The sequence below is a fragment of the Propionigenium maris DSM 9537 genome, assembly GCF_027925155.1.
GTDB lineage: Bacteria > Fusobacteriota > Fusobacteriia > Fusobacteriales > Fusobacteriaceae > Propionigenium > Propionigenium maris.
The window spans coordinates 1-114,731 of record NZ_BSDY01000001.1 but is presented as its reverse complement, the minus strand read 5'-3'; the positions used below and the strand labels follow the sequence as shown (position 1 = coordinate 114,731).

Genomic DNA, 114,731 nt, shown 5'->3' with positions numbered 1-114,731 from the left:
GCTTCATTCAAAGTTTAAGCCTGAATTTATAAATAGGATCGATGAAACCATTGTATTTAAGTCTCTGGGAATGGAGGCTGTAATGAATATTGTTACCCTGCTTATGAAGGATATCAACAGAAGACTGGAGGAGAAGTACATAAGCCTTTCATATACTCCAGAGGCTCTAAACTTCATTGCAACAACCTCCTACGACCCCCACTATGGAGCAAGGCCCATAAAGAGATTTTTACAAAAAGAGATAGAAACTAAGCTTGCAAAACTTCTCCTCAGTGGAGAGTTAGGAGAAAATTCTCAAATATGCCTGGATATTCAGGATGGTGAACTGATCTATAGAAAGAAATAGAAAAGAAATAAACCCCTGGAAAACTCCCAGGGGTTTTTCTTCTCTTCAGGTGAACTCCTTATCCTCCCACCTTCTGCTTTTCCATCTGAAGAACATAGTTAATCCTCTAATCCACTCCTCTATTCCATTAGCTGCCCATATCCCCACAAGACCGTATCCAAGAGCTATTCCTAATATCCATGCCAGAGAAACTGCCACCACAAGGGGTGAGATAATTCCAACCACTGCTGGAAACCTTATATCCCCTGCAGCATGGAGGGACCTTATTATTATAATATTAAATACCCTTCCTGTCTCAAGGAAGAAAAACCATCCAAATACGCCATAGGCTATATTCAGTGCTTCCATACCCGGCTTAAATAAAGATAGTATCTCAAGCCTGTTGGTAACTACCACTCCAGATAGAAAGGTGGCTATTAGAAAGGCTATAAGAGTGCTCCTGAGACACTTCCTGTAAACTAACTCCTTTTCCCCTGCTCCAATGAGCCTTCCTATCTGCAGGGCTGTTCCCTGACCCAGACCAAGGGAAAAGGTTATGATAAAGGAAGCCACAAGCATGAGATAGGTTCTAGCTTCAATTGTGTGAGAGCCCATTGTATTTACAAAGGATAGTATTATTAGCTGAGCCAGACTCCAGCAAAGATATTGTCCCCCTGTTGGAACTCCTATGGCTAAGATCTGCCGGCCTTTCTCTATGAGTACTCTCCTTACCCCTTCCACATCAAAGGTGAAGTTACAGTACCTCTTCATACTTCTATATGAAACAAAACATCCTAGCCCCCTTGCAGTAACTGTAGATATTCCAACTCCTGAAACTCCAAGGATGGGCATACCAAACATTCCAAAGATAAATATACTGTTTCCCAGAATATTTAACAGGTGAACTCCCAAATTTATATAAAATACCTCCTTAGTATGACCATAGGCCTTCATTACTGCTCCAAAGGTTAGAGTCATCGCCTGAAAGATACAAAGACCTCCTACCAGCCTGAAGTAGACCCTTCCTATCTCTGCAAGGGGACCTGGAAGCCTTATCCACCTCAAAAGATAGTTATGCCCCAAAAGGTATACCCCTCCCAGAGTAGCTGCAATCAAAAGGTTTATCAGGATTGCTGCCCCTACAATACCCCTTACCTCCTGGATTTCCTGAGCTCCCAGAAGCTGGGAGATGAGTATTGTTGTTCCTATGCATATAAAGCCAAATATAACATTCTGTATGATAAGGAGTTGCTTTACTCCTCCTACTGCTGCTACTGCTTCAGTAGAATACTTACCCAGCATTATAATATCCACATTTCCAACTATATTCACAAGCAGGAATTCAAAGAAGATAGGCGTGGCCAGGGCAAGCAGGTTTTTCCCCTCTGCCCCTTCCAGGGAACTTTTGTTGCTCTTCAAACTTATACCGGTGGCCAATGGACTCCTATACTTTCTGTTCCTCATAACTTCACCCATCTTTCAACTGTAGAGTTATTAAGTGTGCTAAGTGCTCTCCTCCTTCCTTTAGACTCTGTTAACGTCCTACCTCTCCTTAATTTATAAATACTTTATATATTATTAATATTTTTTAAGGTTACTTTCCCCCTCTTAACCCTTAAAATTGACACCTAGAGAACTCTTAAAATAAGAAATATTCGCTAAACTTTCCTGCTTACCAAGAGGTCACTTCCTCCTACCTCTCCTGAATAAAGGTTACTATCTACCCTATTAAAGAATTATGATCACTACTTTTTTCACATTTTCAGAGATAAAAGATCACCAAAAGATAATTTTTATTCTCTTTTTTATAGAAATAGAATCTTTTTAATTTTCTTTATTCTCAAAAATATCCGTATCCGAGCTCCCCATATCATGTGAAAGTTTAAAAATATTCCATAACTGTAAATCCTTAATATCTTTAGTTTTTTAGGTATTTATATCCTCTATGACCCATGATTTAAAAGAAAATTATTAATAGTAGTTCCCTTACCTCTTCACTGGGCTCCCTTTAAAGAACCATTAAAATAGTGTAGCTTACGCAACATTATTATATAGATATATCATTTATAGTTTATAAGAAAAAACCATTGATATAGCCAACAGTTGAGTGCTAGTAAAGGAGGAAGTGTGCTAGATAAAATTACCTTCATTGAAAATATTCCTGAAAATCAGAGGCACAGAATCAGAAAAGTTAAATATGAAAAGGACGAATTTTTATACTACAACGAGAAAAATACATTTGGAGTAGTTTTAGAGGGAGTGGCTGTTTTTGTCAGATATCAGGATGACCAGGAGTTTTTCTATCCCTGGACCTTAAGATCAGGCGATATTTTAGGGGTAGGGAGATATTTTGATAAGGGAGACTGGGAGATTACCGTATATTCTAAAACTTTACTTGTTTTAGAGATCCCAGAGGATCTAATGGAGAAGTACCTACTGAGTAATCCAGATTTCTATAATTCCCTAATGAAAAAAAGAGATCAATTTCTAAATATCGGCATCAGGGGCTTCTTCATCCGCCTTCACGGAGGGGTTAAGGCCTACTTGGCTTACCTACTATTCCTATACAGTGAGGGTAGCAATATCGTTTCATTTAATAAATATATAGATATTATGAAGATGCTCTTCTCCAACAAGGCTATGCTATACAGGGTCACCAGGGAACTTATTGAAGAAAATATCATCATTAAGGAAAAAAAGAGAATAGTAGTTGTTAACAGAAGTTTACTCAAGTCTCACTTTGAAGAATTTATTTATGATTAATTTGAAAAAGTCTAGTGGGTAGACCTTCTTAGGAGTAAAAAAATACTATTATATCTGTGAAGCTAACAGGTGATAATAACTTTGAGGCAATTGAATTGCCTTCATTAAAATTCAATAAATCTTTCCCTTATATAAGATTGTTACACACTTCAAAAGTTTTATCAAAGGTCCTGTTAGCTTCAAATCTATAAATTCAAGTAATCATTTGAAATAGATCCTAACTTTAAAATAATTACTTATTTTAGGTGATTATTCTAAAGTTAAGATGGGAGATAAATAATTTGATTTTAACAGCATAAATTTAGGATAGAAGACTCTCTCCATAGAGTGAATCTATTAATTTCTAAGTAGGTCCTTAATATTCTATAGATCTTCCCAGGATATTTAGAATAAAACCCATCTTAACTCCAAATATTTATTCTTTAACTAATAAATAAATATCAAGATAAGATACATAGTTACATCTGAAGATTTGATCTGGTTATCTTTCTAGAAAACCAATGTGTTGTTAAATAGGGATGAAAAGATTTTCAGGGAGACAGAGAATTCAGATAGAAGAGTCACTACTCCTGTAAAATAATCAGAGCTTGACAGGAAGGTTACCTCTTCAAGGTCCTTTTAAAAGTTTCAAAGAGAATAGGAGTAAAGTTGAACAGTTACAAGCCTACAATTACCCCTGTAGGGAGTAGTTTAGATAGAAAAGTATTAGGAGGAGAAGTTATGAAAAGAGTTGTATTGGGTGCTTTATTAGCTGTGACATTAGCTAATAGTGCATTTGCAGGTAGTTTTACTCACGAGGTAAACTACAAGTCAAGAGAAGGAAATGGGGATGGGGAGAAGGTTGAATGGACGCTTTTAAAAGGTAAGTTTGGTCTGACTGATAACATTGACTTCATGGCAGATATCGATAGAGATTACTATGGGGATCAGAAAAAAGGTTCTACAGGATCGGAAAAGGAAGCTGGATGGGATACTAACTTCGAACTTCAGTTCAAGACTATCGGATTTGATTTTGGAGATAAGCATTTTGACCTAACTCCTACACTGGGAATGGAGTGGGATGCTATAGAGTTTGAGGGTGGAGAGGAAGATGATTACACCACTAAGGAAAACTACTACTTCTCTCCTAGATTTGCATTTACAATTGGAGACGTGTGGTTTGGGATAGATCCAAGGTTTACTTCAGACAATATAAATAAGGACACTTATTTAGAACTAAGAAACCAGGTGGATTATAGCTTTGCTCTTGGAGAGTTTAAGTTTAATAACTGGCTGGAGCTATACCACTTTATAGGTGGAGATGAATCATTTGGTGGAACTGAGGAATCTCAGGGAGACTCTTATGTGCTAGATGTGGAGAACTATTTCTCTGTTGAGAGAGACCTATTCGGAAACTTTAGCTTCTGGATGGAGTTCGGAACAGAGATCTATGGAATAGCAAATGATAGTGATGAGGGAGCTGAAGAAGATGGAGTAATCTATCTAGAGCCTAGAATTAATTATAACATCAACTTTGGTGAAGAGAACTCCTTTGTTCCTTATGCAGGATTCAAGTATACCCAGGCAGATATAACTGGTGCAGACGAGTATGAGGACGATAACTGGACAGAAGCAGTTGTAGGATTCAAAGTAAATGTCGTAATGTAAAGCTGGAAAATAAATAATTCCAATTATTGTTTCTTGAATGACAGGAAGCTGACTTTTTATAGTCAGCTTCTTTTATTGTATGAAATTAGTTAAAGAGGAGAACCTAAATTCTCCTCTTTTAATTTTCAAACTTCTAAATATTTCAGCACTTCATATTTTCTATATCATCTCTTATAGCCTTTGCGATGTATTCAGCCTGCCTCAGGTGTATTCCAAGGTGGAAGGCAAACATACAGTGCCACTGGTGAGCATCAAAGGCCCCAAATACAGGGTGCTCTATCTTTCTTGTCCCCTTTAACTGTCCAACCTTCTCCACTGCCTGAAGATACTCCTCTATAGATCTTCTAAATTCATCCACCTGCTCCATCCCACTGTCCTCAGGCATCACATCTGTTTTAGGATCTATCCTCTCCTCTGGCCTCAGCTCCTCCCCCCTGGACAAGCGGTAAACGATATTTTTTATTGTTTTATTTACCCTGGCGTTGTGCTCAAGGATCATATAGAGAGACCAGTCCCTCATATCTTCATCTATTCCCACCATAGATGGAACGTGTATCTTCTTTCTTCCCTCCCCGCATATCCTTTCCACAAGTTCCATATATCTTTTTTGATACATCTTTATTTTATCAACTACCCTTTCCCTATTGCTTAAGTTAAAGTAGAGCTTTATTCCAAGCCCCATCACTTCCCTCTTCATAAGCTGACCACCTGCTATTATTTGTTATATAAAGGTATTAGTCAAAAAACTTAAATTCCTCGAAAAAAAGTGAATCTTCCCTACCTTTTAAAGATAGAAACTAGTTAAACTCCTAATCCATCCTTATTGAGATTCCTCCTATAGACATCTGTACTTATATGCATACCTTCCAAAAAAAAGGAAGTGGCAATAACCACTTCCTGGAGATTACTATCTCTCAGATTCCTCTCCTCTGTCTGCTCTGTCTAATTCCTTATGGAAGTCCTCATATTTTTTAAAGTTCATCTCTGTAGCTTCCTTATCCATCTGCCATTCCTGTGGTGTAAATCTGCTTAATCTGTCTATGTTTTCCTCCATAGGTTTAACTATATCTCTCTTCTCATTGTATTCAAAGTCCCTTGCAAATGAAATTGTTCCTAAAATTACCATAGTTAAAATTAATAGTTTTTTCATACCGCTCCCTCCTTATATTTAAAAGTGAGTCATAAAGTTCAATAGTTACTTGTATTTCTTAGACAACATAAAATACTTTTACTTGTTTAAATATTTGTGTATCTTTTATTAAAGATATTTAATTTTCATAGAAAAACCTCGATTCCATTCTGCCAGAATTTTTTTTAAGGATTTCCCTCTCCAAGAAATTAAAACTAAACAACATTTGACTAAATGGTGCTTTTAAACATATAATACTACTGAAAATAAGGATGGAGGGTTTGAAATGAAACAGGGTTTTACAGTAACAGAACTTATAATTTCCATATCCATATTGGGTTTCCTAACTCTAATTGCAGTTCCCAGTTTTACTAAAAAAAGCAATTCAGCTAAGGTTGCCAGGGTCCAGAGGGACCTCTCTAAACTGCGGTCAGCTCTTACCCTCTATACTATCAATGAGGTCCCCCAGCTAAATTCCAGGGGAAACTTCTCAGTTGGAGGGGATGGAGTCGTTACCGACTATACTATCTTTTCCAAGTCATTCTATACCTACTACTCCAAGTGGCGTGTTCCCTCCCTTCCACCTATTGAGGGAGAGACTGAATGTAAGATAAAGTGGATGGATGATACCTTCAATGAAGCTTCAGGTAAGTGGGCTTTCTACGAACTTTTAAGGGAATCCCATAGGTCAAATGAAAGACAGGTACCCACCTTTGATGTAGCATGGCTTCATACAAGGGGAACTGTTTGGGCTTTTCTGCCCCCAGGAGCTTATAATTCAAATATTAATTGGGCCCTATATTAAACGAAAAAAGAGCAATGGGACTAAGTCTCCCACTGCTCTTTTTTTATCTTGCCTCTCTAAGGCCCTGATTATTGGATCTCTATTAACAAAGGTATAAAACAAAAGTAAAACACTATGCCTTCCTTCTCCCCTACCTATGTAGATCACAACTACTCTATAGAATATAGCAATCCCTAGATTTTTATCAGGTTAACTTATCCCTCCTAAAACTTTTCTCTTTCAATTGCCCCTCTAAACTTCTTATCTACAACTTCAATTGGACTAACCTATTTTAATAAAATACCTCTTTCTATAATAGAATTGAAGATTAAACTCTTGTTTTTTATAAAAAACAGCAAAATGACTTATTAACAACATATTTCTATGATTTAATAGTCAACATATCAATACAGGAGGTATCCAAATGGAAATCGCTTTAAGTCTTTATAAGGTCATAAACAAATATAAGGAGCTCTTAGCTAGCTTAGAGGGAGAGAAGCTGTCATTTAATGAAGCTATCATCCTATATGCAATCTCTATGGGCATAACTGAAAAAAGGGAGATCGTTTCATTCCTAGAAAAGGATAGGTCACAGATCCATAGGCTTCTCAAACAGATGGTTGCAGACGGAGTACTTTTGAAGTCTTCCAATAGTTTTAACCTCACCGATAAGGGATACAACATATATAAAAAGATAGAGTTTATAAATAACACCCTTTATTCTGCCAAGGAGTATGGAGAGCTCAAAACTCTTAAAAGAAATCTCATCTCCTTTGATAGTGCTATCTCCTCTATGGTCTAGCTCTTTACCTTTTGTTAAAGGTATTCAGAAAAATCTATGAAACCCAACAAAAGATTTTATTTAAATATTAAAAAATGCTGTACCCCTAAGTACAGCATTTTTTTACCCTCTTTTTTTATAGTAACTTTTTAGAATCTATGCCAATTTCCCGTGTTTTTCATAGGAGGTAATCCTATCCACCCTATTATTCTCCCCCAGAAGTACAACCTTTGGACTATGGCCCTTCACTTCCTCCTCATCTAGCTCACAATAGGCCATTATTATTACCCTGTCCCCTGGCTGGACCATCCTTGCTGCAGCCCCATTGAGACACACTATTCCCTCATCCTCTCCGGCTATTACATAGGTCTCAAACCTGGCTCCATTATCTATATCCACTATATGAACCAGTTCATACTCTACAATACCAGATGCTTTCATAAGCTTCCTATCCAGTGTAATACTTCCCACATAGTGTAGTTCCGCCTGGGTTACAGTAGCTCTGTGTATCTTTCCCTTTAACATCTTTAGTCTCATCTATCTACCCCACTAATATATTGTCTATTAATCTTACCTTACCTATAAACACCGCGGCTGCTACTACACCACCAGATTCTACTACATCCAGCCTTTGAAGGGTCTCTCGGTCCACCACTTCAAAATAATCCACTCTTGCCTGGGGAACCTTCTCTATCCTCTCTATAGCCCATCTTATAAGTTTAGAGGTCTCTCTCTCCCCTTCTGCAACTCTCTCCTTCAACTCTCTCAATGTTCTGCTGAGAATAAGAGCTTTTTCTCTTTTATCGGCTGAGAGTCTGGCATTCCTTGAACTTAGTGCCAGTCCATCTTCGTCCCTCACAATTGGGCAACCTATAATTTCCACAGGCATATTCAGGTCGGTCACCATCCTCCTGATTATAGCAAGCTGCTGGTAGTCCTTCTCTCCAAAGTAGGCCCTGGTAGGCCCTACAATATTAAAGAGTTTGTTTACTATGGTACACACTCCTCTGAAGTGCCCCGGTCTTGTAGCCCCACATAGCTCTTTGTCAAGCTCCTCTACCTCCAACACTGTATTAAAGCCCTCTGGATAGATCTCTGTGGCATCTGGAAGAAATACCAGAGCTCCCCCAATTTTTTCAATTATCTTTAGATCCTCCTCAGTTTTAACTGGATAGTTTTCCAGATCCTCTGCCCTGTCAAATTGGGCAGGATTAACAAAAATAGTTACCACTACCCTGTCGTTTTCCTCCACAGCCTTTTCTATAAGGCTTTCATGCCCCAGGTGGAGATAACCCATAGTGGGTACGAGTCCCACACTCAAGCCCTCCTTCCTCCAGGACTCCACTATCTTCCTTACCTCTCCTATCATCTCTGCAACCTTCATTTCACTCCTCCTAGTATAGTTTTTCCAGCACATCATCCTTTATCTTAAAGGTATGCTCCTCTCCAGGAAAGGTCCCCTCTCTGACCTCTCTTATATAGGTATTAAAGCCCTCCCTCATAACACTTCCTGCATCTGCAAAGGTCTTTACAAATTTAGGCTTAAAATCCCCATACATATTCAGCATATCCTGGTAGACCAGTATTTGACCACTGCAAACTCCTCCTGATCCTATGCCTATGGTTGGAATGGACACACTTCTTTCAACCAGTTCAGCCAGCTTCTCTGGAATACACTCTAAAACTATAGCAAAGGCTCCTGCTTCCTCCAAAGCCTTGGCATCTTCTATTATCTTTCTAGCAGCTTCCTCGCTCTTTCCCTGTACCTTAAATCCACCCATTATATTCAGGGACTGGGGAGTGAGTCCCAGGTGTCCCATTACAGGTATTTGAGCCTCTACTATGGCTTTTACCTTGTGGATTATCTCTCTTCCCCCCTCTAACTTAACAGAGTGAGCCCCTGTTTCCTTGATAATCCTTCCTGCATTGGCCACAGCCTCCTCCAGGGTATTGTGGTATGACATAAATGGCATATCAATAACTACTAAAGTATCCTTCACCCCTCTCATCACTGCTTTTCCATGGTGGATCATATCCTCCACTCTGACAGCCAGTGTAGAATCATATCCCAGAGTCACCATTCCAAGGGAGTCCCCTACCAGGATACCATTTATCTCCGTTTCATCTATAATCTTAGCCATGGTATAATCATATGCTGTTACCATAGAGAGTTTTCTCCCCTCTGCCTTATCCCTTTTAAATGTTACAACTGTATTTTTCATCCTCATCCCCCAGTAATTTTTCTATTTTTTCATCCCTTCTATCAAGTATCTTTAGAAGTTCCTTGGATCCCTCAATATATAACTTCCTCTCCCTGATGTCCTGACACTCCAGGTGCTTTTCTATGGTCCCTATGTCCCCCCTTTCCAGTGGGCCACTCACAGCTCCCCTTACTCCCTTTAATTTAATATTATCTACGGTCTTTTCAATAAGGGGCATCAGGATAGTCTTCGCCTCCGCCTCCTTTAATCCACACATCATGAGATTTTCAATCCCCCTGCTCACCATAGGAAGGATAAGGTTACAGGCATAAACACCTCCTAGATGGTATCTGACCTTGCTCTGTGCGTCTACCTTAAAGCAGTTGTTGCCAAGCACCTTAATTATCTCCTCCAGCTCCCTGCATTCCCCCTCTAGAGCAATGGTCATACTTTTCATCCTTTGGATCTCAGTATTCCTGTCTGAAAAAGTCATCATAGGATGGAGTGAAGCTGCCTTCACCCCATACTTCTCAGCACCCTTAAAAATTGTGGAAGAAAGGGTACCACTTGTATGAAATACCACCTTTCCCGATATCTCTTTTCCCTTTATCTCCTCCCACACCCTGCTTATCTGGTCATCTGGTACAGCTACCATCACTATTTTGCTACTAGTTAGTAGTTTTTTAACAGAAGAAAAGTTTCTTGTTCCTATCATTTCCGAGCCTTTTCTAGCCCCCTTTAAGTCTATTCCATAGATCCCACTGATAGAGAACCCTCCATTTTTAAAGTATCTTCCAAGGGAAACTCCCAATTTACCACTTCCTATAATCCCAATCAACTCCAAAACCTCCTACTAATTAGTAGTATTTACATAAAAAAATATAGAATTTTATTAACAGAATAATCAAAATATAAGTGTATATGCCAAAAATTCAAGAAAACACCTAAAAAATATAATACTAGTTAGTTGTAATTGAGCAAAAAAATTATAGAACTTCATTTGAATGCATTTTCTTCTCTTCTCAGAATGGTTTTTAGAATACTCTGTCCTTCTCACGAACAAGATTACTACTAATTAGTTTTAATGTCAAGTTTTTGTTTTTATTTTTTTCTAAAAAAGACACTGAACCTTTAACCCTCAAAATTAAAATAAGGAGGAGAACTTTTTTAAAAAACCTGCTTTTTAAATAAAGCTCCCTTTATTTTAAGAGGTTCTACCTGGACTAGTAGTATACTTCCTAGAAGTATACAGCCCCCTATAATCCCCTGAATACTCATTACCTCTCCTAAAACACTGTATGCCACCACAGCGGAGAAGAGCGGTTCCAGAGAGATAATAACTCCTGCTACCTCAGGAGGAGTCTCCTGCTGAGCTACAGTCTGAGTAACATAACCAAAGGCTGTAGACATGATACTCAGAAATAACACAATAATCCAAAGGTTTACACTTGGTGGAAGCTGAAAATCCTCGCTGAACAGAGCAACAGGAAGACTCATTCCTCCCACAACTCCCAGCTGTAATACTCCAAGGGATAGAGAGTCTACCCTTTTCGTCAGTTTTCCTGTGAATACTATATGAAGGGCAAAAAATCCGGCACAAAGAAGAGCTAGGAGATCTCCTCTATTCATAGTCACCCCTCCATTCATTGTTATGAGAGTTATTCCAAGAAAGGCAACTGGAGATGCAAACATCACCCTTCTCTCTATCTTTTCCCTAAGGATTAGAAAGGAGATAATGGGTATAATAACTACAAGGGATCCCACAAGAAATCCTACGTTGGAAGCTGTTGTGTACTTTAAGGCAAGTGTCATAGTAGTAAAAGCCATAAATAAAAGAGTTCCCAGCCCTATGGAATAGTATAGAACCTTTCTTTTTATCACCATATGCCTTCTCAGAACAAGTGCTGCTACTCCAAACCCCAACAGAAAACGAATAGCTATGAGGTTGAATACTCCAAAACTTCCCAAACCGACCTTAGTGAGGGTATATGATGTTCCCCAAAATATAGTTGCCAATAGGATCATAAGATTTGCCCTGCTCCTTGTCATTTACCTCTCCCTTCACTACAAGTTATCCTTAAAGCCCCTAAGAGTCTACTTAATTCCTTTACCAAAAGCAAGGGACTTTAACTGCTCCTCACCTTTTCCTTTGCTTTTAATAAAAAACCTCCATCAAAACTTAAGTGAAGAAGGTTTTAAATAACCTTATTTAGCTCTAATTTTTTCTATACTCTTTCCTCTTTACTTGCTACTTTCTACAAATTCTTTAAATATCCTTAACATTTCCTTGTTCCCTCTGGCACTCATCATCTCTGGGTGCCACTGCACCCCCAATAGGAACTCCTTTCTCTTCCCCTCTATAGCTTCTATTATGTCATCGGAGGTTCTACCTATTACCTTAAGGTCCTCCCCCAACCTGTCTATAGCCTGGTGATGAAATGAATTGGTCAGCACCACCTCCCCAAATAATCTTCCCAGGATGCTGTCCTCTTCAAGCTTTACCCTGTGAACTTTTAGCTCAGGGAGAAAATCCTGCCTATGCTTCAGAAGGTCCCCTGAAATATGTTTCATATCCTGATACAGACTACCTCCATAAAAAATATTTAACAGCTGCATCCCCCTGCACACTCCTAATATGGGTTTTCCTGTGGGTAGAAATTCCTCCAGTATTGTCCACTCATTTTTGTCTCTTTCTGGAGATACAAGACCCATTCCCTCCATAAAATCCTCATTATAGTATTGGGGGTTTATATCTTCTCCTCCAGAGAGAAGAAGTCCGTCCAGCATTTCAAGTTGGGCTCTTATATCCTCCCTGTTCTCAAGGGTAGGTATTACTAAAGGGATCCCCCCTGCCTCAGCTATGGATTTGGCATAGTCTATGCACACTGTAGTTCTATGGTAGTTCTTCAGCTCCCTCTCCTTTTCGTAAGCTGAAGTTATTCCAATTATAGGTTTTTTCATTCTATTCCCTCCTCCTGTATAATTTCCACCACATTGATACCTCTTAAATATAGTATAGTCAATATGAGTTAAAAAAAGAGTGGCCTATTCCCTCATACTACTATTTTGAAAGAGAAAAAAGGTAATAAAAAAGGGGAGCTTATGCTCCCCGTCTTCTACTTATTGATCATCCTCTCCCTGACCTTTTCATCAGCCATAAAGGACCCCTTTATCTTTTGATTGAATAGCTTTATAGCCAGCTTGTCCTCTCTGTATTTCTTTAGTTTGCTCAGGTCATTTCTCAGTCCCACATGTAAACTATACATCATAGCCAGAAGAATAACTGTAAATGGGAGTCCAGAGATAATTACCCCAGTCTGAAGAGCATTTAGTGCATTACTTCCTCCTACTATAAGAAGAGTTGCTGCTATAGCCCCCTGGAGCACCGCCCAGAATACCCTCTGAAATACCGGCGAATCCAGCTTTCCTCCAGATGTAAGGTTATCCACAACAAGGGATCCTGAATCGGAGGAAGTAACAAAGAATGAGATTACCAGGAAGGTTCCTATTATGGAAAGGGCTCCCTTTAGTCCTCCAGAGATCCCCATCCCCTGTATCATAGCAAAAAGTGCCGTTGAAATATCTCCCTGCACCGCATCAAAAAGCTGACCGCTACTTGCTGCATTCTGAAATAAGGCTGTTCCGCCAAAGGTAGTCATCCAGATAAAACTCAGAAGAGTCGGGATTATAAGGATAGCTGTAACAAACTCCCTTACACTTCTTCCCTTGGATATCCTTGCTATAAACATTCCTACAAATGGTGACCAGGATATCCACCATGCCCAGTAGAATATAGTCCAGCTTCCCTGCCATGCATTTCCGTTCTCACTGAAAAAACTGATAGAAATAAAGTTATTTAGATAGTAACCAATTCCGTTATTAAAGGATCTCAGTATAAACAGAGTGGGCCCCAGGACAATCATCATTATAAGAAATAGACCTGCCACTCTCATATTGAGCTCCGATAGGATCCTTACCCCCTTACCTATTCCAGAAACAACGGAGAGGGTGGCAATGCAGGTGATAACAACAATAATTGTAACCTGTATACCAGCACTTTTTGGAACACCAAAGAGATAGTTAAGTCCTGCATTTATCTGCTGAGCTCCAAACCCCAGAGAGGTTGCCAGACCAAATAAGCAGGATATAACTGCACTTATATCAATGATATCTCCTACCCAGCCAAATACTCTGTCCTTGAATATTGGATAAAATACCGATCTCAATGAAAGAGGGAGTCCCCTGTTATAAGCAAAGAATGCCAGAGCCAGTGCTATAAGAGAGTAGATCCCCCATGGATGAAACCCCCAGTGATAGAAGGTCATTCCCAATGCTTCACTGTTGGAAGTGCCACCTGTAAGAGGCAGCACTGTATTTGCATGGTAGAGAGGTTCTCCCACACTCCAGAACATTAATCCAATTCCCATTCCTGCACTGATAAGCATGGAATACCAGGCAAAGTTGGAGAACTCAGGTTTTGCCTCTGGTCCTCCTAGTTTTATCTCACCAAACTTACTAAACATCAGGTAAACGGGAAACAATAGAAACAGGTTGGCACTGAATATAAAGAACCAGTTAAAATTGTTGGTTATCTTGTCCTGTATCCCCATTAATGCAGCATTAGCTACTCCTGGATCCTTTAGGGTCATTCCTATAAATAAAAGTACCAGAACCCCTGAGATCAGAGATACCTCTGGGTGGAAATCAAATCCAAACTTATTAAAATTTCTTGCATGGAGAAGCTTTGTTTTCCCCTTAAACTTATCTGTCTCAAATTTTGGTTTTTTGAGTTTTCTCATGTAATACCTCCTAGTTTTGTAAAAAAAAACACTCTAACTCATTATCCCAAGGATAATAGAGTTAGAGTGTTTAAGTTTCGCCTGTTGACTCACTTTATGCCATAGTATATAGCATAATCCATTGCCTCAAGGGAGACCCTGGATAAACCCCAGTTCTAAGAAATATTTTTCAGCCAAGTTTTCCCTTTTTTCGGCCAGCTCGAACCTACACTACTTAAAGCATTGCAAACCTCACCAGTCAGGTACTCACCCGATTTACTTCATATCTGTTTATTTACTGTACAAACATCTTATCACTTATATTACATCTTGTCAAATCATGGGGTATTCCGCTACCTTCAAGAGGCTTTAATCTCTATTATATTTTCAGTATCATCTCTTATATTCAACACCTGCACCTATGCTGTTCAACTATATCATCTATGAGAAACTTTACGACTGGATTTACATTTCTGAAGTTTAGCCTGTTCTTGATCCGCTCATATGCAAAGTTGGAAAAGATATGGCTGAACATCTCCTCCAATTCTAAAAAGTTAACCCCTGCAATTCCATTAAAATCAAGGACTACTTCATTGTTATTTTTTAGCTCTTTATCTATTTTTCGCACAACTGCCTTCAAATCCACCATCTCATAGTTATACATCTTAATTATCTCCATAAACACCACCCCTCAATCACTTTGCCCTATATTTATCTTCTGTGAAAAGGGAAAAATACCTTTTTTTTACCCTGATTTTACTTATTTTTTAAATAGAGAAATTTCTTTTACCCTCTATGTGATAGATTATATGGTTAGGCTTTTCAAAAATAATCAATATTTCCAAGTATAACCTAAGGGTTGAAGTATATCTCACTATCCTGTTACAGGAATAAGCAGGTAGTGTATACTCTTCCTGTCTCCCAATACAATATAATCCTTACTATAAAGCTCAAAGGAGTTAATTCCCCTACCGGCATCCATCAATCCCTCTGCAAATATAGTTTTAAAGGACTCATCATAGAGCTTCGCTATAGATTCCCTGGTCATAGGACCTCTCTGGGAGAACCTGGCATACTTCCCTCCTGGTATTACCCACTCCACTACATCTTGCGGATCTCCAATAACCCCCTCCTCAACCCCAGCCATATAATCAAATTCAAAGTGTTCTATGTCAAAGTTTCTCATAATTCCATAGGAGTAGTCCATAAAGCTCAGATCCATCCTCTGAATAAGATCCATCCATAGGTCAGCTATTCCATCGGCTTCATATAGCTCCCGCCCTACAAATACTTCCAGTCCTCTAACTCTCTTCTCCTCTATATCCACCACTTCATAATTCACACCTCTACCTCCTTCTACCTCTGCTGTCCTCCCTCTCTATATTACCTCCACCTACATAAATAATCAAACGATCTTGTATATGATTTTTTATTAATGAAGACCTCCTCAGAATTTTTAATCTTAAATTAAAAGAAGAGCCCTAAAAGGCTCTCCTTTTGACTTTTTTACAAACTAACCATTTTTTATCTTCATCTTCACCGAGGTATTTCTATCCCAGGCATCAACTATCCCTTTTAATATCTGAGGGATGGTCATATCCTCTACCTTCTTAGTGAGAAGAACCAGTGAGGAGTCCTCGGACATCCCGTGATCCCTGTCCAGATCCACACGGCCCCCCACCATATCTACCTTGGTCAGTTTCCCCTCTACATTACTGAATCCCTTTACCCTGTATACAAGGGATGCTATCTCACCTAGGAAACCGTTCAGCTCATCCATAGCTATCTCCTCTACAGTGGAGAGAGTAAAGGTCTTAGGCTTAGTAGCCTCTGTATTGGTTGTTTCCTTCCTTTTTATTCCTTCCAGGTAGTCCTCCTCCCTGGAGAAGAAGTCCATTTCTACTCTTCCATACTCTGCCTCACATATTTCAGCCTGGGGATTTATCTCTCTAATTCCCCCAACTACCTTAGATGTATCCTCCACAAGGTCTATCTTATTTACAACCACCATCTGAGCCTGCTCCACCTGATTTACAACAGCCTCTAACTTGCCTACCTCTCCCTCAAAGGTTCTGGCATCCACTACACATATGGCTCCTCCATAGGTATAGGGTATCTCATCTACATTCATATAGATCCTAAGAGCTTCCAGTATCTCCCCTATATTTGAAGGATCTGCAAGACCTGATCCCTCTACAAAGACTCTATCCACATCTGTTTCAGCCATCCTTGCCAGCTCAGTGACAAAGTTTACCTGAAGACAGCTGCAGAATATAGATCCCCTGTTTATCTCTGAAAGCTCAATATCAAAGCCATCTAAGAGTTTACCGTCTATCCCTACCCTTCCAAACTCATTCATGATTACTGCATTCTTTCCCTCTGAGAGATTGTTAAGTATCTCCTTGAGAGTTGTTGTCTTTCCTGCCCCTAAAAAACCTGTAACCAGGTATAATTTCTTCTTCTGCATCTCTGCCCCCCTAATATTATAAATATTTTTTTATCTCATCTGTCCCCACAGATCTTCCACTGACTACAACCTTTCCATCTACCACTAGAGCAGGTGTGCTCATAACCCCGTAAGACATTATTCCCACAATATCCTCTACCTTCTCCACACTAGCCTCTTTCCCCTCTTCCTCCAATGCCTTCATAACATTCTCATAGAGGGCTGTACACTTTTTACACCCTGTTCCCAGTACCTTTATCTCCATCTCCGACCTCCTATATAATTATATTAAAGATATATCCAATAACTATTATCCCAGCCCCTGTAATTCCAGTAAAAACTCCTATGAGCTTTGGTTTAATCACCTTTCTCAGAAGGATCATCTCTGGAAGAGATAGAGCTGTAGTCGCCATCATAAATGCCATGGCTGTCCCCATTCCCACTCCCTTACCGATTAAAGCTTCAGCTATGGGAATTGTCCCCATGGCATTGGAGTAGAGGGGAATGGCTACAATTGTAGCCAGAAGAACTGCCAGTGGGTTATCAGGCCCTGCATACTTTGACAGTACCTCTTCCGGAGCCCAGCCGTGGATAAGAGCTCCTATTCCTATACCAATGAGGAGGTACTTCCATATCCTCCCCACTATATCCCTTACATTTTCCCTGGCAAAGTCAAACCTCTCCTTCCTGGTGAGCTCCCCTACCTGACCCTGACCCATCTTCATCTTGTACACATACTCCTCTACATACTTCTCAAGCTTCAATATGTGGATGAGGTATCCTCCGGCCACTCCCAGAAGGATTCCTGAAACCACATAGTAAGCCGCTATCCTAGGTCCAAAGGCTCCCAGAAGAATTACAAGAGCTGCCTCATTCACTATGGGAGAGGTTATGAGAAAGGAAAAGGTTACCCCCAGAGGTATTCCCCCCTCTATAAAACCAATAAAGAGAGGCACACTGGAGCATGAGCAAAAAGGTGTCACCGTCCCCAGCAGGCTGGCTGCCACATGGGCTTTTATCCCTCCCATCCTTTCCAGAATTCTTCTGGTCTTCTCCACTGAGAAGTAGCTCCTGATATAGGAGATTATAAATATCATGGTGGATAGAAGGATTAGGATCTTTATCACATCATAGATAAAAAAGTGTACCGATCCCCCAGCTCTGCTTGCCACATCCATGCCAAAAAATTCCAGAAGCTCTCTTACACCTCTGTCCAGCCAGCTAAATGAAAGTATCTCTCTTAACATAACCTCTACCTCCCCTCTATGGCCCTCTTAAGATGTGTTTCCACTATCCCTTCTGCCATATCCAGCATCTCCAAAACCCTAAAGTCCTTAACCTGATACATCACCTTAAGTCCCTCCTTCTCCCCACTGAGGATTCCAGAGTCCCTTAAGATCTTCAGGTGCTGAGAGAGATTGGACTGACTAAACTCCACATCCTCCTGGAGCTCACACACACACAGCCTCTCTCTACCCAGCTTCCTCACAATCTTAAGCCTCACTGGATGCCCCAGACTTTTAAACAACTTAACCATATAATCTTCCATACAACCACCTTCATCACTATATAATTATTTTCTAATATAGTGATACTCTATAAATCACTGGATGTCAACATCAGATTACTTTTATTTTTTATCTTTCCCTACCCTCAAAAATTGTAAGGTGATTTTAACAAAAAAAGCCCTTTTAAGATGATAGACTTTCTCATATAATTTATAGTAGGAAAGAGGTGAGGAGATGTTAAGCAGCAGAAGCTTAAGCATATTAAATAAGATAGTTGAGGAAGGAGGAAGCATAGATATAAAGAGTCTGGCTTCCACTATAGATATAAGCGAGAGGTCTATCAGATATGACCTTGAAAAGATAGGGGACTACCTCAAGGAAAATAGTCTGGGACCGCTCAAAAGGGAGTTCGGGGGAAGAATCCTCCTTGAGGGTTGGGAAGGTGTAGAGGCCTATCTCAAGGAGATCTACATCAATCGTTTTCTTGGTCCCCAGGAGAGAGTGGACTACCTTCTTATAAGGGCGTTATTTGAAAGGGTTATCTCCCTAAAAAAGATCTCTGAGGAGGTGGATGTGAGCCGTACTACCATCAAGGGAGACCTGAAGGTAGTTAAGGAGCTTTTAAAGGAGGAGAAAGTGGGACTTCGTACCCTTCCAAAGGTGGGACTTGAGCTTACCGGGAGCGAGGAGGGGATCAGAAGGCTTCAGCTCAGGATCCTTATAAAACACTTTAAGGAACTTACTAACTATATGGAGATGGGGGGACCTGTAAAGGAAAACTTCCTCCTGGATGTCCTTAAGGGATACTTTTCCGAGATAGAGGTTGTTCATATAAAGACCTTTATAAACTATACCCAAAAGCTCATGGGAAAGATCATTTCAGATGAGGCCTATACAATCATCACAGCTTACGTTATGGTTATGCTCTTTGGAGTTAAAAAGGGGAGAAGTATCTCCCAGGTAAAGAATGAGAACTTTTTAAGAAATACCTCTGAGTACCAGTCGCTCTTAAAGGGAATAGGTATCCTGGAAGCCAACTTCGATCTGGATATTCAGGAGGTAGAGATCCTAAAGATTACCGATTACTTTTTGGGAAGTCATACCTACAACTTCGATCACTCCTACTATAAAAACTGGGTAGAGGTTGAAGTTATGGTAAAAAACCTCATCGAGAGGTTTAACAGCAGGGTAGATGTGGATATCTCCATGGATGAAACCCTTTTAGATGGCCTTATCAACCACATAAAACCAACTATATACAGGATAAAGAATAATATACAGCTCCAGAACTCCATATGTGACGAGGTAACTGAGAGCTATCCCATACTCTTTGATATTACCAGGGAGGTCATAGAGGAACTAGAGGGGTTTATCGACTGCAAGTTTACAGATGATGAGGTGGCCTTTCTTACCATCCACTTTAAGGCTGCCATGGACAGAAACAGGTACAGGCTTCAGAATATAAAAAATGTCCTTCTAGTATGCGGACTGGGGTATGGGAGCTCCAAGCTGCTGGCCCAGCAGATTAAGGATATCTACTCTGTAAATGTGGTAGATATTATTCCCAGACACCAGCTGGAAAAGACCTTAAAGGAGAAGGAGGTCGATCTTGTGATCACCACTCTGGATATTCCAGGTATCTCCAAGGCCATTGTCAAGGTGGGAGCAATCCTCAGCCCCCAGGATATACATACCCTGGACAAGTATGCTCTTCCAAAATCCAGAAAGAAGGTTCTCCTGTCGGATCTTATGGAGGTGGTTTCTGCCAGAACGGATATTATAGATCGTGAGGGGCTAATAAGGGATTTCAAAGTTCTCTTTGAGGAGAGGATTATAGATGACTATGAGAGAAGAAAGCTTGAGATAATTGATCTTCTTCCTCTGTCAAATATCAGGTTAAATCAGAAGGCTGATTCCTGGAGGGAGGCCATCCTCCTTTCAGGGGAGGTTCTGGTAGAGGGAGGAGCTGCAAACGCCAGCTATACAAAATCCATGGTAGATGTTGTAGAGGAGTATGGTTCCTACATTGTTATCTCAGAGGGACTTGCCATCCCTCACGCCAGAAGCAGCGGCAACATTTCAAGGACCTCTATGAGCCTTGTTACCCTTAAGGAGGCTGTGACCTTCCCCAATGGTAAGGAGGTAGATACCCTATTTGCCTTTTCATCCCTTGATGATAAGGAGCACCTGGATTCCCTAGTGGACCTCATGAACCTTATAAACGATCATAACCTGAGAGGTCAGTTGAGAAAGATGAAAAACAGAGAAGAGGTATTAAAGTTTATATACAAGTACAAGTTAAAGTAAGCCAGAGGACGGGTTCGTGGATCCGTCCTTTTTACTGGGCGATTTTTGTAATGTGATTGTGAAGAAATAAGAATCTTTCCCAAATGAAATTTCTGGGATAAACTCTAACCATAGAACAGGGAGGTGATGGGATGTTAAAGAGAATGCTCGAAGAAAACATCCAGGTTATCAAGGAGATAGAAAGCTGGGAGGAAGCCATAAGCTGCGCTTCAAAACCACTGCTTGAAAAAAAACTCATAGAAACCAAGTATGTAGAAGCTATGATACAAAACATAAGAGAGCTGGGGCCCTATGTGGTACTCATGCCTGGGGTGGCTATGCCCCACTCAAGACCTGAGCACGGAGTAAATGAAACATCTATGTCACTTCTAAAGATAGATGATGGGGTTTCCTTCTCTGAAAGGAAGGAAGATGTGAAGCTGGTCTTTATCCTGGCAGCTAAGGACAGTACCTCTCACATGGATGCAATCGTAGGTCTCACAGACCTCCTTGAGTGCGAGGACAGAGTAAGGATGCTAACAGAAGCAAAAAATTCAGATGAAATATATTCAATTATATAAGGGGGAGATTTAAATGAAAATACTTGTAATGTGTGGTAACGGATTGGGAAGCAGCTTTATGATGGAGATCAATGTTAAGAAGGCTCTTACTGAGCTGGGAGTAGATGCCAATGTAAGTCATACAGATCTTACAACTGGTAGAACTATGGATGCAGATATCTATATAGGGGCTAAGGATATTATGGATAACTTCACTAAGGAGGGGTCTAAGGTAATAGGGTTAGAAAATATTATGAATATTACCGAGATCAAGGAGAAGCTTTCAGCAAACCTTTAATTATTAACAACAATATTTAATTGGGAGGAAGTTATGTTAGATATAATAATGAGAGATATATTGGGAAACCCTGCTATACTTATTGGGTGTTTTGCTTTGATAGGTCTTCTTATTCAAAGGAAGGGTATCAGTGAAATTATTTCAGGTACACTTAAGACAATTATGGGATTTATTATTCTTGGAGCGGGAGCGGGAGTTATAGTTAAATCCCTTGGAGCCTTTGGTACAATGTTTGACCATGCCTTTGGGATACAGGGAGTTATTCCAAACAATGAAGCTGTAGTTGCCCTTGCACAAAAAACTTTGGGAAGAGAGACGGCCCTTATAATGCTACTGGGAATGGTTGTAAATATAGTTATTGCAAGATATACCAGATTTAAGTATATCTTCCTGACTGGACACCATACACTGTTTATGGCGTGTCTTATCTCTGCCATTCTTTCAGTTGGAGGCATGAGTGGAATTTCCCTTGTAGTCTTAGGATCCGTTACTCTGGGAACTCTTATGGTGCTTTCACCTGCTATGCTTCAGAAATCTACAAAGGAGGTTACTGGAAGTGATGACCTGGCTCTTGGTCACTTTGGATCCTTTGGTTATCTGGTAGCTGGAGGAATTGGTAGACTGGTAGGAGATAAGTCTACCTCCACCGAGACTATAAAAGTTCCTCAGAAGCTTTCATTTTTAAGGGACACCTCAGTATCTATCTCCCTTACTATGACTATACTTTACTTCATAGTGTCAATATTTGCAGGGAAGGAGTTTATAGAGACTAGCCTCTCTGGAGGAAGCAACTTCTTAGTTTACTCCTTTACTCAGGCCATTGAGTTTGCTGCAGGGGTATATATCGTCCTTGCTGGAGTTAGAATGCTAATTGCTGAGATCGTTCCTGCCTTTAAGGGAATTGCAGACAAGATAGTGCCAAATGCCAAACCGGCCCTTGACTGTCCAGCAGTATTCCCATTTGCACCCAATGCTGTAATCATAGGTTTTCTCTCTAGCTTTGTTGCTGGAATTATATCCATCTTCATCCTTCCAATGGTGGGACTTAGTATTATAGTACCGGGACTTATCCCTCACTTCTTCTGTGGGGCCACTGCCGGAGTATATGGAAACGCCACTGGAGGAAGAAGGGGAGCTATTATAGGTTCCTTTGTACACGGACTTCTTATAAGTTTCCTTCCGGCGATACTTCTGCCAATGCTTTCATCCCTTGGATTTGAAGGAACTACCTTTGGAGATGCTGATTTTGGAGTTGTAGGAATCACCCTTGGAAATGCTGCTAGGATATCTCCTGTAGTTGTTTTCATTGTGGTGGGAGCATTAGTTGCCCTTCCATTTATTCTCTCCCTTGGCAGAGGAAGAGAGGAGAAAGCTACTGCTTAAAGTGGTTATCTAATAAAACAATAATTAGAATAAAAAAGGAACTCCAGGTCTAATAACCTGGAGTTCCTTTTATTTTACTGCTATTTATCTTACTTAAAACCTAAACTAAGCTTTCTCCTTAACTTCCTCCTTGATCCTGTTCCATTCTGCAGACTGCTCCTCAGTTAGTACCTCAGCCAGCTGGGTATCAATTCCCTTCTCTACTCTCTTTAAGTCCTTGGCTAACCTTCTCTGTTCACTCTTCCTGCTGCTTCTCTTAATCTGCTCCAGAATCCCCTTTCTCTCCTTTGAAGCCTCCTCTAAGATGGGTTTTATCTCATCCACCTGTTCCTCTGTAAGTTCTAATCTTGTTGTGTAATCCATCACTCTATTATCCAACTCTCTCGGACTACTGAAACTTGTTATGGAAACAATAAGCAGCACCAGCATCGTCATAGTTAATTTCTTTGACATATGTACCTCCTAAAAATAAGATACATTATTCTACCACTCCAATGTGTGTTTTCTGTGACATTCCAATAAAAAAGGCATTCGTAGCCCTTTTTTCATATCTAATGATCTACTAAAAACTTTATCTAGATCTCCAAATCATATTTTCTGGATATCTCATCCTGCATCTTCCTCTTTGGTAGTTCTATCTCATCTTCCTCCTCTCTCTCCCTTACTGGCAACTCACCAAGGATGATATTTGGAGTTATCCCCTCCTTGGTGAGGACTATCTTGGAGTTATCCTTAAGGGATTCCTCCACCACTTCCAGCCTCTTTAAATCCTTGGCATTTCCCACAAAATACTTCCTTGCCGCCTCATTGACAAGCTTTATTGCCTGAGCCTGTCCCTCAGCAACCTTTATCTTAGCCTCCCTCTTACCCTCAGCTATCTGAATTAAAGCCAGCTTATCCTGTTCCGCAGCTTCAAATCTACCTGTGGCCAGAAGACGCATAGCTCTCCTGTCCTGCTCTGCTGTCTTTTGCTTGTGCATAGCCTGTTTGATATCTGCAGGGGGATCTATCACCTTTATCTCCACCTTGGTTATGGTGATCCCCCACTCCTCCGCTATCCTGTCCAGGGCTATCTGAAGGTCCTGGGCTATCTTTCCCCTGGCAATAAGACTCTCATCCAAGGTAAGCTGTCCAAACTCCTGTCTCAGGTTGGTCTGAGCCAGCTTCATTACAGCTACCTTCCAGTTATCTATATTATAGAAAGTCTTCTTGATCTCCTCCTCAGTATAGATGGGTCTGGCCCAGATGATACCATCTACATTTATCTCTACATTGTCCTTGGTAATGACATTCTGAGGAGAGATATCCATCGTATGCTCCCTCACATCCCTTACCCTGGTAATCTCAAAGATAGGAAACTGCACATGGAATCCAGGCTCGGCAAAACGCCTGTACTTACCAAAGAGCTCCACAACTCCTCTCTCATACTGTCTTACCCAATATATGGGGAAATACTTAATCTTCATAGTTTCCTCCCTTTTAAACCCTATAAAAGCTCTACTCCTCTCTGTTCTTCAACTCCCCCTCTATCTCCCTGAGCAGTTCCTCCACCTTGTCCAGCTTCTCCTCCAGCTCAATCCCCTTAACTATATTTCTTATGAGTTCCCCCTCCTCTGCCTCATATCTTTCACAGAGAATCTTTATCCTTCCTATAAGATCTTCTATCCTATCCATCCTTTCCTTCACTCTAAAATCACCTCACTAACATTTAATCATCGTCTATTCTTAGAACTTCCCCTTAACTTCATTTTGTCTCTCATAGTTTTTTACAATATACCCTGTTAAATTCCTATTAAAGTATAATTCAATAGATAATAACGGATAGGTTAATTAAAGATGTAAAAAATAAAAAAGCCCGCTAAATAAGCGGACTTAGTGTGGAACTAATAAATACTATCTTTTTTACCTTACAGTGTAACCTCTCCCTAATAAGATTTTAAGGAAGTTTACGAGGGAACCTAAAGGTCTTTACACATATATAGGGAATACTTTAACTCTCTCGGAGCCTCAACCTGATAAAACCCTCTTTTCCTGTGAAATTTCAGAGTTTTCTGAAACTTTAAAGATTCTATATAGATTCTTTTATAACCTGTCTTTCTAGCAAAATCCTCTCTTATATCACATATCTTCTGTGCCAGTCCCATCCCTCTATACTTCACATCTACATTGAGCATCTTGGCTTCCAGCCTGTCTCCCTTTTTCATTAGAGCTCCGCAGGCAACTATCTTTTCCCCGTGGGAAACATATACTATATAAGCTTCCCTTAACCTTCCTAGGATAACATCCTCTCTTTTATTGGAGATGAGATGGTTTATCTCCTCTGGTGAATACTCCCCCCTGTTGCTGTCTATGTAGTTTTTCTGCATTAAAAAAGCAATTCCTCTGGCAACCTCTCTCTCATGGTCTGTGATGGTATAATCACTAAAGTTATCAAGAATATTATAGGAGAGGTTGCTGCTATGATTTTTAATAAAATCGTTAATTAAATGGTTGAAGGCCTTCTTCAGAGAGTTTGTTATAGACTGATAGTAGATTCCGCTATTTTCATTGCAGTAGACCTTCTTCACTCCAATGGAAAATAATCCCGTTTTCTTAAAAGTAGTGTTTATACGCCTTGCAAGCTCCCCCTCTTCCTGAAGCTCATGATTTTCCTCTGTTGTATTCTCAAGACAGTCTATCTCCACTCCCTTAAAAGCCTCTAAGAGATAGTCCCTCTCCCCTCTGAACTTCTCACCAAGAGAGTGGGTCCCTATATTAAAGAGAGGTAGTAAAGTATTGGATGTATTCCTTTTATAGTTATATGAGTGAATATCAAAGAAAAATACCCTGTCAAAAAGAAATTCCAGTTTTTCTACAAGAAAATGGATAACTTCATAAAATTCATCGTACTTCTTCAAGGCTTCCCTCTCTTCACAAGAGGAGAGCTCCCTTCTCCATATCTTTTTATTGATGCAATCCTCTCTTTCTTTATTGAGATCATACTCAAACCTGCTGTCCAAAGCGGATATTGTTATAGGGAGCTCCCAGATAAACTTATCGGTATAGGGCTCCTCCTCCTGCCACCTCTGAAAGGAGGAGAGGTTCACCTTATAGTCCAGCTTCTCCTGGAAATTACATCCAGAATGAAGAGAGGCACAGATAAGGGGCTGGTATGATTTTATTGAGATCTTAAAACCTCCCGACTTACTTATTCCCTCAAAGGGTTCCAATAGGTTAATTTTATTTAGAATTTCTTTAATTGTCAGCCTTTTCATAGAGCAACTCCTACCTCCTTATCTCCTTTACCTCTTACTGTTATAAATCATCCAGGCTAGATCGATAGATTAATCTGGCCTAATAAGGTGTAAATAGACAAATATTGATTTATTTCAACTTAAACTCTTATAAGTACTTTAGATACAGGTTAGCAAGGAATTATATTTATTTTCATTGTAAAAGTCAACTGTCTTTTCTGTGATCTTCATACAGTTCAAGAAAACTCTATGAATCTATAAATATATAAAAAAGAGATGGTATACATATATATAAAATAGATTTATTTTTTTTAGTAAATATAATATAATTCTCTAGCCATATTTTTGTTTGTTTCTTTTCAAGGGTTTAACATCGCAAACAGAACATAAAGAAGCATATAAAAATCAATAAAAAGAAATTTCCATACTGTGAAAACTATAGGATCGTAAAACCCATTTTAGGAAAACTTTCTGCAAAAGGATATGATTATTTTCCTGCTATAACATAAAGAGGAAGAAACTATATTTTTTTAATTCAGCCCTTACTGCAAAAGGAGGAAGCTATGCTTTTAATTATAGACAATCAAAGCAGCTTTATTAAAAAATTTAAAAGAGATTTTTTATCTGAACAGAATTTTGATTATATCTTTTTTGACCACAATCAACCCCTTAATCTGTCTGCTAAGGCAGAAATAAAGGGGATTATCCTCTCTGGAGGAAAGGGAAGTCCCTATGAGCCCCTGAACCTCACAACAAATTTTGTGGCGCTGGCAAACTTTGATGTACCCATCCTTGGACTTTGTCTGGGGCACGAGATAATTGCAGCTGCCAATATGGGCAGGATAAAAAGGTTGGAGGAGCCCCAGAGAAGAAAGGAAAAGATATCTATAATAGAACCAGAGGATCCCATCTTCAGAGATCTGAATAAATCCGAGGTATACTTCGCAAGAAGGCACAGCTACTATGTGGCTGAACTCCCTAGAAACTTTATTCGGCTGGGAGAATCCAGTATCTGTGAAAACGAGATAATAAAACACATGGAAAAACCAATCTATGGTTTTCAATCACACCCAGAGGTCTCAGGGAAGGACGGACTACTGATAATGAAGAACTTTCTAAGAATCTGCGGGTTTGATCTATAAAATATTGGAGGAAGAGATGAGAGTAGCAATAATATATAACAAGGATTTTAGCAATGTAATCAATGTCTTTGGGATGCAGAACAAGGAAGTATACAACCCCCTTGTGGTAAAACGTGTGGCCGATGCCCTTGAAAAGGGAGGGCACAATGTAGAGATCATCGATGGTGATATGAATGTCATAGACAATATAAAGGAGTTCTTTCCCAAGACACAGGACGGAGAAAAATTCGGAATAGTATTTAATATGGCCTATGGTATACAGGGAGAGAGTAGATATACCCATATACCAGCCATGCTTGAGATGCTGGGAATCCCCTATGTAGGGTCCTCCCCTGCAGGGCATGCTATAGCCCTGGATAAAATTATTACAAAAATTATCCTGCAGAAAAACTCAATTCCCACACCTGATTTCTGGGTATTTTCCTCTTCAGATGAGGATATGACCGATGTAGATTTTCCAGTAATTGTAAAACCCAAGATGGAAAGCGTATCATTTGGATTAAAGGTTGTTTATAACATAGATGAGCTAAAAGAAGCTGTGGACTTTATCGTAGGTGAATTTAAACAGCAGGCTCTTGTGGAAAAGTTTATTAGAGGTAGGGAGTTTGCTGTGGGACTTATAGGAAACTCTCCAGTGGAAGTTCTTCCTGTTCTCGAAATAGATCTTGAAGGAGACCCAGATGCTATTCAGACAGTAGATGACAAAAAGTTTAAACCAAAAGCTAAGATATGCCCAGCCCCTATAGATGAGGAGCTGGCCAAGAGAATGCAGGACCTAAGTATCAAGGTCTTTAAAACTCTGGGATTAAGGGATTTCTCTAGAGTAGATATAAGACTGGATGAAAACAACAACATCTATATCCTTGAGGTTAACTCCATGGCCAGTCTGGGAGCTGCTGGTTCCTATGTTACAGCTGCTAAAGCTGCAGGCTTTGATTTTGACGCCCTTGTAAATAAGATGCTGGATGTGGCTTCCTTTAGATACTTTGCCAAGGAAAATATAGGACTGAACCTGAAGAGCAATAGTAAAAAAGTTCCTCTTCCAACAAGGGTCAGAAGTTTTCTCAGAAGTAGGATGGATCAGACGGAAAAACTCCTTGAAGAGGTAATAGACATAAATACCTACTATAAGAATATAGAAGGAGTCAATAGGCTGGGAAGCACCATAAAGAAAAGGTTTAGCAGTATGGGATTTAGTTATGAGAGCTTCCCTCAGAGTGAAGTAGGTAATGTCTTATTCTTCTCCAACAGCGACGATGGTGAATACGATTACCTTCTGGTAGGAAACCTGGACAACAATGTAAAGCTGAAAAACCAAAAATACTTTCAGAGATCCGAGCATAAGATTTACGGAACTGGTGTCTGGGAGCACAAGGGCGGAATCGTAATGATGCTGCAGTCCCTCCAAGCCCTTAGATATTTAAGAGTTTTGAAAAAGCTAAAGATAGGTGTCCTGCTAACAACCGACGATACCCTTCAGGGAAGTTTCTCTAAAAATATCATCAAGGAGAAATCAAGAAGAGCCAAGTATGTATTTGGACTCCACGGGGGATTCCCTGATGGGGGTATGGTTACCAGCAGATCAGGAGCAGCTGTATACTCCTGTCATATGAACCTGAGAGAAAACAAAAACTCTGAAGATGTATCCAAGGCTGTTTCCGTCTTTTCCAAGCTGGTTGCAGACTGGAGCAACCTCTCCAATGAGAAGGAGGGGATCATTATCTCTCCAAGGGAACTTAAACTCTGCTCCAACATAACCGAGCCCTTTGCCCATGGAGATCTAGAGTTAAGTGTAAGGTTTAATGACGATGAACTCTTTAAAAAATATGATAAAAAGATCAGAAGTATGATTCCAGCAAGCAAGTACAAGAAAACCATCGATTTCCACTTAGAGGGAGGGCTAAAGAGACCAGCCCTAACTGCTACTGAGAAATCAGATGAAATAATGAGAATCATCAAGGGAATTGCTGATAACTTTGATATTAGAGTAAACAGCGAGCACCGTTGGAGTTCTGCTGATATCTCCAATGTTGATAGGGAGAAATATGTAGTCGATGGTTTCGGACCGGCAGGTAAAAAGGAACATGGAGGAAATGAATATATCCTGAAGCATAATCTTTTAGAGAAATCTCTTCTCCTCTCTACACTGCTAATAGAACTAAGTGAGATATAGTAAATTCAAGGAAGTGACTTAGCAATTCACTTCCTTTCTTTTTTTCTTAATTTCCTCACTGCTTTAGAGTTTTTCTTATTCTTTGAAATAAAAAAGACCGCTAAAAAAGCGGACTAATATAGTAGATATCTAAAACTTACCCTAAAAGCAGGTGGATGGGAAGAGAAGCTCCAGGAATGAGCGCAACCCTCCCCTGCCTTTGCATAAATCAGATTAATTTTTATTTTTTTAATAGTATGACCTTCCTGAGAACCCAACAAATACTTCTTAAAACTAAAAAATTGGGAAATAAAAAAGGAGAACCTGTAGACTGCTCATACTATCCTCCAAAAAAGTTTTGGTAGCTGGCTGCCATATCCAAACAGGACTTAGACCCTTAAGCTTTGCGTCACAGAGTTTCCCCTGCTTTGCCTTTTTCAGAATATTATTTTTATCTTTTAAATCTATCTCTGTTCATTTAAAATATCACTTTTAAAAAGTTAAACAACGTTTCTTTTTAAAAGTTGAAACTTAAAAACTTTCTTGATTTCATTATCCTTAAGTTGCAGAACAATAAAATCAACAGGTTTAATATACAGGATTTCTATCTTTATTTCAACAATTAATTTATCTGCCGAAAACATCGTTTTAAAGTTTTTTTAAACAATGTTTCATTTTAGAATTTAGTCATTTTTTTTAGTGACTTTTATGCGTAAAACTTTAATTTTTTATATTAATTCCAATTATTAAATTTACCTAAAATTTTCTTCATGATTTAAAGAAGGAGTATCTAAGTTAAAAAATTATCTCAAAGATAAAAAAGAGCAGGATGCCCCTAGGGCACCCTACCTTACCTACAATACCTCTATAAGAAGTTTTATAGTCTCTACTACTCCATCCCTGTGAGTCCTTTCATAGTGATGACTTGCATCTACACTGGGTCCTATACATGAAAAGTTTACATCAAATCCCTGGGTTGCAGCAATAGAGGCATCGGAGCCATATCTATTGTGAACATCTAGTGTATAGTTTATCCCCTTTTCCAGACATATATTCACCAACTTGCTTCTCAGGTTAAAGTCATAGGGAGTTCTGCTGTCCTTAGCTACAATATTAACTCTTCGCTCATCTCCAGCAGCATCCTCAGCCACAAGCCCTACATCCAGGGCTATAAAGTCCTCTACCTCAGGGGGAATATAGGAGATCCCGTGACCTATCTCCTCATAGTTGGAGATATAGAAATAAACCTTCCTTTCCGGCTTCAGGTTATTATCTCTCAGATATTTTATATATGCAAAGAGTTGAGCTACACACACCTTATCATCGATATACCTGGATTTGATAAAGCCATTTTCAGTGAAGATAGTTCTTGTATGAAAAGTTACAAAATCTCCCACTGCAATTCCCAGAGCAGTTGTCTCCTCTTTGGTTGAGGTAAACTCATCTATCCTTACCTCCATATTCTCTTGACTCCTGAGAAGGTTTGTTACCTCCTCTCCATAGGTGTGCCTGGAGGCCTTTGAAGGTAGCAGACTTCCTGTATACCTTCTTCCATCCTGGGTGTGGATAACCAGGTTTTCTCCCTCTACACAGTTCCAGGAAAATCCTCCTATATTTGTGAGGACAGGTCTTCCATTGCTCTTAATGGATTTTACCATGGCTCCAAGGGTATCTATATGAGCTGAGATAAGGGTAGCCCCCTCACTACTCCTCCCCTCTATCTCCCCGATAACAGCCCCCTTTTTTGTAGTTATATACTTCACTCCAAACCTTTCAAACTCCTGGATACACCTGAGTATCCCCATTTGGGTATAACCTCCAGGGGTCGGAATATCCATGAGCTCCTGGGTAAAATCCTTTATGTAGTTCCAGTCTATTGTATTCAATCTTCTCCCTCCCAATTCCCTTTAATTTAATCTATTTTCATCACAAGCTTCAAACTCCTTTAGACTTTACCTATAGATACCTTGAAAAAGGAGACAGCTTAGAAGCCCTCTCCTTCCCTTAAAATCCTACTTTAATGGTTCCAGCTTAGCAGTAAAGTGTCTCAGCACAGGGGGTTCCCAGGTTATCCTGTACCCCTTTATCTCCGATGCCCTCTTCTTGATATTTTCAAGGGCAAGAGCTACTATATCAAAGTGGGACTGAGTATATACCCTTCTTGGGATAGCCAGTCTGGTAAACTCCATCTCCGACTTCAGCTGCTCACCGGTTTCAGGGTCATTACCCATCATATATGAACCTATATCACAACACCTGATCCCTGCCTCTATATATAACTCACATGCTAGGGTGTGTCCAGGAAACTCGGTGTACGGAATATGTGGCAGAAACTCCTTAGCATCTAGGAAGACTGCATGGCCCCCCACTGGATACTGGAAGGGTATTCCCTTCTTGGCAAGAAGTCCCCCGAGATATTCCACCTGACCTATCCTGTACCTGAGATAGTCTGGTTCAGTTCCCTCATACAGCCCTATAGCAAGAGCTTCCAGATCCCTTCCAGCCAGACCTCCATAGGTCACAAACCCCTCATAGGGAATAGTCAGCCCCCTGACCTTCTCGTAGAGCTCCTGGTCATCTCTTACTCCTATAAGCCCCCCCATATTCACTATGGCATCCTTCTTGGCACTCATTGTAAATGCCTCTGCATAACTAAACATCTCTCTGGTTATCTCGATGATGGATTTATCTGCGTACCCCTCCTCCCTCATCTTTATAAAGTGAGCATTTTCTGCATATCTGGCAGCATCTATAATCACTGGGATCCCATACTTTCTCGCAATTCTGCTGGTTCCCCTCATATTTGCCATGGATACAGGCTGACCACCGGCACTGTTATTGGTTATAGTCATTATTATGAGTCCTACACCTTCTGCCCCTGCCTCCTCTATATACCTCTCAAGTTTTACAGTATCCATATTCCCCTTAAAGGGTGAAAAGTTTCTGGTATCCTTAGCCTCTGAAACTACAAGATCTACAGGCTTGGCTCCTAATAGATCCACATGCCCCCTTGTTGTGTCAAAGTGCATATTTGAGATACACTTCTTTCCTTGAGTTAGTAGCGTAGGAAATAGAACCTGCTCTGCTGCCCTTCCCTGGTGAACAGGCTGAACATACTTATAGTTAAATATATCCCTCACTGCAGCCTCTACCCTCTTAAAACCTCTGGCTCCTGCATAGGATTCATCTCCCCTCATCATCCCAGCCCACTGGGCATCACTGAGAGCTCCGGTCCCACTGTCTGTAAGAAGATCTATATAAACATCATCTGAATCGATCCCAAAGAGGTTATAATTTGCTTCCCTTAGTTTTTCGCTCCTCTCCTCCCTAGTGGTCATCCTTATAGGTTCCACCGTCTTGATCTTAAATGGTTCAGCCACATAATTTGTCATGAATTCCTCCTCTGTCCTCTTAATCTTATCCCTGGTAAAATTCTACCCCTAAAGTGAATGTCTTTATATTGACTTTAAATAGTTTTGGTAATAATCTTAATGAAAACAGCCCGTTTACAAGATAGCAAATGAAATTTTTTAACTAGACTTTATTTATTAAAGGAGATTAGGGACATTGAATTTTAATTTAGGACTGGTAGGACATCCAGATATAAATCTAAGAATCAAGGAGATCGTAGAGGAACACTTTAAGAGTCTGACCCTTCATCTTGTAGGTGTGACAGGAGAAGAGGACCTGGAAGAGGGATTAAAGAGAGTTCAGAGGATTAGCAGAGTATGCCACGGAATCCTCTACACTGCAAGAGATATCCACTATATCTTCAACAATAAGTTAGATCACTCCATTCCAAACATTTATGTTGAAGGTTCTAAAGGGAGTATCTATAGAGCTCTCCTCCAGGGAAGCTATCACATGGAGGCAGATATCAAGAAGGTGAGTATAGACTCCCTCACCCATAGGGAAGTGGTGGAGGTTTACGAGGACCTTGGGATAGATTCTAAGAGGGAGTGCAGTATAAAGATCATAAACCCTTCCTATATCCAGAGGGGCTTTATAGAGGAGGTAATCTCCCATCATCTGAAAAACTATAGATATGATAACTCCCTGTGCATAACCCAGATAAGCGCTGTGAGAGATGCCCTGAAGAAGAAGGGAATAGAGGCAATACTAATGGAACCTCAGAGGGAGCAAATTATAGAGGGAGTAAATAATTTAATATCCAGGGGAACCCTTGGAGGGGAAAGGGATTCAGATCAGGTAGCTATAACGATAAATATCAGCAATTTAAAGGAAAACCTCATCATCAACAGCAGCCACCATAGTGTAGTTCTTGAATACAATAGAATTATGGAGGAGGTCTTTTGGTTTGCTGAACGGGTGGAGGGAGCCTACTCCTCCAATGGAAGTAAATCCTACACTATATTCTGCAACAGGGAGGCCTTTGAACATGAAACCCGACACTTTTCAAGGTTAAGCATACTGGACTCCATTGCAGAAAATCAGGTGGTCTATACCAGTATAGGGGTAGGTTACGGCAGAAACTTCAAGGAGGCTATTAAACACTCTGTAATTGCCAGCATCAGGGCGGGAAAGGAGAGGAGAAACAGCGCCTATGTGGCATATGAAACTGAAAAGCTTGCAGGTCCTCTCCTCCCATCAAATGACGTAAGTGACTATAGCAGTGTCATTTTTGATTCCAGACTGGAGCATATAGCTTCCTCCTCCTCCATCAATATAGATACCATATACAGAATCAGCTCTGCTCTAAAGGAGTGCAACAACTACACCTCCTCTGAGGTAGCCCAGATTATAGGTGTCACACGAAGATCAGCCAACAGGCTCATTGAAAAACTTGAGAAAGGGGGATTTGTAGAGTGTATCTGTAAAAAATCCAATGGAAGCAGGGGAAGACCCAGCAGAATAGTGAGGTTTTTATTCTAAACCTCCTATAGAATTACAGTTGTAATGTTTTATAGGGCCAAACAATGAAACCCTCTTAAAAATTCATACAATATATAAAATATATTATACCTCTGTAAAATTTAGGTTTAATATGTAATAAGTTTATAAAATAAATAACTTCGAAAAAGGCAAAGCAGAGGAAACTCTGTGGCGCAAAACTATAGGGTCTAAGTTCTCAGGAATATGACAGCCAGCTGCCGAAACTTTTTTGGAGGGATGTTATGTCGAAATTGATATGGCCTCTTTTTTTATTTACTTCTTTTTTGCTTTTCGGTGAAAATGGAGGAGATATTAACTTAACTCAAGAGGAAATAAAATGGATTAAAGTGGCTAAAGAAAAGGAGGTTTTAATCTACCTGGATACCGATCTGGGAATATTGAACTACCATACTGAAAATGGAAGTAACGGAATCTATCCTGATATAATCAAGACCTTAGAGGAGGTTACCCGCCTAAATTTTAAGGTTGTTAAACAGGAAAAGAAAGATTTCCATGAAGCTGTAGACTCTGGGATCCCCCACATAGTTATGGGCGTAGAGGACTATAAGAGAAATAGGGGGAAGTATTACTACTTAAAGGATCCCATCAATTTAAGTGGTGTTCTTATTACAAGGGAGGATTATCCCCTTACCGATTACAGTACCGATCTTTCCGGTAAAACAATAGTCTATGTTGAGGGAGACCAGATTGTAAATGAGGTAATAAAGAGGTATGGAAGCAGAGTAATACTCATATCAAAACCCAGCACCCAGGAGGCTGTAGAGAGCCTTCTTAGTGGTGAGGCAGATATATATGCTGATGACCTTCAGGATGGCTTAAAGTATATGGTGGAAAATCCTGACCCTGAGATAAAGATCAACTATTCCTCCCCCTCATTAAAGACAAGGTACTACATTGGAGGTCTGAACTACTACAAACCTTTAGTAGATATTATAGGAAGGATTGTAGATACCTTTGATTTTAACAGAAGAACTGTCTATGAGGAGGTCTTGGAGTATACCAGGGATAAGCTTCATATATCCAGGGAGATAGAGGATTACCTGAAAAAAAACAGTACCTTAAGGGTATTCATTCCCCAAAATATTGATGTATACCCCCTCTTCTATAAAGATATTCTTGGAAAACAGGAGGGTTTCATCGTAAATTATTTTTATGAGATAGAGCGTATCCTGGGAGTTAATATAGTGTTCCAGGAGGCCGATTCCCCAGAAGGTCTTCAAATAAACCCATCTATCATGGCTATAAATGGGGAAGATATTAATGGGGAAGGCTTCCTTACAACAGATCCCTACGACGAGTTCCAGTTTCTTATTTTCAATAGGGAGGATGAAAAGTATATTCCTCATCTAGAAGATCTGAGAAAGTACAGGATAGCCGTTCAGAAGAATTCCATGGCAGATCTCTTCCTTAACCACATGGGATTTGAAGAAAATCTAATAGCCTTTCACTCCCAAAAGGAAGTTATTAAGGCGGTGGCTACAGGGGAGGCAGATGCTCTTATAGGAGGGATTCAAAACACTCACTACCTTTTAAAGAGGTATAATATTAAAAATATAAAGTTAGCTGGGGTTATCAATGACAAGATAAGTATGAAATTTGGAGTACCCAGAGAAGATGAAACTCTCTACTTTGTCATAAACTCATTGTCAAGGGACTTCTCCTCTGGTATAGAGAAAAGAAAGAAGGAGTTTTTGGAGAGAAATATCGAGATAACTAAGGATTTTAAAGCCTCTATCTTCATAACTTTAGTTTCAGCCCTTGGATTTTTAGGAGTCTTTATTCACTTAAAACGATTTAAAAGGATCTACTCAAAACTGACAAATATTACCCTGGGCTTGGTGGGAACCCTGGAAAGTGCAAACTCATATAACGACGAGGACACGGGAGATCACGTAAAAAGAATAGGTGAGTATTCCCACCTCATAGCAGATGAATTGAAACTGCCCAGGGAGTTTGTAAGGGAAGTGGGGCTCTATGCCTCCCTCCATGACATAGGTAAGATAGGTATCCCCGATTCCATACTAAAAAAACCGGGGAAACTCACCAGAGAGGAGTTCACGGAGATGAAGAAGCATACTGAGATAGGTTTCAACCTCATAAAGGATTTAGAGGTTAGTCCTATAGCCATGAATATTATAAGACACCACCACGAAAAGTGGGATGGTAGTGGCTATGGAATGGGGCTGAGCGGAGAGGATATCCCTCTTGAGGCTAGGATTGTAGCCCTTGCAGATGTCTATGATGCCCTGTGTCAGAAAAGAATCTACAAGGACCCCTTCAGCCATGAGTAAGCCTTCAAGATAATTACTTCAGAGAGCGGAAAGCACTTTGATCCTAAAATAGTTGAGATCTTTATTAAAAAACACCATAAGTTTAAAGAGATATTCAAAAAACACTCTTAATAGGAGAAGCCGGAAATTAATTCCGGCTTCTTTAATATCCACTATTAAGTATCTCAACTTCCTATTATTTAACTACTCTTTGAGTACAGTTCCTCATATAGGCGAGAAATCTCCAATAACTTTGGAAGATTAAACCTGCACTCTCCTTCTAGGGCACAATCTTCACACTCCCTTCCCTCTTCAAAACACCTGTTCAGGACCTCCAGCTTATCGCTACACTCCCTATCAATCTCATCGTGTAAAATCTTAATCTCTTTTATCAAACTTTTTCTTTCCATACCACTCACCTCTATGGACATAAATCGCTACAAAAGTAGAACAACTATATTCTTATGACGACCTTTTCCCTCAAATGGTTATTAAATAAAAATAATTTCATCTGATTTTTATTTCCTCTAAACTTAAGTATCTATTATTAAAAAATGGAACTCTCAAGGAGTTCCAGAATTTTTGGGGAGACACCCACAAGTGGGTGTCTGAGAATTATGAAAAAGTTGTTAATACTCCAAGGGACACTTAGATCTTTGGGAGAATTATGTGCCCTCAAAGCTGTAACAGAAAAGTTCATCTCTTTTCTATGGGACTATGATACCCCTTTTTTCCTAAAAAATTAACGCCAAATGTCACTCTAAAAGAAGGTTTAAGGGGGGGTTAACACCAGCTTAAGAGAGATTGCTAAACAATTCCCAGAAGTAGTTTTTCCTCTTTATTCAAAGTAGTAGAAGAGAAAAAGCGCCTAGACATAGAATCGGTTTCAAAAAATAAAAAAAGAGCTTCTGATCTCTCTAAGAAGCATCTTATCAACGGTTTACACAAATATTTCATTTGTCTCCTTCAAACGTTAATGCTACCAACAGCACCCCAACTACTAATACTACTTCCATTCCTCCTCCTTCTTTTAGGGCGGTTATAAACTTGTTTCCCGAGCAGTAGTATATATCAAAGTCGAGGAAAATTCAAGAGGATTTTTTAATTTTTTTTCATTTCTTTAAACAAGTAACTTTCCCAGCTTTTATAGGGGTTCCAAAATCCCTGTAAACTCTGATTAAACAAACTTTAAAGACAATTTTTATTACGAAATAATCCCTTTCTTACCCCCTTAAAACTTTCTCCTTTGTGTGAAGATCCATGACAAAAAAGAGAATATTTTAACAATGGATTAGAACTATTCTATCCCATAGAAACTCCCCTTGATTTAAAGGATATGAAGTGTTTAATATGTATATCTTAATATTACTTTTTATCTTAATTGAAGGAGGAGAGAGATGGCGTATAGAATAAACGAGGGTGAGTGTATATCATGTGGTGCCTGTCAGCCAGTATGTCCGGTGGATTGTATATCAGAGATTGAACACGGAAAGAGAAGAATAGATGAGGGAGCCTGTATCGACTGCGGTGCCTGTTCAGCGGTATGTCCGGTGGAGTGTATCACTCCTGTTGAGTAGAGGCTGATTTACTGTGTTGAGAATCATTATATACTACTACAAAATATCTAGAGAGTCATTCTGCTCTCTAAATAAAAAAAGGAGCATTTAAGCTCCTTTTTTAACTTTTCCTTCTATCTATAAAGCTCCATCCCTTTTAAGCTCATCTATTAGCTTCTCAGCCATTCCCAGATACCTGTCCCAGGCTTCATTTCTTATTGTGAATCCTGTTGTTGCATAGTCACCAGAGTCCCCAGTAGCTGGCAGTCCCTCTATATCAAGAAGGTTCTGAGTCTCTATAACCTTATTATTCAAGGCATCTATCTGAACATTAAACCCTATACGAGAAGGCTCATCATAGGTTACACTTGCATACTTTGACTCTCCATAATACTTCCTAAACTTTCTAGGAGAAATCTCCTCTGGATTATCAGCAAATATCTCGTCGTAGTGACACCATGTTATTCTGCCATCCTCCAGGGTAATCTGAAGCCTTCCAGTTATTCCCCCTTCAAATTTTTCTGCAATACTGTAGTATTTTACCTGAGACTCCTCACTTAAAAGATCCTCTATCTCCTCTGCCAGAGGAATCATCGATTGCTTGATACTATTTGAGGCTCCCGCTACCATATCAAACTCTCCCGTTATTCTTTGCTCCGCCAACATCTGCTTTTCAACAAGGAGAACACTTTCTATCCATGCTGCTCCCTTTATATTGCCCATGGAAAAGTTATAATCTGAAAGACGCTTTGGAACATCCTGATAGTACCTGTTGTAGTAGTTAGGCCTGGTTCTCTCATTGAACTCAACAAATACAATTTCATCTCCATATTTTACAACTTCCATTGATCCCATATGTCCCTGACGAAATAACCTTTCAGCCCTGTAGTAGTCTCCCTTTATTATTCCCAGCTTAGGCTGAGCACTCCACTTCATCTCCACTTCATCCTTTACCACTGCGCTGCTGCTTACTGCCACTATAAATAATAGTATCAGTAAAAAATAACTTCTTTTCATTTCCCTTCTCCTTCTATCAAAAAATTAAAAACATCCGCTTCCCAAGTGAAGGAAACAGATGTACGAAATCAAAAAAAATAAAATCGAAACTATTTTTACCTTCACCCATAGTTGGTCATTTACGGCGACCTGTAGAGACACTTAACCATATCTTAAGTATATACGAGTGTTTATACCTTATAATATCATAGCTTTATCAAAATTGCCCCTTAAAAAATAATTAAACCTATTGAAACTTAGCCTTTACCTAAGCTGAGAGTTTCCCTAAAACTCTACTCAATACTTAAATTAACCGGTACAACCTCATTTAATATTTCCAAGGCTTTCATACTACTTATTCTTCCATTTTCAGTTATTACATAAACACTTCCCTCCTTTCGGACCTTCCCCTTGGAAGCCAGACTCCTCATAGTTCTTAATATATAGGCTCTGTCCTTGGCCAAGATCTCCGATATCTTTGCAACCTTTCCATTTTGATTCTTTACTATATCCAAAATCAGCGCCTCATTTAGAGTCAGCTCAATATCCTCTTCATTGAAGATGCCGCGACATTCACTCAACAGCTTACTGATATATATCATCTTTTCCATCCTTCATCCCCTTTTTTTAATTTCGAGTTATTTTTCAACATTTTATTATAAAGTCATTATTTAAAATGACTTTTTTTACTTTTAATTGATAATATACCTTTTTTTATAAGTAGTCAAGTGTATTTTTTAACCATCAATAATTTTTATGACTTTCTTTAGTATAGATACCCCTTCCATCAGGTTGTTTTCTTAAAACTTGAATATTAAAAGCTAAAGATGGGTCATTTTTTAATGTCCCTCCTACCTTTTCCAAAATCCTTTGAAATTTAGCAGCCGAAAAAAAAAGTAGAAAAAACCTCTACTCCTCTTCAACATAGACCTGCTGTAAAAGCATTGATATATCTACATTTGACAGAGATATAACTAATAACTTATAATTTTAGATGCAATAGTTTAAGTCAGCTTAAAATTATTTTCAGCTGATTTGGACAGCCCAGGGAGGAAAGAGGATGTATAATATCTTAGATACTATAAGAAACAGAAGAACTACAAGATCATTTACAGATGAGATTATAAAGGAAGAGGAGCTCATGACTTTATTGGAGGCAGGAAGGTATGCTCCAAGCGGACACAATGACCAGCCATGGTTTTTTACGGTAATTCAAAACTATGAGATGATAAAGGATCTTAATGAAAAATCCAAGAAAACCTTAAATCCAAATGATGAGTTTGTAAATGAGCTCTTAGCCAGATCCAACCACGACTTATTTTACGGAGCAAGAACAGTAATTATCGTTTCATATAATGATGAAGCTGTATCCCAGATTGAAGGTGTTTCAGCAGCGACACAGAATATATGCCTTCAGGCAGAGGCCATGGGAATAGGAACTTGCTGGAACGGCCTGGTGAAAAGGGCATTGGGAGAGGTCTATAGGGATGAACTAACTGAAAAATACAATATTCCAGAGGGACATACTCCATATTTTGCAATAGCTGTGGGGTATATAAAAAACAAGAATACCTCTAAAATAGAGAGAAAGGGTCATTATTTTGAGATAATAAAGTAAATCGAATCGTCATATAAAAAGAGGGAGTCCATTTAAGGATCCCTCTTTTCATATGTTTCAGGAGGAGGAAAGAGGACATCAATTACAGGCTCCTGAAGATAGAGCCCATCCCCAGATCTTTAAATAACCTTTAAAACGATGCCCTCTATAAACTTCTTCACATTGACTCTTCCCTTCTTAGCGTCCTCTCCATTGAGATTTCCCATGATTCTTCTTATCTCCCCTATATCAAAGAGGATATTTGAGTAGTTAGAAAAAACCGGGTCATAGAAGTTTTCTGCCCCTCTCTGACACATATTGTCAAAGGCCTTATACACTATCCTTCTGATCCTCTGATCAAAGCTCTTGAAGTTTATACTGACTCCGTCGGTGACCTCATAATTCTTAATGACCTCCTGGAATATATCCTTAAGCTGATAGGTTTCAGAGGAGTCTCTCCTCTTAAGGGATATTATGAAGGTAATGACTCTCTTAAGATCCCCTATCCCAAACTCAGAGACTATACCAAGATCGGAAAATATCTTCACCAGGTCATCCTCGGTGGTATCCTTATCACTTTGCTGGACAGAGGTATTCAAAAGGGTATTTCTTATGATCTCCATGGACCTGTCCACCTCTATACTCTTTATGAGGTTTTCCAGGACGCTTTTAACCTCTATCTCATTTATCGGCTTGTGGATAAAAAAGAGCACACCCTGCTTATAGGCTTCGCTTATCATATCCTGATCCTTAACCTGGGATATCATAACAAACTTTCCCCTGTAGCCCCTTCCTATACTCTCCTCCATGATCTCCACCCCATCCTTTTCTGGAAGAAGAAAATCTATCAGGACTATATCTGGGTTGCAGAGCTTTATTACCTCTGCTGCCCCCTCTCCCGAGGCCAGCTCCTCAACTACATCTCCCAGGGAATTTTTCTCGATAATAAAACGCAGCATCTTTCTTATGGATATATCGTCATCAATTATAACTATCCTCTTTCTCACATGTATCACCTCTAAATTTATTAAGTGGTAGCCTTACTTCAAACCTTGTTCCCTCTTCCCCGGTAGAGGATATTTCCAACTCTCCCCCGGCTTCATCTACAATATTCTTCACGTGGGAGAGGCCCATTCCCGTGGAGGACCTCCCCGTTTCTCCACTGAACTTAGTTGTAAACCCGGGAATAAAGATGAGGCTCAGAAAATCCTCGGGAACCCCTGGACCATTGTCCCACACACTGATATAGATATACTCCTCGTCGCTGTGCTGGCAGACCTCTACCTTGGATATAGGCCTAGAAGAGCTCTCAGCTATGGCCTCTATGGCATTTATAACAAGGTTGTTTATCACTATGAATATCTTATGGTAGTATCTCACCTTGAAGTCGTCGTTAAACTTTACCCTGAAGTGAATATCCAGATTTGTCTCCAGAAGGTAGCGCTTGGTGTTGCTCCTTATTATATCTCCTACCTTGGTAAGAGATATGACCTCATCGTGCTCAAACTTCCTGAAGAGGTTATCCAGCCCCAGTACAACCCTTGTATAGTCCTTCTTCAGCTCATGTATCTCCCTGGAGAGATCCAGAAAGTACCTTTTAGCTTCCTCTACTTCAGATACAGTCTTATATGATGTATAGGCCTTCTTCATGAGTCCCTCAACATTTGCAGATATCTTTTTCAGGTAGAAAGATTCCGCCTCCAGGTCTGAAGCCATAAGGTTAAGCTTTATATACTTCTCATTGTGCTCCTCCTGAACTATAAGGACCTCCTTCTTTTTATAGGCAAGAAAGATCATATATACTATGACTCCCCTTATAATTATAGCCACTATCATATAGTTGACCAGGGGCTGATGAAGGGTCCCCTTGACCATGAGCTCCAGGAAGTTGCAGATAAAGTCCATAACCAGCAGTATGACCATCCTTTTGCCGTGCTCATACCTCTTTACATCTATCAGTATACAGCTCAATAAAAATGCAAAGTAGTAAAAGATTGCCGGCAAAGCCAGCTGGAAGGCCTTCGCAATGGAGTTACCCAGTATCATACAGTTCACCCCAAGGATGTCTATGAAAAATATCCCTGTAAAGAGACCCATAATCTTCCAGAAGTTTATCCTTCTGTCAATAAGGATGAGAAGAAAGAGGGTAAATACAGCTCCTGAAAACTCCAGCTCCCTCTCAAAAAAATAATAGCGCAGATTTTTTGTGAGAAGGAGAAGTATAAAGTATGAAAAGTATTTGTTCAAAATATCACCTCGCACTTAAGTTAGAAAGGGGAGCTCTAACTAAGCAGCCCTCTCTCTAAATCAGGGATTCGCCCTTAATTTTTCATTAAACCCAATCAAAAAACTAATAAAAGTATACTATAAAACCAGATTTCATACAAAGAATTTTAAAAAAACACACTTAGAATGTATAAAGTGTAAAAATCATATAAACAACCCCTGTCCTTCGGGACAGGGGTGTTTTGAGGGAGTCTAAAATAGACTAGATATTAACACTTTCAACCTTCTTTTCTCTAAACTGCTCTGCGTGCTCCTCTGTCCATACCTCGGCCTTTTCTAAGCCCTCTATATTGGCAGATACGAATACAGGATCCACTCCCTGAGCCTTTTGTCTCTTATAATCAGCCAGTATATCTACTACGATATGTCCCAGCTTAGCTATGGCTATAAGGTTCATCAGAACCATAAGTCCCATGAAGAGGTCGGCCATATTCCATACAACTGATACAGCTGACTGGCATCCCCAGAAAACCATAAGTATTACAGCAACTCTGAATAGCTTCAGCCAGTGGTGGCTTCCCTCTAGAAATTCTATATTTGATTCTCCATAGTAGTAGTTCCCTATAATTGAGCTGAAGGCAAATAACATTATACATACTGCTATAAAGAGGTTAGCCCAAGATCCCACTTGTGAAGATAAAGCTGTCTGGGTCAGCTGAATTCCAGTAAGACCCTCTGTCTGATTAGCTCCTGAAACTAGTACCACAAGAGCAGTGGAGCTGCATATTAATATAGTGTCAACAAATACTCCCAGAGTCTGAAGGAGTCCCTGTTTTACCGGATGACTTACCTGGGAAGTGGCCGCGGCATTGGGAGCTGATCCCATACCAGCTTCATTGGAGAAGAGTCCCCTCTTAATCCCCATCATCATAGCGGCTCCGATACCTCCACCAGCTGCAGCTTTAAGTCCAAAGGCACCCTGGAAGATCATAAGGAAGATCCCCGGAATAAGGGTAAAGTTCTTAAGGATTACAAAGAGAGCAACCATTACATAGGCACTGGCCATTACAGGCACAAGAACCTCTGCAACCCTAGCTATTCTCTTGATACCTCCAAATATTACCATGGCTGTAAGAGCACTGAGACCAAAACCTACAGCCACTCTGTTTATCCCAAAGGCCTCCTCAAAGGCAAATGAAACTGTATTTGCCTGTACCGAATTAAATACAAGTCCAAAGGAGATTGTTATAAGCACAGAGAAGACCATTCCCATCTTCTTCTGACCGAGGGCTTTTTCCATATAATAAGCTGGTCCCCCACGATACCCGTTTTTATCCCTTACCTTAAATGCCTGAGCAAGGGTATTTTCAACAAAGCTGGAAGCTCCTCCTATGAGGGCGATAACCCACATCCAGAACACTGCTCCTGGTCCTCCAACGGAAACCGCTATGGCAACTCCTGCCAGGTTACCTGTCCCCACGTGGGAAGCTACACTGATACAGAATGCCTGGAATGCAGATACTCCCTCACCCTTCTTGGCTCCGCTGCCACCCAGGACCTTAAACATCTCCCCTATATAACGAAACTGAACAAAGTCTGTCTTGATGGTAAAGAGCAGCCCCACTCCTATTAAGACTGCAATAAGAACATATGACCATAATATTGTGTTTCCAGTATTGATTATGCTGTTGATTATTTCAAACATCTTTTCCTCCCCTTATTATCTGTTGTTTATTTCCTCTATTGTTTTCCTTTAGAATATACTCAGTGAAAGGATCTTTGAGAGATCCTCCAGGATAGCATAACCCCCTATGGAGTTCCCCTTGGGATCCAGAGCCGGACCATAAACCCCTATACCCATCCTTCCTGGTACAAGGGAGAGGATTCCTCCTCCGACTCCAGACTTGGCAGGAATTCCCACCCTTACTGCAAATTCTCCTGAACCATCATACATACCGCATGTAACCATGAGGCTCTTTACTATTCTTGTTGTATGCTCGGAGACAACTCTCTCACCAGAGCTGGTAACTCCGTTATTTGCAAGAAAGAGCCCTATCCTTGCCAAATCCTGAGCGGATACCCTTATGGAGCACTGTCTAAAGTAGACATCCAGAGCTTCCTCCACATCTCCCTCTATTACTCCATCGTTTTTCATAAAGTAAGCCATGGACCTATTACGGTTCCCAGTTTCCTTCTCCCCAAGATAGATCTCCTCATCATAATCCAGTGTAGGATTTTCCGATATCTTCCTTATGAAATCCAGGACCCTGTTGAACTTTTCCTCTGCTGAAGCTCCGCTGATCATGGAAGATACCGCTATGGCTCCTGCATTTATCATAGGATTAAAGGGCTTTCGCAGGTTAGATGTTTCCAGCTTCTGTATAGAGTTAAAAGCATCTCCTGTGGGCTCCATTCCTATCTTCGAGAAGACAAAATCCTCTCCATTGTCAAGGATGGCTAGCATTAGAACCAGGGGCTTGGATATACTCTGAATGGTAAATTTTTCCTCATAATCCCCTGCACAGTGGACCTCCCTGTTACTGTCGATAAGGCAGACACCAAAGCTCTCCCTATTGGCATTTTTCAGCCCTGGAATGTAGTCGGCTACCTCTCCCCCCTTGCACTTATGTTTATTTGCTAAGATCAAATCACAAAGGATATCTGAATCTATCATATAAATCTCCTCCAACTCTGTTAATTCTCCACCTACTATCCTCCCAACTATTCTGTCAGCGGGATAGTCCAAACCAATAAGATGATTGTTTTTTGAATTTCAAGGCTTTATTTTGAACATCTTGGTCGACCAAACCTCTTTGAGACTAATTATAGTACAGTAACTTTTCATAGGTCAAATCTGAAAAAGTATACCATATATATCGATTCAATATACCAAATATATTAAAATAGTCCCTGAAGAGGAGTTTATTTTTGACCCACAGTAGGTTACAGTAGGCCCTGGTAGCATCCTGTAACTTCATCCTCTACTTCTCCTTTTTCCATTAACACAATGTATTAACTCGATATAATTTTTATATGTTAAACCCCTCAAGGGTAAATAATCGCTATATCCTTTCTATCCCTTTATCTACAAGGATTAAGAAGGATATCTCCCCTCTAATTTTTTTATTGTTTTTTTATAGGTGCCTGGATATATTTGCCTCTCTATGATATAGCAGACTCTTCCATCTTCCTTTCACCTTGATGAAAATTTCGTATAAAAAAGAGATCCTGTCTAAACAGAATCTCCCTAAAAATTTTATACAAATCCCTTTTCCATCCACTTTCTACCCCTCCATCTGAGAAGCATAGCGAACCCTCTTATCCACTCATCTATACCATTGGCTATCCATATACCGATAAGGCCGTATCCCAGCTTTATCCCCAGGAACCATGAGAGAGGCACTGCTACTCCCAGCATAGAAGCCATTGCCATCACTGCAGGGAACTTTATATCCCCCGCTGCATGGAGGGAACTTATTATTACAATATTGAATGTTCTTCCCGACTCTATAAAGAGGAACCAGATAAATACCACATAGGCTATGGAGAGGATATTCTCATCTGTTGTAAAGATCCCCATTATCTGACTTTTACCCAGCACTACCATTACAGAAACCAGAGTGGCTGCCACAAAGGAGATAGCCGTACTCTTAAGACACTTGTGGTAAACCCTCTCCTTCTCTCCTGCTCCTACCATCCTCCCCACCTGAATAGCTGTTCCGTGTCCCAGAGCTATGGAGAAGGTCATGATAAATGAAGCTATGAGGGTAAGGTAGGTTCTCGCCGTTATGGTGTCCTCCCCCATGGTGTTCACAAAGGAAAGGATTATCATTTGTGCCACCGACCAACACAGGTGCTCTCCCGCTGTGGGGATCCCTATGGTAAGGATATTCTTAAGTATCTTCACCGGAAACCTTACTATCCTTTTTACATCAAATTTAAAGTTGCAATACCTACACATGACCCTGTAAGCCACTATACACCCAATGGCTCTGGAGGTTACTGTGGAAAGTCCCACTCCCGTTACCCCAAGGATGGGTGCTCCCAGCCATCCGAAGATAAACATTCCGTTCCCAATGATATTCAGGGTATTTACTCCAAGGTTGATATAGAGGACCTCCTTGGTGTTCCCGTGGGCTTTCATAGCTGCTCCGCAGGTGAGGGTCAGAGCTTGGAATACACAGAGTCCCCCAACAAGTTTAAAGTAGTTTCTTCCTATATCAGCCAGCTGCATTGGAAGGTTTATCTCCTTAAAGATGAAGCTGGTTCCCGCTACATAGATTCCCCCTATAATCAAAGCTATTATAAGGTTCATCACAAGGGATACCCCTATTACGTCCTTTATCTCCCTCTTCTTCCTAGCCCCTATATACTGTGAGGTAAGGATAGTCGTCCCCAGACATATAAAGCTGAATATTACATTCTGCATAAGGAGAACCTGGCTGATTCCTCCCACTGCTCCCACTGCCTGGTCGCTGTACTTTCCAAGCATGATTATGTCGATATTTCCCACTATAGTTACCAGCAGCAGCTCAAAAAATATCGGTACTGTCAGAGCCAGCAAGCTCTTATCGTTGTTGTCCTTCATAATTGTTATTTACTCCCTAGATTGTTATTTTTACATCTAGATATTTTATCTTAAAGGAGAAAAAAAAGCTATCTTATTTTAAAGATATTCCTTAAAACTTTAGGTCATGTGGAAATACAACACACAGTTAAATAATAAAGCCTATCCTATAATGGACACCTCAGCCATACCTTTCCCTGAGGATTGTCACCTATATAACTTAGTAGGGATCCTCAGCCCCTCCCAGAGGAGATTTAAATTTATATTGATAATATCAACGCCTGTTAATTTCATAGTTGATAAAATTACTCTGTAATTAAAGGAATTAAATTTACAGATGAAATTAACTATCTTCCTGTACAGCAAAATTTATGAATAACCTTCCTTGAGTATAGAGTTAAACTCTCCAATGTATTCAATTAAAGGCTACTCCTGATTACACCCTTAAAAATTTTAATACCGAGGTGAAACTATGTCCATCGATAAAGTATGTATAATCCTATCACTATTAATATTTTCCAATATTTTCTCTCTTAAACTCTCTAAGAAGTTTAACATTCCAACTCTAATTATATATCTGGGAGTGGGAATGCTTGCAGGGTCTGAAGGGATTGGTGGGATTGAATTTGATAACGCCGCCCTTGCACAGTTTTTGGGAAATATTGCCCTTTCCTTAATCCTGTTTTCAGGTGCCTATAATACAGATATAAGGGATATCTCTCCTGTAAAAAAAGAGGGGCTGGCTCTGGCCTTTGTGGGGGTTCTTTTAAACACCCTGCTGGTAGCCCTTCCAGTCTACTTCTTTACCCCCTTTAACTTTACAGGCTCTCTTCTCTTTGGAGCTATTGTATCCTCTACAGATGCTTCAGCTGTGATGTCCATCCTTTCCTTTGGAAAGCTAGACATCAAAAAGAAGGTGGGAGGAATATTAAAGCTGGAGTCGGGAACCAATGATCCCATGGCCAATGTCATTATTATCATCCTTTTAAGTATTATAAGGGCCGGTAAGTTTGACCTGATAAATGGCCTCTTATTTTTAGCAGGTCAGATAGTAATAGGTATCGTAATGGGTATTATAATGGCCAAGATCGCCATAATGATCATCCAAAAGTATGAGATAAGGCTTCAGGAGCTCCATCAGATAATCATCTTTGGATTTATTCTACTGACCTATGGAGCTACAAACCTTCTCAGTGGGAATGGTTTTATGGCTATATTTCTTCTGGGGATTACTCTTGGGGATTCCCCCCTCATCTTCAGAAGAAATATGAAGCGTTTCTTTGGTTCCATTTCATGGATGGTTGAGGTGGGAATGTTTGTTATGCTGGGTCTTCTTGTATTTCCCAGCAGGCTTCTGGAGATATGGAAGGTAGGAGTAGGGGTAGCTATAATCCTCATCTTCCTGGCCAGGCCTCACAGCGTTTTTATCACCCTCTTTAAAAGTAACCTTAAAAGGGAGGAGAAGCTGTTTATCTCCTGGGGAGGACTCAAGGGAGCTGTTCCCATAGTCTTTGCCACATTTCCTCTGGTAGAGGGTGTGGAAAATGCAGAACTCATCTTTAACCTGGTTTTCTTCGTGGTAGTCCTCTCAGTTATCCTACAGGGAATGTCCCTTCCCTTTGCTTCAAGGTATCTGGGGCTCAGAGATACATCTCCTCGTTACTTTGAAAGGGGGGATCTGGAAAACTTTGAATATTTTGAGGAAACCCTTACAAAGGTCAAGGTACAGCCCAAGGGAGTTGTTGTAGGAAAGCAGATAAAGGAGATAAACCTCCCAAAGGATATCCTTTTGATCCTCATAGACAGGGGAGGAAAAAAGATCCTTCCCAAGGGAGACACCATAATAAACCAAGGGGATGAACTATATGTCCTGGCTGAAAATCCTCAAATAGTGGAGGATTATATCTTAGATGCTGTAAAGCAAATGGAGGCAGGGGGTCAGAATGAGCTCTCTTCCATAAAAAAGATGAAGGCTTGCTGCGAATAATCTATTTGAGAGGGGAACTATCTATTATACCCTCTTCAATCAGCTGGGAGATTCCCCACTGGAAAGGTTAATAGCTATTGGAATTACCCTTATAATAAGAACTATTATCTCCTGCCTCATCTTTTATCTGGGAAAAAGGTTAATTGAACACCTCCTTAACCTCTTTGACAGGATACACAACAAATTCAAAATTGATTCCGGTATCTATCATTTTTCAAAATCCTGGCTCAAGGTAGTTCTCTATTTTATCCTGGTTATGTTAATCTGTTCTACCTTTGGGTGTCCCAGGGTTCCATCGTGGTCATCCTAGGAGCTACTAGAGTGGGAATAGGTTTTGCCTTAAAGGATGGTCTGTCAACTTTGCAGGGAGAATAGTTATCCTTCTCTTCAGGCCCTACTCCAAGGGAAACTTTATAGAGGTAATGATAAGATGGGATCGGTACATGAGATAAATATGTTCTCCACCGAGCTAAATACCATAGACAGCAAGAGAGTTATCATCCCCAATAATATAATAACCTCCACTGAAGTGACCAACTTCCACAGCTGGATCTCCATCTCCATAAGGTGGATTCATAATTGAGGCCTTAAAGATATAAGGTTTTACACAGAAAAAAGGAAGAGCTCTCAGATGAGAAGTTCCTCCTTTTTTTACCTTATCTATGAGTCTCTAGATATCATACTTCTTCCCTATAGATATCCTGTTTACCCCATCTATAAACCTCTTCAATAAAAGTATCGTCCCCCTGCCGGTACAGTGTCCCAGATAGTACCCTCTCACCCTGCTCCTCTTAAGGAATAAGATAAACTTCATAGTGGCAATGGGATTAAGGGACAGGCTTCTTGTATGAAGACCCCCGGTTATTGAGTTGATCTCCCTATCCTTAAACTGTTTCTCCACAAACTCCACCAGCCTCTCCAACCCAAAGTGGCAGCACCCTACAACTATGTTTAATTTATCATCCTCTACAACAACCAGGGAGATCTCATGGGTGAAATCATCTGGTTTATCGTTTCTATAGTAGAGGGAAGAAGCTTCACCACCAGGAGAAACTAGATACATATTTTCCTCCAACCTATAGATCCCAGCTACCTCTACTTTCCTCACTCCCTCTAACCTCTTCAGCTCCTCCTTTGTAAGTCCTATCTCTTTCTTAAAAAGCAACTTAAAGGAAAAGCTGTTTAATGCCCCTCCCTCCAGGATAACCCTCTGGGGGTCTATCCCTAATTCCAATAGATATAGGAGACCACCCATATGGTCCCTGTGGCCGTGGGAGATAATGAAATAATCAATCTCAGATATATCTATATGAAGTTTTTTCATATTTTCAAGAAACTTCTCCGATTTACCGGTATCAAAGATTATCTTCCTATTTTCCGTTTCTATATAGAGGCTCAGTCCCCTCTCTGAATGGTAGTTATTAACTCTGCTATTTTCTATCAATGGAATGATCTTCATAGCTTCCTCCAACTTATCCTAGATTATTTCTATAGATCTAACCTCTTTTTTCTCCCTAAAACACCCTAATTAAAAAGGCATCTCCCCTTTAAACATAACCTCTGAGAAGAGTTTAACACATTTATTTTGAGATTTCATCTGTAAATAAATCTTGACTTTTATGACGACTGGTCATATAATTACGGCATAAGGAATCACAAAGACAAAAAAGATCTACTTCTCAATCTGAAGTTCTTTTTTAGTCTTTTTATTTTCAACTAAAATATGACGACCGGTCATATTTTAGTCCGGGTGTAAATTAAAGATCAAGTTCTCTTGTCTTAATTAGGACAGTAAACTTCCTTCGGGGGTGTTAGTCTTTTTTTAGTAGAGGGTATTCAGAGTTCTGAAAGATCTTTAATTATAGTACCGCAGATTGTTACTGAAAAGAAATATTATAAAGGAGGATTATTGTGTCAAAGGAACTAGCTTTTTATGTCAATTTCCATGTCAAGGAGGAGTTTGTAAAGAAGTGGAAGAGGGCTGCCAGAGAGGTTATCGATCATATGCCTGAGGAGGATACCTTTATACTCTGCTACATGCACCAGGATGCCCAAGAACCAAATAAGTTTACCCTCTATGAGAGGTGGTCAGAACCTTCCATGGAAGCCTTTATAGAGAACCAGCTCAATGCCAAGGAGTACAGAAAAAAATATGAAAAGATACTCCCTGAAATGCTTGAAACTCCAAGAACATTTTCTGTATTAAACACACTACAAGAGTGGAGGAGAAAATAGATATGAAAAGAATATTAATAGGAGCACTTATAGCACTATCAGCAGCTACAACTACATTTGCAGGAGGAGAAAGAATGACAAAGAAAAATTTAGAGGAAAGAATGATGGAAGTAATCGACAAGCAGGATATCACAGAGGTTATCTATAAGTATGCAAGGTCACTGGATAGGATGGATGCTGATCTTATGAAATCTACTTATTGGCCTGAAGGAACAGAAGAACACCAAGACCCACTTTTCCCTGTATTTAAATATGATGATAACGGTCATAAGTTCGTGCCCATTGCCATGAAGGGATTTGAATCTCTCAAATATACTCAGCACAGAATCAGCAACCCTCTTATAGAGGTAGACGGAGATAGGGCCACTGCTGAAGCCTATGTGTGGGCATACCATGTTCACGAGGAGGATGGAGTAGACAAGGAGGGTATCCTCGGAGGAAGACACCTCTTCAGGTTTGAAAAGAGAGATGGAGAGTGGAAGATAATGCACAGATCCACTATATTTGACTGGAATCAGAATCAGGATGCTACTGCAATATGGGGCGGTGATTATTCTGATAAATACAAGGGTAAGAGAAACAGGGAAGACGACAGCTACAACTATATCCAGAGAAATAAATGAAGTATTGATCTATTTTAAATGTGTTTAAGGAGGGAAACGATGAATAGAAGGGGAATACCTGGAAACAGAGGGGCAGATCATTTTGGATTTACCGTTCCAGATCTCAGGGAAGCTGTAGAGTTCTTTGAGGATATAATAGGGGCAGAGGTTGTCTATGAGATAGGTCCCTTTGAATCTGAGGACAACTGGATGAAGGAGCACCTGGATGTAGACCCAAGAACAGTAATTCCCAAGGCAGCCATGGTAAGGTGCGGAAATGGATCCAACTTTGAGATATTTGAGTTCAGAGCTCCAGATCAGGAGAAAAGGATGCCCAAAAACAGCGACTGGGGAGGAAGGCATATTGCTCTCTATGTGGATGATATGGAAAAAGCAGTGGAATATTTAAAAAGCAGGGGTGTTGAAATATTGGGGGAACCTACACTTATGACAGAGGGAGCCAATGCAGGAATGACCTGGGTATACTTTATGTCTCCCTGGGGAATGTACTTTGAACTTGTTTCCTATGAAGATGGCATGTCCTATGAAAAGGAAACAAAAAAAAGAGCCTTCACCCCTGAAAGATAAAGAATTAAATGGAGGAGATCAAAGATGATACTGATAACAGGTGCAGCAGGATTTATTGGAAGTGCCCTCATATGGAAACTTAATGAGGAGGGAATCGGCAACATAATAGCATCGGACAAATTAAGAGACGGGAATAAGTGGCTTAACCTGAGAAAGAGAGAGTATGCCGACTGGGTAGACAGGGATGACCTCCTTCAGTGGCTGGCAGTTCCTGCAAATGGAGATAAGATAACAGCAGTGGTGCATATGGGAGCATGCTCAGCTACAACGGAAAGGGATGGGGACTTCCTCATGAAAAACAACTATGAGTTTTCCAAAAAACTCTGGGGTTTCTGTACAGAAAAAAACATAAAGTATATCTATGCCTCCTCAGCGGCAACCTATGGAATGGGGGAGTTTGGTTACAAGGATGAGGTAGGTGCAGAGGAACTAAAAAAATTAATGCCATTAAATAAATACGGCTACTCTAAAAAGATATTCGATGACTGGGCATTTAAGCAGGAGAGATCTCCCAAGGAATGGATAGGAATAAAGTTCTTCAATGTATATGGACCCCAAGAATACCACAAAGGAAGGATGGCTTCCATGGTATTCCACTCCTACAACCAGTATAGAAAGGAGGGAGGAGTAAAACTCTTTACCTCCCACAAGGAGGGGTTCGAGGATGGCTGGCAGCTGAGAGATTTTATCTATATCAAGGACGTAGTAAATATAATGAAGTTCTTCCTGGATACCCCTATGAAATCTGGAGTATACAATATGGGAACTGGCAGGTGCAGAGGTTTCTATGAACTGGCACTAAATACTGTAAGAGCAGGAGACAGCAACTATGATATCCAGGGAGAGGACGTAATAGAGTTTACTCCCATGCCGGAGGACCTCAGAGGAAGATATCAATACTTCTCAGAGGCTCCTATGGCTAAGGTGATAAAAGCTGGTTATAGTGGAAGCTTCCACACACTGGAGGAGGGAGTCAGAGACTATGTTCAAAACTACCTTGCCAAGGAGGACCCCTACCTATAGAGATAAGCTCCTTTTATATGAAAATAAAGCGACAGAAAAATAAAAATGAGGTATTTAGATGAAGACATTATTTGATAAAACCAAGATCGGCAGCATTCAGATGAAAAACAGGTTCGTGAGGTCATCTACCTGGGATAAGATGGCAGATGAAAGGGGGTATGTGACCGAGGACCTTATGCAGAGATATAAAGAGTTATCCTCTGGAGGAGTAGCTCTAATCTTAAGCGGAATTACTATGGTTACAGAGGAAAAACCCTATGAGAATGTCATGAGTCTGGAGAACGACTCATATATAGATGGATATAAAAAGTTAACAGATATGGTTCATTCATATAACAGTAAGATCGTAGCACAATTGGCTTACGGTGGGTCTCAGGGGACCTATACTGGAAATAGGGAGATCTTAGGACCTTCAGCAGTGCCTGAAATAGGAACTGGAGTAGTCCCAAAGGAAATGACCGTGAAAGATATTCAGATGCTTATAAAGGCCTTTGGAGATACCGCTGTAAGAGCAAAGAAAGCAGGTTTCGACGGGGTGCAGCTACATGCCTCCCACGGATACCTGCTGAGCCAATTCCTAACTCCCCACCACAACAGAAGAAAGGATGAATACGGTGGAAGTATAGAAAATAGAGCCAGAATCATCTTTGAAATATATGAGGAGATAAGAGGGAGGGTAGGAGAGAGCTACTCTATCCTCATCAAGATAAACTCCTCCGACTATATAGAAGGCGGACTAACCTTTGAAGACAGCAGCTATGTTACCAGAGAGCTGTCTAAGATGGGGATCGATGCCATTGAAATAACAGGAGGGATAGTACATGCTGAGCTAGGTCCCCAGAGAAACCAAATTCACACCAGTGATAAGGAGTCTTACCACAGAGTTCATGGTACAAAGGTTGCTGAAGAGGTAGATGTTCCCGTTATCCTTGTTGGAGGAAATAAGTCCCTGGAAGTGATGGGAGAGTTACTTAACACAACCGATATAGAGTACTTCTCTCTTTCCAGACCCCTCCTTAGAGAGAGTGATCTTATAAACAGGTGGGAAGAAGGCGACAGAGCCAAGTCCAAGTGTATCTCATGTAACCAGTGTTACCACGAAGATGGAAATACCTGCATATTTATCAGAAGAGAACAGAAAAACTAAAAAAACATAATAAACTATAGTAAGGACGGAGATAATAATGGCAAAAGTAATCGGTTTTAGTGGAAGTGCAGTTAGATCAGGAACAGTAGAAAAAGCCTTGGAACACGTACTTAAATCCACAGGACATGAGTGGGAGCTCATCCAATTAAACAGTCTGGATATGAAGCAGTGTATAGGCTGTACAAGATGTGCTGGCACTTATAGATGTATATTAAAAGATGATATTAACGGAATCTTGGATAAAGTTGTTGAAGCGGATGCCATCGTGGTTGGAAGCCCTGCCAGAGTTGGTGGGATGACCGGTCTCACAAAGGCCTTCTTAGAGAGACTATTCCCTCTCTATCACAGAGATATGCTTACCCAGGGAAAGATAGCTGCCACTGTAGCAGGAGGAATGTTTCACAATAACTCGGTAGAGAATGAATTATCTCAATTTTATAGTGGCTTTGGAATGGTAGAGGCAGGGTCCATGACCGTGGGAGGAAATGCATCCTGTTACAAGTGTGGCTACGGTGAAACATGTGACCACAGTGCATTCATAGCCCTGTACGGTGAGGGAGCTAAGATAACCGACGATGTCTTCTACTCCTTTGAGAAGGATAAAGAAGCAAAGGGAAGAGCAGAACTATTGGGAAAACAAATAGCGGATGCTCTAAACTCAAAATAGAGAGTCCACTAAAAAATTAAAAAGGAGGAATTATGTTAGCAGATGAGTTAAAAAAGATAAGCAAACAGTTTAAAGAAAGCGTTCCTGCAGATATTGTAAAAACAATAGAAAAGAGTATCGCCGAAGTGGCAGAGGGTAAAATTTTGCAGACATCTTTAAAGGTGGGAGATAAGATGCCGGAATTCATACTATCAAATGCAGTTGGTAATTCTATATCTTCTACAGAGTTATTATCAAAGGGACCACTGGTAGTTAACTTTTACAGAGGAGGATGGTGACCCTTCTGTAACTTAGAGCTTGGAGGTTACCAAGAGATATTAGATCAAATTCATAAGAAGGGTGCCCAGTTGGTGGCTATGTCCCCGGAATTACCCGATGACTCCATCTCTCTTAAGGAAAAGCTGAATCTCGGGTTTGAGATCCTTACTGATTTAGATAATGTAGTAGCTAAATCCTTTGGGATAGTGTTTTCCATAGGGGGAGAATTAAAAAAGGTATATAAAGGTTTTGGCCTTGATTTAGAGAGGATGCATGGAAGTAGTGTAGCGGAACTACCGGTACCGGCAACTTATGTGGTAGACAGAGATGGAACAGTAATTCTGGCACATTTGGATTTCGATTATACAACTAGAATGGAGCCAGAAGAGGTATTGGAGGTTCTATAGAGAAAATTAAAATAGAGGAGTGGATAAAATGATCCAGACAGTATCAAAACTTTATGTTATGGAAGACAAGATCAATGAATTTTTAGAAGTATTCAAGGGAATGATTGAGCCAACACAAAAAGAAAAGGGATACATAGAGTATGAGATATATCAGGATGAAGAGGATCCTGCACTTCTTATAGTTCTTGAGAAATGGGAGAGTAAAGAAGACTTTGACAACCATTTGCAAAGTAAGCATTTCAATAAAATAGTCCCTGAGATGGTTAAGCTCATGAGAAAAGAGGGAGAGCTGAATATATGCAAAAGGGCCCTATGAATTAAATTTAGGTCAGTGCTCGTGTCCTGGTTATCTAAGAGGAGGTGATGAAAGGTGTCTGAAAAAGCTCTTGACATCTCCAAGGATGAAACATACAATATTTTTATGAATAAGAATATCGATAAGAAAACGACGAAAAAAAATGAAATAATCAGAAGATCCATCCACGTTATGTTTGAAAAGGGGTATAACGGGACTGGAGTTAAAGATCTCACCGATGCCGCAGGGATTCCCAAGGGATCTCTCTACAACTACTTTGAAAGTAAGGAGGATTACCTCAAGGAAGCTCTGTATCTATACTACAACGAGATGAGCGCAAAGCAATTCAGTATTTTGTCCAATGATAGCTTAGATCCTCTGGATAGGATCAAGAACTTTTATGCAACTATGATAGAGGACTTTGAAGACGAATGCAACTGCAGGTTTGGTTGTTTTGTGGGAAATATAACTCAGGAGATGGGTGGAGTCAGCGAGGTCATCCAGGGAGTTACCAATGAGATACACTCCGAGATTGTCGGGAAGATCAGGAGTTGCCTGGCAGAAGCAGTGGAAAAGGGGGATTTACCCCAAGACAAGGATGTGGATGCCCTAGCTGAGTTTATGGTCAGCAGCTGGCAGGGAGCCCTGCTTAGAATAAAGGCAAGTCACAACAAAAAGATAGTAGATAATTTTTATAAGATCTTAGTTGAGGTTCTACTTAAGTAGAACCTCTATTTTCTATCTCTATTCACTTTCCACCTATCTATAAGATAACTATCGGACCCTGTTTTCTTCGTGACTTTTCCATAGATATATTTTTTATCGATCATACCAAATTCCCTGCTGTCATAACTTTTTTCAGTGTTATCCCCTAAAACATAAACTTTATTTTTTTTCACTATAATCTCCTGGCCTTCCTTCAGATCCCCCCTTGAAGAATATGAAATTCCCTCTACTTCTGAACCATTTAAGTATAGTTTATTCTTGTCCAACATAAGCCTATCCCCCTCTATACCCACTACTCTTTTCGCAAACATATTGGAATAAGCATCATTGGGATAGAAGATACATATATCCCCCGCCTGAATATCATCGGTGGCTCTGGCTAAGTATTCCTCCCCCACTGTTAAAGTAGGTTCCATAGACCCCGATGCAATATAAAAAGCTTTATTCTTAACCTCCTCAAGATACAGTAATGGAAATTCCAGGAATAAATTATAGATTAAGAATATTACTGCTAATTTTCTATATCTTATTATCCTCTTATATAAAAACAAGTAAATAAAGTGATAGAGGCCAGATAAAAGTGAGCCTGAAGAAAGCAATAGAAGATATCCACTTAAAACCAAGATACCCATCAATTTCTTTCCAGAGATTAACAGGTCTAACCCTGGAAAGATCAGACTATAGATAATATCTTTAAATTTTTCATCCAGCTTTTCCAGCTCCAAAAATTTTATTAAATAATTAATGATCCAACCTATAAAGATGAGTACCTCTATACCCAAACTGTAATCTGTAACTTCAGGAGTAATATAGGAATAGGTTTTATATATCAATAAAAAAATAAATACTGATGACAGTATATAGTTTTTACTTCCCAAGCCCGGAAGAACAACTTCATAGCACAGCGATTGAGAATCTTTTTTTTTATCTTCAGTTGACCTCCCCATAAGTACCTCCTCTCCTTCTTCTGCTTTTAATATTGCAAGTTATTATTATTTTTAATTTAATTAAAGTATTGGCAGTGACTTATACAAAAATCATTGAAGAATTGATCTCTCAATTATTTCTATCACTTCGTAACCCGATTGTCAAATTTGTCCATTTTTAAAGCTCGACTAAATCATTCTGTTGCTAATTTAATCGTATCCATGTAAAGAACATTTTAAACTGAGAATCGGTCCCAATCAAATTAAGTTAGAAGTCATCCTCCCTGCTTCCTTCCTTAATTGTAGATTAGAGGGTATATTATTAATAGTGCTTTATTTTTCAGAATAATCTTAATCTATAAATAGGAGGGATCAAATGAAAGTAATCGACCTGACACACACATTGAGGGAGGATATGCCAGTTTTCCCCGGAACTGAACCACCTAAGATATTAGATGGCAACACCATAGAAAGGGATGGCTTTGCAGAAAAGATCCTCACCTTCTATACCCATACGGGAACTCATATCGATGCCCCCTGTCATATCCATCCCCATAAAAGGTCCCTGGATGAGTTCCCCGTGGACAAGTTCATGGGAAGGGGAATCGTTATAGATGTTAAGGGAAGGGATTCAATAGAGAGGGCTACTCTCATAGAGTATGAAAAGGATATAGATGAAACCGACTTTGTGCTCTTTAGCTGCGGGTGGGAGGATCGGTGGGGTAGTCCAGAGTACTACAGCAACTTTCCCGCTCTTACAGAGGAAGCTGCCAGATGGCTCTCCTTAAAGGATCTCAAGGGTATCGGGATAGATGCTATCTCCCTGGACAGAATGGAGGATGAGCACCTCCCTGTTCATAGAATCCTTCTGGAGAAGGAGTTTATCTTCATTGAGAACCTGAAAAACCTGGAAGTACTTGTGGGCAGAACCTTCACCCTTTCCTGTCTCCCCCTGAGGTTTGAGGGGGCAGATGGTGCACCAGTAAGGGCTGTAGCTCTCTTGGATTAACTCCATTAAATCATTAAAAAAGGACCACTGATCTTCAGCGGTCCTTTAATTTTACTTATATTCCTTACTCTTCTCTTCCCCTCTAAGAACTCTAAGAGCTCCCTCAGTAAGAGCTGCCATCTCATCCTCTCCAGGATAAACTCTTACCTGAGATATGTACTCCACATACTCTCTTATCTTAGCCACTACAACTTCCGAGTAAGCTATTCCTCCCGTAAGAAGTATTGCGTCTACTTTCCCCTTAAGGGCAGCAGAGAATCCTCCTATTTCCTTGGCGATCTGATAGATCATAGCATCAAATACAAGCTTTGCTCTCTCATCTCCCTCATCTATCATCTTTAGTACATCTCTCACATCTGTAGTTCCAAGGTAACCTACTAGCCCTCCGTTACCCTTTAGTCTCTTCTTGATGTGACCTAGATCGTGCTCTCCGCATGCAGTCATCTTTACAAGGTCTCCAGCTGGTACCCCTCCTGCTCTCTCTGGAGAGAATGGACCGTCACCGTCAAGGGCGTTGTTTACATCTATTACTCTTCCCTTTTCATGGGCTCCCACAGATACTCCTCCGCCCATGTGTACAACTATAAGGTTAAGGTCCTCATACTCCTGGCTTATCTCTCTAGCATACTTTCTTGCCACAGCCTTCTGGTTCAGGGCATGGAAGATTGATTTTCTGTCCAGTTCAGGTACCCCTGATATTCTAGCCACTGGAGCCATCTCATCTACAACTACTGGGTCTACAATATATGCAGGTATCTTGTTTTCAGTAGCTATGATATATGCTATTCTTCCCCCAAGATTTGAAGCATGCTCTCCAAGAACCCCCTTCTCCAGGTCCTTTAACATAGCTTCATTTACATGGTATGTTCCTCCGGAGATTGGCTTAAGAAGCCCTCCCCTTCCCACTACAGCGCTCAGCTCAGATGGTGAGATTCCGCTCTCTCTAAGGGCACTCTCAACGATCTCCTTTCTGAACTCAAGCTGCTCAGAAATGCTGTTAAACTTCTCCAGCTCAGCGTTATCATGTCTCAGTGTCTTTACAAGAACTTCCTTCTCATCGTTGTAAACAGATATCTTTGTCGATGTGGATCCTGGGTTTATTGCCAGTACCTTGTATCCTTCCATTAATTATTCCTCCTAAAATTTATAGTTTGTCTGCTGTAAGGCTTCCTAATATTATAGAGTTAAGCTTAGCTTCCTCATTGTCTGCTCTGGATGTGAGGATGATAGGCTTTCTTGCCCCTACTATTATCCCTGCGTTCTTTGATTTTGCAAAGAACGCCATGGATTTATATAGTACATTTCCTGCTTCGATATCGCCAGTCATAAGGATATCTGCTCTTCCAGCTACAGGGTGATCCATCCCCTTGTGCTTAGCTGCCTCCTCAGAGATAGCGTTGTCCAGGGCAAATGGTCCTCCAACTAAGCAGTCCTTTAGCTCCCCGTTCTTATTCATATCCTCTAGAGCCTTGGCATCCACTGTATCCGGCATCTTCTCATTTACCTTCTCCTTGGCACACAGACAAGCTACCTTTGGCGTCTCCACCTCTAGGGATCTTGCAACCTTTACGGCATTTTCTATTATCTTCTTCTTAGCATCAAGGTTTGGTGCTATATTCATAGCTGCATCTGTTACATAGAAGAGTCTGTCCCATCCCTCTATCTCAAATACCGCCACATGGGAGAGGATGCTGTCCCCTCTAAGGCCTATCTCCTTATCCAGAACTGCCTTTAAAACTATAGAGGTATCCACAAGCCCCTTCATAAGCATATGAGCTTCTCCGCTGGAAACCAGCCTTACTGCCTCTCTGGCTGCTTCTGTAAGATCCTCCCTGTCCACTACCCTGTAGTTATTAAGGTCTACACTGTTCGCTGCAGCTATCTCCCTTATCTTCTTCTCATCCCCCACAAGGATAGCGTCCACTATCCCAGCTTCCCTTGCTTTGTCCACAGCAAGTAAAACATCTCTGTCCTGGGCGCAGGCTACAGAAACTGTCTTCCTTCCCTTTGATCTGGCAAGTTCCAGAGCTTGTTCAAAATTTTTCATAGTCCCTTTCTCCTCCTCATATAACGCAAACTAAGAGGCTCAGGTGAGCCCCTTAGATTAATTACAATATTTCAACCTATCTCTTAATGTGGCTGCTCTTTACATTTTTCATCATTTCGATTCTCTTTTCTGCAAACAGGTCAGCAGCTTTTCCAGTAGGAATGTTGTTGTTCTTAGCTAGCTTGTAGATCTCAAGAAGTCTGTCATAGATCTTCTCAGAATCAGCTAATGCCTTCTCACAGTTGTATCCGTGGATCTCGTGGTACACGTTGATTAGTCCAGCTGCGTTGATTACGTAGTCTGGAGCGTAGATGATTCCCTTCTCAGTGATAGCTTCTCCAGCTGCCTCGTCTCTAAGAACGTTGTTTGCTGTACCTGCGATAGCCTTACACTTGAACTGAGGAATAGTGTTCTCATTTACTGTAGCTCCTAGTGCACAAGGGCAGTATACATCTACATCTAATCCGTAGATATCCTCAGGTGCTACGAACTCAACCTCTGGGTGCTCTCTCTTCATTCTTTCGATGTGCTCTTCGTTGATCTCAGTGAAGTAGATCTTCTTAGCCTTTTCTTTAGCGTAAGTATCTGTAAGGAAGTCATATCCTAGAAGGTACTTGATTAGGAAGTAACCAGTCTGTCCAGCACCCTGTACAGCAAATGTTCTGTCTGTAACTGAATCTGTACCAAATGCTTCCTTAAGAGTTGCCTTAAGTCCTGCAAATGCTCCCCATGCAGTTACTGGTGAAGGGTTTCCACTCTTACCAGGTAGTCCTGTAACGTAGTCAGTTTCCTCTGCTACATATATCATATCTGAAGTAGATGTATTTACATCCTCAGCAGTGATGTATCTTCCGTTTAAACTCTGTACATATCTTCCAAGAGCTCTGAAGTATCCCTCTACTCTTAACTTGTCACCCTTGATCTCCTTAGCGTCACCAATTAGTACAGTCTTACCTCCCCCAAGGTTTAGTCCTGCACATGCTGCCTTATATGTCATACCTCTACCAAGTCTAAGTACATCCTCAGCAGCTTCCTCTTCATTTGCGTAGTTCCAAAGTCTAGTTCCACCAAGTGCTGGTCCTAGAGTAGTGTCGTGGATACAAGTAATTCCCTTTAATCCTGTAGCCTTGTCGTGGAAGTATACTAACTGCTCATAATCATATTTTTCCATGTAATCAAACTTGTTCATCTTATAGCCCCCTTGAATTTTTTTGATTTCGAAACTCTAACTTTAAGTTCTTAATCAGAATATAATGCATTTTTTTTATAAAATCAAATTTTTTATTTTTGAAAGTATTATAGATTTCATTTGTTCTTTTTATAACAACTATTTTTTAAAGACTATTTTGTAGGCGTTTTGAGAAAATTACTTTTTTCCCATACTAACATAAAAGTACTTTATCTTAGCCAATACTAAAAAAATAGTATAAAAATATGCAGGAGGGGAAACGCCTTCCTGCATAGATATTTAGATTATTTTTAATATTTTTGTATTTCCACACCTTTTTTATAGATTACCTTCTCCACTACCCTTCCCTCTTCATCGTAGTAAACCGCTTCTCCCTCCTGAACACCTTCCCTGTAGGGAATCTTACCTCTCAGCTGTCCTCCACGGAAGTAGATGTAAGCAGGCCCCTCTATAATACCCTCAATAAAATTAACCCTCTCGCTGATACTTCCGTTGGGGTAATAGGCAACCGCCTCACCGTGCTGCTTTCCTCCCCTGAAGACAGCTTCGCTGGACTTCACACCACTTTCATAGTAGGTGGTCAGCAAGCCCTCTATACGCCCGTCCTTAAAGAAGGACTTCTCACTTATCTCTCCGTTTTCATGGTAGAATACAGCTTCCCCCTCTATGAGACCCTCTACATATCTGGTTTTGGACTTTACAACACCATTTTCATGGTAGAATACAGCCTCCCCATTGAGGATACCCTCCTCATAGGAAACTATACCTGCAATACTTCCATCTACATAGTAAGCTGTATTGAGCCCCTCTATAAGGCCGTCCTTAAAGGTTGCTTCCTCCCTTATCTGGCCTCCCACATAGTAGAAGGTGGAATCCCCGTTTAACACATTGTTTTTAAAGGAGAGCTTTCCAACTATATTGTCGTTTCTGTCCTTTACAACCCTTCTACCTACCTCCTCATCGTTGTGGTAGGTTATGGTTATAGTGGTTCCATTGGGGTTGTACACATAGGAGGTTCCCTCCCTCTCTCCTCCTCTGAAGGTTACTATCTCCTTGAGGCTTCCGTCGGGATAATAGAGCTCAGATCTTCCGTCCAATACCCCCCTCTGATATCTCTCCTTCTTATATACCTGCTCCTCTTTATAAACCAGTCCCGACTCCATGGAGTAGAGGGCATCTAGAAGAGAGTTGCTGTTGTATTTATAGAGAACCTCTCCGCTGAAGGGGGTCTCCTTCTCATATACCACTCCCTCCACAAGCTCCACCATGGTGTCCTCAACTATATTTTTACACAGTACAGATATGGAAACTGTCACCGTCATAATCAGTACAGCTAACTTTTTCATGAAACTCACCTCACATTAAACCCGTCACTAATATATTCTTTACCACCCTGGGATATATTCCTCTATTAAAGTTTTTTTATCTCCATATAGCTGGCATTTCACCTATAATTCCATTCCTCCCTTCCTTGCTCATTCTAAAGCTTACTTTTGACAAAAGTACTATATCTGATAAAAAGATACTAAAAAAAGATGAATAAAATATATTTATTATATTAAAAAAAGTTTTAACATTGACAACATATATTTCCATATAGTATCATCTATGTATGAGATAGAAAAAAATAACTGTATTTATAGAAAAGGGGGAATGTTATGAAAAAGATGAAGCTAACTACTAAAATATTCATAGGACTTATCTTGGGTGCTATTGTTGGAGCAGTTCTCTATCCTATGAGGGATGTAGCTTTTGTGGACAAATTTGTTATCGGTTTTGTATTCGAACTATTAGGTACCGCTTTTATGAGATCTATCAGAATGATGGTGGTTCCACTGGTATTCTTCTCACTTACACTTGGAGCTTCAAGTGCTGGAGATATTAAAAAACTTGGAAGAATAGGATCTAAAACACTCTTCTTCTACCTTGTAACTACTGCACTGGCTATTTCAATTGCCATTGGACTTGCAAACATTATCAATCCTGGAAAGGGATTCTCCATGGAGATGATGGAGGGAATTACATATAGTGCAAAGGAATCTATTCCATTTGTACAGGTTCTTCTAAATATGATTCCTACAAATCCGGTTTCAGCACTGGCTAATGGAAATATGCTTCAGATCATTGTATTTGCAATACTCTGTGGTAGTGCTATGACTCTTATGGGAGATAAGGCTTCTAAGCTTAAAGATGTTGTTTCCCAGGCTAACGACATGGTTCTTAAGGTAGTTGAGATGATCATGCACATTGCACCATTTGGTGTATTTGGTCTTATTGGTAAGACCTTTGCTACCCTTGGATATGATGCTATAAAGCCTCTATTGGTTTATTTTGTTACAGTGCTTCTTGCCCTAGTGCTTCACGCACTGATTACCTACCAGGGATTCCTAGTATTATTTACAAAGATGAATCCTATAAACTTCTTTAAGAAGATGGTTCCGGCTCTTTCAGTTGCTTTCTCTACATCAAGTAGTGCTGCTACCCTTCCAGTTACAATGGAGTGTGTAGAGGAGGGATTCGGAGTTAAGAATGAGATCTCGTCATTTACTCTGCCTCTTGGAGTTACTATAAACATGGACGGTACTGCTATCATGCAGGGAGTTGCCACTGTATTTATCGCTCAGATCTACGGTGTACAGCTTGGAATTACCGAGTATTTAATGGTTATCGTTACAGCTACAGTAGCTTCCATCGGTACAGCAGGAGTACCAGGAGTGGGACTTATCATGCTTTCCATGGTACTTACTCAGGTAGGACTTCCAGTTGAGGGAATCGGTCTTATTATGGGAGTAGACAGACTTCTGGACATGTCCAGAACAGCAATTAATATTTGTGGAGACGCCGCTTGTACTCTTATCGTTGCAAACTCCGAGGATGGGTTTGAGACTTCTAAGGAACCTGCATCTGTTAAGGTCAACAAGGCATAATTCAAACCTCATGAAAAGGGTATCCCTTCGTACAGGATACCCTTTTTTAATGTCTATTTTTTACTCTGCAAACACATTTATTAAGCATTTAAATTGATATGGCTGTCTGCAGGCAGTCGTCCTGCTTCACATTAAATACCTTACTTCATTGCGTTTAACTTCTTCAGGCTCTGTAGAGAGCCCAGGAGAGCAATGTAAAACCTGTATTGCCTATAAAGACAATTGCCGGAAGACTTGATCTTTGGATACCTTTGTATCAAGACAAAGGTAATAAATTTTATATTTTATTCAATAAAAAAAGCTGGTACAAACCAGCTTTTTTCATTTCTTAAAAACAAGGGGGATTTATTGCAAATATTATCTTTGCTGCTTCCTCTCCCTCATTCCTCCACTTATGCTTCATATAGGAGTTTATTCTGGCACTGTCCCCCTTAAAGAGAGTGAACTCATCTCCCTCAAGATAGAGCTTCACACTCCCCTCAAGTATATACGCCACTTCCTCACCCCTGTGCTCCCTTCTCTTCCCCGAGGACTCAGTTCCCGGCTCAAGGGTCAGTATCATAAACTCAATATCTCCTGAAAGGTCCGGGGTAAGAAGCTCATAGGAGGTACCCTCCCCCTTGGAGAAGGTCATGGATCTCCTCTCATTCCTTCTTACTATAAAGCTGTCCCTTGGAACCTCCTCCTTGAAGAATAGGAAGAGGGGGGTCTCCAGTACATCTGCAATATTCTTTATTGTATTTATAGAGGGGTTGGCACTTCCCTTCTCGATCTGACTGAGGAGGGAGGAGGAGACTCCTGCTGTTTCTGCCAGGGCTTTAAGGGTGAGCCCCTTGGAGAGCCTGAACTCCCTTATCTTTGATCCTATATTTATATTACTCACCTGTTCCTCCTGAATATCTTTTTTACACCTGATTATATCAAATTTTCCCCCAGATTAAAATTAAATTTAATTAAACTCAATAAATAAAATTTAATTCTATAAAATTTTTCTTGCATTTTTTTATCTCTTTGAATATAATTCAACCATAGTAAATTTAATATATAAAATTTAATTCAATTGAATTTAGGAGGAGATATGAATATTAAGGAACTTACAACCCCATGCTTTCTGTTAGATCTGGATACCATGGAGAAAAATATAGAGAGGTTTCAGAGGATCGCCAATGAAAACAATACCCAGCTTTGGCCTATGCTGAAAACTCATAAGAGTACAGAGATCACAAGGATGCAGATGGAAGCTGGAGCAGCGGGAGTTCTTACTGGAACTCTGGACGAAGCTGAAGCTGTTGTGGAGAAAGCTGGAGTTAAGAGGGTAATGCTGGCATACCCTGTACTGGGAGTGGCCAACATAAAGAGGGTTATAGAGCTCAACAAGAAGGCAGAGGTATACATCGCCCTAGATGGCATAGAGGGGGCTCGTGAGGTAAGTGCCCTTCTGGGAGAGGAGGAGATCAACTACCTCATCATCTTCGATTCGGGACTGGGAAGATTTGGAGTATCACCAGAAGCAGCTCCATCCCTTGTAAGGGAGATAGAGGAGCTTGCCAACCTGAAGTTTGCAGGGATCTGCACCCATACTGGACAGGTGTATGGAGTGTCTGGGAAGGAGGAAGTTCCAGGAGTTATAAAAGCTGAAGTAGAGGCTACCCAGAGGATCGTAAAAAATCTGGAGGAAGCTGGCTTCAAACCAGAGATTGTGGCTACAGGTACTACCCCTACATTCTTTGAAGCTGTTAAATCCGACCTTATAAATGCCTCAAGACCTGGAAACTATGTTTTCTTCGATGCTATCCAGATCGCCCTTGGAGCTGCCACTGTGGAGGAGTGTTCCCTTACAGTTATGGCCACTATCCTTTCTAAGCCTAAAAGCGACCTATTCATCCTGGACTGTGGAAGCAAGTGCCTGGGACTGGACAAGGGAGCCCACGGAACATCTCTTACAGAGGGATTCGGAATGGTAAAGGGACACCCTGAGCTTCTCATGGCTGGACTTTCAGAGGAAGTAGCCAAGGTCAAGATCACAGGGAAAACAGACCTCAAGGTGGGAGATAGAGTGGAGATCATACCAAACCACTCATGTTCCGCTGCCAATATGACCAGCTACCTTACTGGTCACAGAGGGGGAGAGGTAGAAAGATTTATAGAGGTGGACATAAGAGGAAACTCAAATAAACCTAAGATGATATAAAAAGTTGTATAATAATAGATCTTAAAACTTTTAATACCTTTTTAGTCCAAGATCTATACAAATTAATTTTACTGGAGATTATTTACCTAAATTCAAGAAGTGGGGTTCATAGTCGACGAGCTCCACAGTAAAAAATGCTCCGTTCCGTTATTCACCTTCAGGCTCTGTAGAGAGCCCAGCGAAGGAACGAAAAATATGTAATTACTTTAGAAGACAATTATGAATCCCTAGATCTTCTTTGGGTACTTTCTTATATCATGGTAAGAAAGTACCTCGCTCTCTTTAGAAAGTGAAAAAGATTTTATACTTTGTCTTGATAACAAAGAGGAAGGCTAAAGCCTTCCTTTTTTTTAGTTATTGAACCCCTTAGATAATAAAGTATAGGGAGATGGCATAGACAGCTCCCATTAAAAGTGAAGCCTCTTTCCTCCTGAAGCATATCCCTGTAATAAATATTACCTGCATCGCAATATCCATGAGGGGAAGTGCTGTATTGAAGTCTCCCAGGTGGCTAAACAGACTTCCCTTAGTGAATATATCCAGAATAAAGAGGGTTCCCAGGTTAAAGAGGTTGCTTCCCAGGATATTACCCATTGCCTGCTGGAACCCTCCCCTTCTCACAGACTCTATGGAAACTATAAGTTCCGGAAGGGATGTGGATACAGCCAGAAGTAGTCCTCCCACCAGTGACTGCCCCAATACCCAACCCATTATGGGGGTTATGCTGAGGGTGTCAGCTACTCTTGAAAGAGCTATCCCCAGTACTACCACCCCTGTGGAATCTAAAAGAAAGCTTTTTAGAGGCCCCATAATCTCGGAAAATGGTCTTCTCTCTCTGCTTCCCTGTCCTCCCTCACTCCTTATAAATCTCAGATAGAGCAGGATTATTCCCAGGATAAAGGGGCTCTGCCCCAGAACACTTACATCCCTCATGAGGTAACCTCCCAGGAAGAGCACTATAAGAACAAGGGAGAGCTTGGACAGCTTCCTTCCCTCATCCCCGTCTATACTGCTCATAAAGATAAACCTCCTCAGGATAAAGATATCCATGAGAAATATAATAAATACATTGAATATATTACTCCCGAATATATTGGATACAGCCATGGAGTGGTTTCCAAGAAAAACCGAGCTTACCCCCACTATGAGTTCCGGCAAGGAGGTTATGGAAGCCAGAAGGAGTGCTCCTACCCAGGAAGCCTCCATTCCAAGCACATCTCCTAGCCTTTCACCAGATACCGTTAATCTTCTTGCAAAACAGATCATCATCCCTGCTATAAGAAAAAATAAAATTAAAACTGTCATCTCCTACCTCCTGACGACTATATAATTTGATAAAAAAAGAGACTTTTGCCAGATTTATATCTGACAAAAGTCTCACCATGGATCTCTCCATTAACAGGTCCAGGTGTTTCCACCATGTATGTTGAACCTATCTGCCCTAAGGCCGGTTACTCCCCTTTGTAGGTTTGATTAACACTATAAAACAAAGTATAACGACGCCATATAGATAACTCCCATTACAAGGGAGCTTCTTCTCTTCTGAAGGTAGAGGCCTCCAATAAATACTCCCTGCATAATAAATGCAACCACTGGAATTCCAATATTCAGCTCACCTAAGTGAGTATAGAGGCTTCCCTTAGAAAGGATCTCCAGAACAAAGAGGGTTCCCAGATTAAAGAGATTACTTCCCAGGATATTACCCATTGCCTGCTGACAGTTCCCTCTTCTTACAGATTCTATGGATACTGTAAGCTCTGGAAGAGAGGTAGCCACTGCAAGAAGCAGAGCCCCTACTATAGACTGTCCTAATACATGCCCCATTATAGGAGTCACTGCTATTATATCCGCTATCTTAGATAGAGCTATCCCCAGCCCCACTACTCCTATGGAATCCAGGATAAATACCTTCAGAGGCTTCTTTATCTCCTCATAGGAAACTCTCCTCTTCTCTCCGCTTCCTCCCTCTCCCTTAAGGAACTTCAGGTAGATCACAAGGATCATCAGGATAAAGGGACTCTGCCCCAGAAGATTTACTTCCTTTAGAAGGAAGCCTCCCATAAAGATTGCCGTCAATATTAGGGTAAGCTTGGAGAGGTTTATCCCCTCCTCCTCATCTATCTCTCCCATAAAGATAAAGTTCCTCAGAATAAATATATCCATAAGGAAAACTATAAAAAGATTAAATATATTACTTCCAAATATATTGGACACAGCCATGGACTGGTTCCCCATTAGGGAGGATCCCCCACCTATGATCAGTTCCGGCAGGGAGGTTATTGAAGCTAGCAGCAGGGCTCCTACCCATGATGCCTCCATCCCCAGGCCATCTCCAAGTTCCTCTCCCGATACCGTCAGCCTCTTGGCAAAGTAGATCATCACCCCGGCTACCAGGACAAATAACAGTAGATACATCATCTTAATTCTCTCCTTTTACAACAAGTTCGCTACCCCTAAAAAAAAGAGACCTTTGCCAGATTCATATCTGACAAAAGTCTCGCCATAGATTCCTCTATTAACAGGTCCAGGTGTTTCCACCAGGTATGTTGAACCTGTCTGCCTTTAAAAAAGGCCGGCTACTCCCCTTTGTAGGTGTAGTTTTATTTTCAAAGGAATTATATCAGTAACCACCATAAAAATCAATATTTTTTTAAAGGAATCCTAATTTTTTACCTGAAGGTCATGGGGTCCACTGTAATCCCATCCCTCCTTATCTCATAGTGAAGGTGGGGACCTGTACTCCTTCCGCTGTTCCCACTCTTGGCTATGATCTCCCCTTTAGTAACCCTGTCTCCAATCTCTACAAGGTACTCATCCAGATGGGCAAACCTTGTGGAGTAGCCGTTGTCGTGATCTATAATCACTATTCGTCCATACCCCTTCATCCATCCTGCACTCCTCACAACTCCCTCAGACGGGGCATATACCGGGGTTCCTATACCTGCTCTCAGATCCACTCCGCTGTGCTTTTTATCCTTCCTTCCTGTTATGGGATCACTTCTATAACCCCACTCACTGGTTACCCCCTTCCACTCAAGAGGCCAGAGAAAATCAGGCTGAGTACTCCTATACTCCACAGCAACCACAGGGTCGTACCTTCCCCTTATTACCCGCTTGCCTCCCTCTATCCTTCTTCCACCCATGGGTTCCACCCTTACCCACCTCTCCTTATACTCTCCCAGATCCAGGTAGAGACGCTGACCCTCATAGATGGCGTCGCTTTCAAGGTCATTGATCCCCCTTATACTCTCTACCTCTACTCCATACTTCTTGGCTATCCCCTCCAGGGTATCTCCCCTCTCTACAAGGTGATAGTTTGTATATATGAAATCCTCCTCCATTGCCAGGGCTCCCTGAAAGGTAAAGATCATCGTTATTATCAGTATAATTATCTTCATACTTCTCCCCTCCTAATAACTCATTCTCCCCTTCCAGTCCCTCTCCTCTTTTTTCCATATAAAAAAGACCCCGAAAGGGGTCTTCTGCTATTAGTCCAGGTGGCTTGTATTTGAAAAGTCCTCCATCCTATACTCACCATCTCTATAACTAACTATAGTAAGACTTGTGTTTTCAGGAACTGGATCCTCCCAGTACTTGTCCAGGCCATGTCCCCATACATGCATAAAGATGCTCTTCAGGGTCATACCGTGGCTCACTACAAGTATCCTTCCTCCATTGGGGTGGGCTTTAACCAGGTGATCCAGTCCCTCCATCACCCTGTCATCTACCTCCTGAAAGGTCTCCCCATTAAAAGCAGTAGGGTCATAGATGATAGCATCCTCCCAAAGGTTTTTATACTGCTCTGGATGAAGCTTCTGGAACTCCTTCTTGGAAAGTCCCTCCATATCTCCAAAGGACATCTCCCTCAGAGCTGGTATTGTAAAGAGGGCCTGCTCCCTCTCTCCCCTTATTATCTCTGCTGTAAGGCTGGCTCTTCCCATGGGACTTGAGTAGATACCGTCAAACTCCACATCCTTCAGTGCCTCTCCCAGCTTTGCAGCCTGAGCTTTTCCCTTTTCAGTTAGGGGTGAATTCTGCTTCCCCTGAAGCATCCCCTTTAAGTTCCATTCTGTTTCACCATGTCTTACAAAATATATTTCCAACATACTACTATCTACACCTCTTCCTAATTTGTATACTTTTTAAATTCATCGCTAACTATATAATCCCTTATGAGCTGAATTCTGGTGGCGCTGTTTGGGTGGGTACTGAAGAACTCCAGCGGTTCTCCATCCTTGTCTGCTGCCATCCTCTCCCAGAAGTCCACCGCTTCATTGGGGTCATACCCTGCAAGGGCCATAAAGATAAGTCCCAGCTTGTCCGCTTCCTTCTCGTGGTCACGGCTGTACTTTAGAGTAACAAGGCTGCTTCCTGCCCCGTAAGCCTCCATAAATAACTCCGCTCCCTCTACGGCATTGGTCTCAAACACCTGGGCCAGAGTGGATCCCCCGTATTGCTTCAGAAGTTCCTGACTCATCCTTTCCCTTCCGTGGTCGGCTATTGCATGGGCTATCTCGTGTCCCATTACCACAGCCAGTCCCTCTTCATCCCTTGTATATGGAAGGATTCCCGTATAGAAAGCTACCTTTCCTCCAGGCATACACCATGCATTTACCTGTTCAGACTCCAGTAGATTAAACTCCCACTGAAAATCGTCGTCCAGGTGGGCATACTCAGGCTGACTGTTGAGAAACTCCTCTACAGCCCTGGCTATCTTCCCTCCTACCCTCTTGACCATGGCACTGTCCGGGTTATCGAGGACCTTATTCTCCTCTATTACCTTATCATACTGTATATAGCTCTGCTGAAGAACCTCATCCCTTCCCACAAGGAGAAGCTGCGACCTCCCTGTTATAGGAGCTCTGGAACACCCTATAGCCGCAAGAAGTAGTGCTGCCACTATAATCTTTTTCATACTTTCTCCCCCCTTCTTACAATACCTTTATCTACTAAAACCATAAGGGTTCTCCTCTTAATCATATCAAAATAGAGGAGAAAAATCAAAGGAGTAGGCAGACCCTCCCATTGACATTCTTTGACTTTTGTAGTAAAATCATTCGGTAAACTATATAAAACCACCCTGGGTGGTAGATGTTCGTAACCCTCCATCTTTAAAAAACTAGGCCATTGGGATAATTATCCCCATTTTCGTATGGAAATTTATGGCAGGTTTTTCCTGCCTTTTTTATTTAACAAAATTGAGGTGAATACATGGGAATTAGATACAGCAGGATAGAGACGGGAAACAGAAGGGAGATCGTCCTTCTCAAGGGTTTCCCCTGCAGCTATGGCAAGTGCAAGTTCTGTAACTATATAGAGGATAACTCCACAGACCGTGAGGAGATTGTGGCAGTCAATGAGGATGCCCTGAGAGAGGTCAGAGGAGATATGGATGTCCTGGAGGTTATAAACTCCGGGTCGGTCTTTGAGCTACCCCACCAGACCCTGAGTGCCATAAGGGACCTTGTAGCTGTGAAAGGGATCAAGACCCTCTACTTTGAGGCCTACTATGGATATATCAAGAGGCTTCCAGAGATCAGGGAGTTCTTCAAAGGAACCGAGATCAGATTTAGGATAGGTCTGGAAACCTTTGATGATAACTTCAGGATCCAGGGACTGGGAAAGAACTTCTCCCTCAGGGAGGAGGAGTACAAGGTTCTGGGTGAGGAGTTTTACTCAGCCTGCCTTCTGGTGTGTATAGAGGGGCAGAGCAGGGAAATGATCCGTAGGGATATTGAGATGGGACTTAGGTACTTTAAGTCCATCACTGTAAATGTATTTATAGATAATGGAACCCCTGTAAAGCAGGATAAAGAACTGGTTAAGTGGTTTGTAGAGGAGTTCGGACACCTGGCTCATGACAGCAGGGTGGAGATACTTCTGGATAACAAGGACCTGGGGGTCTTCGAACAATAAGGAGGAAGTATGAGAAATGAGATGCTTTGGGTTATCATGCTTATAGTAAACTTTGCATGTATCCTGTTTGCCTATAAAAGGTATGGAAGGATAGGGCTCTTTTGCTGGATACCTATCTCGGTAATTATAGCCAATATCCAGGTGGTGCTTCTTGTGGATATCTTCGGCTTTGGAACCACCCTTGGAAATATCGTCTATGCCAGCGGATTCCTGGTTACAGATATTCTCTCGGAAAACTACGGTGAGGAGGATGCCAAGAAGGCTGTTGGTATAGGATTCTTCTCCCTCATCTCCATGACGCTGATCATGCAGATAGCTGTGGCCTTTGCCCCTACCCAGGTAACTGAGGGGATGGCCAACTACGATGCTGTTAAGACCATATTCAGCTTCATGCCGAGAATTGTCCTTGCAGGTCTGGCTGCCTATGGTATCTCCCAGAAGCACGATGTGTGGGCATATGCCTTCTGGAAGAGAAGGTTCAGCGGAAGAAAGAATATATGGATCAGGAACAACCTGAGTACCATGACAAGTCAGTTTTTAGATAACGGAGTTTTCACAGTCCTTGCCTTCTGGGGAGTGTTCCCTACAGAGGTTCTCTGGGAGATCTTCTGGACAACCTATATCATGAAGTGGGTAGTGGCATTCTTCGACACACCTTTCGTGTATCTGGCAGAGTCCCTTAAAAACAAGGGCAAAATATCTGAGATTCAGCTATCCAAGGCAGCCTAGGCTGCCTTTTTTATTGCTTTCCTCAAATAGCTTCACATATTTTCTTTAAAAATGAGGAGTAGGCAAGTTCTTGTAACTTGCCTACTCCTCATTAATCTCTCTATTCTGCTACCTCTATCCTTCCTGTGGAGTAGCTAGTCTCATACCCCTCAAGCTCAAAGTCCTCCACCTTAAAGTCGTAGAAGTCCTCTACCCTTCTTTTTATCTTAAGCTTCGGCAGCTCCTTCTCCCCACTGTCTTTACTATGATCTATCATCCTATCTATCACATCAAAGTGCCTGTCGTATACGTGAAGATCTGTCACCACATGGAGAAGCTCCCCCACCTCTAGTCCAGATACATGGGCAAACATATGCATGAGCAGGGCGTACTGTACCACATTGAAGGATCCTGGTCCCGCCGCTGTAAGGAAATCCCCCGACCTCTGGATGAGTACCATATTGAGCTTTCCATCCTTTACCGAGATATTGGTTCCATAGGCACATGGCTGAAGCCCCATCTCTCCCAGATCATCGTGGTTGAATATATTGGTGACTATCCTTCTGCTGCCGGGATCCTCTTTAAGAAGGTAGAGGACCCTGTCCACCTGGTCCATCCTTCCCTCTGGAAACTCTATCTCTCTTCCCAGCTGATACCCATAGGCCTTTCCTATGGTAGCATAGCCCTCCTCGTCCTCATAGTTGGCCCAGGCATCCCATATCCTGCTTCCCAGGTCTGCTACCCTGTTGGACTTCTTCTGCCAGATCCAGAGGATCTCATCCAGGGCTGTCTTCCAGGCTATCCTTCTGAGGGAGAGGATGGGAAAGCCCCTACTCAGATCATACCTGTGAACCCTTCCAAATAAAGCCTTGGTATGGGCTGGTGTTCCGTCCGACCACCTGGGTCTCACCTCCTGCCCCTCATCTGAGATCCCCTCATCCCTTATCTCTCTATATGTATCCAGATACATCCTATCCACTATATTCATAATCTTCCTGCCTTTCATCTTAATATTAACTTTATACTATAAATTTCTTTATTTGTCCACTCAGGATTTATATTTGAAATAATCCTTACCCCATTACAGTAGAAAATAGGGTATAATATTCAGGTAATTTATATCTAAAAGAGGAGGCTTTACTGTGAAAAAGTTAATCTGTCTTACTTTCCTGCTGATCTCTATCCTGGCCCCATCATCAGGTGTAACCCTTGGATTCAATGAGGGAAATATGGCTTTCCCATTAAACCTTGAGGGACTGGACGATATAAGAAGTGGTAGATATACCCTCATCAAGTTCTGGCAGTCTACCTGCCCTCCCTGTCGTGAGGAGATAGAAGGATTTAAGGATTTCTACTCCAGAAGCAGTGAGGAGATGAATATCATCTTTATTGCCGTAAATAAAGATGAGGGAGTACTGAACACCTACCTGAGGGAAACCGGGCTGGATAAGGATATCCCTGTGTACTTTGACAGGGGAAGAAAAAATACCAGAACCTATGGTCTCAGAAGGACTCCCACCACCTTCCTTCTAGATGAGAGGGGAGTTATAGTATCCAGGTGGACTGGAGCCACCAAGTGGGATGAGGTAGATGCAGCTGACCTCATAGAGGTGAAGTAGCCTGTAAACTTAAGAGGAGGGATATCTATTGATATCCCTCCTCCTTTAATCTAATCTTTCCATGACTATATTTCTCTCTATCCTGGCCCTTCTGAAGATCTCCCTCACCAGATCCTGCACCGGCTTCTCCATCCCGTCGGAGATAGCCTTGGTCACCTTCTTATAGTGATTTATATTCCTTCCCTTGAGAAGGTCTATGTAGAGCCCTATCTGAACCCTCTCCTCCTCGTTCCACAAAATATCTTTTCTTGAATCCATTCCCTCATCCCCTCCCACTTCTCTGTAGTTACTACAAGGATACAATTCCTTTTCTCCCAAGTCAAGAATAATCCCTTCAAAAACGACAATAGTCGGGAAGAGGATCTAAATTTATGAGAAAATCATAGCATTAAGAAGGACCTTTGTAAGACATTTTTTAAGCAAGGAGGTATTGCTATGCTATTGGCAGACTATATAATGATAGGAATTATAGTGGGAGTAACCGTTCTCTCCATGGGAAGCTTAATTCTTTTCAGTAAGCAGGAAAAGGGGACTAAGTCCTCTGCATAATCCTCCTTATAAGTTAATGCCCAAGGGTGTTTCTTCCACTTTTTTTAGCGGAATACAGAGCTTCATCCACTCTTTCATATAATTTATTGAAGGGCTCTCCCGGCTTGCGCTGGGAGATTCCTATACTCACAGTGAGTCCTCCGATACCGGTGAAGTCAAACTCCTCTACCTTCCTTCTGAGTTTTTCACCAAATTTTATGGCCTCCTGAAGATCGATATTGGCAGCTAAGATTAAAACTTCATCCCCACCCCACCTGGCCACACTGTCTGTTGCCCTTACATTTTCCCTTAACAGCTGAGAGAGCTCGGATAAGACTTTATCCCCTACACTGTGCCCATAGGTATCATTTATCCTTTTAAAGTAATCCACATCCATCAGTAATACGCTCATAGGTGTACCATACCTGGAACTCCTCTTCATCTCATTTTTAATGTCCTTGTGGATAGCCCTTCTGTTTTTTAAGCCTGTGAGGGGATCTATCTCCGAGAGTATGTTTAGCTGCTGATTTTTTCTCTTTATCTCATCATAGAGTTCCTTGAATTTTTTATTTGTTTCCTTCATGAGAAGCTGTCTGTAAACCAGGCAGGAAACTATTATAATAAAGGTGATAGTCAGCAGCAGGACAAAAATTCCCACTCTGTGCCTTAGAAAAAAAGAAGGCGGCTTATTTATTATCCTTGCAGTGGGAAGAATCCTTTCCTCATCGATATCCCACTTCTCTAGTGCCCTGTAATCATAGGCGGCACTCATGGGAAATATCTCTTGGTAGTTATTACCCTCTCCTGAAAAGATAACCCTCCCTATCTCCTCCCCTATAACTTCAAAGCTGATGAGATATCCCCCTGCAATACCACTTCCCAGGAGCACCTTCCAAAAGCTGAATACAGGAATCCTTGAGTTTCTGCATATTATTTCAGAGACCTCATAGGGAGTCAGCTTCTCTCCAAAACCGTCGGAAAACATCAGGAGGTAGAAGGCTATGGTCCCATCCCCAGCCTTTGTGAGCTCCTTGGATATCTCGTAGATATTTCTATCTATTAGATACTCCACCTCTATATCCCTTGATAGTTTCTCTATAACCCCCTTTAATATATTAACCCGATTTTGACCTACCTTGCCTGAAGTACCTATAACGATGATCTTCTCCGTTTCCCTTATTCTCAGGATCTCTTCAACTGTAGCAGAGTAATCGGGTACAGATTTTATTACCAGGTCCCTCTCAAGGATACCTTCCTCTTTGGGCAACCCCTTAGATCCCTCAAGTAAAACCCTCTTGGAATCTGGAAAGATATCCCTCTGGGAGGTTAGGAGCTCTATGGAGTTGAAGCCCCAACAGATAATGTAGTCAAACTTGATATTTGAATACTTCCCCTTGAGATATTCCTTGTAGAAGCCGTAGGAGTCGTGCTCCAGCTTCTGTGAGTCCATATACTCAAAGTAGAGGTTCTCCTTCTGAGAATTTGTGTCAAACGTCCTGATAAGCCCTCTTTCAAGGGCTGTTGAAGCAGGAATCCCCTTCTCAAAGGAGGAAAGAAATAATACATTTATTGGTTCCTCTCCCATGGAAGTTACACAGATCAAGGGGAGGAGAAGCAAGGTGATTGAGATGAGGTTTTTTATCTCTATCTTAAGGTTACCGGAAATATCCACTATCCCTGAAAAACCTTCATTAAATACTCTTGTCAAAGACTGCAGTTTTTTCACTGCCATATATCCTCCCTTCATGTATACATTTTATGTGACAATATCAATTATACTCAATAATCTCCTCCAACTCAAAATTAACCTTAAAATAAATTTAAGGTTTAAAAGTGTCGTTTATTAATAAATCTGATGTTAATTCTTTTTCTGACTTAACACTAAAATTCCTTCTATCTTTTTATTGACCTAATAAGAAAAGCTTCCCTATACCCTAAATAATAGACCCTTAAAAACAATCCCTTGACATCTTCCAGTGAATAATGTAGTATTTGTACTGAACCAAAAACTTCAAATTTGAGGTTAGGTCAACAATAGCGCGCCTCTATAGCTCAATTGGATAGAGCATCTGACTTCGGATCAGAGGGTTGTGGGTTCGATTCCTGCTGGGGGCGCCATGAATTCCCCCACAACCTCGTGGGTAAATAATTTAAAGATAAGTAGATTCAGAAGGAGTAGTTATTAACTACTCCTTTTTTATATAGGTTGAATTTATAAGTACAAATGATGAATTGTTCTGGTAAATAAAAAATAGCTAAAGACAAGCCTCAGCTATTTTACAGATAAGAAAATTATGTTTTTAATATCTAAAACTAATAGATTTATTTGTAGCAGGCTGTTCCTTCAACCTGAACTAAACACTTGTCACTTACAAAGTCTGAAGTTATTACTGTTCTTACCGGATATTGATCTTTATCAAAGTTCTTTTCCCAAATGCTGTGCATTCCATGAAAATCTTCTATATTTTTAAGTATAACTGTTAACTTAACTATATTTTGAAGACTCATGTCAATTTCTTTTAATGATTCTTCAAGGTACTTCAGTGTCTGTTCCATTTGTTCTTCAATGGTTGTTAGCAAAGTACCTTCTTTAGTACCATAACCTCCAAAGTGGCCAATATGTACAAGATCATTTGTAATAACAAATGTAGATAGATCATACTGATCATAAGGTGGAATAACGATTCGTTTTATCATGTGGCAAAACCTCCAGTGTGTTTTATATAATATAAAACACTAATATAATCAATAGTAAAAAATCATAACATCATTTTTTTATAAAAATCTATGTTTGGGAGCATTATAGCAAACATTAATAGCTGTCTCAATATTTATTTAATATGGAATTAATTTTAAAAATCGTCTTGAAATTTTATTTGTTGAGATTTATTAAATGACAATTTTAAGTGGAACAAATAAAGATTTGTTCCTTTAAATGTATTTCTGTACATTTAAAACTAAATATATCAGGGAATACTATCGTAGATCAGAAAAGTCGTAATTATTATTGAAATTCTCCTTAAATAAATGTTAAAATTCTAATAAAAATTAAAGGGGTGATCTTTTATGAATTACAAAATTAATTTTGATTTTTCATTTTTGGATGTTTTAAAATTTTCTCTTGTCAATTTACTTTTACTAGTTATTACTTTTGGACTAGCATTACCTTTTGTATTTTTTAATACTATTCAATTTATAACTGATAACTTAGAGATTATGACAAAAGAAAATTTCGATAAGAAGGTTGGGAAAGAATTTTAAAAACAATTTTACTTGATTCTAGCGGATAAAAAAGCCCTGATTTATTTCAGGGCTTTTTTTATGTCAATAAATAGTTATATAAAAACTTAGTGTCAGAACAAATATATAATTTATTCTATGCTTTTATCTAGGCTTGAAGGTTATTTTTCAAGGTAATAACATCTTTAACCGATTAAAATAGATTTTATATAAGCTAATACCATAATAATAATTTCAGCCTCTCTCTCAGAGTAAAAATATCCTTCAGTTAACCAAACAAAAAGAGCTTTTTAAAAGCTCTTTTTATTTATAGCTTAACCTCTATTTCATACCCTGAATAATCATGTACATAGATCCTTCTAATTATAAGGTTTAAGATTTCTCTTATCTCAGCATTGTATTTATCTGTATCGCTCTCTAGGATCTTTCGTAACATCTCCATATTATCTTCATCGAAGTTTGTATTCTGGAGTTTTAATATTTTTTCTTTAAGATCTATTAGTTCCTTATTGTCAGCTTCTATTAAAGTATTCAATCTATTGAGTCTTTCTTTTAGCTTTTCCTTCTTTATAAGGCCATCATTAAACAGCTCTATAAAATCATCTTTCTTATCTTCCAGTTCCCTAATTTTCTTTTCTAATTCTTCTATCTCTTTATAATAGTCTATTTCTTTTATACTTCCTGAATTAAGCAGCTTAATCTTTTCATCTTTGAATATACCTTCGATTATTACTTTATCTACTTTTTTCATATTTAACCTTTTACCGCAATTATCACATCTGTAATACTCTATCATCTTTTTTCGATTAGGCATATTACCAAATAGCTTCCCACCACAACTACAAACTATCATCCCGGAAAAAAGATATTTTCTATTTATCTTACCTGTAGCAAATTTCTTCTGGTTACTGCTTAATATATCCTGGACTTCCTTCCATTCTTCCTTAGAGATAATAGGCTCTATTACATCCCATACTAATAAATGCTTATCATTTGTAGTTCTCTTCCCTGTGAAAACATCTTTAGGCCGCTTTCCGTAAGTTCTTCCACCTGCATAGATAGGATGCTTTAACCTCATTAGTAAGGTATGATAATTAATACCCATAAGCTCTGAGACCTTCTTTGCGCTTCTATGGATTTTTATAAGTCTAAACATCCTTTTAACATCATCTACCTCCAGGAGATCTACTATAAATTCTCCTTTATCATTTACCTTGTAACCATAAGGAATAGAACCACCCAGATATTTATTTTCTTCAGCTCTCTTATACATACCAGATCTGGTTCTCTTTGATATAAGTACCCTTTCATGCTCTGCTATAGCACCTGTTATATTCAGCATAAGTCTTCCTTCTGGGGTTGTAGTTGATAATTGAGGCTCTGTCACGCTTATGAAGGCTATATCATGTTTAGTAAGCTCATTAAGAAAGATCAACCTGGTGAGAAGATTTCTTGAAAGTCTGTCTGAGCTCCAAACCACTACTGCATCGAACTGCTTTAAGGAAAGAATGGTCTCAAGCCTCTTAAAAGCTTTTCTTTTACTTGAAGCTCCAGACATAATATCTTCATATACTTCAAAAATTTCATAGTTTTGTTCCTTACAGTAAGAGAGCATTTTTTTCTTCTGTATTTCAAGGCTGCCTATCTCATCTTGCATAGTAGTACTAACCCTTATATATACGGCTACTCTCTTTATTTCTTGCACCCTTATCTTCCTCCATCTTAGAAGCTAATATTTTAATCTTCTCCAAAATCACATTGCAATCCTTTAGTTCCATAATGCCCCCTATTAAAATATTTTATATTGAACTTCTTCATTTATAATGTCATAAGGAATAAGTTCTATTATTGTTTCCTCCACATAACTTAAAAGGTCATTACGATCTTCCAAAATAATAGAAACCTTTCTATCTAAGAGTTGTACCCACATGAGGTTGTTTTTATATGATAATTTAACAACTCCCCATTGACTAATAAACTTTTGCCTTCCTAACCTAGTAAGGTTTAGAGAACTAACTATATACTTTGAAGCTTTAGATTTCAGAGTATTAAACTTCACCATTACCTCCTTTTGCAAAAACGCAATAAAACTTCAGTAATAATATACTCCTTTTATTGTGAAAACGCAACATTAATATTGCAAAGATGCAAAAAAAATATAGTAAAATAACATAGAGCTTCAAAGTTGGAGGGAACATATGAATAACATTTTTGATAAACTAAAAACTAAAAGAAAAGAAAAAGGTTACAGTTTAGAAGCTGTCCAAGAAACTTTAAAAGCTGATTATGACCTTATAATCGACAAAAGTAATATATCTAGATATGAAAATGGAAAGGTCAAAACTGTTGATGCAAAAGTTATTAAGGCTCTTTGTAAAATTTATGGTCTTGATTACATCGAAGTTTTCAAGGAATTAGGATTTATTGATAGAGAATGTCCATACGAAGAAAATCATAATTTAATGAAAGTCCCTCTTTATTCTTCTGCTAGTGCTGGTTTGGGATGTCTTGCTGATTCTGATCCTATAGGAAGTACTTATTTCCCTAAAACTAATGGTGATCTTGTAAGTGTTAAAGTTGATGGTGATAGCATGGAACCAACTTTTAAAGATGGACAATATATCATCGTCAAAAAAGAAGTGGAAGTCAATTCTGGTGATGTTGGAGTATTTTTACATAAAGTTACTGGAGAATGTGTTGTAAAAAGGTTAGAAAAAAAAGAAGGTAAATATTTTCTTTCTAGTGATAATCCTAAGTACTCAGACAAAGAAATCCTAAGTGAAAGTATCGTTTGTTGTGGTAAGGTTATTGGAATAACCGATCAGAACGTGAGTAAAAAAAAGTTAGATCCCCTTTATAGTTTGATTGACAATCTACCTATTGGTAAAAGGTCATTAGCTGAAAAGCTATTAATGACACTTTTTGAAGAAGATGAATCAAAGAGCTAAACAGCTCTTTTTTAATTCGTTTATTGCGTTTTTGCAAAATATATGTATAATTGTAATGGAGGTGTCAAATGAAGATTGAAATTAATACTTTTGAGGATCTGAAAGCATTAGCTATAGTGAAAGGATTGAAAATATCAACTGAACTGCCTGGAATATTTGGATATAAAAGTAGATGGGGACTGAAGCAAGCAATGAAAAACCCCGAAAAAAAAGAAATCATTATTAAAAAAGCTAATATTTTTTTCAAAACTTAGTTGCGTAAACGCAAAATAATAATAAGGAGGAGTGTCATGGGAAGAACAGAAGGAGCACTCTCTAAGATGCTTGAAAGGAGTATGAATAACCAGTGCCGGTTTATGACCCTAGAGGAGTGTCTTAGAAATGAAGTTGTAATTGATAAGCTAGATGATGAGAGAAGGGAGAAGAGTTTTAAGAATACAAAGTGGCACAAGGATATGCGCAGGAGCTACCAGAAGAGGCTAGACGCCTTCCTGGAGGAACTGCTAAAGAATGGTGTTCCTATGGAACTGCTAAGCGTAGGAACTCAAATAAGCAAGGACTCCAAGGAGCATGATGAGAAGTTCTTTAGTAATGTAGCTGAACTGGAAGAGAAGGAAACCTTCTTTGAGGAGCAGAGCGACAGCACCAGGGACTACATGGTGAAGTTTACCAGTAAAGCCCTTGAGTTGTCCAGGATGGAAAGCTCAGAAGTAGAGAAAAGGATGATGGAAGAAAACCTTATAAAGAGGCTCGAAAAGTAGTAGAGAGAGGCTAAGTAGATCCAATACCTAAAGAGGAAATTAGGGTAAATCAGAAGGAGGCAAAATGAAATATTATAAAGTTTCTGACTTAGGGAACGGAGGGTTTTACCCACTGCAAAAAAACTTGTTTAATAATCCCTATTACCAGAAGAAAGTTAAGAAGATAAAAACTATAAGGAAGGTTAAAAAAGAGGTTACTGTTATCGAGGAACTTCTTTCAGACACTTCAAAAATTATATATGGAATCTTATGCGAAAAACTAAATCATTCTCTGGAGAATGGGTGGTTTGATGAGGATAAGAAAATCTTTGTGAAGTTTTCTGTAGAAACACTGGCAAAAATCTTAAATAAGTCTAAGGACACCATCATAACCTGTAAGAAGCAACTAGAATCAGTTGGGTTAATAGAGATATTTAAAACCAAGTATAAGTCAGATACTTTTTATATTGGAAAATTAGAGGAAAAGCCTACTGAAGAAATTGAAATGGAATTGGAGATAAGGATCCCTCAAAATAAGGAAGAGGAGGAAGGAAAAATCCTTGAAGTCGAAAACGTCGACCAGTCGAAACTTTCTGATCTACCGGTCGAAAACGTCGACTTCCTCGGAGTCGAAAATGTCGACCCTATTAAAACTAATAACAATAAAACTATTAATAAAACTACTACTAGGGAAAATCTGGAAAGCAGTAATTATAAAAATTATATTAAAGAGATTTTCAAAGAATGTGGTTTTGAGAGTATCACCAAGGGAACAGTTAAAAACATACTGGCTCTAAGTCCGACCTATGACAGACTTAGAGAGGTTTTAGAATACGTGAAAACAAATGAGATGGGAGAGGGGGCGATAGTTAAAGCTTTAAAGGATGAGTGGGTAACCCAGAAGCCTAAAAAGAGACTTCCTAAGAGGCTTTCAAGGGAAGATAAGATAAGCCTTGTTAAGAGCAAGTTAGGCATGGACAGGGTTAAGCAGATTAGGGAGGAGCTGGTAGAAAGGTACAAGAGATACCAGGGGAGCCCTAGTTTTGACAGGCATATAAGCAGGGAGCTAGATGAGAAGCTCTGTAAGCTCTATAGTTCCTGAGAACGCAAAGGAGGGGGCATGGACATTGAAAAATTATTAGAGGGAGAAGCGGATAAGTACCTAGAGAGAAATGGAATTCCAAATAAGGAATTTTTAGATCTGGAAAGTGAGTTTTTAGAAAGTATAGGAGGGAATAAATTGTTCTATACTTATGATTCACTAAGAGGTCAGGAGGAGTTAAAGGCTGTTGAAGAAGCTTACTTTGAGGGGCTTAAAACAGGTTTGAAGTTGCTAAATACTATCATTGATTTAGGGAAATTGGAGGTAGAACAGCTAAAGGAGGTTGCTAATGGAAAAAGAGCTAGCTAAGGTTAGAAAAAATATTCATGTTTCCAGGGCTATTTCTAAGCTGGAGGAGAAAAGCTATGAATATATAAACTTCTTAGAGATCTTTGAACATAAGTATACCCAGGAAGCAGTAAAAGCAGCCCTTAGAGAACTTTATATGTTTAACCGCGAAATTAAAGATATAAAGGGTCTAACAGCTGCCTTAATCATAAAGAACTATCACCTATAGAAGTCCGACCAAAGATACCTATAGGAGTAATTCTAAACTGAGTATATCACATATTTTAGAGAATTTATTTAATCCAGGGGGGATAAATTTGAATTGTCCAAACTGCAATACTAAGAATACAGCATATAGCTCCAAAGCTCTCTACGGAACCTTCAGATCCAGGTACTATAAGTGCAAAACTTGCCAGGCAGCATATACAACAAGATTTCACTCCTCAGAGACTTTAGTGAGCCTGAGGGAGGGAAAAGATGTTTAAGAAGAAGCCGGGACAGATAAATAAGATTCTAAGTAAGAATAAAAAAGAACTACTGAGGAGGAAGAATGTAAAAAAATGATATTTGAAAGGGGGAGAACCATATGTTTGAGTTGAAGAAGAGACAACTGGAAAACAATGTTCTTTTAAATAAGTTAAGTCAGTTAACCATAAAAAATAAAAGAACCAGGATTTCAACAAACAAAAAAAGACTGTAATAGAAGGAGTGATTAAATGTTTGATATAAGCAATCCAAATGAAGATTTCAGAGAAATAAAGATCCTTATGAATGGTTTTTATGGAGAAAATCACAAAAGAACTGAAGAAGTAAAGAAGTTAAAAGAAGCCTTACAGCTTGCAGAACTGAAGACCGAGGAGAAATTAAGGGTAGATGATATTGAGGGGTATACCACTTCTAAAAATGAGGAGGAATTTTATAGGAGAAAAATAAAGGCTATTGAGGAAATGAAACCCGTAAAGGTTGACCTCTTTAAGTTAAGGGAGCTGGTAAAGGAAGAGAGAGAAAAGATAGTTACAGAGTTTGAAGAAGGGAAAGAACCTTTAGAGAAAGCCTTTCTGAAAGCTCTAAAAGATCTTTGCGATTTTATGGAAGATAAGAGAAAGAGACATGAATCCTTAAGAAGGCTAGTAGATTCTTTTAATATGAAGGATAAGATAGGAGTATCCTCGATGATTTTAAAGTATCTGGATGGTGTGGACGTATCTTATTACAATAATGATGCAATTGAGCTTCAAAAAGGATTTTATGGTGGTCCTGTATCATTAAGATTTTATCTAGGTAAGAATCAATAAGGAGGTATTACTAATGAAAAGTTTAGAACAAAGGAAAAAAGAAGCGGTGGCTTTTATAGATGAGTTAAGTGAAATGAATATGAAGAAGAGAATAGAACATGAAAACGGGGAGCGGATTGCCGAACTTCATAATAGAAAATATAAGCTTAAAAATGAAGAGGATTTAAAGACAATCAACAAGTAAGCTAAAAAAATTTAAATTTAACTTAGAGGGGCGAGCGGAAAGGCTTCCCCTTCTTTTTTTGGAGGTGCTGTTATGGTGGGAATAGATCGAATCAAAATAGGAGTTGAAAGGGAAGGAATAAGCTATGAGGGAGATCTCCTGGAGTTAAAGCACGATAGGGTTGTGCGGATCAGGACAGGGGTTATATATGGTAACTTCTGGTCTAGCTTTGAGTTTAATCCCAGTAAGCTGCTATATAGAAGTAATATAAAGGGAATAACCACAGGAAGTGAATTTAAAGAGGCTCTCAGAGCCCTTCAGAGGTATCTTAAATCGAAGATAGGGGTAGAGATAGACCTGAGTAAGGCTTACTTAAAAAGAATAGAGCTGAATAAAGATCTGAAGCTTTATTGTGATGGGGTGCATTTTTTTAATAGGGAGATAATGAGGGATATCTTATTAAACACCTTTTTAAGTGGATGGGCTAAAAACCGTCATAGTTATACCTTTGATGCCCTGGGAAGAAAAGCTTCCCTGGACTACTACCATGAGAAAAAAGCCCAGGGACGCCTGGGATTATCAGAATTTGATTATGAGGGGATATTTGATTTTGAGGTCCTTGGGTTTACCTATATACTCACTGCAAGATCCCCGGGAGGAAATAAAAGACTGATAATCTACAACAAAACCTATGAGGCAGCTAAAAGGAAGAAGGTCTTCCTGGAGAAGGGAAACCTAGTACGGGTTGAATTTCAGATAAAATGGCCTGTTCTCAAAGAGAGGTTCGGGAAGATTTACCTGGATAAGTACCTGGAAATCTTTGAGGGATTTAATTCAAACTACTGGAGTGAACTTGTTAATGAAGTGGGACTGACTAATGAGAGGTTTGAGAAGCTTAAAAAACAAAGACTCTACTTGATAAAGAACCAAATGAAGATGATAGCCAGGCAATGGCCAAGGAACAGGGTATCAAGGTTATTAACACTTAGATGTGGCCAGGAGGGAAATTCCTTTTGGAGCAGGGAGGAGCTGCTAAAAAGTTGTGATGAGCTTGAAGGGACTAAACAAGACAAATACAAGAGAAGAAAAATAGCAAAAAAAGAAATGAAATTGTGTTCCTGGTTTGTGGAAAAGACACCTATTTTGGAATGGTTTTTAGACTCAATTGAAGAGAAAATTGGTAGCCCTTAGCATCATGACAAAAAAATGAGGGATAAAAGAGTTTTAGCCTAATATTAATAAGGGATAGAAAGTATTATGACTTTTGAAAAACACTCAAAAAAATAAAATTTCGAACTATGTAACACTATGGAGTTTGTTTAAAGCACTTTTATCCTTTTCTTATCCCTTTTCTTAGATATTTACAAGAAAGATTTGAAATAGAATTAAGAACTTTAAGAGAAAAAATAGAGAGGTGAACTTATGTTATCAGCTAATAGTTATGCAATACTAAATAAAAAGATTCAGAGAGTAAGAGTTAAAGAAATCTTTTCTGAGTCTAAAGTTAGACAAAGATATGAGAGAAATAAAAAATAAGAGAGAGTTAATAAAAAGAAAGACTGGATTGAATTCTGGTCTTTTTTGTTTCTCTTTAAAGAAGATCTACTTTAGTTCAATTGAAGAGTTTTAACCAGGTCAGAAGGAAAAGAAGGAACTGGGGAAAGCAAAAGGTACTGTGAGCCTAGATATAACTCATGAGGTGGCGAGGTCAGCGCGGGCTTTGTACGTGTGACAAAAAAAATCATCCGCCACCGCCAGAGGGGAAAAAATGAAAAAATGTTGTCTATAGAGGACCTTGGCCAGTGGGAAATCCTGGGGGAAGTAAAAGTAAAATCGATCTGTTAAGGGAAGAGGTGTTTTGAGTATACTAAGAGGAAGTCATATGAGGCCTTTAAAATCGAAATAAGAGCTTTGAAGGAGTAAAGCAAAAAGTAAATAACTGGAAAGAGGAAAAAGTAAAGTTTTATAAGGATGCAGCAGCAGTACTTTTTATAAATGAGTAGTAAGTGAGGCCTGTTATCCAAGAAGTAGGAGAAACATTTAAAGAAGCTCAAAACAGGATGGTGAAGGACTATGTATTAAAAACGACGGGATTAGAGGAGTTTAAGAAGCTGATAGAGAGTAGAGAAAGTATTTAAGAGGAAAAGACCTGGCTTCTAGGCCTAGTCTTTTTTTATTTAGAAAATTTATTCTAAATAAAGGTAGTCTTATGTTTTTTTTAGAATAATTTATTATAAAAATTTATTTATTAAGGAGAACAAAATGAAGAAGATATTATTTGGCTTATTTTTGGTATCAATAGTATTTGTATTTTTTATATCAGAAGAAAACGCAGAATTATTTTCTAAAGCACAAGAAAGGAATGGGCTTACTTATCTGATAAATAAAGAAAAACCATATACAGGAATCCTAGTTACCTATTATAAAAATAAACAAATAAAGTGGAAAGGGAATTATAAGGAAGGGAACCTTGATGGAAAATCTATTTGGTATTATAAAAATAGCGATATGAGCTTGACTATAAACTATAAGGAAGGCAAGAAAGAAAGAGAATATATTTATTACTGTGAAAATGGTCAGATAAAAGAAGTAAGGAATTATAAGGCAGGAAAGCGAGAAGGAGAATCTGTTAGTTATGATGAAAATGGTCAACTAAAAGAAAAATATAATTATTAGCTAAGTGATTTTTTTAAGGGAGAAGCTAGAATTAGTAGAAGCCCCCTTAAATAGATACAATAATAAAACAAAGTTACACTTTAAAGTATAAAGCCACCATACTTGTATGATATGTAGTATGACTCATAAGGGAAGAAAAACTTCTCTTGTAGGGGATCATTAAACTAAATACTATAGAGAGGTAGAAAATGACCAGTATAAAACAGAGAGTTGAATTATTTTTAATATCAGAAAATAGAGATGGAATTGCTTATATAACAGGTGAAAAAGAACCATATACAGGAACTTTAGTTAGTTATTATGAAAATGGAAAGGTAGAAGCAATAGAAAATTATAAGGAGGGAAGGCTAGAAGGAAAATGTGTTTGTTACTATGAAAATGGTCAGATAAAAGAAGCAAGAAATTATAAAACAGGAAAGCCATGCGGAAAATATGTTGCTTACTATGAAAATGGTCAGATAAGGTGGAAAGAAAATTATAAGGCTGGTAAGCAGGAAATAGAAGTAGTTAGCTACTATGAAAATGGTCAGGTAGAATTTAAAAGAAATTATAAGGCGAGTAAAGAACAGATTAGTTGCTATGAAAATAACCATATAAAAGAAAATTATGAGGTAGACAAAGAAGAAGGAGAGTATTTTAGATATTATAAAAAAGCCTCTAAGCTGGAAATATCAAATCCCAAGGTCGCTTTTAAACTGTATTCTAAATTAGAGCGAGGTAATAAAATATTTCGATTAAGAGTTCTAATAATCGATATTTTACTCCCAGTAATAGCATTCTTACTTGCAGCCTGGCTCACACTCTCGTTTCAGTTAAATGAAATCCTAATAACTATTTTTATTTGGATTGGACCAACTTACCTAATTTCACTTAAAAGAGGGGAACGGCAAAGAGGCTTTTCTGAGTGGGAGAGATACCAAAAATTCGGAGAGTCTAGATTTAATTACTTTGCCTCGACTTATGTTATTATCCCCTTTCTTTCATTTGTGATGCCTTTGTTCATTTATGGTTTTGTTGTATTTGTGACTGTTACAGTTGTATTATTATTTCTTTCAGTAACATCCTATGTATACCACCTTATTGTAGGTATATCTTATAGACAAGCAAGTGGAATTTTACTTCATCAATATGTTACTAGGAACTCCATGATTATTATCTTTATAATTATTTACTTTATCTTAGCTTCAGACGCTAAACTAAAAGAATTATTTTCAATAAAAAAAATCCTATTGCGAATAAAAGTAAATAATAAAGCTATATTTTATGTGTTCAAAGATATGTTTCTTTTACTTATTCTATATGGTGGGTCAGTGGGAATTTTTTATAATATGCCCATATATGGGATTATTATTTCTCTGATAGCAGGTCTCACATCTGGGATTTTTAACGCATCTTCAGAAAAAGATATTATTTTAGGCAGATTATATAAAATTGCCAAACTAAGGTGTCTAATAAAACTAAATCGTAAGACGGAAGCAAATTTTATGATTGATAAACTTCAATGGGAAGATTATATAAACAAAGAATTCTCTATGTCAAATGAGAATAGAGAGCTATTGAATATTATGAGACTAATTGCCGAAGATAAAAGTCCTAATGAGATAAAGAAATGTTTAAAAAACTTTACAATTAAAAGCTATGATAAATACAAGCAATTATACCTTCACAACATCCGGCAGACTGAGATACTTTTGGGTTTCAATATACAGTCTGATTCTAATCTATTAAAAGAAATTAATCCTGGGCTATTCCCGGCATCTAGAGTGATACTAAAAGAACAACATAATAAAATGAAAGATATTGATGTCGAAACAAGAAAGAATATCCTTGAGCATGCGAATATAATGGATATCTTTTTTCCACGATTAATAGTGTCATGGCCTTTATGGATTCTTGCATTAATTGTAAAATTAACTGCTTCAATAGGCTTTCTTTTTTGCCTATTATGTTTATTATTCTTAGGGGATTGGATTATTCATGGAATTTCACAGGAAAATATAACAGGGATGATAAGAACCTTGATTTTCGGAATATCTTTCATTAGTTTTTCTTCGATTTTGATTTATTATTTTTTTGGACGTAATCGGTAGCTTGAAAATTTAAGTCCGTATTTTTATTGAACAACTTATGTACATGTTAGATCACTATGAATATCCTCTTAACCTGTTTAAAAATAAAATAATTGAAAAGGGATAGCTTCAAGCTATTCCTTTTTTTGGATATTTTAATTTATCTAAGTGGAACAATTGATGATTTGTTCGTTGGACATTGAAAATTGAATAGTGTGCGGTTATACTTAGATATGAAAAGGAGGTCTTTTTATGAATAAAATACACATAAAGTATGTGAGTTTTAAGCAAACTTTGGAGAATGTTCAACTCTTAAGAGAGAAAGGAATCTCCTCTGATATGATACTTGTTGAAATGACGAAAAAAGAATGGGAAGCATTCAAGTTCCTGATACTTCATTAGAGTTTACAATATTAGATTTATTAAACCGAATGAGAATTGAAGTAAATAAAAAATAAAAGAAGCACACTATTTAATTATAGGAGGGTTTCCCAAATTTAGTGTAAATTCAATATGACCTTCCTAGTCATTAGAAGTATAATCTATTGATTAGGGAGGTTTTTTGTATGAGTAGAAAAGCTAAAAATGTTAATCCTTTGGTTAAAAAGATCTTTCAGGAAAATGATATCCAGAATATTGCTGATGCACAGTCTCTTATGAAGGATATGTTTAAAGATATGGTCTCTCTTATGCTAGAAGCTGAAATGGAGGAGACTTTAGGTTATTCTAAATATGAAAGAAGCAATGCTGTTGATAACTCTAGAAACGGCTATAACGATAAGAAGGTAAAAACCAGTCTAGGAGAAGTAGAGCTGGATATTCCACGTGACCGTAAGGGAACTTTTGAGCCTCAAGTTATTCCTAAATATTCCCGTGATATCTCAGACATAGAAGACAAGATAATATCCATGTATGGGCGTGGTATGTCCACCACTGATATTAACGATCACCTAGAAGAAATCTATGGTATGAGCTTTTCTCCTACCTAGATAAGCAGAATAACCGATAAAGTAATGGAGGAAGCTAACCAGTGGAAATCAAGACCTTTAAAACCCTGCTACCCCTTTGTTTTTCTCGATGGAATTCACTTCAATGTTAAAACCAACGGAAAGGTAATAAACAAAGCTGCATATATAATTCTAGGAATTGATCTAGAAGGTAAGAAAGATATATTAAGTATTACTGTAGGAGAAAATGAAAGCTCTAAGTTCTGGCTTAAAGAGATCGATTTTCTAAGATCCAGAGGCGTGGAAGAGATTTTTATTGCTTCTGTGGATGGTTTACCTGGATTCAAGGAAGCTATCAAGGCTATCTATCCTGATACAAAGGTACAGAGATGTATTGTGCATCAAATCAGAAACACTCTAAGGTTCCTCAATTACAAGGAAAGAAAGATCAGTTAAAAGATGTTTACAGAGCGCATGACGCTGAATCTGGCCTTGATTCACTAGAAAGGCTAAATAAGGAATACCCTGAATACTCTCCAGCGCTTAAATCCTGGTATGATAACTGGAATGAATTAAGCCACTTTTTTGAATATCCTCAGGAGATCAGAAAGATCATCTATACCACGAATGCTATAGAAAGCATAAACAGCCAATTCAGGAAGGTAAGCCGCTTCAAGGAAGTATTTCCAACAGATGATTCACTTCAGAAGGTACTTTATCTGGCCTCTAAAAACATGCTGAAAAAGTGGACTCAGAAGATCAGAGGGTGGGAAAAGATACTTAGAATGCTGGTAGTAATTTATCTTGAAAAAATGGATAAATATTTAATTTAAAAGGAGCTTCAGCAGAAGCTCCCATTAATGGCTAGGAATCTAATTTACATGTAATTTGGGAAAGACCCGATATACTCACAGTCAGCGCTTAGACTATTTATTTTGAATACTTACCTCCTTGCAAGCTTCAAGCGGTAGCTTGGTTACCGAAGTTTTTTTGCACCCCGATTCTTTGTAAGCCCACTCACACCCTAACCTTATTGCTGTTTCAAGGATCTCTTCTCTACGTTTATTCGGTCTGACGAAAGTAGACACAAGAATCTCTGGCTCGCCTGTTGCCACCCTGGCTGGATGAGAAAAACCATCATCTGGGCTTATTTGCCTCACCGTGAAATCTGCAGGCCTTATTTCGATATCCAAACCACCACTGAATGCTGGGGTTGAGTCATACTCATCTTTTAAGAATCTGCATATCAAGTCTTTTAACTTTGGGATAGATGAAACAACACCAAGATGTTCTTTAGATCTACTTGTAATAATATCAATATCCCTATCGAATGACCAACTTATACTATCCATATTGAACCTCCGTTTTTTATTAGATAAATTTTTTTGAATAACATAGTTTATTATGTTGTCACTACGTTTTTTTATTCCTAGATTTTAAAATTAGATCCAACTTTGTAACCTATTCATTATAAAAACTTAACTAATGATGCTGCTGCTATAAGGTACATAACTCAAAAAATACGTACTTGAAATAACACGCTACTTTTTATCTATATTGTTTACTCCTCGCTAAATCGATTTTTATTAAATTAATTCTATAAATTTCCACTTTCTATTCTCTCTACCCATCTCTTTTGTGAATGCATAAGGGGGTCTCATTATTTAAAAATTTATTTGTTATATCACTGTTCCAAATGGTTTTTAGGTTATTTTTTTTCATATTTCCTAAAATGATGCTGTTCAACTTATCACATGGCCTTACATTTAAATCTGGATCGATTACTACATAAGAAAAAGCAGCAGCACATGGGGCGCCATAGGCACAGCCTTTATAATTTGATAACTCTAAATCTCTAGGTTTTGATATTTTTAAATCATATTGTTTTTGTATTATATCTAATTCATTCCATAAGCTTTCTAATTCATTAATGTCTGGCTTTAACATTTTTTCTAATCTCGAATCATACTCCGTGTTTTGTATACACATAATATGAAAAAATTTAATGTATTCTTTTAAATTAAGGATTGATTCAATTAATGTATTGATATTGTGCTTTGTTACAACCATGCCTGCTGCAAGGATTACTCCTGTTTTAGATAATTTTTTAATATTTTCAAGAATCACTTCAGATTTTACATTTCTTGTTCTCTGATTAACTTCTGAATACAGTGAATCTATTGACACTTGTATTTTTAGAGGGATTCTCTTGGTTACATCCCTCAAGAATTCCAAATGCTCTTCTAGAACTAATGTTCCGTTTGTTAGAATAGAAATGTCCTTTATCTTACTGCTTGCATATTCAACTATTTCAATAAATTCAGGATGTATAAATGGTTCTCCTCCCGATATCTGAACGTAGAAAAGAGAATTCTCATATAGATCATCCATAACTTTCTTAAAATCTTTCAAATTCATATCTAGTTCACTTCTTGGCTGCATATAGCAGTATTTACAGTCCAAATTACACCTTGTAGAGATATTAATAGCTGCGTATAGTGGATAGCCTGCTCTATTACTCATTATATTTAAACCTCCAGTGCTTATTTAATTAGTTCTACTATTAATGATTTAATATCCTCTACTGGAACATCAGCTGATTTAGCCGCCTGATTTATAGATACGCCATGATCAAGATTATTAAGCACCATAAAAGCTTGATCATCTATTTGATAAACTTTGTTAGTTTTTCTGACCCAAACTAAAGCACCAAATTTTTCTCTTCTCATTGTGATGAATTCGCCAATCTTCTGCAAATCACATATATTGGGATTCTTCTTATCAAAATTTAGTATGCAGCACTCTTTTTCCCATAAATTCCCCCCCCAATCTGGATCATAGTCTTTTTTTTCAATTATTGCTTTATCAATCATCTCAATTATTTCGTTTGCTTTATGTTTATTGATCATTTCTTGATTAATTCTTTCTAAATACAATTTTACTAACATTTTACTTCCTCCTTTTTTATTGTATAATTAATACAATAAGTTACAGAATAAAAAATAGTTACAGAATAAAAGAACCTCTTAATGTATTAGTATCTATTACTAAAATCAATCGATCAATCCTCCTTAAATATTTTAAAAAATATAAAAAAGGTCATATTGTCAACTTTTTTTATGACATTAGAAATTTTAAAATACATTTTTTTAAAATTAATCAAAAAAAATTAAAAATCATATTTAAAATGGCTTAATGAATAAACTAATGTTACCACCAAGAAATAAATCAAGGATCATTTAATACGCCAGATATGTCCGTTTGTTGTAGGGTCTATTTTGAAAGTTTTGAGAAAAGTATACTCTAAAGGTTTTACAATGCTTAGAATGGTGTTGTACAATTAGAATTAAACAAGGTGTTAAATACCACACACTCAAGCTTTCAGTAGTAGGGTATATAAGAAATACTCTTCTACCGATCCTAATAAAATCAATATTTTGAGGAGATATTGCCCTTCTGGGGGGCGCCATTATTTAAAATAATTTAAACTCTGGAATTTTTTCCAGGGCTTTTTAATTTTTAAAGTAGTATGGTATCCTTATACTATGAATATATTTAATAAATTTAAAACTAATAAGAAAACCTTTACTGAAAAAATGGAAGCGCTGGATAAATGGGAACGAGATAGAAATGGAAATAATGAAAAATTAGATCTATGGTCTTTATATACTAAAAATACTAAATCTTCTAAAACACTAGATCCTATGGAAGCCAAATTTATTGGAGTTAATATTCCCAGGAGAAGAACAAAACCACGTAGAAAAATAACCAGATATGATAATAATGTTTATACTTTTACCTACAACAAGAAAAACTTCTACTTTGATATACATAATATTCAAAATGGAGCCTATAGAAGACCTCAATTAGTTAAAGTGGATCAGAATTAAAGAAGCCATTGAAAGTGGCATTCTAGAAGCCGACCTACCTGTGTTAAAAAGTCTTCTTAAAAGCATCTCTTAAATATCAGGGGTGCCCTCTATTAAATACAGAGTGGGGGCGCCACTATACAACCTCTACTTTTTTAGGAAAGTTGTTTACACAAAGGTAAAAGATTGGACACGGGTTCCTTTCCGTCGGTTCCACTATGGAATCCATGAATGCAAAGTTTGTAGTTGTTTAAGATAGTAAGAGCTTAGGGGATGCCCCTAAGCTCTTTTTGTTTCTTTAAATTTACTGAACAAAAAACATACTAAGAAAATTTCAGCCCTACTCCACAGAAAACAAAGTAATCTCATTTTTTGAACCAAGTCTCATATGAGGTCCCCAGGTTCCTGTACCTGGAGATACATATATGTATCCATTCTCCAATGGATACAGTCCCTTCATATATTTAAATGCTATTCTGACTATAAAATTGAAGGGAACTATCTGACCATAGTGGGTATGGCCGCTCAATATCAGCTTAACTCTTTCATCTCTCACATCCATTGGCACATGCAGAAGAAGCAGTGCGGGGATTTTTTTATCAAGTTTCACTTTTGATAAAACATCATACACTTTATTTTTATCCCTTTTATAATCAATTCCTATGATCTGAACCCCCTTATAAAGGTCCACCTCATCTAGTAGAACTTTAACTCCTGTGTCTTCAATAAGTTTCAAAACTTTATCTTTATCTATATAATTCTCATGATTTCCACTTATGAAGTAGGTTTTTGCTTCAATATTTTTTAAAGGTGCAAAAGTGGTTGGGCTTATGAGGGTATTATGTGAAACTATATCTCCAGTTATTGCCACGATATCAGGCTTTAAGGAGTTGATACTTTCCACTATTTCTGGGAGCCTCTTAGAAGACGTTAGGGGATCCAGATGAAGGTCTGTGATTTGGACAATTTTTAATTTCTTTCCAAAGTTATCAATATCTACAGTTTTCACCTCTACTTTTCCTGCATTAAGAAAGGAATAAACCACTATAATTAGTGACAATATCAGAGAAATAGCTGTAAGGTAGGTCCTATGAATAGAGCAAATTCCCCCTATTATTTGAAAAACTAGCAGGGAGATACAGGTTACAAAAAATGACCCTGTCAATAACCAGGAAAAACTGTAAAATAGCTGGGTGATAAAGTTATTACTCCATTCTAAAAGAATTGTTGCTGGAACTATCAATAGAGATGTAAAAAAAGATAAAATATATAAAATAAAATTCCTTCTTCCACTCCAAAATATTGAAACTTTAAAAAAAACATAAAGGTGCATAAAAAAGTTTAAAGCCAGCATCAAAATAAGCCAAAATATAAACCTATTCATATATAAACCTCCCAGTTAGTTTTAATTTCTTTTTATTTCCCCTATTATTCTATCCATATGATTTTTTTCCTATAAAACACCTTTTGCACCTTTTCCTCTTCATCCCATTCCCTTTGGTCTATTTTCTTCCTTCCCATCCTCAAAAAGAAAAAAAAGGGTCTATCCAGTTAAGATAGCACCCTTTTCCCATATCATAATTAAAATTCAGTAATAAAGTTTAGGGGGGGATTAATTCTCTTTAATCTCCAACAATCCTAAACTCCCTAAAATACTTATTGCAATAGAAAACCTCTTACTCTACTAGTAGTATTGTATAGAAGGACCACCTGCCGTCTTCGCCTTTGGTTGTATTTAATTCCAACCCGTTATCTCTCACCGTTTTAAATACATCGATTCCACACGCCTCCAGCATAGGCCTGATCTTAGGGTTTGTTGCGGACTCAGCCTGAGCCCCCTCATCTCCGCATCAGGTGCTGCCAGGTGTTACAGGCAGTGCAATTAAAGCAAAAGCTTTATAGTATCCCAGCTCATATGCGAATCCCTCCAGATCTATGGCTATTTCAGAAAGCTTTGATCCGTTAAATCCCTTCATGAGAATAGCCTTTGAATATTCCTTGAGGATCTTTTTGGTCTCTTCAGCACTTGGGGCATAAGGAGGATGGCATCCATCCTTATCATACAGTGCACAGCCATACCTGCACTTCCACTGAACCCAGTTTCCCACAGCTATACTTTGGGGATCTATAATTTTAACCTCTTCACAGCCTAATTCATAGGCTTCCTCCAAAACCGTTTCCACTTTAAATTCCTTTTTACTTTCAGGAGCAGCTTCACCTTTAATTTCCAAACCCTCCGACTTACAACACTCTGAAGCCATTGGTTTCCTTCCGCTGATTGTGGTTCCCACAGTTCTGGGGGAACTGTTGAACCCTGTTTTCTCTCCTACCCTTAAGTGGGAAAAACCTTCATTACCTAACATCTCCAGAAAAACCTTTTCTGGTACAGCTCCCCCCTCTCATTGGAACCAGCTTTTTACTCTAGCAGCGTGTTCCTTGATCTGCTCCCCTGTAAATATCTGGTCTACCAGGAGCAGCTTCCCCCCAGGCTTAAGGCACCTGTAAAACTCCTTGAGAATAACCTCCTTTTCAGGAACAAGGTTTATTACACTGTTGGATATAATTGTATCAAAGTATCCCTCTGAAAACTCCAGGGTATCCCCCTTAGATACTGCAAACTCCACATTGGTAAGCCCCAGGGCATCCCTGTTTTTCTTGGCTTTATCAAGCATCTCTGGAACAATGTCAATACCTATGACCCTCCCTCTATCTCCAGTCATTTTTGCAGCAAAGATAGTGTCTATCCCTGCTCCGCATCCAAAATCAAGGATCCTCTCTCCCCCTTCTATCCTTCCCAGGGAAAAGGGATTTCCAGTACCACAATAGGAATCTGCAACTTCATCTGGAAGGGATCTGAGAATATCTGAATCATATCCCAGCCTTTCGAGGGCTTCCCTCCCTGTTGGGTACTTAAACTGTCCCTTTGGGGTAGCAGCAACTTTTTGATACTTGCTCTCGATATCCCTTTTTATCCTGTTCTTGTCATCTGCTGTAAAAAGTGTTTCCATATCTACCTCCCTTTATTTTAAAATTTATTTTTCAATCAACCTTCTCCCTGAAGATCGGGTATTATATTTTTCCAGTATTTCCCTCATAAAAAATAAACCTGATCCCATAATCATCCTTACTTTTCCTACTCGGTACTTTCAGAAGTAAATTCTTTAGCCATCTCTATGATCTTCCAGATCATCTTATCAGCCAGTCAGTAGTAGTTAAAGGTTCCACGTTTCTCGCAACGGGCAATCCCCGCCTCCCTGAGAGTTTTCAGGTGATGGGATGCAAGGGGCTGGGAGATACCGGCCTTCATTGCAATCTCATTGACACTCCTACAATCCATGGTCAGAGCTTCGATAATCTTAAGCCGGTTGACGTCAGCCAGCACCTTAAAGGTTTTATTCAGCAGCCTGTAATCTGTCATCTAACCACCTCCTTCTCTCTTAAATATTAATATAAATTTTTGTTTATATCAACTGTTATTTATATTTATTCCAAACTTTGATTATTGCAACCTTTCATGATTACTATGAGAATCAGGAAACTCCAAAATCTCCATAGGTCCTCTATTTAATTACACCACTCCCTAAAAATTGGACACATTCTATAGAATATGCTATAATAGTATTTAATATGATAGTGATTAAAGGAGGTCCCCTATGATGGAAGTTATTAAATACCTCATATTTGCTCTTAACTGTAGAGGCTTTTGGGCCATAGGTAGTTCAAACTAAACTATAAATAAATTTACCTTTAAAAGGACACTTCGATCTAGTAGATCGTTGCGTCCTTTTTTTAATTTTTGTACCTCTCCCTCTATATGAATAAAAATTTATGTAGTTATTGCCGGAGAATAAAGTTGCCTCTTTTCTATCTTTCTTTTAATAATAAAAAAGCATAAAATAAAAAATGCCCCGGAAATAATTCCGGGGCAAATCATACTACTTATTATACTACTATGCACTCTTGATAACGATTGCTTTACCTTGCTTTCTCCACTCTGCCATCTCAGCTACAGCTGTGAACAGTGCGTCTGTTGATGAGTTTAGACCAGTTTCCACTGAATCTTGGATAACTCCGATTACGAATCCAACAGCTACTACCTGCATTGCCACTTCATTTGGAATTCCAAACAGGCTACAAGCTAGAGGGATAAGAAGTAACGATCCACCAGCTACACCAGATGCTCCACAAGCACTTACAGCTGATAGGATACTTAGGATTAGTGCCGTTCCGATGTCTACATTGATTCCTAGTGTGTGTACAGCAGCAAGAGTTAATACTGAGATTGTAATTGCCGCTCCAGCCATGTTGATAGTTGCTCCTAGAGGGATCGATACAGAGTATACGTCCTTCTCTAGTCCTAGCTCCTCACATAGCTCCATGTTTACAGGGATGTTTGCAGCAGAACTTCTTGTGAAGAATGCTGTAATTCCACTCTGCTTAAGACACTTAAATACTAGTGGGTAAGGGTTCTGACGAATCATAACAAATGTGATAAGTGGGTTTACAACAAGTGCCATGAAGAACATACATCCAAGAAGCAGTGCTAAAAGACGTCCATAGTCTACCATTGACCCAATACCATTTTCAGAGATAGTTGCAAATACTAGTCCCATGATTCCTAGTGGTGCTAAGCTGATAACCCATCTAACAACCTGAGATAGTGCATCTGAGAAGTTAGAAACCATTGTCTTAGTCGATGCAGGTGCATTCTTTAGAGCGATTCCAAGAAGCAGTGCCCAAGAAAGAATACCGATATAGTTTGCATTAGCTAGCGCATGAATAGGATTGTCTACAACATTTAGAAGTAGTGCCTTTAATACCTCTACAACTCCACCTGGAGGTGTAACACTTCCACCTGCTCCTGCACCTAGTTTAATAGTTACTGGGAACATGAAGCTTCCTAAAACTGCCACAAGTCCAGCTGCGAATGTACCAATAAGATAAAGAGTAATAACAGATTTCATATTTGTCTTCTGTCCGCTCTTATGCTGAGATACAGCTGACATTACTAGGAAGAATACTAGAATCGGTGCTACCGACTTTAGTGCCCCTACAAATAACGATCCAAAGATAGATACTGGCTTTGCCATATCTGGAACTGTCAGTGCTAGTATGATACCCATTGTTAAACCGATGATAATTCTCTTAACCAGACTCATCTGATTCCACTTGCTAAATAAACCTTTCATATTTCCTCCTTGTCATTTGACACTTTACTTATAACCCTCTAAAAAATGTTTAAAAAATCCGCCTCGACCGCCTATAAAACAGTACACAGATATATGAATTTTATATAAACTTTTTTTAATATATATGCATTATATCATACTTTTTATTTTATGCAAACAAAAATGTAAGTTTTATGTCTTTTTAGTTCTAATTAGACACAAATGTACTCTTTTTAATCTTTAGAAGCCTTATTTTTAATCAATGCTTTAATTTCACCTCTTTTTCTTTCATATTTTATAGTCATAGGACAAAAAACTCTTTAAAGGTATTAGGCCTGACCCTCACTTCTTTGAGGTAGTCATCATCGAGAGGGAGGGGAAAAAGTTCAAGGAATTTTCTCAAGTACATACAATATAGATATTGAGAAGGGAGTTGGTTTCATTGACAGATCTTGATTGTGTTGGCTTTTTACAGTGGGCTCTTCCCAGGTTAAATATGAGGTGGAAGGGATTTCGCAAGGTGAGAAGAAGGGTTTGCCGGCGGATTCAAAGGAGGATAGATGAGCTTGGACTGGAGAGTATAGAGGATTATAAACAGTATTTAGAGGGTAACTACAGGGAGTGGAGGCTAATGGATTCATACTGCAGGATAACAATTTCCCGCTTCTACAGGGACAGAGGGCTCTTCAATACCCTCTCCAGGGATATCCTTCCCCTTCTAAAGAAGATGATAGTGAAGGGGGAGGTTAAAGAGCTTCGGTGCTGGAGTGCTGGTTGCGCCTCTGGAGAGGAACCCTATACCCTTAAGATAATCTGGGATAATATAGTAGCTTTAGATCCCAACTACCCTGCCATAAGGATAACAGCAACAGACATAGATCAGGGAATGCTGGATAGAGCTAAAACCGCAGTATACTCTCCTTCAAGCTTTTGGGAGCTCCCCTACACCCTTTTCAGAAGAGCCTTCTTCCTGGAGGACAACTCCTGCATCCTTAGGGATGAGTTCAGGGGAGGCGTTACCTTCCTGAAACAAGATATCAGAAGAGATATACCAGAGGAGATCTTTCACCTGGTTCTCTGCCGTAACCTTGTTTTCACATACTTTGATGAGACTCTCCAGAGAGAGGTTTTGAAGAAGATAGTTGAACGCCTTCTTCCCGGCGGCTTTCTTATAGTAGGCTGTCATGAAAAGGTTCTAGCTGACGATCTTGGTTTAAAGGTATGGAGAGGCAATCCTATGGTCTATCAAAAACTTTAATCCCCTCATCCATCTTTCTTTTAACTTTTAGAGGATTACCAATGGCTAAATATATCGCTATTATCTTATAAGGAGGTTTTATGGAAGTAATTAGTTCAGCTTTTAAAACCGGGGAGGCTATCCCGAAGAAGTATACCTGTGATGATATGGATATTTCCCCTCCCCTAACATTTAAGGATATTCCTAAGGGGGCTATAAGCCTGGCTCTTATAGCAGATGACCCCGATGCCCCTGGTGGTATTTGGGTACACTGGCTGGTGTGGAATATTGATCCCTCTGTTAATGAGATCTCCCAAGGGGAAGAGGTTAGGGGTATAAAGGGAAGAAACGATTTTGGAAGGTTAACCTATGGAGGTCCATGTCCCCCTAGGGGAACACACCGCTACTACTTTAAGCTCTATGCTCTGGATAAACAGTTAGATTTAAAGAAGGGTTCTACCAAGAAGGATCTGGTGAAAGCTATGGAGGGGCATATAATTGAAGAGGCTCAGCTCATGGGCATATATACTAGGTAGACATTAAAGGAGGTATTGATTTATACCTCCTTATTATTTAAACTAAATAATATTATCAGAGCAAAAAAGACAATCGCTCTGAAAGGATGTTACCTCTAACTATATTTAAATTTTTTCTCCTTTTACACTATAAATAAGAAATTTAATAAAACTCTAGGAACCATATTCATTAGAATAATTGAACCTTTACGAACTTTTTTTAGCTGATTAATGAATTATTCCCTAGACTGCCAATGAATTATTTTAGAAATCAGGATAAAATGAATTAAATGATTATTTAAAGATTAAGGGATCTAAATATTTTTGATAAATTTAACATCAGCTTTATGAGATTTTAGGAGGTGAAGGGTATGACTACAGTTAAAGAGGCAGAAACTTATAGCAAACTATCCAGCATCCTCTGCTACTCTAAGTTTTTGATCACATCGGAAAACATCTCCAAAAATCAACTGGAGTTATTTATCTCTAGGTGTGAAGCAGAACACACTCGCTATAAGGATGTAAACAACCATATAGTTAAAGGATTACTTCTGGACCTGGGGAATACCATAGTAAAACTCCAGGAGGTTCTCACCCTAAGATACAATGCTTCAAACTAAAAAAAGCCCATTGAGGGCTTTTTTATTTGAGGATCAATTTTCATATATATAATTAAAACTTCGATATAGAGTCTATAAGTTCATCCAGACTCTTAAAACTTTCAAGAAGGGATTTTGAAATAGCCTCCTCGAGATTCCCATTATCCTCCCTCAAAACAACCGGATACTCAAACTTAACCTTATACCTACCTTCAAACTCATCCCTATGAAAAAATTCCATCTCATAAACACTGTCTTCCCTAAACTTCTTCCACTTGGCATTCTCCTTAAAGGTATCATAGGTCAATTTACATAAGTTGCAGGTGTAGGTCTCTGGATTCACTATCTTATGCCCAATATCTAGAAGGGTATTGATCATTCCGCTGTCAGCATTATAAACAAAAATGAGCTTCATCTTCTCCTCCTTGCTCCCTGTTATTATTAGCCTCCCTCTAACGCCTTCCCCTCCTCACTTCACTTTCAGCTAACACCCTAATTGTAGAGATATAAAAATAGTATCAGTCATTGTATTCAAAGGCATCATTAATCATATTGTATTTCATTACAATGGTATTTTCACTCTTTATAATCTCCCTGCTCATGGCTGTTTCTCGCTCAGCTTCACTTGCAAACTTAGGCTCCAACACATACATAGCTACCACTGTATGTACACACTTCCAGGTCTTCTCCCCTCCCTCATTGTAATCTGTTGAGGTTACCCTTCCATCGTCATCAAATTCAATCTCAACTACCTTCCAATCAAGGCCACAGAGATGCTCTATCTCTCTCTGGGCAGCTGAACAGGCCTCCTGAAATGTCCAGGCATGGGATTCCGGTGTTGGTCTGCTAAGAGATACAGAGTGTTCACAACGTCTTCTTGACATAATACCTCCTCCTATAACTTTATTATAATCTACTCTCCAGTACTTCCACTATAATAAAATATCCAAAAATACCAATAACCTTCAACACTACCATTATTCCAATTGAACAATTAATCCTTCTCATCTATTTGAAGCCCTCACTCCTTAACAAGAGTTGATGTATGGAAACTCCTTGGGTATACTTAATAAATAACTATAATGAATAGGGCAGGTGATTTCAAGTGTCTGATAAGATAGAGTTAATGAGGGGAGATATAACTACCTTAAATGTTGATGCCATAGTTAATGCTGCAAACAATCGCCTCATAGGGGGAGGCGGCGTAGATGGAGCCATACACAGAGCAGGGGGAGAGCAGATCTCCCAGGAGTGTGCTGCTATCCGCCGGGAAAGTGGAGGATGTAAAACAGGAGAAGCTGTTATAACCCGGGGGGGATTTCTTCCATGTAAGTATGTAATCCACACTGTAGGCCCTGTATGGCATGGGGGCTCAAAGGGAGAGGAGGCCCTTCTCAGGTCATGCTACAACTCCTCCCTGCATCTGGCTAAGGATCACAATATAAAATCCATTGCCTTTCCAAATATCAGCACAGGTGTCTATGGGTATCCTAAGGAGGAAGCAGCTAAGGCAGCTATAGAGGAGGTTAAAAGGTTTCTCCAGGGAGACACCTCCATAGAAAGGGTTATCTTTGTCTCCTTTGATGAGGAAAACTATGACCTCTATAAAAAGCTTCTAGATAAAGAGTAGACCATCTAAAATAATATCTCTTATACTTAAGGCCTCTCCTGGAGGCCTTTTTATTATTAAAGTAACCCTTTCCTCTACTCTCCCAACATCTCCTGCTGCTGCTTATACACCTCCTGCCTCTGCTGGAGAATATTGAGGTTTTCCTGCTTCTCCTGAATCTTCATATCAAAGTTCCTGTTTATCCCTTCAATCTCAGATACCAGGGTGGTAATCGCTTCCCTTGTTTCTGGCATGGAGCTACCCCTCTGAAGCTCTGCCAGCTTATTTTTTACAATGTTTAGCTCCTCTAACTTCTTATCTAAAATAACCTTTAGATCCTCTATCTCCTTCTCCTTGAGGGAGATTATCTCCTGCTGCTTCTGAATATTTTTTTCAAGGGCTGCCACATCCTTAGTTTTAACCTCCAGCTCCTTAAACTTAAGGGTTACACTTCCAGACTGGTAGGAGATAATCAGAAAACCCACTGTCAAGGAAACTATGGCAAAACTCAATGAGTACCAGAATGAATTGGGTATCTTCTCTATATCCATCTCTCTCCTCCTCTAAAGCCATCCTCCAGCAACTATAGTTCTTCTCTTCCCTCCACCTTATACTTTCCTCCTACCTGATAAACTCAATCTCTCATTTTTCCAAGCTCAATAAAAATATCTAATGTTCTCTATTTATGTCAGTTGTCGTTAAATTTTCAGCTAAAATAGTTTATTATACTCCCATAGAAAAGAGTAACGCTTTTCATTAAATTTCTCTCCCAAGAGGCAGCTGATTCTCCCCAAGATATAGCTGCCTCTTTAATTTTTTGAAGTCTTCTCTAAAGGGATCCTCTCTAAATTTAGAAAATTAATCCTCTACACTGTCCCTGCACCTCTTACAGTACTCCCCACCGTGGGAGTTAAAGGGTTTTCCGTAAAAAGTATGACCACATCCCTCACAAGTAAATGAATAACCCTCCACTCCATTGTAGAACATGGTCCTCAGGTCCGCTACCATATCGTGAACTTCCTTCTCATAGCAGGTTTCCCTCTCCTGGCAGCTCTCCTCTACAACCAGATCCACTATCCTGTCATAGTTTCGGTCCCATATCTCATCCACCCTGTTCTCGCTCCTGGCATCCAGTAGGGCTACCTCTTCTATCATCCCTTCTATAAGTTTTTTTAACTTTCCATCCATCATATCCCCCCTTCAGCTTGCCTCTCCTGGCTCTTTATCCACATCTATACCTTCCAGTTTATGTGGATCTTCTCCTCCAATTCACCAGCTCCTCTAAAAGATCAGACTAAAACTTTTCTTAACCTCTCTTTCCTAACAGACATATCCAATCAATAGATTTATACTTAATCCACGGCCTTTAACCTTCCTCTATCCCAAGCATTTTAACTCTATAGAAGTGATTTTTTATAATTTAAAGATCATTAACCTCCTTAGCCTTCCTCCTATCCCTGCCTCCAACTTGGAATTATCTGAGTCTATCCTCTAAATTTTTCCTTAGAAAAAGTAGATAATTATTCTGGAGGATAATGATTTTATTCTCAGTATAATAGTTAAAATATGTTCTTGCTTTTAGGAGGTGAAAAAATGAACTTACATATCTCAAAGAGATCCCTTTCACCGGTTATCTTTATGATCATAGGAATTACTATACAGTTCCTATTTGTTTTTAATATGGAGAAGGGGGACGCTCTCCAAGAGGTAGATGAAACCCTTTTAAGAGCAGCTAAAAATATAAAGTATTTTTTAGGAAGGGATTATGTTAATTCAGAACTGGATTCCTCCACCTACTCTCCTGAAGAGGCTCTCGGCATCTTTTCAAAGCTTCAGTACAAAGCAGAGGAGGAGGGAGTGGACTACCTCTACCTTCTGGTAAGAAAGAATGAGGATATACACTACGCCGCTGTAAGTGATTATGAGGAGGAACTTTTAAAGGACCCAAAATCATTTTACTGGCTCTCACTTAAGGAAGCTGGAGATGACTCCTTTTCAGAGACCTGGAGTGCCTTTGACAGCGAGGAGGCTATCTACCTGAAATCTTCAGATATGTGGGACACCTACCGTTCCATCTATATCCCTGAAACTGCTACCGATGGTACCAAATATCTCGCCGGAGCAGATATCACAACCACCAATCTAAAAAAAATAATCCTTATGAAAACTGCAAAAATTATTCTTAACTTCTGGATATTCATATTGACCTCTCTGCCCCTTATCCTCTCCTTTTCAAAGCTTCAGAAGGAGAGAAGGTTCTATGCCAAGCAGATGGCAGAGCTCGCTGACCTGGATCCCTTAACTGGAGTCTTCAACAGGTCCAGGGGTATAACTTATCTAAAGTCGGAACTTAAAACCTGTCTTTCAGGTGATATTCCCCTTTCCATCTGTCTGGTGGATATTCAGAACCTGGGATATATAAACAAGAAGCTTGGACTCCATGTAGGAGATGAAATTCTTCGAATTGTTGCCCTCCTTCTAAAATATACCTTTAGAAAAACAGATAAGATTGTGAGGATAGAGGGGGACAAGTTTATGGCCATCCTTCCAGGCTGCGATGAGAAATCGAGGGACATCCTTGCAGCTACCCTTTTAAAGAGGGTGGCATTCTTCAATAAACACAACCTCAAGGACTACTTTATAAAACTCCACTACCTCTTTGCAGAGTATAGCGAGGGAAGTGAGGAGGATTTTGTAGAGGAGGCTCTCTCCCACCTGATCCTTCAGAAAAAATCTGGTAATACCTATGATACAGTGATCCAGGATGAGATGCTCGACAGCTTAAAGAAGAATGAGTTCAAGGTCTTCTTTCAGCCTAAGGTATATTTAAAGAGTAAAAAGGTGGAGTTTGAAGCTCTGGCAAGGTGGTTGCACCCTCAGAAGGGAATCATCCCGCCAGATTCCTTTATCCCCCTGGCTGAAGGATCCTTTCTTATCAACAGGATAACAGAGGTAGTACTGAAAGATTCCCTGGAAGCAGCAGGAAGGCTCAATACAAATATCTCTGTGAATATATCTCCAGTTGTATTTGAAAACCACAACTTTGTAAGGGATATGGAGAGAATCCTTCTGAACTCTCCCTTCAGTGACCGTATAATCTTTGAGATTACCGAGGGGATTGCCATTAAGGATATGGCCTCTACCCTAAAAAAAATAAAGGACCTTAAAAGGTGCGGAATAAAGTTTTCTATCGATGATTTTGGGACCGGCTACTCATCCCTCAGCTATCTGGAGAAGTTCCCAATATCCGAACTAAAGATAGATAAATCCTTTATCAAAAATATAAACAAGCACAGGGTCAACCGCCTTATAATAAGTTTTATATGTCAGGTAGGGGAACTTATGGATTTCAACGTTATTGCTGAGGGAACCGAGGAAGCATGGCAGGTCCACGACCTTCTCTCCCTTGGGTGCCACAACTTTCAGGGATACTACTTTGACAGGCCGCAACCACTGGAAACTATTATAGAAAACAGGAAGGAATACCTTGAAAAGATGAAGGAATTTTCCTGAGAATAGAAGATGCTAAGTCTACAGTCAGATTGATAGTAGGCTTAGCATCTTTTATTGAAAAATAAGTGAAAGTGTATTAATTTTATATTGAAAAGCATTTATTTTAAGAATAAAAAAAGTGAACCTTTATAAAAGTGGTTAAGAGTTATTTCCTTTTTATTGGGGAGGCTAATATGGTGAAAAAAATTCTGATCCTTGCAGTGTTTATCTTTATAGTATATGAAACCTACTGTTGCTATAGCTATATGAAAAGGTTCTGTAAAAAGGTTAACAAGAAGTATGAGTGTATCTACGATATAGAAAAACTTCCCTAGTTAATGATTCGCTGGTACCACTATAAGAAATCCTATCTCCTTTTTTACAATGAATTCCATCCTACTCTCCCAGGCTTATTTTGGAATACTCCATAGCTTAAGAGGTATAAACATACTTTTTATAACCGCCGGAGAGCTCATCTCTAAATACCAAAATTTAAATTCTAACCTTCCCCAGATCACTCTCTCTTTAACATGCTCTATCCCGTTACTTATCTCATAGCAGTTAATATCTTTCCTCCCCTCCTTTACAACCCCATATTTTTTAGGTAATATCCACCTTAATAGTAGTCTCCAAGAATTTAAAGAAAAGATTGATAAACCATCAACTTTAAAGGAGGAAAAGATGATTAAGGTATCGGAACTTTCATTTCTTGAGGAGGAAGTTGTAGATAACTACAAGTTTCTCCATACCATCCCTGAACTGGGATTTCAGGAGTATAAAACTGCTGAATTTATTGAAAAACAACTAAAAAGCTATGGGGTGGATGAGCTTCACACAGGGGTAAACAATACCACTGGAATTATCTGCTCTATAACAGGGGCTACCCCTGGTAAAACAGTTCTTTTGAGGGCTGATATGGATGCCCTTCCCCTGAGGGAGAGTACTGATGTAGATTTCAGATCTCAGCGGGATGGTTTTATGCACGCCTGTGGACACGATGGTCATGTGGCCATGCTTCTGGGAGCTGTAAAGTTTCTTGCTGAAAACAGGGAAATAATTAAGGGAAGGGTAAAGTTTGTATTTCAGCCTGCTGAGGAGGGACCCCACCCAGGGGGAGCTCACTTTATGGCAGAGAGCGGTCTTCTTGACGATGTAGATGCTGCATTTGGCCTCCACCTCAATACCTGTAGCCCAACTGGTAGTGTGGGAATTCCAAGGAGGGAGTGTACTGCCTCTACCGACTCCTTTTCAATGAAGGTAATCGGAAAGGGTGGGCACGGAGCTGCCCCCTACCTTGCTGTAGATCCCATTGTCCTTACCTCAAATATAATCTCCTCCTACCAGAGCATCATCTCCAGAGAGATAGACCCTCGCTCTACAGCAGTACTCTCCTTTGGAACCATCCAGGGAGGAGATGGAGCTTCCAACATCATCCCCAATGAGGTTTTTCTAAATGGAACTCTGAGAACCTTTGACGATGAGGTGAAAAGATTTATAGTCAAGAGGATGGAGGAGGTGGCCCAATCCCTTGCCTCTGCCCACAGGGGAAGGGTTGAGTTTAAGGTGATAGAGGGATACTTCCCTACTATAAATGATGAGAGGATGGCACTTCTTGTAAGGGATGCCCTTCTTCCGCTTTTAGGAGAGGAAAATGTGGACCTGGCAGATCTGGCCAACACAGGTGGGGAGGACTTTGGAAGATATCTTCAGGATTCCCCTGGTGCCTTCTACTGGCTGGGATGCAGAAATGAGGAAAAGGGATGTACCTACATGATGCACAATCCAAATATGAAGATCGACCTGGATGCCCTCATCCTGGGAACCCAGTGTCATGTAAATGTTGCCCTGAAATTTTTAATGGAGGAGTAGGATTACAAAAAACTTAGGGAGGCAGACACAAGTAAGGTGCCTGCCTCCCTTTATTCATCTCTTAAATACTCTCATTCTTCAAGCTTAAAGCTTATAGTATCTATAAACTATGGCTTCAACGGTGTATAGACACCCTTTTCCCTCCATAATTTAAAGGTTTCAGGAGTATTTTCCGTCATAATATTTCCACTCAGGACATCATCTACCCACCTTCTGGATACACTCCTTATATCTAAGATTGTAAAGGTAGCCTTATAGTTTAAAGCCGCCTCTCCCTCGTGGATCATCTCTACCTTAACCAGGGCATTATTTATATTTAATCCAGAGGCCCCTGGCACTGCCACGCCCTTAAAGACAACTCCTCTTCCGCTCTCTCCACGAATAAAGATAAAGATGGGTGGTATATGTTCCCTCTTTCCCTCATAGAGAGCATCGAAGCACCCCTTTAACACCATATTTCCCTTCTTCAGGGTATCCAGTATATTCCTTCCCCTTTTATTGTCTCCATAGTACATAAAGAGACTGGCTGGAGTTATAAAGTAATCTGGCCTGTAGGCCTCGTTGAGGTTTGAGTAGAGGACAATATACTCCACTCCAGAGATAGATTTTTTTATGGATCCCCTGTATCTCAGGCCCCCTCTATTTCCACAGTTAAGCATCCTACTTATAGGCTCATCCTTTATGGAGTTGTTGGACTTCCCGCTTCTGTACAGGGTATCTATCACCAGATCCGCTGAATCTATATCTGAAAACTCAACACTTCCCTTGGAGAAGGTGGAGTTGTTTACTGTGGTAAAGTTATCTATAACATCGAATAATCTATTCATCTTTCCTCCTAGCTAATGTGAACAAAGCTTAATTATAACATTTGTTTTAAATAAAATCAATTCCCATGAACTTCCACCACAGAACCCTCTCCAATAAAAAAAAGTCCCCCCTTAGGAGACTTTTATCCAACGATATCTCTAGTAGTACCTTCCATATCTAAGATAGTTGACAATATAGTCCTCTACTCCCTCTTCCAAAGAGTGAAACTTCTTCCCATACCCTGCTTCCCTTAATTTTTCAAGGTTTGCACAGGTATAGTACTGATACCTTCTTCTCATCTCCTCATGCATAGCTTTTTTCACTATCACTTCCTCGGGTTCTACCTGACCTCCTGCTGTTCTCACAACAAGCTTGGCTATATCTTCAAATGACCTGCTCACTCCACTTCCTACATTATATAGGCCTGATCTCACATTGTTTTTCACGAAAAATTCTATTACCTCTAAGACATCCTTAATATAGACAAAATCCCTCTGAATTCTTCTTTCATCCCCTGGATCTAAAACCTCTACTATCCCTTCTTTCCTAAACTGGTTGTACATCCTCATTACAGCTGATGCCATCCCACCCTTGTGATACTCATTGGGGCCATATACATTAAAAAACTTTAGTCCTATTATATTTTCCCTTTGAAGGTTTTTATCGTTAACTATATAGAGGTCTCCTAGGTGCTTTGACTCTCCATACTTATTGGACGGCCTCAGTTTATTAAGCTCTTCAGGGGATAACTTATCGCTAAACCCCTTCTCCCCTCCTCCATAGGTTGTTGCTGAGGAGGCATATATAAACTTTATTTTATTGGTATTTGCAATGGTATAAAGCTCTTTGGTAAACTCATAGTTTGTCCTGGTGAGGTAGTCTATGTCCAGCTGATCTGTGGCGGAACACCCTCCCAGATGAACTATTATCCCTATCTTCTCTACATTCATCTTTAGCCAACCTATCAAATTCTCTGGAGGTATACACTCTACAAACTCCCCTCCCTCCAGGTTCTTTAAGCTCTGCGTCTCACTGCACTCATCGGAAATGTAGATCTCTCTTTCCCCCTGTCTGTTCAATTTTTTAATCAGACAGCTCCCTATAAAACCATTCCCCCCTGTTACTACTATCATCCTGTTCACCTCAACTCTTTTCTAGAGTATATCCCAATAAATTATCTCTATCAAAAAAAATCAGATCTCTGGAAGAGCAGAATATAGAAACCCTTTACTTTATAAACTTCTTCTTATACTCCTCCATGCCCTCTCTGTCCTTGAGCCTTATATGTCCCTCTGTATTTTCTATAAATCCAAGCTGGTAAAACTTCTTCAGTACCCTCTGGAGGCTCCTAAGACTTATATTGAGCACCTCAGCCAGATCCTTGGTATCCCTTATCCTATCATTCTCATACTCCTCTAGATACTTTATTACAAACTCCTCATTGGAGTATACATTTCTATATACCAGGTATTTAGAGTGCTGAAAGTGCTCCTTCATTCCCATGAGAGCAATCTTCTTTAAGGTTTGATTTTTTACCCCATCCTCTAGATCCATCTCCTCTACCCTGTCAAAGGGAAGGGAAAGAACAACTGAGTCCTCCTTGGCCACTACATCTATATCCATAAAGTTGTCTTCGCTCCCGTAATTCTTAAAGAGGGAAAAGTTTATTCCACATATATCCCCCTCAAAGGAGTTTATATAAAACTCTCCCCCCTCAGGAGTATAGAGGAGGCTCTGAATTCGCCCCTCCACTACATATATAGCTCCCCCCTTCTTTAGCTCACTGTCAAAGATCATCTCCCCCTTCTTGAGGTTATATACCTTAACAGCCCTCTCAAAGGAAGTTCCTATGAGCTCCTTCAACTCCAATTTACACAAGCTCTCACTAATCATAACTCTCTCCTTCACACAATATATCTCTATAAAAAATTCATCTTTTTAGTTAGCTTACCAACTATATTGTAGGAACTTTTATTTACTGTGTCAACTAAAACCTTCCCTCTTTATTTTGAACCTACCGACCCCAGATACTTACTATATCAAGATAATCCATTAAAAATTTTCCCTCAATTGATCTTTACAATTTTCTTTTCAGCAAAAAAGTTATATAATTGTATTCTGACAGAATAGCCTGACTTTCTACTCCACTTCTATAGGAAAAAGGTCAGGAAAACGACAATAATTAAGAGGGTGAGAGATCCATGTTTGGGGACTTAAAGTATTTCATATTATTTTTATTTATTTTAGTTTGCACCAAGGAAGCCATTAAATTTGGAAACTATAGGGGCGAGGAAAGTAAGAGGTGCTACAGATGTTACGACAGAGTCATTCCCTTTAGGGGAGAAGAGATCTCCCTGGGAGATTCCATCGACTACGGTAACTATATAGATGGAAGGGAGATGGAAAACTACCTTTTAAACTCCAATACTGAAAGTTACCTCTATGTAGGCGACAAAAAGTCTCTTCCATTTTTGGAGAGATCCCTCTTTTCATACTTAAAAACCGAGAAGCTTGAGTGGATCTCCATGGGAGGTAGAAGCTATCTCAGGCGTGGGGCAGAGTGGATCAAGCTGAGAGATAAAAATATTCCTCCCCTGGCGGTCTTCCAGAAGGGACAGATCAACAGGTTAAGGGAACTCGCCTCCACCTCTAAGATCGGAGAGCCGGCAAATCAGAGGGAGAAAAAAAGAATCAACAGGTCTCTCCTTGAGATGGAGGAGAGAATTGAACGGTTAAAGGAAAATGCTTAACTATCCCCATCGACTTTTAATCCATGTCCAATAACTAAAAAACGGCTTTTCCAGCCGTTTTTTCCGATATTCCATCTGCCTTTTCTGCACCGCTAAACTGTTTTTGCCTCTTTTTCCTTCTCTTTTAACTCTTCGAAATACTCTCTTGTCTCGCTTATTATTACTCCACTGAGGGCAATTAGCCCGATCAGGTTTGGTATTGCCATAAGTCCGTTAACTATATCTGCAATAATCCAGATAAGCTCAAGTCTTATAAATGGACCTATAGCAATCAGGAAGATAAATATCCCCTTAAAGTACTTTATTCCCTTTACACCCCAAAGATATACCGTACACCTTTCACCGTAGTAGTTCCAACCAAGAATCGTAGTAAAAGCAAAGAAGATAATACCGATATTAACAATCAGACCACCTATTCCTCCAAAGGTAAGAAGACTGCTGAAGGCTGCGTTTGTTACTTCAGCTCCTGCAAGGTTAGGATCATTCCAGTATCCAGAGGAGATAAGTACAAGACCAGTCATAGTACAAACTACAATTGTGTCAAAGAACGTTCCAGTCATGGAAACAAGTCCCTGTCTTACGCAGGACTTTGTTCTTGCTGCTGCCGCTGCAATAGGGGCAGATCCCAGACCAGATTCATTGGAGAACACTCCTCTGGCAACTCCCGCTTTCAGAGCCAGAGCTGCTCCTGCTCCTGCAAATCCTCCCACTGCTGCATGCCCACTGAAGGCACTGCTTAGTACCAGCTTAAAGGCATTAGCTGTTGCACCTGGATTTATAAGAAGGATTACCATAGCTCCCACAATGTAGA

General features: G+C 39.4%; 118 protein-coding genes, 1 tRNA gene, 2 pseudogenes and 4 riboswitches (1 of these 125 running past the window's edge). Of the genes and pseudogenes, 58 read left to right on the top strand and 63 right to left on the bottom strand.

Features of this window, described 5'->3' with window-relative positions; translation table 11 throughout:
• Positions 1 to 346, top strand: partial view of an ATP-dependent chaperone ClpB gene (gene clpB, locus QMG11_RS00610; protein WP_281832362.1) — the 3' portion only. Its footprint begins 2,222 nt before the window's first position; 346 of the gene's 2,568 nt are visible here — the last part of the coding sequence; the start codon falls outside the window, past its left edge; it ends in the stop codon at positions 344 to 346.
• 45 nt (positions 347 to 391) lie between these two features.
• Here the strand turns inward: clpB and QMG11_RS00605 are convergent, their stop codons facing one another.
• Positions 392 to 1,789, bottom strand: coding sequence for an MATE family efflux transporter (locus QMG11_RS00605; protein ID WP_281832359.1), 1,398 nt, complete (start codon positions 1,787 to 1,789; stop codon positions 392 to 394).
• Positions 1,790 to 2,452: 663 nt separating this feature from the next.
• Between QMG11_RS00605 and QMG11_RS00600 the strand changes: the two genes are divergently transcribed.
• Both QMG11_RS00600 and QMG11_RS00595 read left to right on the top strand, forming a co-directional pair.
• On the top strand, positions 2,453 to 3,088 hold the full coding sequence (locus QMG11_RS00600; RefSeq protein ID WP_281832356.1) for a cyclic nucleotide-binding domain-containing protein: 636 nt from the start codon (positions 2,453 to 2,455) through the stop codon (positions 3,086 to 3,088).
• Between the two features lie 720 nt (positions 3,089 to 3,808).
• Positions 3,809 to 4,735: a hypothetical protein gene (locus QMG11_RS00595; RefSeq protein WP_281832355.1), complete on the top strand. Its 927-nt coding sequence runs from the start codon at positions 3,809 to 3,811 to the stop codon at positions 4,733 to 4,735.
• 142 nt (positions 4,736 to 4,877) lie between these two features.
• Here the strand turns inward: QMG11_RS00595 and QMG11_RS00590 are convergent, their stop codons facing one another.
• Both QMG11_RS00590 and QMG11_RS00585 read right to left on the bottom strand, forming a co-directional pair.
• Positions 4,878 to 5,432, bottom strand: coding sequence for a DinB family protein (locus QMG11_RS00590; RefSeq protein WP_281832353.1), 555 nt, complete (start codon positions 5,430 to 5,432; stop codon positions 4,878 to 4,880).
• 210 nt (positions 5,433 to 5,642) lie between these two features.
• Positions 5,643 to 5,885, bottom strand: coding sequence for a hypothetical protein (locus QMG11_RS00585; protein ID WP_281832350.1), 243 nt, complete (start codon positions 5,883 to 5,885; stop codon positions 5,643 to 5,645).
• Between the two features lie 265 nt (positions 5,886 to 6,150).
• On the opposite strand from QMG11_RS00585, the gene QMG11_RS00580 reads away from it, so the two are divergent.
• Together QMG11_RS00580 and QMG11_RS00575 are read left to right on the top strand one after the other, a co-directional pair.
• Positions 6,151 to 6,669: a type II secretion system protein gene (locus QMG11_RS00580; protein ID WP_281832348.1), complete on the top strand. Its 519-nt coding sequence runs from the start codon at positions 6,151 to 6,153 to the stop codon at positions 6,667 to 6,669.
• A gap of 403 nt (positions 6,670 to 7,072) precedes the next feature.
• Positions 7,073 to 7,450 (top strand): winged helix-turn-helix domain-containing protein, encoded by a 378-nt coding sequence (locus QMG11_RS00575; protein WP_281832346.1) that lies wholly within the window; start codon positions 7,073 to 7,075, stop codon positions 7,448 to 7,450.
• 135 nt (positions 7,451 to 7,585) lie between these two features.
• Here QMG11_RS00575 and panD read toward each other — a convergent pair whose 3' ends face one another.
• The 13 genes from panD to QMG11_RS00510 all read right to left on the bottom strand — a co-directional run bounded on the left by panD (position 7,586) and on the right by QMG11_RS00510 (position 18,403).
• On the bottom strand, positions 7,586 to 7,966 hold the full coding sequence (panD, locus tag QMG11_RS00570; RefSeq protein WP_281832344.1) for an aspartate 1-decarboxylase: 381 nt from the start codon (positions 7,964 to 7,966) through the stop codon (positions 7,586 to 7,588).
• A gap of 4 nt (positions 7,967 to 7,970) precedes the next feature.
• Entirely contained in the window at positions 7,971 to 8,813 is an 843-nt protein-coding gene (gene panC / locus QMG11_RS00565) for a pantoate--beta-alanine ligase (protein ID WP_281832341.1), read from the bottom strand.
• Positions 8,814 to 8,823: 10 nt separating this feature from the next.
• Positions 8,824 to 9,651 (bottom strand): 3-methyl-2-oxobutanoate hydroxymethyltransferase, encoded by an 828-nt coding sequence (gene panB / locus QMG11_RS00560; protein WP_281832338.1) that lies wholly within the window; start codon positions 9,649 to 9,651, stop codon positions 8,824 to 8,826.
• Positions 9,626 to 10,468, bottom strand: a complete 843-nt coding sequence (locus tag QMG11_RS00555) for a Rossmann-like and DUF2520 domain-containing protein (RefSeq protein ID WP_281832336.1) — start codon at positions 10,466 to 10,468, stop codon at positions 9,626 to 9,628. Before QMG11_RS00555 ends, panB begins: the two co-directional genes overlap by 26 nt.
• A gap of 329 nt (positions 10,469 to 10,797) precedes the next feature.
• The gene (locus tag QMG11_RS00550) at positions 10,798 to 11,679 is read right to left on the bottom strand and encodes a DMT family transporter (RefSeq protein ID WP_281832334.1); all 882 of its coding nucleotides are present in this window, start codon (positions 11,677 to 11,679) and stop codon (positions 10,798 to 10,800) included.
• A 192-nt stretch (positions 11,680 to 11,871) separates the two neighbouring features.
• On the bottom strand, positions 11,872 to 12,591 hold the full coding sequence (locus QMG11_RS00545; RefSeq protein WP_281832331.1) for a gamma-glutamyl-gamma-aminobutyrate hydrolase family protein: 720 nt from the start codon (positions 12,589 to 12,591) through the stop codon (positions 11,872 to 11,874).
• Between the two features lie 155 nt (positions 12,592 to 12,746).
• Positions 12,747 to 14,429, bottom strand: coding sequence for a BCCT family transporter (locus QMG11_RS00540; RefSeq protein ID WP_281832328.1), 1,683 nt, complete (start codon positions 14,427 to 14,429; stop codon positions 12,747 to 12,749).
• A gap of 385 nt (positions 14,430 to 14,814) precedes the next feature.
• Entirely contained in the window at positions 14,815 to 15,087 is a 273-nt protein-coding gene (locus QMG11_RS00535) for an STAS-like domain-containing protein (RefSeq protein WP_281832326.1), read from the bottom strand.
• A 195-nt stretch (positions 15,088 to 15,282) separates the two neighbouring features.
• Positions 15,283 to 15,750: a GyrI-like domain-containing protein gene (locus QMG11_RS00530; protein ID WP_281832325.1), complete on the bottom strand. Its 468-nt coding sequence runs from the start codon at positions 15,748 to 15,750 to the stop codon at positions 15,283 to 15,285.
• A gap of 171 nt (positions 15,751 to 15,921) precedes the next feature.
• Positions 15,922 to 16,875, bottom strand: a complete 954-nt coding sequence (locus QMG11_RS00525; RefSeq protein WP_281832323.1) for a CobW family GTP-binding protein — start codon at positions 16,873 to 16,875, stop codon at positions 15,922 to 15,924.
• 16 nt (positions 16,876 to 16,891) lie between these two features.
• Positions 16,892 to 17,119, bottom strand: a complete 228-nt coding sequence (locus tag QMG11_RS00520) for a thioredoxin family protein (RefSeq protein ID WP_281832321.1) — start codon at positions 17,117 to 17,119, stop codon at positions 16,892 to 16,894.
• 10 nt (positions 17,120 to 17,129) lie between these two features.
• Positions 17,130 to 18,101, bottom strand: coding sequence for a permease (locus QMG11_RS00515; RefSeq protein WP_281832318.1), 972 nt, complete (start codon positions 18,099 to 18,101; stop codon positions 17,130 to 17,132).
• A 5-nt stretch (positions 18,102 to 18,106) separates the two neighbouring features.
• Positions 18,107 to 18,403, bottom strand: a complete 297-nt coding sequence (locus QMG11_RS00510) for an ArsR/SmtB family transcription factor (RefSeq protein ID WP_281832315.1) — start codon at positions 18,401 to 18,403, stop codon at positions 18,107 to 18,109.
• Between the two features lie 193 nt (positions 18,404 to 18,596).
• Between QMG11_RS00510 and QMG11_RS00505 the strand changes: the two genes are divergently transcribed.
• From QMG11_RS00505 to ulaA, 4 genes are all read left to right on the top strand, one after another.
• Entirely contained in the window at positions 18,597 to 20,669 is a 2,073-nt protein-coding gene (locus tag QMG11_RS00505; RefSeq protein WP_281832313.1) for a BglG family transcription antiterminator, read from the top strand.
• A gap of 131 nt (positions 20,670 to 20,800) precedes the next feature.
• Positions 20,801 to 21,229, top strand: coding sequence for a PTS sugar transporter subunit IIA (locus tag QMG11_RS00500; protein WP_281832311.1), 429 nt, complete (start codon positions 20,801 to 20,803; stop codon positions 21,227 to 21,229).
• Positions 21,230 to 21,242: 13 nt separating this feature from the next.
• Positions 21,243 to 21,506 (top strand): PTS sugar transporter subunit IIB, encoded by a 264-nt coding sequence (locus QMG11_RS00495; protein WP_281832308.1) that lies wholly within the window; start codon positions 21,243 to 21,245, stop codon positions 21,504 to 21,506.
• 33 nt (positions 21,507 to 21,539) lie between these two features.
• The gene (ulaA, locus tag QMG11_RS00490; RefSeq protein WP_281832305.1) at positions 21,540 to 22,889 is read left to right on the top strand and encodes a PTS ascorbate transporter subunit IIC; all 1,350 of its coding nucleotides are present in this window, start codon (positions 21,540 to 21,542) and stop codon (positions 22,887 to 22,889) included.
• A 105-nt stretch (positions 22,890 to 22,994) separates the two neighbouring features.
• Here the strand turns inward: ulaA and QMG11_RS00485 are convergent, their stop codons facing one another.
• The 4 genes from QMG11_RS00485 to QMG11_RS00470 form a co-directional block, all read right to left on the bottom strand.
• Positions 22,995 to 23,342 carry a hypothetical protein gene (locus QMG11_RS00485; RefSeq protein ID WP_281832302.1) on the bottom strand — a complete coding sequence of 116 codons (348 nt, stop codon included), beginning with the start codon at positions 23,340 to 23,342 and terminating at the stop codon, positions 22,995 to 22,997.
• Positions 23,343 to 23,464: 122 nt separating this feature from the next.
• A complete protein-coding gene (locus QMG11_RS00480) occupies positions 23,465 to 24,355 on the bottom strand; it encodes an SPFH domain-containing protein (protein WP_281832300.1) in 891 nt (296 codons plus the stop codon).
• Positions 24,356 to 24,386: 31 nt separating this feature from the next.
• Positions 24,387 to 24,575, bottom strand: coding sequence for a hypothetical protein (locus QMG11_RS00475; RefSeq protein WP_281832297.1), 189 nt, complete (start codon positions 24,573 to 24,575; stop codon positions 24,387 to 24,389).
• 272 nt (positions 24,576 to 24,847) lie between these two features.
• Positions 24,848 to 26,143, bottom strand: coding sequence for a GNAT family N-acetyltransferase (locus QMG11_RS00470; RefSeq protein WP_281832295.1), 1,296 nt, complete (start codon positions 26,141 to 26,143; stop codon positions 24,848 to 24,850).
• Positions 26,144 to 26,685: 542 nt separating this feature from the next.
• Between QMG11_RS00470 and QMG11_RS00465 the strand changes: the two genes are divergently transcribed.
• Both QMG11_RS00465 and QMG11_RS00460 read left to right on the top strand, forming a co-directional pair.
• On the top strand, positions 26,686 to 27,264 hold the full coding sequence (locus tag QMG11_RS00465) for a glutamine amidotransferase-related protein (RefSeq protein ID WP_281832293.1): 579 nt from the start codon (positions 26,686 to 26,688) through the stop codon (positions 27,262 to 27,264).
• A 16-nt stretch (positions 27,265 to 27,280) separates the two neighbouring features.
• Positions 27,281 to 29,437: a M20/M25/M40 family metallo-hydrolase gene (locus QMG11_RS00460; RefSeq protein WP_281832291.1), complete on the top strand. Its 2,157-nt coding sequence runs from the start codon at positions 27,281 to 27,283 to the stop codon at positions 29,435 to 29,437.
• 336 nt (positions 29,438 to 29,773) lie between these two features.
• Positions 29,774 to 29,859, bottom strand: a riboswitch (cyclic di-GMP riboswitch).
• A gap of 411 nt (positions 29,860 to 30,270) precedes the next feature.
• Here the strand turns inward: QMG11_RS00460 and QMG11_RS00455 are convergent.
• Positions 30,271 to 31,254: a M42 family metallopeptidase gene (locus tag QMG11_RS00455; RefSeq protein WP_281832963.1), complete on the bottom strand. Its 984-nt coding sequence runs from the start codon at positions 31,252 to 31,254 to the stop codon at positions 30,271 to 30,273.
• A gap of 174 nt (positions 31,255 to 31,428) precedes the next feature.
• Positions 31,429 to 32,808 (bottom strand): tryptophanase, encoded by a 1,380-nt coding sequence (locus tag QMG11_RS00450; protein WP_281832289.1) that lies wholly within the window; start codon positions 32,806 to 32,808, stop codon positions 31,429 to 31,431.
• 175 nt (positions 32,809 to 32,983) lie between these two features.
• On the opposite strand from QMG11_RS00450, the gene QMG11_RS00445 reads away from it, so the two are divergent.
• Positions 32,984 to 34,309 (top strand): winged helix-turn-helix transcriptional regulator, encoded by a 1,326-nt coding sequence (locus QMG11_RS00445; RefSeq protein ID WP_281832287.1) that lies wholly within the window; start codon positions 32,984 to 32,986, stop codon positions 34,307 to 34,309.
• Between the two features lie 138 nt (positions 34,310 to 34,447).
• A riboswitch (cyclic di-GMP riboswitch) is annotated at positions 34,448 to 34,532 on the top strand.
• Between the two features lie 124 nt (positions 34,533 to 34,656).
• Entirely contained in the window at positions 34,657 to 36,621 is a 1,965-nt protein-coding gene (locus tag QMG11_RS00440; RefSeq protein ID WP_281832285.1) for an HD domain-containing phosphohydrolase, read from the top strand.
• Positions 36,622 to 36,800: 179 nt separating this feature from the next.
• Here QMG11_RS00440 and QMG11_RS00435 read toward each other — a convergent pair whose 3' ends face one another.
• Positions 36,801 to 37,010, bottom strand: a complete 210-nt coding sequence (locus QMG11_RS00435) for a hypothetical protein (protein WP_281832282.1) — start codon at positions 37,008 to 37,010, stop codon at positions 36,801 to 36,803.
• 987 nt (positions 37,011 to 37,997) lie between these two features.
• On the opposite strand from QMG11_RS00435, the gene fdxA reads away from it, so the two are divergent.
• Entirely contained in the window at positions 37,998 to 38,177 is a 180-nt protein-coding gene (fdxA, locus tag QMG11_RS00430; protein WP_281832279.1) for a 4Fe-4S ferredoxin, read from the top strand.
• Positions 38,178 to 38,294: 117 nt separating this feature from the next.
• Here fdxA and QMG11_RS00425 read toward each other — a convergent pair whose 3' ends face one another.
• Together QMG11_RS00425 and QMG11_RS00420 are read right to left on the bottom strand one after the other, a co-directional pair.
• On the bottom strand, positions 38,295 to 39,173 hold the full coding sequence (locus tag QMG11_RS00425) for an FMN-binding protein (RefSeq protein WP_281832277.1): 879 nt from the start codon (positions 39,171 to 39,173) through the stop codon (positions 38,295 to 38,297).
• Between the two features lie 88 nt (positions 39,174 to 39,261).
• Positions 39,262 to 39,359, bottom strand: a riboswitch (purine riboswitch).
• Positions 39,360 to 39,445: 86 nt separating this feature from the next.
• Positions 39,446 to 39,763, bottom strand: a complete 318-nt coding sequence (locus tag QMG11_RS00420; protein ID WP_281832274.1) for a hypothetical protein — start codon at positions 39,761 to 39,763, stop codon at positions 39,446 to 39,448.
• A 449-nt stretch (positions 39,764 to 40,212) separates the two neighbouring features.
• On the opposite strand from QMG11_RS00420, the gene QMG11_RS00415 reads away from it, so the two are divergent.
• Positions 40,213 to 40,770 carry a nitroreductase family protein gene (locus tag QMG11_RS00415; RefSeq protein WP_281832271.1) on the top strand — a complete coding sequence of 186 codons (558 nt, stop codon included), beginning with the start codon at positions 40,213 to 40,215 and terminating at the stop codon, positions 40,768 to 40,770.
• 119 nt (positions 40,771 to 40,889) lie between these two features.
• Here the strand turns inward: QMG11_RS00415 and QMG11_RS00410 are convergent, their stop codons facing one another.
• The 5 genes from QMG11_RS00410 to QMG11_RS00390 all read right to left on the bottom strand — a co-directional run bounded on the left by QMG11_RS00410 (position 40,890) and on the right by QMG11_RS00390 (position 47,563).
• Positions 40,890 to 41,756: a DNA-binding domain-containing protein gene (locus QMG11_RS00410; RefSeq protein ID WP_281832269.1), complete on the bottom strand. Its 867-nt coding sequence runs from the start codon at positions 41,754 to 41,756 to the stop codon at positions 40,890 to 40,892.
• Positions 41,731 to 42,996, bottom strand: coding sequence for a sensor histidine kinase (locus QMG11_RS00405; RefSeq protein ID WP_281832267.1), 1,266 nt, complete (start codon positions 42,994 to 42,996; stop codon positions 41,731 to 41,733). The genes QMG11_RS00410 and QMG11_RS00405 overlap by 26 nt, the downstream gene beginning before the upstream one ends.
• 241 nt (positions 42,997 to 43,237) lie before the next feature.
• Positions 43,238 to 44,680 carry an alanine/glycine:cation symporter family protein gene (locus QMG11_RS00400; protein WP_281832265.1) on the bottom strand — a complete coding sequence of 481 codons (1,443 nt, stop codon included), beginning with the start codon at positions 44,678 to 44,680 and terminating at the stop codon, positions 43,238 to 43,240.
• Between the two features lie 48 nt (positions 44,681 to 44,728).
• The gene (gene glsA / locus QMG11_RS00395) at positions 44,729 to 45,649 is read right to left on the bottom strand and encodes a glutaminase A (protein ID WP_281832263.1); all 921 of its coding nucleotides are present in this window, start codon (positions 45,647 to 45,649) and stop codon (positions 44,729 to 44,731) included.
• Positions 45,650 to 46,231: 582 nt separating this feature from the next.
• Positions 46,232 to 47,563: an MATE family efflux transporter gene (locus QMG11_RS00390; protein ID WP_281832261.1), complete on the bottom strand. Its 1,332-nt coding sequence runs from the start codon at positions 47,561 to 47,563 to the stop codon at positions 46,232 to 46,234.
• Positions 47,564 to 48,014: 451 nt separating this feature from the next.
• On the opposite strand from QMG11_RS00390, the gene QMG11_RS00385 reads away from it, so the two are divergent.
• Positions 48,015 to 49,529: a potassium/proton antiporter gene (locus tag QMG11_RS00385; RefSeq protein WP_281832259.1), complete on the top strand. Its 1,515-nt coding sequence runs from the start codon at positions 48,015 to 48,017 to the stop codon at positions 49,527 to 49,529.
• A gap of 430 nt (positions 49,530 to 49,959) precedes the next feature.
• Complete coding sequence (locus tag QMG11_RS00380) at positions 49,960 to 50,112, top strand: mechanosensitive ion channel domain-containing protein (RefSeq protein WP_281832257.1); 153 nt, start codon at positions 49,960 to 49,962, stop codon at positions 50,110 to 50,112.
• Between the two features lie 87 nt (positions 50,113 to 50,199).
• Here QMG11_RS00380 and QMG11_RS00375 read toward each other — a convergent pair whose 3' ends face one another.
• Entirely contained in the window at positions 50,200 to 50,988 is a 789-nt protein-coding gene (locus QMG11_RS00375; protein ID WP_281832255.1) for an MBL fold metallo-hydrolase, read from the bottom strand.
• A 452-nt stretch (positions 50,989 to 51,440) separates the two neighbouring features.
• Between QMG11_RS00375 and QMG11_RS00370 the strand changes: the two genes are divergently transcribed.
• The 10 genes and pseudogenes from QMG11_RS00370 (at position 51,441) to QMG11_RS00325 (ending at position 57,477) form a co-directional block, all read left to right on the top strand.
• Positions 51,441 to 51,764, top strand: coding sequence for a putative quinol monooxygenase (locus QMG11_RS00370; protein ID WP_281832253.1), 324 nt, complete (start codon positions 51,441 to 51,443; stop codon positions 51,762 to 51,764).
• Between the two features lie 2 nt (positions 51,765 to 51,766).
• Complete coding sequence (locus QMG11_RS00365; protein ID WP_281832252.1) at positions 51,767 to 52,387, top strand: nuclear transport factor 2 family protein; 621 nt, start codon at positions 51,767 to 51,769, stop codon at positions 52,385 to 52,387.
• A gap of 39 nt (positions 52,388 to 52,426) precedes the next feature.
• Entirely contained in the window at positions 52,427 to 52,954 is a 528-nt protein-coding gene (locus QMG11_RS00360) for a VOC family protein (RefSeq protein ID WP_281832251.1), read from the top strand.
• A gap of 24 nt (positions 52,955 to 52,978) precedes the next feature.
• Positions 52,979 to 53,977, top strand: coding sequence for an ADP-glyceromanno-heptose 6-epimerase (gene rfaD / locus QMG11_RS00355; RefSeq protein ID WP_281832248.1), 999 nt, complete (start codon positions 52,979 to 52,981; stop codon positions 53,975 to 53,977).
• 58 nt (positions 53,978 to 54,035) lie between these two features.
• Positions 54,036 to 55,124: an NADH:flavin oxidoreductase gene (locus QMG11_RS00350; protein ID WP_281832245.1), complete on the top strand. Its 1,089-nt coding sequence runs from the start codon at positions 54,036 to 54,038 to the stop codon at positions 55,122 to 55,124.
• Between the two features lie 37 nt (positions 55,125 to 55,161).
• Positions 55,162 to 55,791 carry a flavodoxin family protein gene (locus QMG11_RS00345; RefSeq protein ID WP_281832242.1) on the top strand — a complete coding sequence of 210 codons (630 nt, stop codon included), beginning with the start codon at positions 55,162 to 55,164 and terminating at the stop codon, positions 55,789 to 55,791.
• Between the two features lie 32 nt (positions 55,792 to 55,823).
• Entirely contained in the window at positions 55,824 to 56,069 is a 246-nt protein-coding gene (locus QMG11_RS00340; protein ID WP_281832239.1) for a hypothetical protein, read from the top strand.
• A gap of 12 nt (positions 56,070 to 56,081) precedes the next feature.
• Positions 56,082 to 56,456 (top strand): annotated as a pseudogene (locus QMG11_RS00335) (redoxin domain-containing protein); the annotation flags it as partial.
• Positions 56,457 to 56,484: 28 nt separating this feature from the next.
• Positions 56,485 to 56,772, top strand: a complete 288-nt coding sequence (locus tag QMG11_RS00330) for a putative quinol monooxygenase (RefSeq protein WP_281832237.1) — start codon at positions 56,485 to 56,487, stop codon at positions 56,770 to 56,772.
• 54 nt (positions 56,773 to 56,826) lie between these two features.
• Complete coding sequence (locus tag QMG11_RS00325) at positions 56,827 to 57,477, top strand: TetR/AcrR family transcriptional regulator (RefSeq protein ID WP_281832235.1); 651 nt, start codon at positions 56,827 to 56,829, stop codon at positions 57,475 to 57,477.
• Between the two features lie 5 nt (positions 57,478 to 57,482).
• On the opposite strand, the gene lepB is transcribed toward QMG11_RS00325, so the two are convergent.
• On the bottom strand, positions 57,483 to 58,424 hold the full coding sequence (gene lepB / locus QMG11_RS00320) for a signal peptidase I (RefSeq protein ID WP_281832233.1): 942 nt from the start codon (positions 58,422 to 58,424) through the stop codon (positions 57,483 to 57,485).
• 355 nt (positions 58,425 to 58,779) lie between these two features.
• On the opposite strand from lepB, the gene QMG11_RS00315 reads away from it, so the two are divergent.
• Positions 58,780 to 59,412, top strand: coding sequence for a cyclase family protein (locus QMG11_RS00315; protein WP_281832232.1), 633 nt, complete (start codon positions 58,780 to 58,782; stop codon positions 59,410 to 59,412).
• Between the two features lie 51 nt (positions 59,413 to 59,463).
• Here the strand turns inward: QMG11_RS00315 and buk are convergent, their stop codons facing one another.
• The 4 genes from buk to QMG11_RS00295 all read right to left on the bottom strand — a co-directional run bounded on the left by buk (position 59,464) and on the right by QMG11_RS00295 (position 63,994).
• Positions 59,464 to 60,537 (bottom strand): butyrate kinase, encoded by a 1,074-nt coding sequence (buk, locus tag QMG11_RS00310; RefSeq protein WP_281832230.1) that lies wholly within the window; start codon positions 60,535 to 60,537, stop codon positions 59,464 to 59,466.
• Between the two features lie 19 nt (positions 60,538 to 60,556).
• Positions 60,557 to 61,459, bottom strand: a complete 903-nt coding sequence (locus QMG11_RS00305; RefSeq protein WP_281832227.1) for a phosphate butyryltransferase — start codon at positions 61,457 to 61,459, stop codon at positions 60,557 to 60,559.
• Positions 61,460 to 61,535: 76 nt separating this feature from the next.
• Entirely contained in the window at positions 61,536 to 62,648 is a 1,113-nt protein-coding gene (locus tag QMG11_RS00300; protein ID WP_281832225.1) for a Glu/Leu/Phe/Val family dehydrogenase, read from the bottom strand.
• Between the two features lie 290 nt (positions 62,649 to 62,938).
• Positions 62,939 to 63,994 (bottom strand): toxin-antitoxin system YwqK family antitoxin, encoded by a 1,056-nt coding sequence (locus QMG11_RS00295; RefSeq protein WP_281832222.1) that lies wholly within the window; start codon positions 63,992 to 63,994, stop codon positions 62,939 to 62,941.
• A 312-nt stretch (positions 63,995 to 64,306) separates the two neighbouring features.
• Here QMG11_RS00295 and QMG11_RS00290 point away from each other — a divergent pair, with 312 nt between their 5' ends.
• On the top strand, positions 64,307 to 65,575 hold the full coding sequence (locus tag QMG11_RS00290; RefSeq protein WP_281832220.1) for a dicarboxylate/amino acid:cation symporter: 1,269 nt from the start codon (positions 64,307 to 64,309) through the stop codon (positions 65,573 to 65,575).
• A 328-nt stretch (positions 65,576 to 65,903) separates the two neighbouring features.
• Here the strand turns inward: QMG11_RS00290 and QMG11_RS00285 are convergent, their stop codons facing one another.
• Positions 65,904 to 66,458, bottom strand: a complete 555-nt coding sequence (locus QMG11_RS00285; RefSeq protein WP_281832219.1) for a cupin domain-containing protein — start codon at positions 66,456 to 66,458, stop codon at positions 65,904 to 65,906.
• Between the two features lie 195 nt (positions 66,459 to 66,653).
• Between QMG11_RS00285 and QMG11_RS00280 the strand changes: the two genes are divergently transcribed.
• On the top strand, positions 66,654 to 67,766 hold the full coding sequence (locus tag QMG11_RS00280) for an alanine racemase (RefSeq protein WP_281832218.1): 1,113 nt from the start codon (positions 66,654 to 66,656) through the stop codon (positions 67,764 to 67,766).
• Between the two features lie 366 nt (positions 67,767 to 68,132).
• Here the strand turns inward: QMG11_RS00280 and QMG11_RS00275 are convergent, their stop codons facing one another.
• The 5 genes from QMG11_RS00275 to QMG11_RS00255 all read right to left on the bottom strand — a co-directional run bounded on the left by QMG11_RS00275 (position 68,133) and on the right by QMG11_RS00255 (position 72,681).
• Positions 68,133 to 69,071, bottom strand: coding sequence for a sodium:calcium antiporter (locus tag QMG11_RS00275; protein WP_281832217.1), 939 nt, complete (start codon positions 69,069 to 69,071; stop codon positions 68,133 to 68,135).
• A 174-nt stretch (positions 69,072 to 69,245) separates the two neighbouring features.
• Entirely contained in the window at positions 69,246 to 70,184 is a 939-nt protein-coding gene (locus tag QMG11_RS00270; protein ID WP_281832216.1) for a sodium:calcium antiporter, read from the bottom strand.
• A 251-nt stretch (positions 70,185 to 70,435) separates the two neighbouring features.
• Positions 70,436 to 71,164, bottom strand: coding sequence for a peptidoglycan DD-metalloendopeptidase family protein (locus QMG11_RS00265; protein WP_281832214.1), 729 nt, complete (start codon positions 71,162 to 71,164; stop codon positions 70,436 to 70,438).
• 90 nt (positions 71,165 to 71,254) lie between these two features.
• On the bottom strand, positions 71,255 to 71,872 hold the full coding sequence (locus QMG11_RS00260) for a histidine phosphatase family protein (protein ID WP_281832212.1): 618 nt from the start codon (positions 71,870 to 71,872) through the stop codon (positions 71,255 to 71,257).
• Positions 71,873 to 71,892: 20 nt separating this feature from the next.
• On the bottom strand, positions 71,893 to 72,681 hold the full coding sequence (locus tag QMG11_RS00255) for a M48 family metallopeptidase (RefSeq protein ID WP_281832211.1): 789 nt from the start codon (positions 72,679 to 72,681) through the stop codon (positions 71,893 to 71,895).
• Positions 72,682 to 72,850: 169 nt separating this feature from the next.
• Positions 72,851 to 72,895, top strand: a riboswitch (PreQ1 riboswitch).
• A gap of 82 nt (positions 72,896 to 72,977) precedes the next feature.
• Between QMG11_RS00255 and QMG11_RS00250 the strand changes: the two genes are divergently transcribed.
• Together QMG11_RS00250 and QMG11_RS00245 are read left to right on the top strand one after the other, a co-directional pair.
• The gene (locus QMG11_RS00250; protein WP_281832209.1) at positions 72,978 to 73,682 is read left to right on the top strand and encodes a radical SAM protein; all 705 of its coding nucleotides are present in this window, start codon (positions 72,978 to 72,980) and stop codon (positions 73,680 to 73,682) included.
• 9 nt (positions 73,683 to 73,691) lie between these two features.
• On the top strand, positions 73,692 to 74,411 hold the full coding sequence (locus tag QMG11_RS00245; protein ID WP_281832207.1) for a queuosine precursor transporter: 720 nt from the start codon (positions 73,692 to 73,694) through the stop codon (positions 74,409 to 74,411).
• Between the two features lie 100 nt (positions 74,412 to 74,511).
• Here the strand turns inward: QMG11_RS00245 and thyA are convergent, their stop codons facing one another.
• Positions 74,512 to 75,378 carry a thymidylate synthase gene (gene thyA, locus QMG11_RS00240; protein ID WP_281832205.1) on the bottom strand — a complete coding sequence of 289 codons (867 nt, stop codon included), beginning with the start codon at positions 75,376 to 75,378 and terminating at the stop codon, positions 74,512 to 74,514.
• A gap of 154 nt (positions 75,379 to 75,532) precedes the next feature.
• Here thyA and QMG11_RS00235 point away from each other — a divergent pair, with 154 nt between their 5' ends.
• Entirely contained in the window at positions 75,533 to 76,009 is a 477-nt protein-coding gene (locus tag QMG11_RS00235; RefSeq protein WP_281832203.1) for a TlpA family protein disulfide reductase, read from the top strand.
• Between the two features lie 45 nt (positions 76,010 to 76,054).
• On the opposite strand, the gene QMG11_RS00230 is transcribed toward QMG11_RS00235, so the two are convergent.
• Positions 76,055 to 76,312, bottom strand: coding sequence for a hypothetical protein (locus QMG11_RS00230; protein ID WP_281832201.1), 258 nt, complete (start codon positions 76,310 to 76,312; stop codon positions 76,055 to 76,057).
• A 259-nt stretch (positions 76,313 to 76,571) separates the two neighbouring features.
• Positions 76,572 to 78,269 carry a GGDEF domain-containing protein gene (locus tag QMG11_RS00225; RefSeq protein ID WP_281832199.1) on the bottom strand — a complete coding sequence of 566 codons (1,698 nt, stop codon included), beginning with the start codon at positions 78,267 to 78,269 and terminating at the stop codon, positions 76,572 to 76,574.
• 309 nt (positions 78,270 to 78,578) lie between these two features.
• On the opposite strand from QMG11_RS00225, the gene QMG11_RS00220 reads away from it, so the two are divergent.
• Positions 78,579 to 78,655: transfer RNA gene (locus tag QMG11_RS00220), tRNA-Arg, on the top strand.
• A 204-nt stretch (positions 78,656 to 78,859) separates the two neighbouring features.
• Here QMG11_RS00220 and QMG11_RS00215 read toward each other — a convergent pair.
• Complete coding sequence (locus QMG11_RS00215; protein ID WP_281832198.1) at positions 78,860 to 79,234, bottom strand: RidA family protein; 375 nt, start codon at positions 79,232 to 79,234, stop codon at positions 78,860 to 78,862.
• Between the two features lie 369 nt (positions 79,235 to 79,603).
• On the opposite strand from QMG11_RS00215, the gene QMG11_RS00210 reads away from it, so the two are divergent.
• The gene (locus QMG11_RS00210; protein ID WP_281832196.1) at positions 79,604 to 79,798 is read left to right on the top strand and encodes a hypothetical protein; all 195 of its coding nucleotides are present in this window, start codon (positions 79,604 to 79,606) and stop codon (positions 79,796 to 79,798) included.
• 286 nt (positions 79,799 to 80,084) lie between these two features.
• Here QMG11_RS00210 and QMG11_RS00205 read toward each other — a convergent pair whose 3' ends face one another.
• Together QMG11_RS00205 and QMG11_RS00200 are read right to left on the bottom strand one after the other, a co-directional pair.
• A complete protein-coding gene (locus tag QMG11_RS00205; RefSeq protein WP_281832194.1) occupies positions 80,085 to 81,482 on the bottom strand; it encodes a recombinase family protein in 1,398 nt (465 codons plus the stop codon).
• Positions 81,483 to 81,566: 84 nt separating this feature from the next.
• The gene (locus QMG11_RS00200) at positions 81,567 to 81,836 is read right to left on the bottom strand and encodes a hypothetical protein (RefSeq protein WP_281832193.1); all 270 of its coding nucleotides are present in this window, start codon (positions 81,834 to 81,836) and stop codon (positions 81,567 to 81,569) included.
• A 139-nt stretch (positions 81,837 to 81,975) separates the two neighbouring features.
• On the opposite strand from QMG11_RS00200, the gene QMG11_RS00195 reads away from it, so the two are divergent.
• The 14 genes and pseudogenes from QMG11_RS00195 to QMG11_RS00130 all read left to right on the top strand — a co-directional run bounded on the left by QMG11_RS00195 (position 81,976) and on the right by QMG11_RS00130 (position 92,838).
• On the top strand, positions 81,976 to 82,725 hold the full coding sequence (locus QMG11_RS00195) for an XRE family transcriptional regulator (protein WP_281832191.1): 750 nt from the start codon (positions 81,976 to 81,978) through the stop codon (positions 82,723 to 82,725).
• A 68-nt stretch (positions 82,726 to 82,793) separates the two neighbouring features.
• Positions 82,794 to 82,979 (top strand): hypothetical protein, encoded by a 186-nt coding sequence (locus QMG11_RS00190; RefSeq protein WP_281832190.1) that lies wholly within the window; start codon positions 82,794 to 82,796, stop codon positions 82,977 to 82,979.
• Between the two features lie 36 nt (positions 82,980 to 83,015).
• Positions 83,016 to 83,486 (top strand): hypothetical protein, encoded by a 471-nt coding sequence (locus tag QMG11_RS00185; protein WP_281832188.1) that lies wholly within the window; start codon positions 83,016 to 83,018, stop codon positions 83,484 to 83,486.
• Between the two features lie 64 nt (positions 83,487 to 83,550).
• The gene (locus QMG11_RS00180) at positions 83,551 to 84,567 is read left to right on the top strand and encodes a replication initiator protein A (protein ID WP_281832186.1); all 1,017 of its coding nucleotides are present in this window, start codon (positions 83,551 to 83,553) and stop codon (positions 84,565 to 84,567) included.
• An 18-nt stretch (positions 84,568 to 84,585) separates the two neighbouring features.
• Positions 84,586 to 84,876: a hypothetical protein gene (locus QMG11_RS00175; protein WP_281832184.1), complete on the top strand. Its 291-nt coding sequence runs from the start codon at positions 84,586 to 84,588 to the stop codon at positions 84,874 to 84,876.
• A complete protein-coding gene (locus tag QMG11_RS00170; protein WP_281832183.1) occupies positions 84,857 to 85,084 on the top strand; it encodes a hypothetical protein in 228 nt (75 codons plus the stop codon). Before QMG11_RS00175 ends, QMG11_RS00170 begins: the two co-directional genes overlap by 20 nt.
• Before the next feature lie 88 nt (positions 85,085 to 85,172).
• Entirely contained in the window at positions 85,173 to 85,340 is a 168-nt protein-coding gene (locus QMG11_RS00165; protein ID WP_281832181.1) for an ogr/Delta-like zinc finger family protein, read from the top strand.
• Between the two features lie 231 nt (positions 85,341 to 85,571).
• Positions 85,572 to 86,150, top strand: coding sequence for a hypothetical protein (locus QMG11_RS00160; protein WP_281832179.1), 579 nt, complete (start codon positions 85,572 to 85,574; stop codon positions 86,148 to 86,150).
• Between the two features lie 13 nt (positions 86,151 to 86,163).
• On the top strand, positions 86,164 to 86,334 hold the full coding sequence (locus QMG11_RS00155; RefSeq protein ID WP_281832177.1) for a hypothetical protein: 171 nt from the start codon (positions 86,164 to 86,166) through the stop codon (positions 86,332 to 86,334).
• Positions 86,335 to 86,406: 72 nt separating this feature from the next.
• Positions 86,407 to 87,504 (top strand): hypothetical protein, encoded by a 1,098-nt coding sequence (locus tag QMG11_RS00150; protein WP_281832173.1) that lies wholly within the window; start codon positions 86,407 to 86,409, stop codon positions 87,502 to 87,504.
• A gap of 1,071 nt (positions 87,505 to 88,575) precedes the next feature.
• The gene (locus QMG11_RS00145; protein WP_281832171.1) at positions 88,576 to 88,989 is read left to right on the top strand and encodes a toxin-antitoxin system YwqK family antitoxin; all 414 of its coding nucleotides are present in this window, start codon (positions 88,576 to 88,578) and stop codon (positions 88,987 to 88,989) included.
• Between the two features lie 188 nt (positions 88,990 to 89,177).
• Complete coding sequence (locus QMG11_RS00140; protein WP_281832168.1) at positions 89,178 to 91,079, top strand: toxin-antitoxin system YwqK family antitoxin; 1,902 nt, start codon at positions 89,178 to 89,180, stop codon at positions 91,077 to 91,079.
• Between the two features lie 231 nt (positions 91,080 to 91,310).
• Positions 91,311 to 91,460, top strand: a complete 150-nt coding sequence (locus QMG11_RS00135) for a hypothetical protein (protein ID WP_281832165.1) — start codon at positions 91,311 to 91,313, stop codon at positions 91,458 to 91,460.
• A 164-nt stretch (positions 91,461 to 91,624) separates the two neighbouring features.
• Positions 91,625 to 92,838 (top strand): annotated as a pseudogene (locus QMG11_RS00130) (IS256 family transposase).
• Positions 92,839 to 92,931: 93 nt separating this feature from the next.
• Here QMG11_RS00130 and QMG11_RS00125 read toward each other — a convergent pair.
• The 3 genes from QMG11_RS00125 to QMG11_RS00115 all read right to left on the bottom strand — a co-directional run bounded on the left by QMG11_RS00125 (position 92,932) and on the right by QMG11_RS00115 (position 94,953).
• The gene (locus tag QMG11_RS00125; protein ID WP_281832157.1) at positions 92,932 to 93,357 is read right to left on the bottom strand and encodes a hypothetical protein; all 426 of its coding nucleotides are present in this window, start codon (positions 93,355 to 93,357) and stop codon (positions 92,932 to 92,934) included.
• A gap of 271 nt (positions 93,358 to 93,628) precedes the next feature.
• Positions 93,629 to 94,528 (bottom strand): radical SAM/SPASM domain-containing protein, encoded by a 900-nt coding sequence (locus QMG11_RS00120; RefSeq protein ID WP_281832155.1) that lies wholly within the window; start codon positions 94,526 to 94,528, stop codon positions 93,629 to 93,631.
• Positions 94,529 to 94,548: 20 nt separating this feature from the next.
• Positions 94,549 to 94,953, bottom strand: coding sequence for a hypothetical protein (locus QMG11_RS00115; RefSeq protein ID WP_281832152.1), 405 nt, complete (start codon positions 94,951 to 94,953; stop codon positions 94,549 to 94,551).
• A gap of 597 nt (positions 94,954 to 95,550) precedes the next feature.
• On the opposite strand from QMG11_RS00115, the gene QMG11_RS00110 reads away from it, so the two are divergent.
• Positions 95,551 to 95,895, top strand: coding sequence for a hypothetical protein (locus QMG11_RS00110; protein WP_281832150.1), 345 nt, complete (start codon positions 95,551 to 95,553; stop codon positions 95,893 to 95,895).
• Positions 95,896 to 96,214: 319 nt separating this feature from the next.
• Here the strand turns inward: QMG11_RS00110 and QMG11_RS00105 are convergent, their stop codons facing one another.
• From QMG11_RS00105 to sstT, 4 genes are all read right to left on the bottom strand, one after another.
• Entirely contained in the window at positions 96,215 to 97,258 is a 1,044-nt protein-coding gene (locus tag QMG11_RS00105) for a metallophosphoesterase (RefSeq protein ID WP_281832147.1), read from the bottom strand.
• A 292-nt stretch (positions 97,259 to 97,550) separates the two neighbouring features.
• Positions 97,551 to 98,882, bottom strand: coding sequence for an arsenite methyltransferase/DUF2284 domain selenoprotein (locus tag QMG11_RS20090; RefSeq protein ID WP_272482921.1), 1,332 nt, complete (start codon positions 98,880 to 98,882; stop codon positions 97,551 to 97,553).
• Positions 98,883 to 99,076: 194 nt separating this feature from the next.
• Positions 99,077 to 99,292: an ArsR/SmtB family transcription factor gene (locus tag QMG11_RS00090; RefSeq protein ID WP_281832143.1), complete on the bottom strand. Its 216-nt coding sequence runs from the start codon at positions 99,290 to 99,292 to the stop codon at positions 99,077 to 99,079.
• A 532-nt stretch (positions 99,293 to 99,824) separates the two neighbouring features.
• Positions 99,825 to 101,063, bottom strand: a complete 1,239-nt coding sequence (gene sstT, locus QMG11_RS00085; protein ID WP_281832142.1) for a serine/threonine transporter SstT — start codon at positions 101,061 to 101,063, stop codon at positions 99,825 to 99,827.
• Between the two features lie 499 nt (positions 101,064 to 101,562).
• Here sstT and QMG11_RS00080 point away from each other — a divergent pair, with 499 nt between their 5' ends.
• The 3 genes from QMG11_RS00080 (at position 101,563) to QMG11_RS00070 (ending at position 103,414) form a co-directional block, all read left to right on the top strand.
• On the top strand, positions 101,563 to 102,300 hold the full coding sequence (locus QMG11_RS00080) for a CheR family methyltransferase (protein WP_281832139.1): 738 nt from the start codon (positions 101,563 to 101,565) through the stop codon (positions 102,298 to 102,300).
• Positions 102,301 to 102,380: 80 nt separating this feature from the next.
• Positions 102,381 to 102,815 (top strand): YbhB/YbcL family Raf kinase inhibitor-like protein, encoded by a 435-nt coding sequence (locus QMG11_RS00075; RefSeq protein WP_281832136.1) that lies wholly within the window; start codon positions 102,381 to 102,383, stop codon positions 102,813 to 102,815.
• 350 nt (positions 102,816 to 103,165) lie between these two features.
• Positions 103,166 to 103,414 (top strand): hypothetical protein, encoded by a 249-nt coding sequence (locus QMG11_RS00070; RefSeq protein ID WP_281832133.1) that lies wholly within the window; start codon positions 103,166 to 103,168, stop codon positions 103,412 to 103,414.
• Between the two features lie 52 nt (positions 103,415 to 103,466).
• Here QMG11_RS00070 and QMG11_RS00065 read toward each other — a convergent pair whose 3' ends face one another.
• On the bottom strand, positions 103,467 to 103,808 hold the full coding sequence (locus QMG11_RS00065) for a hypothetical protein (protein ID WP_281832131.1): 342 nt from the start codon (positions 103,806 to 103,808) through the stop codon (positions 103,467 to 103,469).
• 103 nt (positions 103,809 to 103,911) lie between these two features.
• A complete protein-coding gene (locus QMG11_RS00060) occupies positions 103,912 to 104,277 on the bottom strand; it encodes a hypothetical protein (protein WP_281832130.1) in 366 nt (121 codons plus the stop codon).
• A 221-nt stretch (positions 104,278 to 104,498) separates the two neighbouring features.
• Here QMG11_RS00060 and QMG11_RS00055 point away from each other — a divergent pair, with 221 nt between their 5' ends.
• A complete protein-coding gene (locus tag QMG11_RS00055) occupies positions 104,499 to 105,023 on the top strand; it encodes an O-acetyl-ADP-ribose deacetylase (protein WP_281832127.1) in 525 nt (174 codons plus the stop codon).
• Positions 105,024 to 105,097: 74 nt separating this feature from the next.
• Here QMG11_RS00055 and QMG11_RS00050 read toward each other — a convergent pair whose 3' ends face one another.
• Both QMG11_RS00050 and QMG11_RS00045 read right to left on the bottom strand, forming a co-directional pair.
• Positions 105,098 to 105,553 (bottom strand): hypothetical protein, encoded by a 456-nt coding sequence (locus QMG11_RS00050; RefSeq protein ID WP_281832124.1) that lies wholly within the window; start codon positions 105,551 to 105,553, stop codon positions 105,098 to 105,100.
• 307 nt (positions 105,554 to 105,860) lie between these two features.
• Positions 105,861 to 106,190, bottom strand: coding sequence for a hypothetical protein (locus QMG11_RS00045; RefSeq protein WP_281832121.1), 330 nt, complete (start codon positions 106,188 to 106,190; stop codon positions 105,861 to 105,863).
• A 405-nt stretch (positions 106,191 to 106,595) separates the two neighbouring features.
• On the opposite strand from QMG11_RS00045, the gene QMG11_RS00040 reads away from it, so the two are divergent.
• The 3 genes from QMG11_RS00040 to QMG11_RS00030 all read left to right on the top strand — a co-directional run bounded on the left by QMG11_RS00040 (position 106,596) and on the right by QMG11_RS00030 (position 110,363).
• The gene (locus QMG11_RS00040; protein WP_281832119.1) at positions 106,596 to 108,515 is read left to right on the top strand and encodes a putative bifunctional diguanylate cyclase/phosphodiesterase; all 1,920 of its coding nucleotides are present in this window, start codon (positions 106,596 to 106,598) and stop codon (positions 108,513 to 108,515) included.
• Between the two features lie 173 nt (positions 108,516 to 108,688).
• Complete coding sequence (locus QMG11_RS00035; protein ID WP_281832116.1) at positions 108,689 to 108,829, top strand: hypothetical protein; 141 nt, start codon at positions 108,689 to 108,691, stop codon at positions 108,827 to 108,829.
• A gap of 346 nt (positions 108,830 to 109,175) precedes the next feature.
• Entirely contained in the window at positions 109,176 to 110,363 is a 1,188-nt protein-coding gene (locus QMG11_RS00030) for a M20 metallopeptidase family protein (protein WP_281832113.1), read from the top strand.
• 107 nt (positions 110,364 to 110,470) lie between these two features.
• On the opposite strand, the gene QMG11_RS00025 is transcribed toward QMG11_RS00030, so the two are convergent.
• The 3 genes from QMG11_RS00025 to QMG11_RS00015 form a co-directional block, all read right to left on the bottom strand.
• Positions 110,471 to 111,190, bottom strand: a complete 720-nt coding sequence (locus tag QMG11_RS00025) for a hypothetical protein (RefSeq protein WP_281832111.1) — start codon at positions 111,188 to 111,190, stop codon at positions 110,471 to 110,473.
• A 138-nt stretch (positions 111,191 to 111,328) separates the two neighbouring features.
• Positions 111,329 to 112,303, bottom strand: coding sequence for an ADP-glyceromanno-heptose 6-epimerase (gene rfaD, locus QMG11_RS00020; RefSeq protein WP_281832108.1), 975 nt, complete (start codon positions 112,301 to 112,303; stop codon positions 111,329 to 111,331).
• A 94-nt stretch (positions 112,304 to 112,397) separates the two neighbouring features.
• The gene (locus QMG11_RS00015) at positions 112,398 to 113,063 is read right to left on the bottom strand and encodes a Crp/Fnr family transcriptional regulator (RefSeq protein WP_281832105.1); all 666 of its coding nucleotides are present in this window, start codon (positions 113,061 to 113,063) and stop codon (positions 112,398 to 112,400) included.
• Positions 113,064 to 113,371: 308 nt separating this feature from the next.
• On the opposite strand from QMG11_RS00015, the gene QMG11_RS00010 reads away from it, so the two are divergent.
• A complete protein-coding gene (locus tag QMG11_RS00010; RefSeq protein WP_281832103.1) occupies positions 113,372 to 113,920 on the top strand; it encodes a hypothetical protein in 549 nt (182 codons plus the stop codon).
• 92 nt (positions 113,921 to 114,012) lie between these two features.
• On the opposite strand, the gene QMG11_RS00005 is transcribed toward QMG11_RS00010, so the two are convergent.
• Positions 114,013 to 114,731: alanine:cation symporter family protein (locus QMG11_RS00005; protein ID WP_281832099.1), on the bottom strand; the 719-nt coding region annotated here is incomplete at its 5' end.

Excerpts from the sequence above, each read along its gene's own strand:
- QMG11_RS00605 (WP_281832359.1), bottom strand. The coding sequence starts at position 1,789 with ATGAGGAACAGAAAGTATAGGAGTCCATTGGCCACCGGTATAAGTTTG.
- QMG11_RS00595 (WP_281832355.1), top strand. The coding sequence starts at position 3,809 with ATGAAAAGAGTTGTATTGGGTGCTTTATTAGCTGTGACATTAGCTAAT.
- QMG11_RS00590 (WP_281832353.1), bottom strand. The coding sequence starts at position 5,432 with ATGAAGAGGGAAGTGATGGGGCTTGGAATAAAGCTCTACTTTAACTTA.
- QMG11_RS00585 (WP_281832350.1), bottom strand. The coding sequence starts at position 5,885 with ATGAAAAAACTATTAATTTTAACTATGGTAATTTTAGGAACAATTTCA.
- QMG11_RS00580 (WP_281832348.1), top strand. The coding sequence starts at position 6,151 with ATGAAACAGGGTTTTACAGTAACAGAACTTATAATTTCCATATCCATA.
- QMG11_RS00575 (WP_281832346.1), top strand. The coding sequence starts at position 7,073 with ATGGAAATCGCTTTAAGTCTTTATAAGGTCATAAACAAATATAAGGAG.
- panD (WP_281832344.1), bottom strand. The coding sequence starts at position 7,966 with ATGAGACTAAAGATGTTAAAGGGAAAGATACACAGAGCTACTGTAACC.
- panC (WP_281832341.1), bottom strand. The coding sequence starts at position 8,813 with ATGAAGGTTGCAGAGATGATAGGAGAGGTAAGGAAGATAGTGGAGTCC.
- panB (WP_281832338.1), bottom strand. The coding sequence starts at position 9,651 with ATGAAAAATACAGTTGTAACATTTAAAAGGGATAAGGCAGAGGGGAGA.
- QMG11_RS00550 (WP_281832334.1), bottom strand. The coding sequence starts at position 11,679 with ATGACAAGGAGCAGGGCAAATCTTATGATCCTATTGGCAACTATATTT.
- QMG11_RS00545 (WP_281832331.1), bottom strand. The coding sequence starts at position 12,591 with ATGAAAAAACCTATAATTGGAATAACTTCAGCTTACGAAAAGGAGAGG.
- QMG11_RS00540 (WP_281832328.1), bottom strand. The coding sequence starts at position 14,429 with ATGAGAAAACTCAAAAAACCAAAATTTGAGACAGATAAGTTTAAGGGG.
- QMG11_RS00535 (WP_281832326.1), bottom strand. The coding sequence starts at position 15,087 with ATGGAGATAATTAAGATGTATAACTATGAGATGGTGGATTTGAAGGCA.
- QMG11_RS00525 (WP_281832323.1), bottom strand. The coding sequence starts at position 16,875 with ATGCAGAAGAAGAAATTATACCTGGTTACAGGTTTTTTAGGGGCAGGA.
- QMG11_RS00520 (WP_281832321.1), bottom strand. The coding sequence starts at position 17,119 with ATGGAGATAAAGGTACTGGGAACAGGGTGTAAAAAGTGTACAGCCCTC.
- QMG11_RS00515 (WP_281832318.1), bottom strand. The coding sequence starts at position 18,101 with ATGTTAAGAGAGATACTTTCATTTAGCTGGCTGGACAGAGGTGTAAGA.
- QMG11_RS00510 (WP_281832315.1), bottom strand. The coding sequence starts at position 18,403 with ATGGAAGATTATATGGTTAAGTTGTTTAAAAGTCTGGGGCATCCAGTG.
- QMG11_RS00505 (WP_281832313.1), top strand. The coding sequence starts at position 18,597 with ATGTTAAGCAGCAGAAGCTTAAGCATATTAAATAAGATAGTTGAGGAA.
- QMG11_RS00500 (WP_281832311.1), top strand. The coding sequence starts at position 20,801 with ATGTTAAAGAGAATGCTCGAAGAAAACATCCAGGTTATCAAGGAGATA.
- QMG11_RS00495 (WP_281832308.1), top strand. The coding sequence starts at position 21,243 with ATGAAAATACTTGTAATGTGTGGTAACGGATTGGGAAGCAGCTTTATG.
- ulaA (WP_281832305.1), top strand. The coding sequence starts at position 21,540 with ATGTTAGATATAATAATGAGAGATATATTGGGAAACCCTGCTATACTT.
- QMG11_RS00485 (WP_281832302.1), bottom strand. The coding sequence starts at position 23,342 with ATGTCAAAGAAATTAACTATGACGATGCTGGTGCTGCTTATTGTTTCC.
- QMG11_RS00480 (WP_281832300.1), bottom strand. The coding sequence starts at position 24,355 with ATGAAGATTAAGTATTTCCCCATATATTGGGTAAGACAGTATGAGAGA.
- QMG11_RS00470 (WP_281832295.1), bottom strand. The coding sequence starts at position 26,143 with ATGAAAAGGCTGACAATTAAAGAAATTCTAAATAAAATTAACCTATTG.
- QMG11_RS00465 (WP_281832293.1), top strand. The coding sequence starts at position 26,686 with ATGCTTTTAATTATAGACAATCAAAGCAGCTTTATTAAAAAATTTAAA.
- QMG11_RS00460 (WP_281832291.1), top strand. The coding sequence starts at position 27,281 with ATGAGAGTAGCAATAATATATAACAAGGATTTTAGCAATGTAATCAAT.
- QMG11_RS00455 (WP_281832963.1), bottom strand. The coding sequence starts at position 31,254 with ATGGATATTCCGACCCCTGGAGGTTATACCCAAATGGGGATACTCAGG.
- QMG11_RS00450 (WP_281832289.1), bottom strand. The coding sequence starts at position 32,808 with ATGACAAATTATGTGGCTGAACCATTTAAGATCAAGACGGTGGAACCT.
- QMG11_RS00435 (WP_281832282.1), bottom strand. The coding sequence starts at position 37,010 with ATGGAAAGAAAAAGTTTGATAAAAGAGATTAAGATTTTACACGATGAG.
- fdxA (WP_281832279.1), top strand. The coding sequence starts at position 37,998 with ATGGCGTATAGAATAAACGAGGGTGAGTGTATATCATGTGGTGCCTGT.
- QMG11_RS00425 (WP_281832277.1), bottom strand. The coding sequence starts at position 39,173 with ATGAAAAGAAGTTATTTTTTACTGATACTATTATTTATAGTGGCAGTA.
- QMG11_RS00420 (WP_281832274.1), bottom strand. The coding sequence starts at position 39,763 with ATGGAAAAGATGATATATATCAGTAAGCTGTTGAGTGAATGTCGCGGC.
- QMG11_RS00415 (WP_281832271.1), top strand. The coding sequence starts at position 40,213 with ATGTATAATATCTTAGATACTATAAGAAACAGAAGAACTACAAGATCA.
- QMG11_RS00400 (WP_281832265.1), bottom strand. The coding sequence starts at position 44,680 with ATGTTTGAAATAATCAACAGCATAATCAATACTGGAAACACAATATTA.
- glsA (WP_281832263.1), bottom strand. The coding sequence starts at position 45,649 with ATGATAGATTCAGATATCCTTTGTGATTTGATCTTAGCAAATAAACAT.
- QMG11_RS00390 (WP_281832261.1), bottom strand. The coding sequence starts at position 47,563 with ATGAAGGACAACAACGATAAGAGCTTGCTGGCTCTGACAGTACCGATA.
- QMG11_RS00385 (WP_281832259.1), top strand. The coding sequence starts at position 48,015 with ATGTCCATCGATAAAGTATGTATAATCCTATCACTATTAATATTTTCC.
- QMG11_RS00380 (WP_281832257.1), top strand. The coding sequence starts at position 49,960 with ATGGGATCGGTACATGAGATAAATATGTTCTCCACCGAGCTAAATACC.
- QMG11_RS00375 (WP_281832255.1), bottom strand. The coding sequence starts at position 50,988 with ATGAAGATCATTCCATTGATAGAAAATAGCAGAGTTAATAACTACCAT.
- QMG11_RS00365 (WP_281832252.1), top strand. The coding sequence starts at position 51,767 with ATGAAAAGAATATTAATAGGAGCACTTATAGCACTATCAGCAGCTACA.
- QMG11_RS00360 (WP_281832251.1), top strand. The coding sequence starts at position 52,427 with ATGAATAGAAGGGGAATACCTGGAAACAGAGGGGCAGATCATTTTGGA.
- rfaD (WP_281832248.1), top strand. The coding sequence starts at position 52,979 with ATGATACTGATAACAGGTGCAGCAGGATTTATTGGAAGTGCCCTCATA.
- QMG11_RS00350 (WP_281832245.1), top strand. The coding sequence starts at position 54,036 with ATGAAGACATTATTTGATAAAACCAAGATCGGCAGCATTCAGATGAAA.
- QMG11_RS00345 (WP_281832242.1), top strand. The coding sequence starts at position 55,162 with ATGGCAAAAGTAATCGGTTTTAGTGGAAGTGCAGTTAGATCAGGAACA.
- QMG11_RS00340 (WP_281832239.1), top strand. The coding sequence starts at position 55,824 with ATGTTAGCAGATGAGTTAAAAAAGATAAGCAAACAGTTTAAAGAAAGC.
- QMG11_RS00330 (WP_281832237.1), top strand. The coding sequence starts at position 56,485 with ATGATCCAGACAGTATCAAAACTTTATGTTATGGAAGACAAGATCAAT.
- lepB (WP_281832233.1), bottom strand. The coding sequence starts at position 58,424 with ATGGGGAGGTCAACTGAAGATAAAAAAAAAGATTCTCAATCGCTGTGC.
- QMG11_RS00315 (WP_281832232.1), top strand. The coding sequence starts at position 58,780 with ATGAAAGTAATCGACCTGACACACACATTGAGGGAGGATATGCCAGTT.
- buk (WP_281832230.1), bottom strand. The coding sequence starts at position 60,537 with ATGGAAGGATACAAGGTACTGGCAATAAACCCAGGATCCACATCGACA.
- QMG11_RS00305 (WP_281832227.1), bottom strand. The coding sequence starts at position 61,459 with ATGAAAAATTTTGAACAAGCTCTGGAACTTGCCAGATCAAAGGGAAGG.
- QMG11_RS00300 (WP_281832225.1), bottom strand. The coding sequence starts at position 62,648 with ATGAACAAGTTTGATTACATGGAAAAATATGATTATGAGCAGTTAGTA.
- QMG11_RS00295 (WP_281832222.1), bottom strand. The coding sequence starts at position 63,994 with ATGAAAAAGTTAGCTGTACTGATTATGACGGTGACAGTTTCCATATCT.
- QMG11_RS00290 (WP_281832220.1), top strand. The coding sequence starts at position 64,307 with ATGAAAAAGATGAAGCTAACTACTAAAATATTCATAGGACTTATCTTG.
- QMG11_RS00280 (WP_281832218.1), top strand. The coding sequence starts at position 66,654 with ATGAATATTAAGGAACTTACAACCCCATGCTTTCTGTTAGATCTGGAT.
- QMG11_RS00275 (WP_281832217.1), bottom strand. The coding sequence starts at position 69,071 with ATGACAGTTTTAATTTTATTTTTTCTTATAGCAGGGATGATGATCTGT.
- QMG11_RS00270 (WP_281832216.1), bottom strand. The coding sequence starts at position 70,184 with ATGATGTATCTACTGTTATTTGTCCTGGTAGCCGGGGTGATGATCTAC.
- QMG11_RS00265 (WP_281832214.1), bottom strand. The coding sequence starts at position 71,164 with ATGAAGATAATTATACTGATAATAACGATGATCTTTACCTTTCAGGGA.
- QMG11_RS00260 (WP_281832212.1), bottom strand. The coding sequence starts at position 71,872 with ATGTTGGAAATATATTTTGTAAGACATGGTGAAACAGAATGGAACTTA.
- QMG11_RS00255 (WP_281832211.1), bottom strand. The coding sequence starts at position 72,681 with ATGAAAAAGATTATAGTGGCAGCACTACTTCTTGCGGCTATAGGGTGT.
- QMG11_RS00250 (WP_281832209.1), top strand. The coding sequence starts at position 72,978 with ATGGGAATTAGATACAGCAGGATAGAGACGGGAAACAGAAGGGAGATC.
- QMG11_RS00245 (WP_281832207.1), top strand. The coding sequence starts at position 73,692 with ATGAGAAATGAGATGCTTTGGGTTATCATGCTTATAGTAAACTTTGCA.
- thyA (WP_281832205.1), bottom strand. The coding sequence starts at position 75,378 with ATGAATATAGTGGATAGGATGTATCTGGATACATATAGAGAGATAAGG.
- QMG11_RS00225 (WP_281832199.1), bottom strand. The coding sequence starts at position 78,269 with ATGGCAGTGAAAAAACTGCAGTCTTTGACAAGAGTATTTAATGAAGGT.
- QMG11_RS00215 (WP_281832198.1), bottom strand. The coding sequence starts at position 79,234 with ATGATAAAACGAATCGTTATTCCACCTTATGATCAGTATGATCTATCT.
- QMG11_RS00210 (WP_281832196.1), top strand. The coding sequence starts at position 79,604 with ATGAATTACAAAATTAATTTTGATTTTTCATTTTTGGATGTTTTAAAA.
- QMG11_RS00195 (WP_281832191.1), top strand. The coding sequence starts at position 81,976 with ATGAATAACATTTTTGATAAACTAAAAACTAAAAGAAAAGAAAAAGGT.
- QMG11_RS00190 (WP_281832190.1), top strand. The coding sequence starts at position 82,794 with ATGAAGATTGAAATTAATACTTTTGAGGATCTGAAAGCATTAGCTATA.
- QMG11_RS00185 (WP_281832188.1), top strand. The coding sequence starts at position 83,016 with ATGGGAAGAACAGAAGGAGCACTCTCTAAGATGCTTGAAAGGAGTATG.
- QMG11_RS00180 (WP_281832186.1), top strand. The coding sequence starts at position 83,551 with ATGAAATATTATAAAGTTTCTGACTTAGGGAACGGAGGGTTTTACCCA.
- QMG11_RS00175 (WP_281832184.1), top strand. The coding sequence starts at position 84,586 with ATGGACATTGAAAAATTATTAGAGGGAGAAGCGGATAAGTACCTAGAG.
- QMG11_RS00170 (WP_281832183.1), top strand. The coding sequence starts at position 84,857 with ATGGAAAAAGAGCTAGCTAAGGTTAGAAAAAATATTCATGTTTCCAGG.
- QMG11_RS00160 (WP_281832179.1), top strand. The coding sequence starts at position 85,572 with ATGTTTGATATAAGCAATCCAAATGAAGATTTCAGAGAAATAAAGATC.
- QMG11_RS00155 (WP_281832177.1), top strand. The coding sequence starts at position 86,164 with ATGAAAAGTTTAGAACAAAGGAAAAAAGAAGCGGTGGCTTTTATAGAT.
- QMG11_RS00150 (WP_281832173.1), top strand. The coding sequence starts at position 86,407 with ATGGTGGGAATAGATCGAATCAAAATAGGAGTTGAAAGGGAAGGAATA.
- QMG11_RS00145 (WP_281832171.1), top strand. The coding sequence starts at position 88,576 with ATGAAGAAGATATTATTTGGCTTATTTTTGGTATCAATAGTATTTGTA.
- QMG11_RS00140 (WP_281832168.1), top strand. The coding sequence starts at position 89,178 with ATGACCAGTATAAAACAGAGAGTTGAATTATTTTTAATATCAGAAAAT.
- QMG11_RS00135 (WP_281832165.1), top strand. The coding sequence starts at position 91,311 with ATGAATAAAATACACATAAAGTATGTGAGTTTTAAGCAAACTTTGGAG.
- QMG11_RS00125 (WP_281832157.1), bottom strand. The coding sequence starts at position 93,357 with ATGGATAGTATAAGTTGGTCATTCGATAGGGATATTGATATTATTACA.
- QMG11_RS00120 (WP_281832155.1), bottom strand. The coding sequence starts at position 94,528 with ATGAGTAATAGAGCAGGCTATCCACTATACGCAGCTATTAATATCTCT.
- QMG11_RS00115 (WP_281832152.1), bottom strand. The coding sequence starts at position 94,953 with ATGTTAGTAAAATTGTATTTAGAAAGAATTAATCAAGAAATGATCAAT.
- QMG11_RS00110 (WP_281832150.1), top strand. The coding sequence starts at position 95,551 with ATGAATATATTTAATAAATTTAAAACTAATAAGAAAACCTTTACTGAA.
- QMG11_RS00105 (WP_281832147.1), bottom strand. The coding sequence starts at position 97,258 with ATGAATAGGTTTATATTTTGGCTTATTTTGATGCTGGCTTTAAACTTT.
- QMG11_RS00090 (WP_281832143.1), bottom strand. The coding sequence starts at position 99,292 with ATGACAGATTACAGGCTGCTGAATAAAACCTTTAAGGTGCTGGCTGAC.
- sstT (WP_281832142.1), bottom strand. The coding sequence starts at position 101,063 with ATGAAAGGTTTATTTAGCAAGTGGAATCAGATGAGTCTGGTTAAGAGA.
- QMG11_RS00075 (WP_281832136.1), top strand. The coding sequence starts at position 102,381 with ATGGAAGTAATTAGTTCAGCTTTTAAAACCGGGGAGGCTATCCCGAAG.
- QMG11_RS00070 (WP_281832133.1), top strand. The coding sequence starts at position 103,166 with ATGACTACAGTTAAAGAGGCAGAAACTTATAGCAAACTATCCAGCATC.
- QMG11_RS00065 (WP_281832131.1), bottom strand. The coding sequence starts at position 103,808 with ATGAAGCTCATTTTTGTTTATAATGCTGACAGCGGAATGATCAATACC.
- QMG11_RS00060 (WP_281832130.1), bottom strand. The coding sequence starts at position 104,277 with ATGTCAAGAAGACGTTGTGAACACTCTGTATCTCTTAGCAGACCAACA.
- QMG11_RS00050 (WP_281832124.1), bottom strand. The coding sequence starts at position 105,553 with ATGGATATAGAGAAGATACCCAATTCATTCTGGTACTCATTGAGTTTT.
- QMG11_RS00045 (WP_281832121.1), bottom strand. The coding sequence starts at position 106,190 with ATGGATGGAAAGTTAAAAAAACTTATAGAAGGGATGATAGAAGAGGTA.
- QMG11_RS00040 (WP_281832119.1), top strand. The coding sequence starts at position 106,596 with ATGAACTTACATATCTCAAAGAGATCCCTTTCACCGGTTATCTTTATG.
- QMG11_RS00035 (WP_281832116.1), top strand. The coding sequence starts at position 108,689 with ATGGTGAAAAAAATTCTGATCCTTGCAGTGTTTATCTTTATAGTATAT.
- QMG11_RS00030 (WP_281832113.1), top strand. The coding sequence starts at position 109,176 with ATGATTAAGGTATCGGAACTTTCATTTCTTGAGGAGGAAGTTGTAGAT.
- QMG11_RS00025 (WP_281832111.1), bottom strand. The coding sequence starts at position 111,190 with ATGAATAGATTATTCGATGTTATAGATAACTTTACCACAGTAAACAAC.
- rfaD (WP_281832108.1), bottom strand. The coding sequence starts at position 112,303 with ATGATAGTAGTAACAGGGGGGAATGGTTTTATAGGGAGCTGTCTGATT.
- QMG11_RS00015 (WP_281832105.1), bottom strand. The coding sequence starts at position 113,063 with ATGATTAGTGAGAGCTTGTGTAAATTGGAGTTGAAGGAGCTCATAGGA.
- QMG11_RS00010 (WP_281832103.1), top strand. The coding sequence starts at position 113,372 with ATGTTTGGGGACTTAAAGTATTTCATATTATTTTTATTTATTTTAGTT.